This is a genomic window from Microbispora sp. NPDC049125, assembly GCF_040802045.1.
Classification (GTDB): Bacteria; Actinomycetota; Actinomycetes; order Streptosporangiales; family Streptosporangiaceae; genus Microbispora.
In genome coordinates this window covers 55005-139410 of record NZ_JBEZDW010000019.1, presented here as the reverse complement: position 1 = coordinate 139410, position 84406 = coordinate 55005, and the positions used below count along the sequence as shown (strand labels likewise).

Below are 84406 nucleotides of genomic sequence, written 5' to 3'. Positions count from 1 at the left end.
GATCAAACTCTCCAAAAAATGCTTTCGGAAAGAAAAACCCCGACAAGCACCACACAAGGTGCTGTCAAAGGAATCCATCACACCCACACCCAAAAAAGGTGCGAGCGCGACGGGGTTGTGCATCATGCACTGGCTTTTAACACACTGTTGAGTTCTCAAGAAACGGACGCGACCACCATCACCCGAACCCCTGCCAGGGGGCCCGAGATCCAGGGCGTTGTATCCGCTGTGTCCCCTCGCCACCGCCGAACCCCATCCGCAGGCCTGGCGGGCCACGCGGCGCTGGTCGACTCTCTGGCGAGAGAGACGCCCCGTTTCCGGGGCAACCACTCCAACTTACACCCTCGTCCGTTTCGCGTCAACCTCCCCGTCAGGGAGATCATTCGGCGCGTCGGAAACGAGCCCGGCTCAGCGTGAACGCTTCGTCGGAGTGCTGTTCCAAGTGGCTTGCCCTCTGGGTCCGGCCGCCTTTCGGCGTCCCGCTCATCCCGGGGCGTTGGAAACATTAGGCAACGACGCCCCGAACGTCAAATCACGCGGATCTGGCAGAAACCCCAGGTGATGCAGGCGATCCGGTCGCGTTCTGACGCCCTCGCCACAAGATTGTTACCCCTGTCACAACAACTTTTGGCCATGAAAAGGCCGCCCCGGTGATCATCCACCCGGGGCGGCCATGCCAAGCGGGACCGTACGGGGTCGTCAGGCGACCTCGACGCCGCCGACGGTCTTCTTGCCGCGGCGAAGGACCAGGAAGCGGCCGTGGAGCAGGTCGTCCGCCGTGGGCGCGTACTCCTCATCCGTGATCTTCACGTTGTTGAGGTACGCACCGCCCTCCTTGACGGCGCGCCGGGCTGCGGACTTGGACTCCACCAGCCCGCTTTCGGCCAGCAGGTCCACGTACGACGCCCCGAGTGAGGACACCGTCGCCTTGGGCACCTCGGCCAGCGCCGATTCGAGCGTCCGGGCGTCCAGCTCAGCCAGAGAGCCCTGCCCGAACAGCGCGCGCGAGGCGGCGATGACGCTCGCCAGCTCGCCGGCGCCGTGGACGAGGGTCGTCAGGTCCTCGGCGAGCGCCCGCTGGGCCTCCCGGGCCGCCGGGCGGTCGGCGACCGCCTTCTCCAGCTCCTCGATCTCCTCACGGGTCCGGAAGGTGAAGACCTTGAGGAAGCGCACGACGTCACGGTCGTCGGCGTTCAGGAAGTACTGGTAGAACGCGTACGGCGAGGTGAGGGCCGGGTCCAGCCAGACCGCCCCCGAGGCCGTCTTGCCGAACTTGGTGCCGTCGGCCTTGGTGATCAACTTGCCGGTGAGCGAGTGGACGTGCGCGCCCTCCACGCGGCGGATCAGATCGACCCCTGCGATGATGTTGCCCCACTGGTCGCTGCCGCCCACCTGGAGTGTGCAGCCGTGCCGGCGGTAGAGCTCCAGGTAGTCGTTGGCCTGCAGGATCTGGTAGCTGAACTCCGTGTAGCTCAGCCCCTCACCCGCCAGGCGAGCCGAGACCGACTCCCTGGCCAGCATGCGGTTCACCGGGAAGTGCTTGCCGATGTCGCGCAGGAAGCCGATGGCCGACAGGCCCGCCGTCCAGTCGAGGTTGCTCACCAGCGCCGCCCCCGACGGCCCCTCGTCGAACGACAGGAACTTCTCGACCTGCACCCGGATCCTCGACACCCACTCCTCGACCACCTCGGCGGAGTTGAGAGCGCGCTCGCTGCTGCGGCCGCTCGGGTCGCCGATGAGGCCGGTGGCTCCTCCGACGAGACCGATCGGGCGATGGCCCGCCCGCTGGAAGCGGGTCAGGATCAGCAACGTCGCGAGATTGCCCATGTGGAGCGACGGCGCGGTCGGGTCGAAGCCCGCATAGACGGTGATCGGTCCGTCGGCCAGCGCCTTCCGCAGCGCGTCGGCGTCCGTGGTCTGCGCGATGACGTCGCGCCACTCGAGCTCGTCGAGGATGTCTGCGCCCTCGGCTGCCGGAATGCCGTCGGTTGCCGGATTGAGGTCGCGTGCAGAAGCGGTCACGGTCCTGGCTTTCAGTGATCGATGGATGTACGGCTTTCGCCCCCGGGACAAAGCCTGCCTGACCGTGAACTCTATCGCCAGCCGGTTGTTCGCCGGATAGAGCCGATGATCACATGATGAGACTTCTGTGCCGCACGGGCTTGTTCATCGTGGAACGGCATGTCCCCCCGCCGCAGCCCGGTATCTACGTGCGCTGACGCCGTACGTGGACGCGGTGGGGGGAGACGGTGGGGTCACCGTTGATCCAGAACCGCCAGGGGGTCTCGGCGCCCGCTGAGACCCCCGTTCTGGGCCCGGTTCTGATGACGGCAGGGTCCACCGGTTCACCCTTGAGGACCTGGAGCGGGCCGTGAGAGCAGCAGTCGAGGCCGTTGTGCTCCCGGCGCAGGCCGAGCGCGACCGCCAGCCGGGCCGGCCCGCGGGCCAGGTCCCGATCGGGCAGCGCCCGCACAGGGCCACCCCGCGAAGAACCGGCAGAACCACCCTGCGCCGATCCGCCTGGGGAAGCGCCCGCGGAGGATCCGTTTCCCGAGTCCACGGATCTGGAGACGCCGTTCCTGGACGCGCCGGCGGCCTGCGGCAGGCGCCGCGCACGGGCGACGTCGAGACCCGCGACCACCTCCCCCGCCCGGATGAGCACGGCCGAGCCGGTGCCCTCCGGCATGCAGACGAGGTTGGCGCAGAAGTGCATGCCGTACGTGAAGTAGACGTAGAGGTGGCCGGGCTCGCCGAACATGACCGCGTTGCGCGGCGTGCGCCCCCGGTACGTGTGCGACGCCGGATCCTGACCGGGCCCGCCGTAGGCCTCGACCTCGCTCAGCCGTACGGCGACGGGCCCGTGGACGATCACCCGGCCGAGGAGGCCGGGAGCGACCTCCTCGGAAGGACGGTCGAAGAAGTCCCGGCCGAGCGGCGTCCCGGCCGGCCCGGCGAGGGCGCCGGTCAGCTCTCGCTCGCCCATGCGGCCTGGCCGTCGACGATCTCCCTCAGCATGTCGATCTGGTCTCTCACGCGGTCGGGCGCGGTGCCGCCGTACGCGCTGCGCGCCGCGAGAGCGCCATGGACGTTGAGCACGTCGCGGACGCCTGGCGCGCCGTCCGACGGGTCGACGGCGAGGTGCGGGGAGACCTTCGCCAGCTCCTCGTCGGTGAGGTCGCCGAGGTCACGGTCGTTGACCTGGCACCATACGACCAGGTGGCCGACGGCCTCGTGGGCGTCGCGGAAGGGGACGCCCCGGCGGACCAGCAGCTCGGCGAGGTCGGTGGCGAGGGCGAACCCGTCGGGGGCGCTCGACTCCAGCTTGGCGGTGTTCACCCGCATCGTGGAGACCATGCCGGACACCGCGGGGAGCACCAGCAGGAGCGTGTCGACGGCGTCGAACACCGGTTCCTTGTCCTCCTGCAGGTCGCGGTTGTAGGTGAGCGGCAGGCCCTTGAGTGTGGTGAGCAGGGACATCAGCGAGCCGATGAGCCGTCCGCTCTTGCCCCTCGCCAGCTCGGCCACGTCGGGGTTCTTCTTCTGCGGCATGATCGACGAGCCGGTGGAGTAGGCGTCGTCGACCTCGATCCAGCGGAACTCCTGCGACGCCCACAGCACGATCTCCTCGCCCAGGCGGGAGATGTGGACGCCGATGAGCGCCGCGCAGAACAGGAACTCGGCGGCGAAGTCACGGTCGGCGACCGCGTCCATCGAGTTGGGCGCGGCGGAGTCGAAGCCGAGCTCGGCGGCGACGGCCGCGGGGTCGAGCGGCAGGGACGAACCGGCGAGCGCGCCGGAGCCCAGAGGCGAGACGGCTGCGCGCCTGTCCCAGTCGCGCAGCCGGTCCACGTCCCTGGTGATCGGGTGGACGTGGGCGAGGAGCTGGTGGCCGAACGACACCGGCTGGGCATGCTGGAGGTGGGTCATCCCGGGAGCCGCCGTGTCGGCGTGCTGCTCGGCCTGGCTGATCAGCGCGGTCTCCAGCTCGACCAGCCGGGACACGATCGTGCGGACGTGGTCGCGCAGGTAGAGCCGCAGGTCGGTGGCGACCTGGTCGTTGCGGCTGCGGCCGGCGCGCAGCTTGCCGCCGAGCGTGCCGAGCCGTTCGAGCAGGCCGCGCTCCAGGGCGGTGTGCACGTCCTCGTCGACGACCGCCGGGCGGAACTCGCCCTTCCGGCACGCCTGGTCGAGGTCGTCCAGCGCGCCCAGCATGCGGTCGAGCTCGTCACCGGTCAGCAGCCCGGCCCGGTGCAGCACGCGGGCGTGCGCGCGCGAGGCCAGCAGGTCGTACGGCGCCAGCCGCCAGTCGAACTGCACGCTCACCGACAGGCGCGTGAGCGCGTCCGCGGGTCCCCCCTCGAACCTGCCGCCCCACAGCCGCATCGGCTTGTTGTCCGCCACCGTCTTCTCCCTCCGAAATCCTGCGGTCCCCGCCGCCGGTTCACCACGGGTCCTCCGCAGTGACAGCCGTACGGGAATCCTTGCGCCCGATCCGCATTCTTCGCCGTGGATCCTCCTGTGCGAACCCCTTCAGGAGATCTTTGTGCGAGGACTAATCCGCGACCCTAGCCGACGCACGCCCCGGCCCCGCACCGCGAACCGGGGCGTACGGCGAGCCGTCAGGCCTGACGCGCGTCCCGGGCTGCGGCGATCTTGCTGGGCAGCGACCACAGCTGTACGAAGCCCTTTGCGAGGGACTGGTCGAAGGCGTCGCCGGTGTCGTAGGTGGCCAGCGAGAAGTCGTACAGCGAGGCGTCGGAGCGCCGGCCGGTGACGACGGCCCGGCCGCCGTGCAGGACGAGCCGGATCTCGCCGGAGACGTGCCGCTGGGCGTCGGCGATGAACGCGTCGAGCGCGTTCTTCAGCGGGGAGAACCACAGGCCGTCGTAGACCAGCTCGCCCCAGCGCTGGTCGACCGACCGCTTGAACCGGGCGAGGTCGCGCTCGACCGTCACGTTCTCCAGCTCCATGTGCGCGGTGATCAGCGCGATCGCGCCGGGCGCCTCGTAGACCTCGCGGGACTTGATCCCGACCAGCCGGTCCTCGACCATGTCGAGCCGCCCGACGCCCTGCGCCCCCGCCCGCGTGTTCAGCTCGGCGATGATCTCGTACGGCGACAGCGGCCGGCCGTCGAGCGCGACCGGCACGCCCTGGGCGAAGGTGATGACGACCTCGTCGGCCTCGCGCGGCTGGGAGGGGTCGGACGTGTAGTCGTAGACGTCCTCGATGGGGCCGTTCCAGATGTCCTCCAGGAAGCCGGTCTCGACGGCGCGGCCCCAGATGTTCTGGTCGATCGAGTACGGCGACTTCTTGGTGACGTCGATCGGCAGGCCCTTCTCCTCGGCGAAGGCGATGGCCTTGTCGCGGGTCCAGGCGAAGTCGCGGGCCGGGGCGATGACCTTCAGCTCGGGGTTGAGCGCGGCCAGGCCGGCCTCGAAGCGCACCTGGTCGTTGCCCTTGCCGGTGCAGCCGTGCGAGACGTGGGTGCCGTCGAACTGCTCGGCCGCCGCGGCGAGGTGCTTGACGATCAGCGGCCGCGACAGGGCGCTGACGAGCGGGTAGCGGTCCATGTAGAGCGCGTTGGCCTGCAGGGCGGGGACGCAGAAGTCGCGGGCGAACTCCTCGCGGGCGTCGACGACGACGGCCTCGGCGGCGCCGCAGTCGAGGGCCCGCTGGCGGATGACGTTCATGTCCTCGCCGCCCTGGCCGACGTCCACGGCCACGGCGATGACCTCCGCGCCGGTCTGGTCGGCGAGGAACGGGATGGCCACCGAGGTGTCGAGGCCGCCGGAGTATGCGAGTACAACCCTGTCGCTCATGGTCTTCTTCTCCAGATGTTCAAGATCACGAATGGTTTCATGCCGGAGGGCGGCGAGTGGTGAGGCCGAGCAGGGACCGGGCGAGAGCCCCGCCGCCTGACGGATCCCTGCTGATCACCAGGATCGTGTCGTCGCCCGCCACCGTGCCGAGGATCGACTCCCAGCCGGCGTGGTCGACCGCCGACGCCAGGAACTGGGCCGCCCCCGGCGGCGTACGGAGGATGACGAGGTTGGCCGAGGCCTCGGCCGACACCAGGAGTTCCTCGGCGATCCGGCGGAGCCGGGCGTCGGGGTTCTCCACCGAGCCGTTCCCGTTGCCGGTGCGGTAGAGCGGGATGCGCCCCCCGCCCTCGCCGGGCAGCGCGTAGACCAGCGTCCCGTCGTCGGCCCGCAGCTTCAGCGCGCCCAGCTCGTCGAGGTCGCGTGAGAGCGTCGCCTGCGTGACCTCCACGCCCTCCTCGGCGAGGAGCCTGGCCAGCTCCGGCTGCGAGCGGACCTTGTGCCTGGTCAGCAACTCCACGATACGGGCGTGACGGGCCGCCTTGGTCAGCGGGATCGTCACGGCCCCTCCCGGGAGGCCAGCCAGTGCAGGAGCGCCTTCTGGGCGTGCAGCCGGTTCTCGGCCTGGTCCCACACGACGCTGCTCGGCCCGTCGATCACCTCGGCGGTGATCTCCATCCCCCGGTAGGCGGGCAGGCAGTGCAGCACGACGGCGTCCGGGGCCGCCAGGCCGAGCAGCGCCCCGCTCACCTGGTACGGCGTGAACGCGGCGACCCGCTCGTCCTTGCCGTCCTGGCCCATCGACACCCACGTGTCGGTGGCGACGGCGTGTGCGCCGGCGACGGCGGCCTCCGGATCGGTGACCGCCGTCACCGACCCGCCGGTGGCGGCCGCGATCTCGGCCGCCCGGTCCAGCACCCGGGCGTCCGGCAGGTAGCCGGCGGGCGCGCCGATCCGGACGTGCATGCCGGCGGTGGCCCCGCCGAGCAGGTAGGAGTGCGCCATGTTGTTGGCGCCGTCCCCCAGGTAGGCGAGCGTGAGCCCGCCCAGCCGGCCACGGTGCTCCCGGATGGTCTGCAGGTCGGCGAGGATCTGGCAGGGGTGGAACTCGTCGGTCAGCGCGTTCACCACCGGCACGGCGGACGCCGCCGCCATGGCCTCGATCCGCTCCTGCCCGGAGGTCCGCCAGACGATCGCGGCCACCTGGCGGGACAGCACCCGCGCGGTGTCCTCGACCGGCTCCCCGCGGCCCATCTGCGAGGTCCCCATGTCCATGACCAGCGGCTGGCCGCCGAGCTCCGCGACGCCGACGGCGAACGAGACCCGCGTGCGCGTCGAGGGCTTGTCGAACAGCACGGCGACCGTACGCGGCCCTTCGAACGGCCGGTAGCCGAACCTGTCCTTCTTCATCGCCTCGGCGAGGTCGAGGACCTGCGCCTGCTCGTCCGGCGACAGGTCGTCGTCCCGCAGGAAGTGTCTAGGCATCGGCGGCCTCCAGGATGGCGGGGAACGCGTCGAGGAAGGATCTCGCCTCGGGCTCGGTGATGACCAGCGGCGGGGCGAGCCGTACGGCGTCGGGCTGCAGGGCGTTGATCAGGAAGCCGGCGTCCTGCGCCGCCGCCTGCACCTGTGCCGCCTTGGGGGCGGTGAACACGGCGGCCAGCCAGAGCCCGCGGCCCCTGACGCCCTTGAGCAGCGGGTGGCGGATCGCCGCGATCCCCTCGGCGAGCGTCGTGCCGACGGCCGTGACGTGCTCAAGCAGCCCGTCACGCTCGATCGTGTCCAGCACGGCGAGGGCCGCCGCGCAGGACACCGGGTTGCCGCCGAAGGTCGAGCCGTGGTCGCCCTTGGCGAAGATCGTGCCGGCCTCGCCGAAGCCCACGCAGGCGCCGATCGGCATGCCGCCGCCGAGTCCCTTGGCCAGCGTCAGGATGTCGGGCACGACGCCCTCGGCCTGGTGGGCGAACCAGTGGCCGGTACGCCCGATGGCCGACTGGATCTCGTCGGCGACGAACAGCGCGCCGGTGGAGGAGCAGATCTCCCTGGCCGCCCTGAAGTAGCCGTCCGGCGGGGGCACCACCCCCGCCTCGCCCTGGGTGGGCTCAAGGAACACGGCCGCGCACTCGTCCGTCACCGCCGCGGCCAGGGCCTCGGCGTCGCCGTACGGCACGAAGCGTACGTCGGCAGGGAACGGGCCGAACCGGTCGCGGATCGACGGCTTGCCGGTCAGCGACAGGGCGCCGAGCGTCCGGCCGTGAAAACCCATCTCGGCGGCGACGAAGTAGCCGCGCCCGTGGGCCTTGCCGTACGAGATGGCCATCTTCAGCGCGGCCTCGTTGGCCTCGGTGCCCGAATTGGCGAGGAAGACCCTGGCGGGCTCCCCCAGCAGGCCGAGCAGCCGCTCCGCCAGCAGCACCTCGGGCTCGTGGAGGAACAGGTTCGAGGTGTGGGCGAGGGTCGCGACCTGCCGGGACACCGCCTCCACGAGGGCGGGGTGGCCGTGGCCGAGCGAGGTGACCGCGATGCCCCCGATGAGGTCGAGGTACCTGCGGCCGTCCGCGTCCCACACCGCGCAGCCCTCGCCCCGGGCGAGCGCCAGCGGCGGCACGCCGTAGTTCGGCATGAACGCCGACTCGAACCGCTTGCGCAGCGCGTCACCGGTCACCGGGGACCCCCCTCTTCCGTCTCGTCCGGGACGACCATCGTGCCGATGCCCTCGTCCGTGAAGATCTCCAGCAGGACGGCGTGCGGCGTGCGGCCGTCGAGCACGTGCGCCTGGGGCACGCCGCCGCGCACCGCCGTCACGCAGGCCTCCATCTTGGGGACCATGCCGCTGGACAGCGACGGCAGCATGGCGGCCAGCTCGGACGCGGTGATCCGGCTGACCACCTCCTCACTGTGGGGCCAGTCGGCGTACAGGCCCTCGACGTCGGTGAGGACGATGAGCTTCGACGCCTGGAGCGCCACCGCGAGGGCCGCTGCCGCCGTGTCGGCGTTGACGTTGAAGACGTCGCCGTCCTCGTCGCCCCGGGCGATCGACGAGACCACCGGGATCCGCCCGTCGTCGAGCAGGGCCCGTACGGCTCCCGCCTCGACCCGGACGATCTCCCCTACTTGGCCGATGTCGACCTTCACGCCGTCTACCACCGCGTGCTTGCGCTCGGCGGTGAACAGGTGGGCGTCCTCCCCCGACATGCCGACCGCGAACGGGCCGTGCCGGTTGATCAGGCCCACCACGTCGCGGTTGACCTGGCCGACGAGGACCATCCGGACGACCTTCATGGCGTCCGGCGTGGTCACCCGCAGCCCGGAGACGAAGTGGCTGTCGATGCCCAGCAGGTCGAGGTGCGACTGGATCTGGGGGCCGCCGCCGTGCACGATGACCGGCCGGAGCCCGGCGTACCGGAGGAAGACCACGTCGGCGGCGAACTTCTCGCGCAGGTGCTCCTCGGTCATCGCGTTGCCGCCGTACTTGATCACGACGGTGGCGCCGTGGAAGCGCGCCAGCCAGGGCAATGCCTCGATCAGCGTGTACGCCTTGTCCAGTGCGCCGTTCCTTCTCATGTTCCCGGTGCTCATGCCGGCGCTCATGAGGAGTACGCCGAGTTCTCGTGGACGTAGGCCGCGGTGAGGTCCGTGGTGTGTACGGTCGCCGAGTGCGGCCCGGCGGACAGGTCGACGGTGATCGTCACGTCGCGGGGCCGCAGGTCGACCTTGGAGCGGTCGTCGCCCGCCGCGCCGCCCCTGCAGATCCAGATGCCGTTGATCGCCACGTTGAGCCGGTCGGGCTCGAAGGCCGCGTCGGTCGTGCCGACGGCGCTGACGACGCGCCCCCAGTTCGGGTCCTCCCCGTAGATGGCGCACTTGAGCAGGTTGGACCGGGCGACCGACCGGCCCACCGTCACCGCGTCGTCCTCCGACGCCGCCCCGACCACCTCGATGGCGATCGCCTTGGTCGCGCCCTCGGCGTCGACCAGGAGCTGCCGGGCCAGGTCGGCGCAGACGGCGGTGACGACCTTCTCGAACTCGGCCAGGGCGGGCGTCACCCCCGAGGCGGCGCTGGCCAGCAGCAGCACGGTGTCGTTGGTGGACATGCAGCCGTCGGTGTCGAGCCGGTCGAACGTCACCGAGGTCGCCCTGCGGAGCACCGCGTCCAGGTCGGCGGCGGTGACGTCGGCGTCCGTGGTGAGCACGCACAGCATGGTGGCCAGGCCGGGAGCGAGCATGCCCGCGCCCTTGGCCATGCCGCCCACCATGTAGCCCCCCTCGCCCCGGCGGAAGGAGATCTTGCCGACCGTGTCGGTCGTCCGGATGGCGTCGGCCGCCGCCAGGCCGCCGTCGCGGGACAGCCGCCCGGCCGCCTCCCCGATCCCGGCGAGCAGCGGCTCCATGGGCAGCCGCTCGCCGATCAGGCCGGTGGAGCAGACCACGACCTCCGCCGCCGAGTCGCCGAGGACCTCGGCCACCTTCTCGGCCGTCGCGTGGGCGTCCTGGAAGCCGGCGGGCCCGGTGCAGGCGTTCGCGCCGCCCGAGTTGAGCACCACCGCGCCGACCCGGCCGCCCTGCACGACCTGGGCGGACCACAGCACGGGGGCGGCCTTGACGCGGTTGCGGGTGAAGACGCCCGCCGCGGCGCGGGACGGCCCGTCGTTGACGACCAGGGCGAGGTCGCGGGTGCCGCCGCTCTTGATCCCGGCGACGACCCCGGCGGCGCGGAAGCCCAGCGGCGCGGTGACGCTCATTGACTCTCCTCGAATCGGGGGGCTGCGTTCACGTCTGTGCTCATGGGGCCAGGCCGTTCACGGGCAGGCCCAGCTCCTCCGGCAGGCCGAGGGCGAGGTTGGCGCTCTGGATCGCGCCGCCCGCCGTGCCCTTGGTGAGGTTGTCGATCGCGCTGATCGCCACGATCCGGCCGGCCCGCTCGTCGAGGGCCACCTGGAGGACGGCGGTGTTGGCGCCGGAGGTCATCGCGGTGGCCGGCCAGGCGCCCTCGGGCAGCAGGCGCAGGAACGGCTCGTCCTTCACCGCCGTCTCGTACGCCTCCCGGAGCGCGACGGCGGTTACGCCCGGCGCGGCGGGAGCCGTACAGGTGGCGAGGATGCCGCGGCTCATGGGGGCCAGGGTGGGGGTGAACGACACCCGGACCGGCCGCCCGGCCACGGAGGAGAGGTTCTGCTCCATCTCCGGCGTGTGCCGGTGCACTCCCCCGGCGCCGTACGCGCTGACCGAGCCCATGACCTCGCTGCCCAGCAGGTGGGCCTTGGGTGAGCGGCCGGCACCGGAGGTGCCGCTGGCCGCGACCACCACCACGTCGGGCTCGGCGAGCCCGGCGGCGAAGGCGGGGAGCAGCGCGAGCGTCGCCGCGGTCGGGTAGCAGCCGGGCACGGCGATCCGCCGGGCGCCTCGCAGGGCGTCGCGCGCGCCGGGCAGCTCCGGCAGGCCGTACGGCCAGGTCCCCGCGTGCGTGCCGCCGTAGAAGTGGGTCCAGTCGAGGGCGCTGGCCAGCCGGAAGTCGGCGCCGCAGTCGACGACGAGGACGCCGTCGCCCAGCTCGGCGGCGACCGCGGCGGACTGGCCGTGCGGCAGCGCGAGGAAGACGACGTCGTGGCCGCCGAGGACGGCGGGGCCGGTCTCCTGGATGACCCGCCCGGCGAGTGCCGGCAGGTGCGGCTGGTGCTCGCCCAGTCGCGTGCCCGCGCTGGAGGCGGCGGTCAGCGCGCCGATCTCGAATTCGGGGTGGCCGAGGAGCAGGCGGAGCAGCTCGCCCCCCGCGTAGCCGCTCGCTCCGGCGATCGCAGCCCTCATCACCCCTCCTGCATCTTCATGCAACGTCGTGCATCATCTTGCTCTCTAGAGTATGCATCGTCCGGCATGACGATGCAATCCGGGTTTCCGGCGTGTTCACCTTCCGGAATAATTCGTCTCCACCGTTGACGACGTTTCAGGGATGGCTTTATCGTCGTCTACACCTGAGACTACGTATTCCGGCGGCCCGGCAAGTTGGTGCACCATGACCCAGCACTTCCTCGGTGTTCTCGGCATCGGCGAGGCGCTGGGAGTGAGCCGGCACGCGGTGCACAAGTGGCGCTCCCGCTATCCGAGCGATTCGAATCACCCGTTTCCCGAGCCCGACGTCGAGGTCGACGGAGTTCCCGGCTGGCGGGCCGACCGGCTCGCGGAGATCGTCCGGTGGCGCGACGGCCTGCCGGGCCGCGGCGCGGGCGGAGGCCGTCCTTCCGCCGCACGTCAGGAATACCTCAGGCAGGCAGCGGCACGCGGGCTGGACCGAGACGAAGCGATGCGCGCACTCGTCACGTTCGCCGAGGAGTTCCCCGAGATGACCGAGCCGGAGATCTGCGCCTGGCTCATCGAGAAATGGCGCACGTAGGGCTTCCTGGCACACAGCGAAACAGAAGGCGATGACGCATGCACGAAATCGGCGGGGAAACCGCACCGGGATTCGAAGGAGTGCGTGAGGCGTTCGCGGCCAATCTGGCCGGCGGCCAGGAAGTCGGCGCCGCGGTCGGCGTCTACCTGCACGGCCGGAAAGTCGTCGATCTGTGGGGCGGAATCGCCGATCCCGGGACCGGCCGCCGCTGGGAGCGCGACACCCTGCAGGTCGTCTTCTCCACGACCAAAGGCGTCACCGCCGCCTGCGCGCACCTGCTGGCCCAGCGGGGAGAACTGGACCTCGACGCACCCGTCGCCGAGTACTGGCCGGAGTTCGCGGCGAACGGGAAGGACCGCATCCCCGTCCGATGGCTGCTCACCCACCAGGCCGGGCTGCCCGCGATCGACCACCCGATCACCCCGGCGGAGGCGATCGCCTGGCACCCGATGGTCACCGCGCTGGCCGCCCAGCGCCCCTCCTGGGAGCCGGGCACCGAGCATGGCTACCACGGGCTGACCTACGGCTGGCTGGTCGGGGAAGTCGTCCGCCGGGTGAGCGGCCGCAGCCTCGGCACGTTCCTCGCCGAAGAGATCGCCGCCCCGCTCGGCCTGGACCTGTGGATCGGCCTGCCGGAGGCCGAGCGGCATCGGGTCAGCCGGATCATCGCCGCCCCGCTCGACCTGGACGCACTGGCCGGAATCGACCTGGACGCCCTTCCCGAGCCCGCGCGCGAGGTGATGAGAGCCTACGCGGACCCCACGTCGCTGACCGTGCGGTCGATGACCGTCGTCACGCCGCCGCTGGATCACAACGACCCTGACGAGCAGTCCGCCGAGATGCCCTCGACCAACGGCATCTGCACGGCCCGCGCGCTGGCCCGCTTCTACGCCGCGCTCATCGGCGAGGTCGACGGGCACCGGATTCTCTCGGCCGAGACCTTGGCGGCGGCGACCAAGGAGCAGGTCAGTGGTGTCGACCGCGTCCTGCGCATACCCGTCCGGATCGGCACCGGTTTCGGCCTGCCGGCTCCCGGCAGCTTCTGGCACAGCCCGACCGCCTTCGGGTTCCCCGGTTACGGCGGATCGCTCGGCTTCGCCGACCCGGCGACCGGCCTCGCCTTCGGCTACGTCATGAACCACGTCCAGGAGGGCGTGCCGGACCGGAGAGCCGCCACCCTCCTCGACGCGGTGCAGAGCGCGATCAAGGCCCGGCCCCGGTAAGGGCCGCCGCGGACCTGGCCTCCGTACCTACTGGTCGGTATCGTGAATGCCCGATGTACGGGTCCGCCGGAGAGCAGGAAGCCGGAGAGTAGGAAGCGGAGTGCGCCAGCGATGACGATCACGAACGAACACGTTGAGGCCAAGCTCACCGCGCCCGGCCAGCTCTTCGAAATGGAGGAGGTCAAGGCCGGGGACGCCGAAATCCGCGCGTGGAAGCACGCCCCGGCGACGTTCCGGACCCTGCTGGAGACCACCCGGTTCCACGGCGACAAGGTCTTCGTCGTCTTCGAGGACGAGCGGATCACCTACGAGGAGCACTTCCGCCTCGCCGCCACGCTGGCCAACCGGCTCGTGGACGACTTCGGCGTGCGCCCGGGCGACCGGGTCGCCATCGCCATGCGGAACTACCCCGAGTGGATCGTCTCCTTCTCGGCCGTGCTCGCCGCCGGGGCCGTGGCCGTCCCCCTCAACGCCTGGTGGACCGAGCAGGAGCTGGAGTACGGCCTGAGCGACTCGGGAGCCAAGGTCGTGATCGCCGACGGCGAGCGCGCCGCGCGGCTGACGTCCGGCGGCCTGCCCATGATCGTCACCCGTGGGGAGGGCGCCGACTGGGCCGAGGTGCTCGGCGAGATCAGGGCCGACGTCACGCTGCCGCCCGTGGAGATCGGCCCGGACGACCCCGCGACGATCTTCTACACCTCGGGCACCACCGGCCGGCCGAAGGGGGCGCTCGGCAGCCATCGCAACCTCGGCCAGGCGCCCATGACCGTGGCGTACGCCATGCTGCGCAGCGTCGCCCTGGCCGGGAAGGACCCGGCCGCGGCCGCCGGCGTGCGCCGCATCACACTGCTGACGGTCCCGCTGTTCCACGTCACCGGATGCTTCGCCGTGCTGTTGACCACGATGTTCACCGGCGGCGGGCTGGTGCTCATGTACAAGTGGGATCCCCGTCGCGCGCTGGAGCTCATCGAGCGCGAGAAGGTCACCGTGATGAGCGGCGTGCCGACCAACGCCTGGCAGCTGCTTTCCCACCCCGCCTTCGGTGAGCACGACATCTCCTCCCTCACCTCCATCTCGTACGGCGGCGCCCCCGCGCCGCCGAAGCTGCTGGAGCGGATCACCGAGCTGCTCCCGGACCGGACACCGGCCAACGGGTACGGCATGACGGAGACGACGGCGCTGGCCATCTACAACGCCGGTGCGGGCTACGTAGCCAAGCCCGACAGCATCGGGCTGCCGGTCGCGGTGGTCGACGTGAAGGTCTGCGACCCGATGGGGTCGGAGCTGCCGCCAGGGCAGGTCGGCGAGCTGTGCATGCGCGGGCCCATCGTGATCATGGGCTACTGGAACCGCCCGGAGGCGACCTCGGAGACGTTCGTGAACGGCTGGCTGCACACCGGGGACCTCGCCCGCATCGACGAGGAGGGCTTCGTCTACATCGTCGACCGGGCCAAGGACATGGTGATCCGGGGCGGCGAGAACGTGTACTGCGCGGAGGTCGAGGCCGCCCTGTTCGAACACCCCGCCGTCGACGACGCCGCAGTCATCGGCATCCCCGACGACGAGATGGGCGAGGAGGTGGGCGCCGTCGTGCGGCTCAAGCCGGGCGCGCAGGCTTCCGCGGAGGACCTGCAGGAGTTCCTGCGCGGGCGAGTCGCGCCGTTCAAGGTGCCGGTGCGCTTCTGGTTCCGGGACGCGGAGCTGCCCCGCAACCCGGGAGGCAAGATCCTCAAGACCCACCTGCGCAGGGAGACCCTGGGTCTGTGACCCAGCGCCGTACTCGGCGCGCTCAGCGCTGTCGCAGGCCGGGTGGATCTTGCTGGTCGGTCCGCCTCGGGATCGTCCGAGGGCGTGAAACGAGGCCCGGCCCTCACCTCTCCCGGCTCCTGTAGGTGGCCCGCAGATCGATCAGCTTCTCCCTGGCCAGCTCGTCCAGGGCCCGGCGCTGATCCGGGTCCTCCTCCCAGGTGGCCTCCGCGCACAACACCCTGGCCGCCTCGTGCGGCTCGGCGTCGCGCACCCTGTACCAGACGGTGTCGTCACAGCCATGCCTGTCGTGATCGCGCCTCAGGACGGTCACGATGCCGGAGACGAGGATCTGCCTGGTCCACGGGTTCCTGGCCAGAACCTGCCGATCCACCGTCAGCCCGTCATCCATGAGCTCGCCGCCGAGCATGTCGTCCTCCCAGCGCCACACGCGCCGGCTGACACCCGCCGGTGCATACAGGGCGCCACGGCCTTCGACGGGCACCGAGAACGTGTGCGTGCCGCTGCGGCACAACTCCTTGGCGATGCGCTCACCGTCGGCATACTCGCGCAGCAGATCCTTGCCCACGTTATGCACGGACGACGAGCCCCGCCGCGCCTGGTCGGCGTAGTAGCGGTCGATCAGCGGATCCTCGAACCGCCCCGCACGCGCCTGCGGCGGGGTGCAGGAGGCCGGGGTGAGGTCCACGCCGTCCTCGATGTCGACCCCGGCCGCGCGCAGCAACTCGTGAACGGTGACGCCCCTGCCCTCCGCCTTGCGGCGCAACATGCGCAGCCAGCCGTCGAAGGTGTCCAGGTCCGGGTCCACGCGGAGCGACGCCCAGTCCGTCACCGCCGAAACCGGCACCGGCACCTTCCGCCGCGCCGGTGGCTGCACGAGCTGCTCCGGCTCGAGGTCGATCGAGTAGTACAGCACCCCGCGCGCGATGTAGGAGAACGGCGCCGCGTGCGCGATCGGGTCGAAGACGTCCCGGATCGGCCAGAACCTCAGCAGCCACGTCTCGTCGCACTCACCTGTGGCATGCCCGTCGCCCGGCTCGGGTTCACGCAGGTACATGTCCACGCCGTACTCGAAACGGGGCGGCCCGATCAGGAAGTCGTGCCCCCTGCCGTCCATCATCGAGACGATCGCGACCACGCCGGTCTCCGCGACGAACGTCGCCGAACTGACCGGCGTCCACGAGGCGTCCGCGGGCCCGGGCTCGGCGTCCCAGGACTCCAGCCGCACGCCCGCGACGAAGTGCCAGATCTCGTCGGTGGGGGAGCTCCACGTCGGCAGGTCGGTGCCGTCCAGCCCGATCGTGTTGTACTCGACGTAGACCTCGTCGTCGAGCCTCCGCAGCAACTGTGCCATGTCAACGCCTTCCGCCTTTTGGTGATCATCCTGGCTCGGCGGAGTATGTCCCACCGCACCGACAATTCGCGGCGCGCCGCATATTTCGATCTTGAACGCTCAAGACCGCGGAAGCTCCCGCGCCGGACGTGATCACTCGAAGACAGGCTCTTCTAGACGGGGCGTGGCACGGAGGCCCATTCCGGGAGGGTGAACCACCGTGGCACGGCGCGGCGCAGCGCTTCGGGGCCCTGCACCTCGACCGCGTTGACGCGCAGAGCGTCCGACCAGCTCAAGTCGCCGCGCCAGACCTCGACCATGCTCCGCAGGCCGGCGGTCACCGTCACGGCCACGGCGTGGCCGGGATCTGTGTCGCAGACGTCGACCTCGTCAGGTGTGATCACGAGCCACCAGTGGCGGGCGCTGGGCGGCACATCCGGGAACCGGAACTGGACGACCGTCCGCCCGTCCGGAACGGCGGTCTGGTCGACGTTGCGGTGCATGTCCCACAGCAGCAGCTTGGGGTCCAGGTCCTCGTCGCCCAGCTCACCGATCCAGCGGATGCCCCAGGCGGCGAGCGCCTCGACCACCGGACGCAGCTCATGGCCGGCCTGGGTGAGGACGTACCGCACGTCGTTGTCCTTGACGTGCCTTTCCACGATGCCGGCTCGGGTGAGCTGGTGCAGCCGCCGCGACAGCAGCGTCGGGGACATGCGCGGCAGACCGCGGCGCAGCTCGTTGAACCGCTCGGTCCCGCACACCAGTTCCCGGACGACGAGCAGCGTCCAGCGTTCGTCGAGCAGTTCCACGGCCTTGGCGACCGGGCAGAACTGGTGATACGAGGAGCCCATGCCCGGAGTGTAGAACCGGATCTCGGCCGCGTCCTGATACAGATCGTGTACTGGTTAGCGCTCCCTCCCGTTCCTACTGTCGATCCCGGACCACCGAGAGATGACGACGAGGGAGAACGATGAACGTGCAGATCGACACGTCAGAGGCCGACCGCGCCCTGAAGGCCGGGCACCGTGCAATGTGGGCGCTGGGCGACTATCCCGCGGTCGCCGCCGAGATCATCCCCGAGCTGGGCCCGATCCTGGTCACGGCCTGCGGGGTGGGGCCCGGGGACCGGGTGCTGGACGTGGCCTGCGGGTCGGGCAACGCCGCCATTCCCGCGGCGCTTGCCGGGGCGAGCGTGGTGGCCGGCGACCTGACCCCGGAGCTGCTGGACGCGGGACGGGCCCTGGCCGCCCAGCGCGGCGCGCAGGTCGAGTGGCGGCAGGCCGACGCGGAGGCCCTGCCGTTCGCCGACGGCGAGTTCGACACGGTGCTGTCCTGCGTCGGGGTCATGTTCGCTCCGCACCACCAGGCCGCCGCCGGCGAGCTGATCCGGGTCTGCCGCCCGGGCGGCACGATCGGCCTGCTCAGCTGGACCCCGGAGGGGTTCATCGGCCAAATGTTCGCGACGATGAAACCGTACGCACCCGCGCCTCCGCCGGGCGCGCAGCCTCCTCCGCTGTGGGGCGGGGAGGATCACGTACGCGCACTCCTCGGAGACGCGGTCACCGATGTCGTCGCGCGGCGGCGGACGGTCACGATCGACCGGTTCGCTCATCCCGGCGCGTTCCGTGACTACTTCAAGGCCAACTACGGCCCCACCGTCGCCGTCTACCGGGGGCTGGCCGGGGACCCCGACCGGGTGGCCGCCCTGGACCAGGCCCTCGACGATCTGGCCCGCCGGCACATGCGGGGGCCGGTGATGGAATGGGAGTACCTCCTCCTCACCGCACGCAAGCGTGGCTGACACCGCATTCCGGCCCACCACTGCCATGCACGCTCGCCCGCCAGGCCGTCCGGGACACGCCGGCGCCTGGCGGACCCGCATCGGCGGCGCCGGGTCGGGCACTGGCCGAGGCCTTCGACCGGACGTACCATCGGCTTGGGTGACGTTGAACTGACCGAGACAGAGGTTCCGGACTTCCGCGGCATGCAGGCGCTGAACGCGTGGCTTGCCGGTCATTCCGCCGGCGTTCTGCTGGTCGGCCCCGACCCCGACAGCCCCGACCCGGTGATGCACGGCATCGTGACGGCGCAGGACCCGGCGCCGGGCACGCTCGTGGCCCGCTGGGACAGCGTGACCGTGTGGGTCCGTCACGACCCCGGCGGGGAAGCCGGTGTCCGTGAGCCACGCCGTCCCGTCCCACCCGCCGACGCGCTGAGCGCCGAACTCCCCGACAGCTGAACGGCCACGCGTGCGGACACCGGGCGACCTGACCGCAGCGCGTCCGAGGGCGTCCGCCGCCGTGCGTGCAGCCGCGAAAACGATTTGCCTTCGACCGGCCCGGCCGATGAAATAGCCCATCGTGGCGGAAAGCACTGATCGGTCTCTGAAATCCCTCGCCCGCCGCCTGCGGCTGGACCTCAGCCCTCTCCGTGAGTCGCGGGACTTCCGCCTGATGATCGGCTCCGGCCTGATCACCGCGATCGGCACGGTCATCACGATGGTCGCCGTGCCGTACCAGATGAAGCAGCTCACCGAGTCCTACGTCGCGGTCGGGCTGGTCAGCCTGGCCGAGTTCGTCCCGATGGTGATCTGCGGGCTGTGGGGAGGCGCCATCGCCGACGCCCTCGACCGCCGCAAGATCGTCATCTTCTCCGAGGTCGGCCTCTGCCTCACATCGGTCGCTCTGCTGATCAACGCACTGCTGCCCAGCCCGCAGGTATGGGTGCTGTACCTCGTCGGGGCGATGGCCGCCGGGCTCGGCAGCGTACGCGGCCCCAGCGAACAGGCCATCATCAACCGCGTCCTCCCCCTCGACCGGATGACCGCGGCCTTCGCCATCCAAGGCCTCGTACGCAACACCGCGATGATCGCCGGACCGGCAGCCGGCGGCCTGGTCGTCGTCACCCTCGGCCCCGCCGGCTCCTACGCCATCGACGTCGCCACCTTCGTCGCGTCGCTCGCCCTGCTGGTCAAGGTCCGCACCGTCACCCGGTCGCAAGACGCCACCCCCGCCTCGCTCCAGTCCCTGGCCGAAGGCGTCCGCTACGCCCTGCGGCGGCCCGACCTCATGGGCACCTACCTCGTCGACATCGCCGCCATGGCCCTGGCCAGCTCCAACGCGCTGTTCCCCTTCCTCGCCGACGACCTGCACTCGCCCCACGCCCTCGGCCTGCTGTACGCCGCCGGAGGAGTCGGCTCCGTCATCGCCTCACTCACCTCCGGCTGGACCAGCCACGTCCACCGCCACGGCCTGGCCGTCATCGTCTCCGCCACCCTGTGGGGCGCCGCCGTGGCCGTCGCGGCGCTCATGCCCAACATCTGGCTGGTCTTCGCCTTCCTCGCCGTCGCCGGCGGCGCCGACATGGTCAGCGGCCTGTTCAGAGGCACGATCTGGAACCAGACCATCCCCGACGAGTACCGAGGGCGGCTGGCGGGGATCGAGCTGCTCTCGTACTCGACGGGGCCGATGCTCGGCGACACCAGGGCGGGCTTCATGGCTCAGCTGGGCGGCACCCGGTTCTCGCTCGGGGCGGGCGGCCTGCTGTGCATGGCAGCCGTGGGCCTGATGGCCGCCGTCCTCCCCCGCTTCCGGCGGTACGACGCCCGGACCGACGAATACGCCCTGGCCGAACGCTCCCGCCGAGCGAACGAGCCCGCGGCGCTCTGACAATCAGCCGGCATCGCCCCAGTAGCTCAAACGCCGCTTGGCGTACGCAGGGCTCCTGGTCAGCCTGTGCCCGGCTACTGCGGGCTCAGAGGGACCGCGACTGTGCGTCCACCCCCGACAAGATGCGTTCGCTGAGCCACAGGCGATCTTCATCGTCGCGAAAACATAGTTCGCGCTGCACCTTGGTCACCTCAGCCAGGCGGCGTCGTTGCTGCTCGTCGAGGTCGTCGAGCATCTGAACGGTGAGCAACATCGCGTGGTACTGCTCGAAAGCGCTATGCGAGTGTTCGATCGCCTCCAGCGCGGCGTCGAAGTTCCGCAGTTCGGGTCTGGCCTGCATTATCGTCAATGCCGTGATGCGCTGCTCCTCGGTTCCCGTCTGAAGCCAGCGCAGAACCTCGACGGGATCCACCGGCAGTTCCGCCGCGAGACGACGTATATCGGCAACGACCCTCTCCATCGCCTGCGTCCGTGCAGGACCGGCAGGCATGGACGCGCGTACAGATCGATACTCGGCCGCGACAGGCCCAGCGGCCTCCAGCAGTGCCTGGGCCTCCGCGCGAAGCCGGCCAGCCTCAGCGATGTCGCCCCGCCTTTCTGACGCGTCGGCGAGTTCCAGTTTCTGGGCAGCACGGACCCGTAGCTTCGCTCCCCCGAATTCAAGGCTTTCGATTGGGCTTCCCAGCAGCGCCAGCACCAGCAGGGCTCCGCCGAGCGCCACAAGAACGGCCGCACCGGTTCCGTTTTCCGTGACGAAAACCGCAATGACCCCCGCCCCAAAGGACCCAGCCCCGAGCAAACCCATCGGAATGCGCGTCCGGAGGTTCATCGATAACGGCACTGAAGGGGAATCCATAAGCTACTCCTCAGTTGTCCCTGTTCTCGGATCCAGTCAGGCTACATCCAGCCGAACCGTTTGACCGTGCGCGCGACATAAATGCTCAGCGAAGACATCCAAGACTTGCCGGCCCCGCTACGGGTGGCAAGAAGCCGAGGGTTCCGGCAGGCGCGCCCTACGGTCGAAGGGTCAGTCACGTTGCCACCATTTCACTTCGGCGCGGACATACTCACGTGGATCCCACCGCCGCCACTCATCGACGTGCTTGCCGGAAAAGTCACCATTGCCGGCAACGTACAGGAACTTGTACTTCTCGACGTCGGCATCTACATCACCACCCTTACCCTTCTTTGTATAGAGAGCGGTTATCCGGAAAGGTTGGCCATGATTAGTGACGGTCACCGTTTGTTGACGACCATCGGCGAGCACATCCAAGGCCAAAGAGAACGAGCAATAGTGCTTTAAGGTGGACGCATAGATCAGAAAGGCCATATCCTCATCCCGCTTCAGGGAGACGGTTCTGAGAGAGAAATAGCCCCCTTTGGGATCGAAGCCCTTCAGCATTTGCGCTTCCGGTCGAGACTTATCCAGGTCGAAATATAGCCGAATCAGCTCATCCGACGCCCCGCCAGGAGGATTATAAAAAAGAGTCCCATTGAGCGGTCGACCACATTTCTTAACAGTCCGGATGTTCGTGATGCGGATCTTCTTGTCTCTGTTTCCGCGTACTACGAGCTTGATCGACGTACTGCTGTCGCGGGCTGCTGCATGACGTCGAAACCAAGCGTCACTACCTCTCTCTCCAAGTGTGACGCGAGTGATCCAGCCGAGTTGTACCTTATTGAAAAGCAAGGGCTCGGCCAATGCCCATGTGGGACTCGTGTGATCAGCGTCTGCCCCCTCCTGTACCAGATCAACGATGACGGGAGGCTCTTGATCTTGAGTATGTGACGGCGAGGCAGATGCCACGGGTGAGGCCGTAGGCGTATCGGTCAGGGCGGAGGGTACGGAAGCCCGGTATGCGGGCGAGGAAGACACTGGCTGACCTGACGACACCCCAACCGCACCTGTAGACGACGAACCGGACAGAATATTCTGAATCGCCCACGTGATGAGCCCGGCTATCACGGGCGCCGCGATTGTGGTGCCGGTCCACCTGACAGCCGGACGCTTCAGCCAATTGACAGTTCTCGTCCAACGTCCAGCCGATGAGGTGCGAGAATTCATCAACTTACTCCCGATCCGGCGCCTTAACCGCCGCACGGTATCACGAGCTTTCACGGGCAAGATGCTGTCCGATCAGAAATACATCGTTTCGAGACCGGCGCCAATGTCCTGATAATCCGGCGGTCTCGACCGTAATCGATAAAATGGCCCGGCAAATTCACAACGTGCATTGTTCTTTGACCAGACCATCCCGACGAGTACCGAGGGCGGCTGGCGGGGATCGAGCTGCTCTCGTACTCGACGGGGCCGATGCTCGGCGACACCAGGGCGGGCTTCATGGCTCAGCTGGGCGGCACCCGGTTCTCGCTCGTGGCGGGCGGCCTGCTGTGCATGGCAGCCGTGGGCCTGATGGCCGCCGTCCTCCCCCGCTTCCAACTCACGCGAGCAGTGGCGAGTGACCGACCGAGTGACGACCAGCTGGACCAGCAGGGGACGCCGGCGAACAGCGGCGGACGTTCAGCGGGCGCGACACCGATACGGCTTCTGCGCGGCGCGTGGGGCGGGCCGCCGCTGTTGACCGGGCCAGCGGTCGCGGGCGGCTAATCTCCGCGGGTGTCGATCAGGGCACCCAGGCCGTCGAGGACGCGCCGCAGGCCGAAGGTGTAGGCGTGCTCGGGGTTGTAGGCCGCGCCGTGAGCGGCGCCTGCGGCGGCGCCGACACGGACGGCCGTGGGGTACTTCGACTCGTCGAGAACCCGGGCGAGCAGGGGGGCGTTGGCGGCCCACCATTGCTCCTCGCTCATCGCGCTGTCCCGCCGGGCGGCGGCCGCCTCCGCGGCCGAACGCGCGACGGACTGGACGAACCCGAGCAGGAAGGTGAGGGCGGCGTCCATCTCGACGTCGTCGAGCCCGAGACCCTCGAACGCCCGGAGTTCGTGTTCGTACTTGGCCATGAGACCGGGCCCGAGCGAGGGCCGGCTCGTGGAGATCTCCGCGACCCAGGGGTGCAGGATGAACAGCTCCCGATTCTCCTGGGCGACGGCGGCCAGGCGCTCGCGCCACGGCTTGCCGGAAAAGTCGGCGCGGGGCATCTGGCGGTAAACCGTGTCGAGCATCAGGTCCAGCAGTTCCGCCTTGCCCGGCACGTAGGTGTAGAGCGACATGGGCACCACGCCCAGGACTTGGGCGATCCTGCGCATCGTGACTGAGCCGAGGCCGTCTGTGTCAGCCAGGACGATCGCAGCCGTGGTGACCCGGTCGACGCTCAGACCTTGGCGCGGCCCGCGTCGGGAATCCACGGGGCCGTGCTCGCGCCAGAGCAGTTCGAGGGTGCGTGCGGGATCACCCGCACTGCTGCGTTCGGTGGGCATGGGACCATCCTCCCGCGCTCTCAAACGTTGTACGCAGTACATTGTACGGCGTACAGTATCGATGTCGCCCAGCTCGCGCACTCCGAGGAGACCTGTGCAGATCACCGCTTCGGCCGTATCACTCAACGTCGAGGACGTGCCCGCGTCCGCGGCGTTCCTGACCACCCACTTCGGATTCCGCGAGGAGATGGCCGCGGACGGCTTCGCCTCCCTGACGCGCGAGGACGCCGGGATGAACGTCGTCTTCCTGCGGCGCGGTCTGCCCTCGCTGCCCGACGACCAGCGCGACACCCACGCCGCCGGCCTCATCCTGGCGTTCGTCGTCGACGACCTCGACGGTGAACTGGCCCGCCTGCGCGAAGAGGGCGTGACCATCACCATGCCGCTGCGGGAGGAGCCCTGGGGCGAACGCGCCTTCCAGGTGACCGACCCCAACGGCGTCATCGTTCAGCTCGTCGACTGGAACGCGCCGACCGGCCAGTGACCGCTCGGCGGCGAATGAACGGTCCCAGAACGAGAAGCAGGTGCGCGTCGGCGGCGATGGTCGCGAGGGCGAACCGCCTCGGCGACATCTGGCCGGCCAAGGCGAGCATGTCCCCCTATACCGGCGACGTCAGCACCCCGAAGGCCATGTCTGGGTGAATGCTGAGAAATCCGACTGGAACATGATCGTCGATCACCGGCAACTGATCGTGCTGACACTGGCCTCCAAGATCTTGGAGGTGGCAGTGAGTTACAGCAGGCGCGGATTCCTGACCGCGGTGGGCACCACTGGAGGGGCCGGAGCACTCCTGGCGACGATGGGAGCGCTCGGCCTCGCGCCCACAGCGGAGGCGGCGACCGGTACGGCCTTCGTCCCCCCGCAGCCGTCCGATTTCACGCTCACCGGCAGGGGCGCGAAGAAGGTGGTCGTGCTCGGCGCCGGGATCGCCGGCTTGGCCACCGCGTACGAGCTGGGCAAGGCGGGCTACGACTGTACCGTCCTCGAGGCTCTCGACCGGGTCGGCGGCCGCAACTGGACGATCAGGGGTGGCGACAGGATCAACGAGATCGACGGCTCCACCCAGGTCGCCCGGTTCTCCGACGGCCTCTACCTCAACGCCGGGCCGGCCCGGCTCGCCCAATGGATGGTCACCCTCGACTACTGCCGCGAGCTCGGCGTCGAGCTCGAGGTCTTCACCAACTCCAACGCCCAGGCGTACATCTTCAACGAGGCCGCGGGAATGACCTCGCCGGTCCGCTGGCGTACAGCGAAGGCCGACGTGTACGGCTACATCTCCGAGCTGCTGTCGACCGCCACCGACGCCGGGGCGCTGGACGGCAAGCTGACCGCGGACGACAAGGAGCGCCTTCTGACGTTTCTGCGCGGATTCGGCTCGATCGGCACCAAGGCGAGCGGCTTCGCCTATACAGGAGGCGAACGCCGGGGATACAGCACCGATCCCGGTGCGGGTGAGCAGCCTGGCACGGAACTCGGCCCGGTGCCGTCGCTGTCGCAGGTGCTCGCCAGCGGTGTCGGCCAGCGATTCTCCTTCGAGCTCGGCTACGACCAGGCGATGCTGATGTTCCAGCCGGTCGGCGGCATGGACGCCATCCCCAAGGCGTTCGCCGAGGCCGTCGGCAAGCAGAAGATCTGGCTACGCTCGAAGGTCACGAAGATCACCGACCTGGCGGAAGGGGTCGAGGTCGAATACCAGGACAGGAACGGCAGGACGCGCACGATCAAGGCGGATTTCTGCGTGGCCGCGATGCCGCCGCACATCCTGGCGAGGACGCCGCACAATCTCGGGCCCGACGTGCAGGCCGCCCTGTCGACTCCGGTCGTCACATCGTCCGGCAAGATCGGCTTGGAGTACCGCCGGCGCTGGTGGGAGACCGACGAGAACATCTACGGCGGCATCACCAACACCGACCTCGACCTTTCCGTCCTCTGGTATCCCTCGTACGGCTACGGCGGCCGGCGCGGGCTCGTCGTCGGGTACTACAACACTGGGGCGAACGCGGACGCCTACGCCGCGCTCCCTCACCCCCAGAGGGAGAAGCGCGCGATCGAGCAGGGCATGAAGATCCACGGCGCCAAGTACCGTGACGAGCTGGTGTGCTCCGCTTCGGTCTCCTGGAAGCTCCAGCCGAACATCGAGGGCGCCTGGGTGAGCTGGCCGTCCCGCCTTGGCGGCTACCAACTGCTGAACAAACCGACCGGCCACGTCCACTTCGCGGGCGACTGGCTCAGCTACATGATCGCCTGGCAGGCGGGTGCGCTGGAGTCGGCCCGCAAGACGGTCACCGACATCCATCAACGGGTCCTGGCGAACTGATCTCGTAAGGCGCCCCCGGCCGCCAGGCGAGCGTCGTCACGCCCGGCGCCCGGGGGCGACCGGAACAGGAGCCACCTTCTGCGGGGACACCGCCACCGCGAACGGCGGCGGTGTCCCCACGCCGATCTCATGGGCGATCGCCCCGGCCGGCAGATCCCCTGCCCGCGTCCGTCCACCACGAAAGGTGTTCGCCCATTGATCCTCGCGTAGTCGCCGCGTATCGTCCAGATTCGAGCACCGCTCATGTTCCAGCGCGCGCGAGACCGCACCACGGCCGTCCCTTCACCCCCTGACCCCCGAAGGGAAGTTCCCCCATGCACGCGCGCCTTCGACGGGCGGTCACCGCCGCCGCCGCGCTCGTCCTCGTCGCCGTGGGCCTGCCTGCGTCGCCGGCCGCCGCCGGCCCGTACTACCCGCCGGACGACTACTGCCTCGGGCAGTGCGCCGACGTGCTGCCGCCGGGCCAGAACGGCAACGCCACGCTCGTGGACATCCTCGGCAACCAGACCCTCGGCACCTACCCCGCCCACAGCAGGGACCAGCTCGGCAAGTACGCCGGCCTGATCTCGTCCTACACCGGGCTCACCGACGACCAGATCAGCGCGTTCTTCAACGACAGCGGCTTCGGCGTGCCGGCGGGTCAGGTCGCGAGCACGGTCAGCCCGCGCTCCGACGTGACGATCGTCCGCGACAAGGCCACCGGCGTGCCGCACGTCACCGGCACCACCCGTGAGGGCACGATGTTCGGCGCGGGGTACGCCGGGGCGCAGGACCGCCTGTGGCTGATGGACCTCATGCGCCACGTCGGCCGGGGCGAGCTGACGCCGTTCGCGGGGGGAGCCAAGGGCAACAGGGACCTGGAGCAGAGCGTCTGGCGCAGCTCCCCCTACACCGAGGCCGACCTCCAGGCGCAGATCGACCGCCTCCAGGCCGCCGGGCCGCGCGGCGCGCAGCTCTACGCGGACGTGCGGAGCTACATCAGCGGCATCAACGCGTACATCGACCACTGCATGGCGAACCGCGACTGTCCCGGCGAGTACGTGCTGACCGGCCACCTCGACGCGATCACCAACGCGGGCGGCCCCGTCGACTTCACGATGACCGACCTCATCGCCATCTCGGGCGTCATCGGCGGCCTGTTCGGCGGAGGCGGCGGCGCCGAGATGCAGTCGGCCCTCGTCCGGGTGGCCGCGCGGGCCAAGTACGGCACCGCCGCCGGCGACCAGGTGTGGGCGGCCTTCCGGGAGCAGAACGACCCGGAGACCGTGCTCACCCTGCACGACGGTCAGAGCTTCCCGTCGGGGACGGCCCCGGCGGGCGCGACGGGCGTGGTCCTTCCCGACGCGGCCGGCACAGCGCCCGTCGACATCACCGAGAACGAGAAGGGCACCGCCACCTCCGCGACCACCGCGGGGACGAGCGCGCTGACCGGGCTGACCGTGGAGGCCGGAAAGCCGCACATGTCCAACGCGATCGTCGTGTCGGCGGCCAAGGCCGAGGGCGGGCATCCGATCGCCGTGTTCGGCCCGCAGACCGGCTACTTCGCGCCGCAGTTGCTCATGCTGGAGGAGCTGAACGGCCCGGGGGTCCGGGCGCGCGGCGCGGCGTTCGCCGGGCTGAACCTCTACGTCCTGCTCGGCCGCGGCACCGACTACGCGTGGAGCGCCACCTCCAGCGGCCAGGACATCACGGACACGTACGCGGTGACGCTCTGCGAGCCGGGCGGCGGAGCGCCCTCCGTCTCCTCCGATCACTACCTGTACCACGGCACCTGCACCGCGATGGAGACGCTGCGCAAGACCAACTCGTGGAAGCCCAACACCGCCGACTCCACCGGCGCCGGGTCGTACGACCTGGTGATCGAGCGGACCAAGTACGGCCTGGTCACGTGGCGGGGCACGGTCGGCGGTGTGCCGACGGCCTTCACCACGCTCCGCTCGACCTACCAGCACGAGGCCGACTCGGCCGTCGGCTTCCAGATGTTCAACGACCCAGCCGAGATGGGCTCGGCCGCCGCGTTCACGAACTCGGCGTCCACGATCGGCTTCGCCTTCAACTGGTTCTACGTGAACTCCGCCGACTCGGCGTACTTCATGTCCGGCGACACCCCGGTGCGGTCGCCCGTCTCCGACCCGAACCTGCCGATGACCGCCGACGCGGCGCACGAGTGGTCCGGGTACGACCCGGCGACCAACACGGCCGCCCACACCGCGCCGGGCACCCACCCGCAGGGGGTGAACCAGGACTACTTCGTGAGCTGGAACAACAAGCAGGCCAAGGACTACGGCGCGGCCGACGGCAACTTCAGCTTCGGCCCGGTGCACCGCGCCGACCTGCTGGACGCCCCGGTGAAGGCCGCCCTCGCCTCCGGCACGCTCGGCCGGGCCGGTGTCGTCAAGATCATGGCGACGGCCGCGATCACCGACCTGCGCGGCTGGAAGGTGCTGCCGAAGCTGCTCCGGGTGATCAACAGCGCTCCCGTGACCGATCCGTCCCTCGCCTCTGCGGTGACCGCGCTGTCGGCGTGGGCGTCCTCAGGCGCCAAGCGCGCCGAGACCTCCCCCGGCAGCAAGACCTACGCCGACGCGACGGCCATCCGCGTCTTCGACGCCTGGTGGCCGAAGCTGGTGCGGGCGGAGTTCAAGCCGGGGCTCGGCGACGGGCTGTACCAGTCGCTGGTCAACGCGCTGCAGATCAACGAGTCGCCATCGGGGCACCAGCAGGGCGACGTCTCGTCGCTGCCCGGCTCGGCCAACGAGGCGCAGGCCCACAAGGGCTCGTCGTTCCAGTACGGCTGGTGGGGCTACGTCGACAGGGACATCCGGGCCGTCCTGGGCGACCCGGTCGCCTCCCCTCTGCCGTCGAAGTTCTGCGGCGCCACCGTCGCGGCGTGCCGTACGGTCCTGCTGGACAGCCTCGCCGCGGCGGTGGCCGAGCCGGCCACGACGACCTACCCGGGTGACGACTCCTGCTCGGCGGGCGACCAGTGGTGCGCGGACGCCATCCGGCAGTCGCCGCTCGGCGGGATCAAACACCCGCTGATCTCCTGGCAGAACCGGCCGACCTACCAGCAGGTGGTCTCCTTCCCCGCCCATCGGGGGGACGACGTCACCGACCTCGCCCTCGGCGGCACGGCCACCGCGTCGAGCCAGGAGGGGTCGTACACGGCGGCCAAGGCGGTCGACGGCGACCCCGCCACCCGGTGGGCCAGCGGCTGGAGCGACAACCAGTATCTGCAGGTCGACCTCGGCTCCGCCAAGACGGTGGCGCGGGCCATCCTGCACTGGGAGGCGGCGTACGGCTCGTCGTACCGGATCAAGACCTCGGCGGACGGCGCCGCGTGGACCACCGTCTACTCGGCGACCGGCGGCGACGGCGGCGTCGACAACGTCGCGTTCAGCCCGGTGAGCGCGCGATACGTGCGTATGCAGGGGGTGAAGCGGGCCACCCTGTTCGGCTACTCGCTCTACGAGCTGGAGGTCTACGGCAGATAGGACGGGTCAGCCCGGCTCGCGCCAGCCCTCGCCCTCCTCGGCGAGGGCGTCGAGCCGGGCCAGATCCTGGGGCTGGAGCCCGCCGCCGGGGTCGTCGAGGACCACCACCCACTGGGCGTCCTCGGCGTCGTCCTCCCCCGCGAGCGTCTCGCGCACCACGGGAGGCACGCCGAGCGAAGGGAACCACCCGGCCACGGTCTCCGCGGCCTCCTCCGCGCTGTCCCGCTCGGGGAACACCAGCAGGTGACGCACCCGTCCTCCACATGGCGGCGGGCGCCGGCTCGCGCCGGCGCCCGCCTTCACTCGATCTCGTGCTCAGGCGCCGCGGAGGTGGGCTCCGGCCCGCTCGGCGGCCAGCGCCACCGCGGCGTCGCGGGCGGCGGTGGCCTCCTCGGCCGTGAGCGTCCTGTCGGGCGCCCGGAACCGCAGCGTGTAGGCGAGCGACTTGTTGCCCTCGCCCGCCTGCGGGCCGGTGTAGACGTCGAACAGCCGGATCGACTCCAGCAGCTCGCCCGCCCCCTCGCGCAGGGCGGCCTCCACCTCGGCGACCGGGGTCGCGACCGCGACGGTCAGGGCGACGTCCTGCGTGGCCACCGGGTAGGCCGACACGGCGGGAGTCTCCACCGGGCCGCCCGGCCGCAGCGCCGACAGCTCCAGCTCCATCGCCGCCGTGCGCGGCGGCAGCCCGTACGCCTCGATGACGCGGGGATGCAGCTCGCCCGCGTGGCCGACGACGACCCGCTCCCCGCCACCGGCCACGGCCAGCTCGGCGCAGCGGCCGGGATGCCACGGCTCGTGCCGGTCGGCCCGGATCTCCAGCTCGGCTCCGGCCTCGCGGGCGATCGTGCGGGCCGCCTCGATCGCGTCCGCCCAGGTGGCCTGGCGGCCCTTGCCCCACCAGCCGGACCGCTCGAACTCGCCGGCGAGGACGACGGCCACCCGCAGCGGCTGCCTGGGCAGCGCCCTCTCGATCTCGGCGAGCTCCCCGGCGGACGGCCTGCGGTGGACGGGCAGGATCGGCGCCGTGGCCGGGGCGTCCGGCTCGGGGCGATAGACCAGGCCGGTCTCGAAGAGCGCCACGTCGGTGAAGCCGCGGCCGGCGTTGCGGGCCAGCGTCTTCAGCAGCCCCGGCAGCAGAGTCGTCCGCATGTACGGCTCGTCCTCGCTGAGCGGGTTGACCAGCCGGGTCATCCGCCTGCGGGGGTCGCCTTCGCCGAGTTGCAGGTCGTCGAGGTCGCGGGCGCCGATGAACGGGTAGGACAGCACCTCGACGTACCCGGCCAGAGCGAGCGCACGGCCCGCCCGGCGGCGCAGCCGCTGCTCCTCGGTCAGCCCGGCGCCCGCCGGCGCGGCCGGCAGCACCGACGGCAGCCGGTCGTACCCTTCGAGCCGGATGACCTCTTCCGCGAGGTCGTTCGGGTCGGTCAGGTCCGGCCGCCAGCTCGGCGGCGTCACGGTGATCAGGTCGTCGCCGCGCACCGCGAGCCGGTCGGCCAGGTCGCCCGTGGACACCATGCCGGTCGCCGCCACGCCGTGCTCCGCCGCGGCCGACTGAGTCTGCGCCGCGCCCTCGGTGACCGTGCAGCCGACCTGCTCCAGCCTGCGGATCACGGCCTCGCGCCCGTACGTCATGCCCGCGACGCGGTCGGGGTGATCGGCCGGGATCGTGATCGTGACCGGGGCGACCTGGACCTGGGCGTGGGTGACGCCCGGCTCGGCCGTGGCGCCGCCCAGCTCGGCGAGGAGCTGTACAGCACGCCACGACGCGACCAGGGGCAGCTCCCTGTCGACGCCGCGCTCGAACCGCTTGGACGCCTCGCTCACCAGGTTGTGCCTGCGGGACTCCCGGGCGATGCCCGTGGCGGAGAAGTGGGCGGCCTCGATGAGGATCTCCGTCGAGCCGGCCGAGATCTCCGTGTGCAGGCCGCCCATCGTGCCGGCCATCGAGATCGGGCCGGAGTCGTCGGTGATCAGGATGTCGTCCTCGTGGAGCGTGCGCACCACGTGGTCGAGCGTCTCCAGGGTCTCCCCCTGGCGGGCCCGCCGTACGACGATCTCGCCGGACAGGCGGGACCGGTCGAACGCGTGCAGCGGCTGACCGAGCTCCAGCATCACGTAGTTGGTCACGTCGACGGCGAGCGACACCGAGCGCATCCCGGCACGGGCGAGCCGCACCCGCATCCACAGCGGGGTCTCGGCCCCCGGGTCGAACCCGGAGACGCCGCGCAGCACGAACCGGTCGCACGCGGTCGGGTCGCCGATCGACGCGGGCCACGCCTCGCCGGAGGCGGCCGGCGGGGACACGGCGGCCGGGTCGCGGAACGGCACACCGAACGCGGTGGCCGCCTCGCGGGCGACGCCCCGGATCGACAGCGCGTATCCGCAGTCGGGGGTGATCTCCAGCTCCAGCACGTCGTCGCGCAGGCCGAGCAGCTCGACGACGTCGGCGCCGACGGGGGTGTCCTGCGCCAGCACGAGGATGCCCGGGGAGGAGTCGGCGACGCCGAGCTCGGCCTCCGAGCAGATCATGCCGTCGGACAGGCGGCCGTAGGTCTTGCGGGAGCCGATCTCGAACCCGCCGGGCAGGACGGCGCCGGGGAGTGCGACCGGCACCAGGTCGCCGGCGGCGAAGTTGGTCGCGCCGCATACGATCTCGCGCGGCGCGGCCTCCCCCACCTCGACCAGGCAGTGCCGGATCGGCTTCTTGAACCCGGCGAGCTCCTCGAACTCCAGGACCCGGCCGACGACCACGTTCTTGATCTCGTGGCCGTGCGAGGTGATGGCCTCCAGCTTGAGGCCGGCGGCGGTGAGCCGGTCGGCGACCTCCTGCGCGGTGACCGCGGGGAGGTCGACGTGCTCCCGCAGCCAGGAAAGCGGGACCTTCATCAGACCTCCATTCCGAACGGCAGGGTGAAGCGGATGTCGCCCTCGACCATGTCGCGCATGTCCTCAGCGTTGTGGCGGAACATCAGTGTCCGCTCGATGCCCATCCCGAAGGCGAACCCGGAGTAGACGGCCGGGTCGACGCCGCAGGCGATCAGCACGCGCGGGTTGACCATCCCGCAGCCGCCCCACTCGATCCATCCCTCGGACTTGCAGGTGCGGCAGGGCGGGTTGCCCGGGACGGCCGAGGAGCCGCGGCAGACGAAGCAGCGCAGGTCCAGCTCCGCGGACGGCTCGGTGAACGGGAAGTAGTTCGGCCGGAAGCGGGTCGTGATCCCCTCGCCGAACATCACCGCGGCGAACCGGTCGAGCGTCCCCTTGAGGTGGGCCATCGTGAGCCCCTTGTCGACGGCGAGGCCCTCGACCTGGTGGAAGACCGGGGTGTGGGTCGCGTCGAGCTCGTCGGTCCTGAACACCTTGCCCGGCGAGATCACGTACACCGGCAGCGGGCGCGACAGCAGGGCGCGGATCTGCACCGGCGAGGTCTGGGTGCGCAGCACCTTTCCCGAGGCGGTGCTCTCCACGAAGAACGTGTCGTGGTCGGACCGCGCGGGATGGTCGGGCGCGATGTTCAGGGCGTCGAAGTTGAACCACTCGCCCTCGAGCTCGGGGCCCTCCGCCATCTCGTAGCCCATCGCGATGAACGCGTCGGCGATGCGCTCCTGCAGCGTGGTGAGGGGGTGGCGGGCGCCCCGCGGCGCCCTGTCCCAGGGCAGCGTGACGTCGACGGTCTCCTCGATGAGGACGCGAGCGTCGCGGTCGGCCTCCAGCTCGGCCTGGCGGGCGGCCAGCGCCTCGCCGATCGCCTTGCGGGCGGCGCCGATCCGCTTGCCGGCCTCGGCGCGCGCCGCGGGCGGCAGGGCGCCGATCTCCCGGTTGGCCAGCGCGATCGGCGAGCGGTCCCCGGCGTGCGTGAGCCGGGCCTGCTTGAGTTCGTCGAGGTCGCGGGCCGCCGCGATGGCGGCGACGGCGTCGTCCTGCGCCTGCGCCACTTGGTCGGCGTGCAACGGCGTCACCTCGACGGGGTCATAGGTGTTCGACAAGAGAGAGCTCCGTATCCAGGGCGTGCGAGCGCCGGGCGCTCAGCGGGGTCGAGTCTAGTGCCCATCCAGGTGATCTCCGCCCCGCCGCGTCGGCGGGCAGGGATGGGCGCCGGTGAGCCCACCGGGGCCGTCCCGCCCGCCTGGGAGCCGGTAGAACCGGGGCTCAGGCGAAGTCAGGGGTGCCGGTGGGCAGGATAAATCGGAACTCGGCGCCGCCGCCGGGCGCGCGCTGCACGCTGATCGTGCCGCCGTGCGCCTCCACGAGGCCCTTCACGATGAACAGGCCGAGCCCGGTGCCGCCCCGGCGGCGGCCGTTGCCCCGCCAGAACTGGCGGAAGACACGGCTGACCAGCTCGGGTGCCACACCCTCGCCCTGGTCACGCACCGACACGGCGACTCCCCACTCGACCGGCTCCACCACTATCGTCACCGTACCGCCTCCGTGGCGCACCCCGTTTTCCACGAGGTTGGCGAGGACCTGGTCGAGCTTGTCCTGATCGAGCCACGTCTCGGGCAGCGCGCCACGGACCTCGATGCGGAAACGGTCCTCCGGCTCCCCCGCCGCCACCCGCCCCGCGACGATCCGGCGGGCCCGCGCGGGGATGTCCACGACCTGACGGTGGATCTCGACCCGGCCGGACTCGATGCGCGAGACGTCGAGCAGCTCGGTGATCAGACGGGTCACCCGGTCGGCGTCGGCGTTGACCGTCTCCAGCATCACGCGCTTCTGCGCGTCGGTGAACCGCTCCCATTTGGCGAGCAGCGTCGCGGTGAACCCCTTGACGCTGGTCAGCGGGGAGCGGAGCTCGTGGGCGACGGTGGAGACCAGGTCGGCGCGGCTGCGCTCCACGCGGGCCCGGGCCGCGGCGTCCCTGAGGGTGATCACGACCCGGACGACGGGGCCGCCCCGCTCGGGGCTGCGGACGAACCTGGCGGCGACCAGCAGCTCCTGCCGGCCGGGAAGGTGCAGCGGCCGCTCGGGCTGGCGGCTGCGGGTGGACAGGCCGCCGTGCGGGTCGAGCCACTTCCACCAGTCGCGGCCGTCCTGGTCGCGCAGCGGCAGGACGTCGCTGATGTGCCTGCCGACGGCGGCGTCGCGGGACACCCCGGTCAGCCGTTCGGCGGCCCGGTTGACGACGAGGACGAGGCCCTCGTGGTCGGCCGCGACGAGACCGTCGGGGAGGTCGTCGGCGTCGACGTGCGCACTCCCGCCCGCGAACCCGTGAAGGGCACCGCCGGGGGTGTCGTCACCTCGCACGCGCACGCCTCCTCGACCTTCGTGAAAACCCGCGGGACGCGGGCGTTCGACGCCCGCCCGCGCGACTCCATCGCCGACAATAGCGGGTTTCGGGCGGGCGTCAGCAGCCTCAGCGGGCGGGGGTAGGAGGATCTTCCACGGAATGTAAGGTCTGCCGTTGAACTTGCGCGGACGCGTACAGGCAGACCGCGGCGGCGGTCGCGAGGTTGAGGCTCTCCGCCCGTCCGTAGATCGGGACCCGGACCACCTCGTCGGCCAGGTCGAGCAATTCCGGCGGCAGCCCCCAGGCCTCGTTGCCGAACAGCCAGGCCGTGGGCGCGCCCAGGTCGATCTCGTGGAGCGTACGCGTCCCGGCGCCGTCGGCGGCGAGGACCCGCAGCCCCGCAGCCCGCGCGTGCCGTACGGCGTCGGCGACCGGGGTGCCCGTCACGACCGGGAGGTGGAACAGGCTTCCGGCGCTGGCCCGCACGCACTTGCCGTTGTAGGGGTCGACGGAGGCGTCGGTGAAGACGACGGCGTCCGCTCCCGCCGCGTCGGCCGTCCGCAGGACGGTCCCCGCGTTGCCGGGGTCGCGGACGTGGGCGAGCAGGGCCACCAGGCGCGTCCCTGAGGTCACCGCGTCGCTCAGGGGCACGTGCACGAACCGGCAGACGGCCAGCAGCCCCTGCGGCGTGACTGTCTGGGTCAGCTCCGCCATCACCTCGCCGCTGGCCCGGTGGACGGGGACGCCGGCGGCCGCCGCGGCCGCGACGACGTCGGCGTGCCGGGTCTCGGCCTCGACGGTCGTGAACAGCTCCGTGACGACGTCCTTGGCGGCGAGGGCCTCGCGGACCGCCTGCGGCCCTTCGGCGAGGAACGCCCGGTCCCTGTCGCGGAACGCTCGCTTGGTCAGCCGCCGGGCGGCCTTCACCCGCGGCGACCTGATGTTCGTGAGCTCCGCCATGGCGGCCTCATCCCCCTATGAACGTCGATGAGGGCCCACCGGTAGGCGGTGGGCCCTCATCGGGAAAAGGTGTTACGCGACCGGCGCGTTCACGTCGGACGGGAGCGCCTTACGGGCGGACTCGACCAGCGTGGCGAAGGTCTGGGCGTCGTTCACCGCGAGATCGGCGAGGATCTTGCGGTCCACCTCGATGCCCGCGAGCCGGAGGCCCTGGATGAAACGGTTGTAGGTGATGCCGTTGACCCGGGCGGCGGCGTTGATCCGCTGGATCCACAGCCGCCGGAAGGTGCCCTTCTTGTCCTTGCGGTCCCGGTACGCATAGGTCATCGAGTGGAGCATCTGCTCCTTGGCCTTGCGGTACAGCCGCGACCGCTGACCCCGGTAGCCGCTCGCCCGCTCGAGGACGACCCGGCGCTTCTTCTTGGCGTTGAGCGCCCTCTTCACGCGTGCCATGGTGTTCTATCTCCCCGAGGTCGTTACTTACCGAGCAGTTTCTTGATCTTCTTGGAGTCGGCGTCGGAGACCACGACTTCGGGCTTGAGACGGCGCGTCACGGTGGACGACTTCCACTCGTTGTAGTGCGCGCGGTTGGCACGCCGGCGGACGAGCTTGCCCGTCCCGGTAAGCCGGAACCGCTTCTTCGCACCGCTGTGCGTCTTCATCTTCGGCATGTGAGCCGTCTCTCCCTCATTCGTCCGTGCCGACGGCCCGGGTCGGTGCCCGAGCCGGCGGCCTGCCTGCTCCACGAGACCGTCCCGGTCTCGTCCTCAGTGGTCGTCGCCGATGCCCCCGCCTGATGACTCAGGCAGGCGTCAGTGCGGCTGCGCGGCCTGTCCCGCGGTGGAGTCCGCTGTCTCCTCGGCGGGCTCCTCCGTCGACGGATCAGTGTCGTCGCGGTGCGCCTTGGCCGCGGCCTTCTCGGCCCTGGCCTCGGCCTTCTTCTTGTGCGGCCCGATGACCATGATCATGTTACGGCCGTCCTGCTTCGGCTGGGACTCGACGAAGCCCAGCTCGGTGACGTCCTCCGCGAGGCGCTGCAGGAGCCGGAAGCCCAGCTCCGGGCGTGACTGCTCGCGGCCTCGGAACATGATCGTGACCTTGACCTTGTCTCCCGCCTTGAGGAACCGCACGACGTGACCCTTCTTGGTCTCGTAGTCGTGCGGGTCGATCTTCGGCCGGAGCTTGATCTCTTTGATGATCGTGTGCGCCTGGTTGCGACGGGCCTCGCGCGCCTTCATGGCCGACTCGTACTTGAACTTGCCGTAGTCCATGAGCTTGCAGACGGGCGGGCGGGCCGTCGCGGCGACCTCGACGAGGTCGAGGTCGCTCTCCTGGGCCAGCTTCAGCGCGTCGCCGATGGAGACGATGCCGACCTGTTCGCCGTTCGGGCCGACGAGGCGGACCTCGGGCACACGAATACGGTCGTTGATGCGGGGCTCGGTGCTGATGGGACCTCCAAAAGACTTCCGCTTGGCTCGACCGTGCGAGGAACACCAAAAACCCCGCACGTCACGCATGCGGGGTCACTGAGCTCCGAAAACTCCGGTGTGATCCTTGACCCGCCCGCCTCGCGGCGAACAGGTGGGAGGAGGACCTCCGCTTGCGCGTCCAGCTGGCATGCCGGACCGATCGATGTCTTACGTTACCACAACCCGGGAGACCGCCCAACCATTCCCGCTCGCCTCTCTCGCAGTACCACTGGCCGGCATATATCGATGGACGGTTTATGTAGACCATGAGTCCTTTGCAGGAGCCCACGTTCCTGGGGTGTTGGTAAGAACCATGACACCAGGGGCCAGGTAGTTGATCTTCGCGAGCTGTCTGGAGCGACTGGGGATGGTTGAGCTGGTGTCTCGCTAGGGGATCGGCCACCGGGCGCTCCCCAAGACAGTCGGCCTGGCAGTTCCGCCCCTGGTCGGCAAGTCCCGTAGGGCCCGGTCGATAAGGGTCTGACCGGAACCAACCGGACGCGGCCGGGCCTGCGCGAGGCTCTCGCGGCGTGCCTGGCCGGGGATCAGCTGCTGGATCGGCTCGCTCGCTCGGTTCGCCGAGGTTGAGCTTATCGGTGTAGCCCGCTCGACGGTCTACCGCGCGATCGAGCGTGCTGCGGCCGCGTTTCCGGAAGCGGCACGCTGACGCCACCGACGACGGACAGTAACGGCACAGACGACGCGGAAGCTTTGTCCCGGCAGTTTGCGGATACTCGGTCCTGGTGTTGCTAGGTGTCGGTGGATGCGGCAGACGTGTCGGGTATGCCGGAACGTGTGGGCGCACGGCGGATCAGGATGACGCTGTATGCCACGATCCATACCAGCCAGAGAAGCCAGCCTGTGAGGCCGAGCAGGACGAGGGGGTTGACGCTGCCGACGCCGTACGGGCTGGTCGTCGCGGTGACGAAGAGCAGCGTCGCGGCGAGGAGGCCGGTGCCGGCGTGCCATCGGGCTATGGCGCCGGTGCGAATGCCGAACATGGACAACCCCAGGAGTGCGGTCGCCAGGAAGACCTGGTTGAAGCCGAACAGCGCGGTGTACAAGCCCCAGAGGCCGGCGACGGTGCCACTGTCGTGCTGGGCTGCGGAGATCAGTGCGAGGCGGGTGGCCTCGACGCTGGTAAACACGACCGACTGCATGAGCACTCCGGCGAGACCGACAAGAGACCACGGGTCCGTCCGGGTCCGCTCGTCGCGGCGGAAGCAGACGCACACCCCGACGGCAAAGACCGTGGCCAGCAACCAGGCCGTCGGCAGCAGGGCCGAGGCCAGGCGCAGCGACCCGGATCCGGCAGCGAAGACCGTGGTGATCTCGTCGAGGGACGCGGCTTCGGACGGGGTGGGAAAGCTCGCCATGGTCAGCAGCAGGTTCGCCACGATAAGGATGACGACAAAACCCATGCCGGCGATGCCGGCAAGGCGAGAGAAGCTCACGGAAGTCTCCTTCGATCGAGCGTTACGCCGACGCGTGGACGAGCCGGTGGACGGCCGGCAGGGCGCGCATTCCATGGGCGTCGAGGGTGGCGCGCACAAAGCGATGGAAGCTCGGCCGCGTGAGTTGTCCGGCCAGGAACCGGATCGGTCCGGCAGGCAGACGCGCGTAGTTGACGAGCGCGAACGACGAGGGCCCGATGGGCCGCAGGGCGGTGGAGTTGTCGACTCCGGTCTTGGTGGTGTACCAGCCGGTGACGGAGCGCCAGACGGCTTCAGCGTCGGTGTCTGGCGCGGCGGTGAAGTGGTTGAACAGGAAGGCGCCGTCGGCTCGGGCCTCGGTGTCGCCGATCCGGGCCACGTTGACGCCGGCGAGAATGTGCTCGCCTGCGAGGGCCGAGACCTCGTCACAGGTACGCACCGTTTGCAGGTGGTCCACGCGCCTTGTGCGGATCAGCATGGCGAGGTCGTGCCGCGGTGCGCCGGGCAGCGGCGGGATGAGCACCGCCCGGAAGATGCGGACGGACACGACGTCCTCACGGCGCACGAGTGCGGAGACGGCCTGCACGAGTTGCGCCGCCGCCCGTTGCCGGCGCGGGGTGCGGGTGTAGACGGGTGACCGGTGTGCGGGCTCGGCCTGAAAGCCCATATAGATGAATCCGTACGGTTCCGGTTCGGCGAACTGGGGCAGCGGATAGGACATTGCGCCTCCTTCGGGATCGACCGTGACGGTGGTCGGTCAGTACGCGATGCCGATCGCCCGGTGGATCGTCGCGGGGTCGCCTACGGCGGCGAGCATGGCGTGGGCCACGTCGGCCCGCGAGATCGTGTAGCCGCGCGCGACGCTACTGCCGATGGCAGTGCGGTACCGGCCGGTCAGCGGTTTGTTTACCAGCTTCGGCGGCCGTACCACCGTCCATTGCGCCTGGCTGTTCGCCATCGCGTGCTCCATGGCACGCAGGTCCGCGTACAGATCTTTGAGCAGGGCGCTGATGGCCGGCAGAACAATGCGGCGGTTGAGGAAACTGTCCGCGTCAGGTGTCGGGCCGACCGGAGCGGCGCTGACCGCGACGAGTCGGCGGACACCTTCGGCGTGCATCGCGCTCAGAATCGCGCGCGTGGCGGTGGAGGCTACGGGTCCATCGTGACGGCCGCGCGGGCCCACACCGGACAGGACAGCGTCGCTGCCGCGCACCACGGGGCCCAACCTATCGGCGTCGTCAAGCGTCGACACCGCCGTGACCTCCAGTGACGGATGACGCACGTCGAAGCGGACCGGGTCGCGGACGACCGCGGTCACGGTGAAGCCGCGGTCGAGCGCCTGGCGCACGACGTGGCTGCCGATGCCCCCGGTCGCACCGAAGACGGTCGCCCTCATCAGCATCCTCCAAGTGCGGATTAACGGTTACTGTTACCGTATAGGACAATAACCGTGACGTACAATATTGGGGTGTTCGACGACTCCGCACCAGGCACGGACCGGCCGTTGGCCGGCCGGGCCAACTTCCTGCTGTCACAGCTCGGGTTCCACGTCGCGCAGACGTTCGCCGCACGTCTGGCACCGCTGGGCATCGCGCCGAACCACTTCGGGCTGCTCATGCACTTGCAGCGCAGCGAAGGCAACACCCAGCAACAGCTCGCTGACGCGCTGGGCATCCACCGCAAGGTCATGGTCGGCCTGCTCGACGACCTCGAGCAGCGCGATCTGGTCGAACGCCGGCGGCATCCCAGCGACCGTCGTGCCCACGCCATCCACCTGACCGAAGCCGCGCGCCAGCTGCTACCCCGCGCTCGCCGGGTCGCTGACCAGCACGAGGACGAGATCCTCACCTCGCTCGGCGCCGGCGAACGCGCCCAGCTTGTCGCTGTCCTGCAACGGCTCGCCGAGCACACCGGGAACCCGGCCGGCGTCCACCCGGGCCTGCACCAGTCGGCCGCCCGTTCTCGCCACCCCGAGGGCTCATCGGGTTCTGCATAGCGCCTCACTCTCGCGGCGGTAGGGCAGCGCTAGTGTCCGATGGGTTCGACCGCAGCAGCGGCGCAGCTGAAGCCGCCAGATTTGCCTGCTCATCGACCAGATACGAACACCGGCGCGGCTGTCAGCGGTGACACAGCGCCATCCCGACGTCAACGAAGCGGTCCAAGACCGTCGTCTTCCTCTTCGCCGCCACGCGTGGTGTTGACGTTGAGGGCGAGGGCTTCGCGTAGCCAGCCGAGTTCGTCGGGGTAGAGCGCCACGGTGGTCCACCGGCGGATGGCCGCGTCGTCGTCACCGTCGTCGTCACCGTCGTCGTCATCGGGCAGTTTTGACGGGCGATCCAGACGTCGTCGCCGAGCAGCTGCGCGGCCGCACGCAGCTGCATCACGGTGGGATCGGTGGTGAGGCCGTGCTGCGGGTCGAGGCCGTCGAGGTCGATGCCGTGCTCGGGCTCATGCCGTGCTCGGGCTCATGCCGTGCTCGGGCTCATGCCGTGCTCGGGCTCATGTCGTGCTCGGGCTCATGCCGTGCTCGGGCTCATGTCGTGCTCGGGCTCATGCCGTGCTCGACGGTCAGGCCGGCGGTGCAGACCACGGCCAGGTGCGGGCGTTGCTGGGCCGGGGTACGGGTGGGTCTGCGCTGCTCCTGACCTTCGCGGCCGATCCCCGCGAGGGGGCATGCGCGCTGCGGGCCCGGCGGCCGGTCCGATGGGCGGCGCTCGGCGTCCTCGTACGGCCGCCGGCGGTGGTGATGCTGACCCACGAGCCGGCGCTGCGGAGCGTCGCCGTGCTGCCGCTGCTGGCCGCCGCCGCGGGGGTCGCCGTCCGATCGCCGGCCGGCCGCCGTGCGCTCGTGCTGCTGTCCCCCGTGGTGATCACCGAGTACGGCCTCTGGCTGACGGCCTCGATCGTTCTGGGCGAGACCCCGCTCGCTGCAGTCGCCGCGCTCGCCCTCTCAGCGGGGCTCGGGCTGGCCGTCGCGTTCCGGGGGTGCGGGCGGGCGGGTGTCCGGACCTGAAGCGGGCGGCTACGCCGTCGCGCGGCGGGCGATCTCGGCCTCGCCTGCGGCCCGCATGGCCTCCACCGGCACGTCCGCGCGGCCGGTCATCAGCTCCACCTGCCTGACCGCCTGGTGCAGCAGCATCGGCAGGCCGCCGACCACGGCCCGGCCCCGGTCCTGTACGGCTCGCGCCAGCGCCGTCGGCCAGGGCGCGTAGACCACGTCGAACAGGGCGCCCTTGTCGGGCAGGGCCGCCGCCACCCGGGCCGCGAGGCCGTCGGCCGCCCCCGGCGGCAGCGTGGAGATCACCAGCTCCGTCCCGAGCGCGGCCCCCGGGTCGTCCAGCGACCGCAGCGTCACCGCGACGCCGAGGCGCTCGGCGACCCGCAGGGTCTCACCGGCCCGCGCGGGGTCGCGCACGACGAGGGCGGCCTCGGCGAGGCCCATCTCCCGCAGCGCGGCGAGGGCGGAGGCCGCCGTGGCGCCCCCGCCCAGGATCGCCGCCGAGGACGGGGCGGACACCCCCTCCTCGGCGAGGGCTCGGACGATGCCGTACACGTCGGTGTTCTCGCCGTGGCGCGCCCCGTCCCGGAAGATCACCGTGTTGGCTCCGCCCACCGCGAGCGCGAGGTCGGACACGGTGTCGAGAAGGGGCAGGACGGCCCGCTTGAGCGGCATCGTCAGCGACAGGCCCGCCCACTCCGGGCCCGCCGCCGCGAGCAGCGGGGCCAGCCCCGCCTCGTCGCACTCGATCGCGTCGTACCGCCAGCCGGTCAGCCCGAGCGAGGCGTACGCCGCGCGGTGCAGGAACGGCGACAGCGAGTGCGCGATCGGCGAGCCGAGGACGGCGGCCCTGCGGCCGGGCACATCGGTCATCCGTTGTTCCTGTTGAACTCGTCGCGGAGCTTCCAGAACTCCGTCTCCTTGTCGGTGAACTTGGTGATGCCCCGCTTCGGATCGGTGGTCACGAAGTACAGCCAGTTGCCGTCCGCGGGGTGCAGGGCCGCCCCGATGGCGTGGTCGCCGGGGTTGGCGATCGGGCCTGGGGGCAGGCCCAGCCGCTTGTAGGTGTTGTACGGCGAGTTGCTCTCCGTCTCGGCGTGGGTCGCGGCGATGCCGTACTTGCCCAGGCCGTACATGACCGTGCTGTCCATCTGGAGCTTCATCGGCGGGTTGAGGGACAGGCGGTTGTAGATCACCCGTGCCACCTTCGGCATGTCCTGCTCGTTGCCGGACTCCGCCTGCACGATGCTGGCGATGATCATGACCTCGCGGGGCGTGTACCCGAGCTGGTGAGCCTGCTCCTCCAGCTTGATCCGCTCGGCCGTCTGGCTGAAGCGTTCCACCATCTTGGTGAGGATCTGCTCGGCGCTCATCTTCGAGTTGATCTCGTACGTGGCCGGGAAGGCAAAGCCCTCCAGCCGCTTCCTGGCGTACGAGGGGAGCCCGAGATCGGCCTTGGCGGCCTGCTTGAAGTCGTCGACGGGCTTGCCGGTGGCCGTGGACAGCTCTTCGAAGATCTTGCTGAGCCGCAGGCCCTCGCGGATGGTCAGCCGGTTGAGCACCCGGTTCTTCGGGTCCAGCAGGGCGACGGCGGCCGCCGCCGACATGGCCTTGTGCAGGGTGTACTCACCCGGCTGGAGCGAGGAGCCCTTGCCCGCCGCGCCGATCGCGTTGACGAACGCCCGCGCGCTCGCCACGACGCCCTGGTCCTCCAGCTGCTGCGCGACGTCGGTGGCGGTCGCCCCCTCCTTGATCTCGATGACGACCTGTCCCGTCCCCTGCCCGGTGAAGTCCTTGGGCACCACCAGGCCGCGGATCCAGGTGAAGCCGAAGTATCCGCCGGCGCCGAGGACGCCGACGATGATCACGACGGCGAAGAGAGTGGCGACGAAGCCCTTGCGGCGCTGCCGCTTGCGTCGTCTGCGGCTGCGTCGCTGCTGTGTGCGGGTGCCCTGCGACCGGCGCCGGGGAGGTCCGTCGTCATCCTCGGCGCCGAGCAGGAAGTCCATGTCCAGATCGTTCATAGTGCGCTGGCCAATCTCCCGGTCCTGGCGGCCTCCCGTCAAGCGAGTGGGCAGAACCGAGGGGTGTTCCGGCGGGGGTGGGCCGGCATGCTGGGGGTCCCGTACGGGCGGTCCCGGTAGGTGAACCTCGCGAGGGGAGCGATGGCCGCGGGCTCGGCGGACGAGCTCCGCCGAGCGGTGTGGTCCCGGCGGGACGATCTTCGCCCCTCCGGGATGTGTAGCAGGCCACTAGTTCGCCCCAAGGTATCTGTTCAGCTCATCCCGATATTTCCTGAACTCCGCCTCTTTGTCTGTGAATTTGGTGATTTTACGACGGGGATCGGTGGTGACGAACCAGTACCACTCCCCCTGGGCGGGATGAAGCGTGGCCCGCAGGGCGCTCTCCCCCGGATTCCCGACCGGCCCGGGCGGCAGACCGGCGTGCAGGTAGGTGTTGTACGGCGAGGCGACCTGCGTGTCCTTGGTGGTCACCTTGAGAGTGTGCCTGCGCAGCGCGTAGTTGACCGTGCTGTCCATCTCCAGTTTGGCGCCGCGCGCCAGCCGGTTGTAGACCACCCGGGCGACCTTGGGGTAGTCGGCCTCCGTCCCGCCCTCCGCCTGGACGATGCTCGCCACCGTGACGGCCTGCCGGGGCGTCAGGTGCCACCGGGGGGCCAGCCGCTCCAGGCCGACCGTCCTGGCCGCCTGGCGGAACCGGGTGACCATGCTCCGCAGCAGGTCGTGGGCCGTGGTTCCCGGGTCGATCTCGTAGGTGGCCGGGAAGAGGAACCCCTCGGCCGCTCCCTCGGCGTACGCGGGCAGTCCGAGGGACTCCGGCCGGGCGATCGCCGAGGTGAACCTGTCCAGAGGGATGCCCGTCCCGGCGCTCAGGACGGTGAGCACCTCGGAGGCGCGCAGGCCCTCCGGCACCGTGACCTTGCGGACGACCCGCGACCGGGGGGAGAGCAGGAGGTCGAGTGCGGCGGACGCGGCCATCCGGCGCCGCAGGAGGTACCGGCCGGGCCGGAGGGACTCCTCCTTCGACCGCACCACCACCTCCTGCACGAAGGACTGGCCGCTGGCGACGACGCCGGCCTTCTCCAGGACGTCCCCGATCTCGCCGGCGCTCGCGCCCGGCGTGATGTCCACCGTGACGGCGCCCGCGCCGGGGCCGCCGAAGTCCGGCGACTCGGAAGTGGGACGGACGAAGGAGTGGACGGCGAACGCCATCGCGGCCGCGACCGCCGCGACGCCGCCGGCCACGACGACCGGTGCGCGCCTCACCTGGAGGCCCCGCCGCTCGCTTCCTCGCCGGGCCGTCCGCCCGGCGGTTCGAGGCGGGCCCCGGGGGGTCTTCCGGTGGCCCTTTCGCCGTCGAGGGCGGCCTGGAGCAGCACGATGGCCGCCGCCTGGTCGATCACGTCACGCTGGTTCTTCGCCTTGACCCCGCTGGACCGCAGGCGCTGCTGGGCGGTGACCGTGGTCAGCCGCTCGTCCACCAGGCGCACCGGGATCGGCGCGACGCGGGCGGCGATCAGCCCGGCGAAGGCGCGCGCGGCCTCGGCGGCGTGGCTCTGCCTTCCCGACAGCGAGGTGGGCAGGCCGACGACGATCTCGATCGCCTCGTGCTCGGCCGCGATGGCCGCGAGTCTGTCGAGGTCGCCCGCGCCTCGCCGTACGGTCTCGACGGGCGTGGCCAGCAGGCCCGAGGGGTCGCTGCGGGCCACGCCGATCCGGACGGAGCCGACGTCGACGCCGATCCTGACGCCGTTTCTCATGACGTGGTCGTGGCGTGCGCCGTCAGCCGGCCGAGGAGGAGATGGCCTCCTCGACCGCGCCCAGCGCGTCGCCGATCGCCTCAGGCCGGGCTCCGCCGCCCTGCGCCACGTCGTCCTTGCCGCCACCGCCACCCCCGAGTGTCTTGGCGGCGACGCCGACCAGGCGTCCGGCCTTCAGGCCGCGCTCACGTCCCGCCTCGTTGACCGTGGCCACGACGACCGGCCGGTCGGAGGGAACGCCGGCGACGACGACGACCGCGGCCCGGTCGCCCGGGAAGCGGCCGCGCACATCGAGGGCGAGTTTACGCAGGTCGTCGGCGGAGGTGCCATCAGGCGCGCGGTGCGTCACGACCGAGACGCCGTGGAGGTCGCGCGCCTTCGCCGCCAGCTCGCCGGCCACCGCGAGCACCTGCGCCGAGCGCAGCCGCTCCAGCTCCTTCTCCGCCGAGCGAAGCCGGGAGACGATGCCCTCGATCCGCTCGGGCAGCTCCTCCCTGCGGGTCTTGAGCTGCTCGCTGAGCTGCGCGACGAGCACGCTCTCGCGGGCGAGGAAGCGGAACGCGTCGAGGCCGACGAGCGCCTCCACCCGGCGCACGCCGGCGCCGATGGACGACTCGCCGAGGACCTTGACCAGGCCGAGCTGGCCTGAGGAGGCGACGTGGGTGCCGCCGCACAGCTCACGCGAGTAGTCGCCCACCTCGACCACGCGGACCTCGTCGCCGTACTTCTCGCCGAACAGCGCGAGCGCCCCCATCGCGCGGGCCTCCGCCTGGCTGGTGTAGTACGCGTTGACCGCGAGGTCGTTGATGAGGACCGCGTTGACCTCGTCCTCCACGTCCCGGAGCATGGCCGGGGAGACCGCCCCCGCGGCGGTGAAGTCGAAGCGGAAGCGGCCCGGCGAGTTCTCCGAGCCCGCCTGCGCCGCCGACTCCCCGAGCGCGTTGCGGAAGCCGCGGTGCACCAGGTGCGTCGCGGTGTGGCTGCGGGAGATGGCCCGGCGCCGCTCCAGGTCGATCTCGGCGTGCGCCTGGTCGCCCACGCGAACCTCGCCGGTGCGGACCTTGCCGCGGTGCACGACCAGCCCGGCGACGGGCGACTGGACGTCGACGATCTCGATCTCCGCGCCGTCGGTGCGGATGACGCCCTGGTCGGAGAGCTGGCCGCCGCCCTCCGCGTAGAACGGCGTGCGGTCGAGCACGACCTCCAGCGACGACCCCGCGCCGGCCGCCGGCACGGACACGCCGTCCACGAGCAGGCCCGCGACGGTCGCGTCGGCGGCGGTGTGGTCGTAGCCGATGAAGTCGACCCGGCCGCCCTTCTCCAGGATCGTGGTGAAGACCGAGATGTCGGCGTTGCCGGTCTTCTTCGCCTTGGCGTCGGCCTTGGCCATGTCCCGCTGCTCGTTCATGAGCCGGCGGAAGCCCTCCTCGTCGACCTGGAGGCCCTGCTCGGCCGCCATCTCGAGGGTGAGGTCGATCGGGAAGCCGTACGTGTCGTGGAGCTTGAACACCTGGTCGCCCTCGAGGGTGGGCCGGCCCTTCCGCTTGGTCTCCTCCACCGCCGCGTCGAAGATCGCGGTGCCGGTCCTGAGCGTGCCGAGGAAGGACGTCTCCTCCGCGTCGATGACCGTGTGGATGTTGGCCGCGTCCGCCCTGAGCTCGGGGTACTGCTGGCCCATCACGTCGATGGTCACGTCGGTCAGCGCGTGGAGGTAACGCTCCTCGCCCGCGCCGAGCAGGCGGAGGTTGCGGACCGCCCGGCGCAGCATGCGGCGCAGCACGTAGCCGCGGCCCTCGTTGGACGGTATGACGCCGTCGCCCACGAGCATCACGCCCGCGCGCATGTGGTCGGCGATGACCCGGAGCGAGACGTCGGCCCGCCTGTCACGCCCGTAGCGCGACTTGGTCAGCTCCGCGGCCGTGTCGAGGATCTTGTACGTGGTGTCGATCTCGTAGATGTTGTCGACGCCCTGGAGGATCGCCGCCATGCGCTCCAGGCCCATGCCGGTGTCGATGTTCTTCGCCGGCAGCTCGCCCCGCACGTCGAAGTCGACCTTGGTGCGGACGGCGCTGAGCTGGTCCTGCATGAAGACGAGGTTCCACACCTCGAGGTAGCGGTTCTCGTCGGCGATCGGCCCGCCCTCGCGGCCGTACTCGGGGCCGCGGTCGTAGTAGATCTCCGAGCACGGGCCGCCGGGGCCGGGCACGCCCATGTGCCAGTAGTTGTCGGCCAGGCCGCGCCGCTGGATGCGCTCCATCGGGACGCCGACCCGCTTGTGCCAGATGTCCTGCGCCTCGTCGTCGTCGAGGTAGACGGTGGCCCACAGCCGCTCCTCGGGGAAGCCGAAGCCGCCCTCGGACTCGGGTTTGGTCAGCAGCTCCCAGGCGAACGGGATCGCCTGCTCCTTGAAGTAGTCGCCGAAGGAGAAGTTGCCGAGCATCTGGAAGAAGCTGGCGTGGCGGGTGGTCTTGCCGACCTCGTCGATGTCGAGGGTGCGCACGACCTTCTGCGCGCTGGTCGCCCGCCGGAAGGGGGGCGTCTGCTGCGCGAGGAAGTAGGGCTTGAACGGCACCATGCCCGCGTTCACCAGGAGCAGCGTCGGGTCCTCGGCGACCAGGCTGGCCGAGGGCACGACGGTGTGCGCGTGCTCCTCGAAGAAGCGCAGGAAGCGGCGGGCGATCTCTGCCGACTCCATCTCAGCGGCCATCCTTTACGTCGTCGTTTCTGCCGGCTCGGTCGACACCGGCCCGGTAAACACGGTCTGTTGAAACACTGCCGAGCCCGAACTCCGCCCGCAACTCGGTTTCCCTGCCCGCCGACAGGCGGCGCACGTCGCCGGCGAAGTCCCTGAGCTGGTCCGCGGCGATCGCCGCGCGACCGGCCGCGCGGCGGGCCACGTGGTCGGGCCGCAGTGATTGAAGCTTACGCATGGTCCAGACCGCGGCGTACGCCCCCAGGGCCATGTAGAACAGCCGCCTGATCATCAGTGGCCCCTCCCGATCGCGCGCCGCTCGGCCGCCCTGCCGACGCCTCGATCGGCGGCGCGCCGGTCGGGGATCCGGGGGGCGGGCGGCCGGGTGCCGCGCCGGCCGTCGGCCACGCGCCGGGCGGGGCCGCGCCGCTCGCGGCGGGCGATGGCCTGACGCAGGCCGTGGCCGATCGAAGCGATCTTGATGACGGGGCCGGCGAACAGCGCGGACACGATGCCGGTGATCCTCACCATGTTGCCGCTGACCTCGCGGACGTTGTCGGTGACGGCCTCGACGGCGGCCAGCCGCCGGTTGGCCTCGCCGACCGTCTCGCTCATGTCGTCGAGCAGCGGCGCGAGCCGGTCGCTCAGCTCCGCCACCGACTTGGTGGTCTCGGTCAGCAGCCTGGCCAGCCTGACCAGGACGACGGCCATGAAGCAGACCAGGATCGCCCAGAAAACTGCGACGAGCAGGCCCGCGAGCTCTCCCGCGCTAAGCATGTGCCGATCTCCCTGGATCACGGAGCTGGGATGCGACGACCTTACCGTGAACGCCCTGCCCGCCGGTCCGTGCCACACGCCTCCCGGCGGCCCCGCTGTTCCCGGCGGGCGCACCGCGGACGAGGCGTGCCACCGCTCAGGCGGCCCGGGGCGTACGGCGGCCAAGCGGCCAGGCCGGTCAGGAGCCGCGCAGGAAGTCGCGGATCCGCGCCCAGCGCTCCCCGAAGCGGGCCTCGGCGCCGTGCCCCGTCGGCTCGTAGTAGCGCCGCCCGCGCAGCTCCTCGGGGGCGTAGTCCTGCCGGACGAGGCCGTGCTCGAAGTCGTGGGGGTACTGGTAGCCCTTGCCGTGGCCGAGCTTGCTCGCCCCCGGGTAGTGCGCGTCGCGCAGGTGGTCGGGGATCCGCCCGACCATGCCGCCGCGCACGTCGGCGGAGGCGGCCCCGATGGCCTTGACCACGGCGTTCGACTTGGGGGCCAGCGCGCAGTGGATCACGGCCTGGGCCAGGTTGATCCGGCCCTCGGGAAGGCCGATGAACTCCACGGCCTGCGCCGCGGCGACGGCGATCTGCAGGCATGTGGGGTCGGCCATGCCGACGTCCTCTGAGGCGAAGATCACGATCCGGCGGGCGATGAACCGGGGGTCCTCCCCCGCCTCGACCATCCGGGCGAGGTAGTGCAGCGCGGCGTCGGCGTCCGACCCCCGCATGCTCTTGATGAACGCGCTGATCACGTCGTAGTGCTGGTCGCCCTGCCGGTCGTAGCGGACGGCCGCCTTGTCCACGGCCTTCTCGACGACCTCGACCGTGACGTCGTCGTCGAGCAGCGCCGCCGCCTCCAGGTAGGTCAGCGAGCGGCGGGCGTCGCCCCCCGCCAGCCGTACGAGCTGGTCGAGGGCGTCGGGGCGGAGCGTGACGCGCCCGCCGAGACCGCGCTCGTCGGCGACCGCGCGCTCCAGCACGGCACGCACGTCGTCCTCCGACAACGGCTCCAGCGTCAGCAGCAGCGAACGGGACAGCAGCGGTGAGATGACCGAGAAGAACGGGTTCTCCGTGGTGGCGCCGATGAAGGTGACCCACCGGTTCTCCACGGCCGGCAGCAGCGCGTCCTGCTGGGCCTTGTTGAACCGGTGGACCTCGTCGACGAACAGGACCGTCTGCCTGCCCGACATACCCAGCTCACGGCGGGCCTGCTCGATGGCGGCGCGCACGTCCTTGACGCCCGCCGAAACGGCGGAGATCTCGACGAACCTGCGCTTGGTGGCGTTGGACACGACGTAGGCCAGCGTGGTCTTGCCGGTGCCGGGAGGCCCCCACAGGAACAGGGACATCGGGGCGTCGCTCTCGACCAGCCGCCGCAGGGGCGTCCCCGGCCCGAGCAGGTGGCGCTGGCCGATCACCCCGTCGAGGACGCGCGGGCGCATCCGGACCGCCAGCGGCTCCTGGCCGCGATGGGCCTCCTCCGCCGCCGAGTCGAACAGGCTCTCCACAACGCCGACACTACCGTCAGCCGCCCCACACCGCCGTCGCGCCGCTGTGCCCGGCCCGTACGGCGTAGTAGGCGGCCACGACGGCGAGGATCACCGCGGCGGCGGTCACCACCCACGTGACCGCGCCCGCCCCCGCGGCGGGAGCCGGCTCGCGGCGGGGGCGGGTGAGGTAGACGAGGGCCAGCGCGGCGACGGCGAGCCCGGCCGTGGACAGCAGCAGGGGCTGGGCGAAGGTCTCGTGCAGTGCCACGGAGGCGGGCGGGTTCCCCGAGAACAGGTGCTCCTCCAGGGCCTCGCCGCTCTCCTTGGCCGCGAACACCGCGACGGGCGCGCCGAGGGCGGTCACGACCACCGCCCAGTCGATCCGGGGCCGTATCCGCGGGACGGCGGCGTACGCCACGGACAGCAGCGCGAGCAGCGGTGTCAGCGCCACCGCCGCGTGGATGATCAGCGCGTGGGCGGGGAGGCCGAAGATCTGGTCGAACATCGTTTCATCGCTCCTGGGACGGGGGCCGGGCGAGCGCGCCGGGGATTTCGCGAGGGCGCCTGACCCTCATACGGATCCGATCACCAGGAGGTTCGCGGGGATGCCGGGAAACAGCAAGTCGCCCAACTATGGGTGATACCCGTGGGACGCCTGTTTTATACGAACGCGACGGGATCACGGCTAGAGTGACGCACCGTCAGCAAACTCCCAGGGAAAGGGAAGGCAAAAGCGGTGACCGACACTGATCGGCGTAAGCAGCCGGCTCCACGTGAGAGCACGGCCAGACGCATCACCCCCGCCCGTGGCCTGGGTGTCAGACTCGGCGTCGGGCTGGGCGTCCTCGCGCTGGCGGGCGGCCTGACGGCCTGCAGTGGCGGCTCGAACAACGCGACCGCCGCGTCCAGCCCCTCGGCTTCCGCGTCGGCGGCGCCCTCGTCAGCGGGGCCCTCGGCCGCCCCGTCGGCGTCGGCCTCCCCGACGGCGTCCGCCAAGCCCGCGGACCTGCGGAAGATGACCTGTGAGTATCGCAAGGACGACACCGGCAGCCCGGCCAAGTTCGTCGGCTACCCGCCGAAGCGGCTGAGCGCCGCGGTCATCAAGGCCAGCACGATGACCATCAAGACCAACCGCGGGAACATCGTCATCGAGCTCGCCACCGGCGACGCGCCGTGCACGGTGAACAGCTTCGCGTTCCTGGCCAGGAAGAACTACTTCGACAACACGGTGTGCCACCGTCTCGCGACCATGGAGACGAACGGCCTGGGCCTGCTGCAGTGCGGCGACCCGCAGGCCAAGGGCGACGGCAAGAACCCGACCGACGGCACGGGCGGCCCCGGCTACCTGTTCAACGACGAGAACCTCGGGCCGCAGTACACCCGCGGCGTCGTCTTCGTGGCCCAGCCCGGCGACGCGTCCAACTCCAACGGCAGCCAGTTCGCGATCTCCTTCACCGACGAGAACGCCCAGATCCCGCAGGCCTACACGCCGTTCGGGATCGTGAAGCAGGGCATGGACGTCGTGGACAAGATCGTCAAGGGCGGGGTGAACACCGCCAAGGACGGCATCGACATCACCAGCGACGACGGCGGCTCCAACGCCCCCAAGCTGCGCGTGCTGATCAAGGACGTGACGGTGCGGTAACCACGGTCACCGGACAGCGCGACGGCTGCCACCTCTCACGAGGCGGCAGCCGTCTTGCTTTCTGCCCGGTCTTCGATCCGGTCCGGTGTGCCGGGATCAGGCGCCCGAGGCCGTCTTCTCCTTGGGCGGGCCGTCCACGCCGGCCTCCTTGCGCTGGTCGCCCGTGATGGGCGTCGGAGCGCCGGTCAGCGGGTCGTAGCCGGAGGCGGTCTTCGGGAAGGCGATGACGTCGCGGATCGACTCACCGCCGGCCAGCAGCATGCAGATCCGGTCCCAGCCGTAGGCGATGCCTCCGTGCGGCGGCGGGCCGTACTTGAACGCCTCCAGCAGGAAGCCGAACTTGTTCTCCGCATCCTCCTTGGAGATGCCCAGCACGTCGAAGACGCGCTGCTGCATCTCGGCCCGGTGGATACGGATCGAGCCGCCGCCGATCTCCATGCCGTTGCAGACCATGTCGTACGCGTAGGCGAGCGCCTCGCCCGGGTGGTCCTGGAAGCTGTCGGCCCACTCGGGCTTGGGCGAGGTGAAGGGGTGGTGGACGGGGGTCCAGCCGCCCTCCCCGTCCTCTTCGAACATGGGCGCGTCCACGATCCACAGGAACGACCACCGCGACTCGTCGATCAGCCCGCAGCGGCGGCCGATCTCCAGCCGGGCCGCGCCCAGCAGGTCGCGCGACGCGGCGCGAGCGCCGGCGGCGAAGAAGATGGCGTCGCCGGGCTTGGCCCCCGTCGCCTCCGCCAGGCCGGCCGCCTCGGTCTCCGACAGGTTCTTGGCGACCGGGCCGCCGAGGCCGTCCTCGGTGACCAGCACGTACGCCAGGCCGCGCGCGCCGCGAGACTTGGCCCACTCCTGCCAGGCGTCGAGCTCCTTGCGGGTCTGCGACGCGCCGCCCGGCATCACGACCGCGCCGACGTACGGCGCCTGGAAGACGCGGAACGACGTCTGCGCGAAGTAGTCCGTCAGCTCGGTGAGCTCGACCTCGAAGCGCAGGTCGGGCTTGTCCGAGCCGTATCTGGCCATCGCCTCGGCGTACGTCATCCGGGGCAGCGGGACGGGCAGCTCGTAGCCGACCGTCTCCTTCCAGATGCGCCCGATCAGGGCCTCGCCCAGCTCGATGACGTCGTCCTGGTCGACGAACGACATCTCGACGTCGATCTGGGTGAACTCCGGCTGCCGGTCGGCGCGCAGGTCCTCGTCGCGGAAGCAGCGGGCGAGCTGGTAGTAGCGCTCCAGGCCGGAGACCATGAGGAGCTGCTTGAACAGCTGCGGCGACTGCGGCAGGGCGTACCAGTTGCCCGGCTGGAGCCGTACCGGCACGAGGAAGTCGCGGGCGCCCTCCGGTGTGGACCGGGTCAGGTTCGGCGTCTCGACGTAGACGAAGCCGCGCTCGCGCATCACCTCGTTGGCGAGGTAGGTGGCCTGCGAGCGGGTCCGCAGCGCGGCGGCGATCTGCTGGCGCCGGATGTCGAGGTAGCGGTACTTCAGCCGCGCCTCCTCCGACACGCCCGCGCTCCCCTCGATCGGGAACGGCAGGGGCGCCGACTCGCTCAGCACCTCCACCTCGGAGGCGACGACCTCGATCTCACCCGTGGGCAGCTCGGGGTTCTCGTTGCCCTGCGGCCGGAGGCGGACCTCCCCCGTCACCTTCACGCAGTACTCGGAGCGCAGGTCGTGGGCGTGGTCCTCCTCCCGGAAGACCACCTGGGCCGAGCCGGAGGCGTCGCGCAGGTCGATGAAGACCACGCCACCGTGGTCGCGGCGGCGCGCCACCCATCCGGCCAGCGTCACCTGCCCGCCTGCATGCTCCTTACGAAGCGTCCCTGCTTCGTGGGTGCGGATCACGAGAGTTTCCCCTTAAGAACGTCGACGACCTCGGCGAGCGGCACCGCGGTCTGGTCGGCTGTGGTCAGGTCCTTCACTTGCGCGGCCCCCGCCTCGATGTCCCTGTCCCCCAGGATGAGGGCGTAGCGGGCGCCGCTGCGGTCGGCGGCCTTCATCGCGCCCTTGACGCCGCGGCCGCCGAAGGCCATGTCGACGGCGAGGCCCTCCCGGCGCAGGTCGCAGACGAGCGGGAAGATCCGCCGCCTGGCCTCCTCGCCGAGGGGGACGGCGAACACGTCGAGGCCGCCGGACCGCTCGGCGACCAGCCCTTCGGCCTCCATCGCGAGCACGGTGCGGTCGACGCCGAGCGCCCAGCCGACGCTGGGCAGCGGCGGCCCGCCGATCATCTCGCTGAGCCCGTCGTAGCGGCCTCCGCCGCCGACGGCCGACTGGGCGCCGAGACCGTCGTGCAGGAACTCGAACGTCGTGCGCGTGTAGTAGTCGAGCCCGCGCACCAGCCGGGGGTCGTCCGTGTAACGCACCCCGGCGGCCGTCAGCAGGCCGCGCACCTCCTCGTGGTAGGCCTTGCAGGCCCCGCAGAGGTGGTCGGTGACGAGCGGCGCGCCTTCGAGCTGAGCCCGCACCTCGGGGCGCTTGTCGTCGAGCACCCGCAGGGGGTTGATCTCGACGCGCTGCCGGGTGGCCTCGTCCAGGTCGAGCCCTCGCAGGAAGTCCTGCAGGGCGGCCCGGTAGGCGGGACGGCACTCCTTGCACCCCAGCGAGTTGAGCAGCAGCCGGACGCCCGTCAGGCCGAGCGCGGCGTAGCCGTCGACGGCCAGCACGATCAGCTCGGCGTCGAGCGCCGGATCCTCGGCCCCCAGCGCCTCCGCCCCCACCTGCGAGAACGTGCGGTAGCGGCCGGCCTGGGCCCGCTCGTAGCGGAAGTAGCTCCCCGAGTACCACAGCTTGATCGGCAGCGGGCCGCCGTACAGGCCGTGCTCCAGGACGGCGCGCACCACGCTCGCCGTGCCCTCCGGGCGCAGCGTGAGGGACTGCCCGCCCCTGCTCTCGAAGGTGTACATCTCCTTGGTGACGATGTCGGTCGACTCGCCGACGCCACGGGAGAACAGCCCGGTGTCCTCGAAGACCGGCGTCTCGATGTAGCCGTAGCCCGCGCGGCGGGCGGGGGCCGACAACGCGTCGCGGACGGCCAGCGCCCACTGCGAGCGCGGCGGCATCCAGTCGAAGGTGCCCTTGGGCGCCTGAAAACTCATTAGATTCCCCTGGTCGGGCCCTCGTGCGGCGCGGCCTCCCTGACGTAGGGGTTGGTCGCGCGCTCGCGGCCGATGGTCGTCTGCGGTCCGTGGCCCGGCAGCACGGTCGTCTCGTCCGGCAGCGTCATCGTCTTCGCGAGGCTGCGCAGGATCGTGGCGTAGTCGCCGCCGGGCAGGTCACTGCGGCCGATGGAGCCGGCGAACAGCAGGTCGCCCGAGAACAGGACGTGCGCGTCCTCGTACGGCACCTGGAAGGTCACCGACCCCCTGGTATGGCCCGGCGTGTGATCGACCGTTATGTCCAGCCCCGCGAGCCGCAGCGTCGCCCCGTCGGACAGCTCCCTGACGTCGTCGGGCTCGGTGAACTCCAGCCCCCCGAACAGCTGCCGCGCCTGCGCCGAGAATCCGCGTCCCGGATCCGACAGCAGATCGCGGTCCTCCGGGTGGATCCACGCGGGCACGTCCCGGGCGCCGCACACGGGGACGACCGACCACATATGGTCGATGTGACCGTGGGTGAGCAACACCGCGACAGGCTTGAGACGGTGCTCGCGCAGCAGCTCGTCGAGGCCCTGAACGGCGTCCTGACCTGGGTCGACGACGACGCACTCCTCGCCTGCCGCGGGAGCGGCGACGTAGCAGTTGGTCTGGAACGACCCTGCGGGAAACCCGGCGACGAGCACGGAGGCGGCCTCTGCGTTTCGTGAGGATGTATCAAGGATTACGCGAGCGAATGTAACCGAAGGGTACCGGTGCGGGTCGGCGGGCTGCGAATCAATACCCGTCTGCCGATACGATTCGCCCACCTCAATAGTCATTCTTGGAGCAGTCGAGCCGGACGCTATAGAAGGGCCGCCCCCGCCGGGGTCACCACCCCGGTCCCGGCGGACCTCCGGGCGAGACCGCGTCCGAGCGCACGACCAGGGGAAACAGGAACAGTCTGGAGGTCGAAGTGGTCACCGGCAAGGACCGTCAGAAGCAGCTGGCCCGGGAGCATTACCAGCGGCAGCTTCAGGAGCGCGCCCAGCGCCAGCAGCGGGCCCGGCGGAACGCGGTCATCGGGACCAGCGTCGCCGTCGTGGTCGTGATCGGCGGCGTCGTCGCGGCGACGACGATGCTCGGCAAGGACGGCGACGAGACCGCCGCGGCGGCGTCACCGGCGCCCTCCGCGAGCGCACCCGCCGCCGCGCCCAAGCCGTACGATCCGTCGACGGGCACCTGCGGTTACGTTGCCGACAAGGGCAGCGGCCAGGTCAAGGACGTCGGCCTGCCGCCCGAGAAGGTCAGCACGGCCCCGGCCACCATGGTGATCAAGACCAACCTGGGGAACATCGTCGCCACGCTGGAGTCGTCGAAGGCGCCGTGCACGGTGAACTCGTTCCGGTTCCTCGCGTCCAAGAACTACTTCGACGACACGCGGTGCCACCGTATGGGCACCGACTTCCCGATCCTGCAGTGCGGCGACCCGCTGGCCAAGGCCGACGGCAAGAACCCGACCGACGGGCAGGGCGGCCCCGGCTACCGCTTCGCCAACGAGAACCTGGCCGGCGCGAAGTACGACCGCGGCGTGCTGGCCATGGCCAACAGCGGTGCGGACACCAACGGCAGCCAGTTCTTCATCGTGTTCGGCAACACCGGGCTCCCCCCGCAGTACACGCCCTTCGGTACCGTGACCAAGGGACTGGACATCCTGGACAAGGTCGCCAAGAAGGGCATCATCCCCGGGGCGGGCGGCGACGGCACGGGTGCCCCCAAGCAGCCTGTCGTCATCAAAGACGTGACAATCACCAGCAAGAGCTGACGTAATACAACCAAGGGCATTTCGGGCCCTGGAGGCTGATTCAAGTGCGGGAGGACACGGTGACCACCGACCCGTGGGGCCGGGTAGACGAGGACGGCACCGTCTACGTGCGTACGGCTGAGGGAGAACGGGCCGTCGGGTCCTGGCAGGCCGGTGAGCCGGAGGAGGCACTGGCCTACTTCCGCCGTAAGTTCGACGAGCTGGCCGGCCAGGTCCAGCTCCTCGAGCAGCGGGTGCGCGGGACCGATCTGGCCCCCGCGCAGGCCGAGGCCAGCATCGCCAAGCTCAGCGAGGCGGTGGCCGAGGCCCACGCCATCGGCGACCTGGGGTCGCTCCAGGACCGGCTCACGGCGCTGACCGACCACGTCGCCAAGCGGCGCGACGAGCTGCGGGCCCTGCGCGACCAGGCCCGGGCGCACGCGCGCGAGACCAAGGAGCGCATCGTCGCCGAGGCGGAGCGGATCGCCGAGGAGACGACGCACTGGAAGTCCGGCGGCGAGCGGCTGCGCCAGCTCGTCGAGGAGTGGAAGGCGGCCGAGCGCATCGACCGCGCCACCGAGGCCACGCTGTGGAAGCGCCTTTCCACGGCCCGTACGGCTTTCGCGAAGCGCCGCAAGGCGTACTTCTCCTCCCTGGACGAGCAACGGGACGCGGTGCGCTCCGCCAAGGAGCGCATCGTCGCCGAGGCCGAGGAGCTGGCCTCCTCGACCGACTGGAACGCCACCGCGGCGGTCTACCGGGAGCTGATGCGCCAGTGGAAGGTCGCCGGACGGGCCTCCCGCGAGGTCGAGGACGAGCTGTGGGCGCGCTTCAAGGGCGCCCAGGACCAGTTCTTCCAGGCACGCTCCGCCGTCTTCGCCGAGCGTGACGCGTCGTTCGCGGCCAACGCGGAGGTGAAGGAGGCCCTGCTCGCCGAGGCGGAGCGGCTGCTTCCCGTCACCGACGCCCGCGCGGCGCGCGGCGCCCTGCGGGGCCTGCTGGAGCGCTGGGAGGCGGCCGGGCCGGTCCCCAGGGAGATGCGCGACCGCCTGGAAGGCGGCCTGCGCAAGGTCGACGACGCCGTGCGCAAGGCCGAGGACAACGAGTGGAAGCGCTCGAACCCCGAGGCGAGGGCACGGGCGCAGAACACCGTGGACCAGCTCCGCAAGTCGATCGACCAGCTGGAGACCCGCCTGTCCAAGGCTCAGACGGCCGGCCGGGACAAGGACGTCAAGGAGGCGGAGGAGGCGCTGGCCGCCCGCCGGTCGTGGCTGGAGGAGGCCGAGCGCACGCTCGCCGAGTTCTCCTGACGCGCGAGCCTCATCGGCGCCTTCGCGGTCTCGCGGCACCCCGTTCCGGGGCTCCGCGAGATCCGCGAGATCCCAGAGACGATCAGGGCTGGGGCGTCAGTTGGTGACCCGGTAGACGTCGTAGACGCCCTGCACTCCCCGCACGGCCTTGAGGACGTGGCCGAGGTGCTTGGGGTCGCCCATCTCGAAGGTGAACTTGCTGACGGCCACCCGGTCCCTGGTCGTCGCGACCGACGCGGACAGGATGTTCACGTGCTGGTCGGACAGCGTGCGGGTGACGTCGGACAGCAGCCGCGGCCGGTCGAGCGCCTCGACCTGGATCGCGACGAGGAAGACCGAGTCGTCCTGGGGCGACCACGCCACCTGGACCATCCGGTCGGGCTGCGCGTTGAGCTGCTCGACGTTCGGGCAGTTCGTCCGGTGGACCGACACCCCGTGCCCGCGGGTGACGAACCCGACGATGTCGTCGCCGGGGACGGGGGTGCAGCAGCGCGACAGCCGTACCCAGACGTCGGGGTCGCCCGCCACCATGACGCCGGCGTTGGAGTTGGCCCGTGAGCGCCCGCTGAGCCGCGTGGGGACGGAGGCCTCGGCGATGTCCTCCTCCGCGCCCTCCACGCCTCCCAGGGCCTGCACGAGCTTCTGTACGACCGACTGGGCGGCCACGTGTCCCTCGCCCACCGCGGCGTACAGGGACGACACGTCGGGGTAGCGCAGGTCCCTGGCGAGGGCCAGCAGCGCCTCGCCCGACATCATGCGCTGCAGCGGCAGGCCCTGCTTGCGCATGGCCCGGCCGATGGCCTCCTTGCCCGCCTCGATCGCGGTCTCGCGGCGCTCCTTGGAGAACCACTGGCGGATCTTGTTGCGGGCCCGGCCGCTCTTGACGAACTTGAGCCAGTCGCGGGAGGGCCCGGCGTCCGGCGACTTGGAGGTGAAGATCTCCACCGTGTCGCCGTTGCCCAGGCGTGACTCGAGCGGGACGAGCCGGCCGTTCACCCGCGCGCCGATGCACCGGTGGCCGACCTCGGTGTGCACGGCGTACGCGAAGTCGACGGGCGTGGCGCCCTCGGGCAGCGCGATCACCTGGCCGCGCGGCGTGAAGACGAACACCTCCGACACCGACAGGTCGAAGCGCAGCGACTCCAGGAACTCCCCGGGGTCGGAGGTCTCCTTCTGCCAGTCGAGGAGCTGCCGCAGCCAGGCCATGTCGTTGGCCTGCTTCACCCTGCCCGTCGCCGAGCCGGCCGTCTCCTCCTTGTACTTCCAGTGGGCCGCGACGCCGTACTCGGCGCGGTTGTGCATCGCCCGGGTGCGGATCTGCAGCTCGATCGCCTTGCCCTCGGGGCCCATGACCGTCGTGTGCAGCGACTGGTACATGTTGAACTTGGGCATCGCGATGTAGTCCTTGAACCGGCCGGGCACCGGCTTCCACTGGGCGTGGATCGTTCCGAGCGCGGCGTAGCAGTCACGCACCGTGTCGACCAGCACCCGGATGCCCACCAGGTCGTAGATGTCGTCGAAGGCGACACCCTTGGCGATCATCTTCTGGTAGATCGAGTAGTAGTGCTTGGGCCGCCCGCGCACGGTCGCCTTGATCTTCGCCTCGCGCAGGTCGGCCGAGACCTTCTCGATCACCTCGTGCAGGAACAGGTCTCGCCGCGGCGCCCGCTCCGACACCATCCGCGCGATCTCGTCGTACCGCTTCGGGTAGAGCATGGCGAACGCGAGGTCCTCCAGCTCCCACTTGATGGTGTTCATGCCGAGCCGGTGGGCCAGCGGGGCGAAGATCTCCAGCGTCTCGCGGGACTTCTGCTGCCGCTTGTGCTCGGGCATGTAGCGCATCGTCCGCATGTTGTGCAGCCGGTCGGCCAGCTTGATCACCAGCACCCGGATGTCACGGGACATCGCGACGACCATCTTGCGCACGGTCTCCGCCTGCGCGGCGTCGCCGAACTTGACCTTGTCCAGCTTCGTGACGCCGTCGACGAGCAGCGCGATGTTGTCGCCGAAGTCGGCCCTCAGCTCGTCGAGGCTGTAGGCGGTGTCCTCCACCGTGTCGTGCAGCAGCGCCGCGCACAGGGTCTCGTCGTCGGTGCCCAGCTCGGCGAGGATCGTCGCCACGGCGAGCGGGTGCGTGATGTACGGATCGCCACTTTTACGCTTCTGATCGCGGTGGTGGTAGGCCGCCATGTCGTAGGCACGCTCGATGAGGCGCAGCTCCGCCTTCGGATGGGTCGCGCGGACCGTCTTGAAGAGCGGCTCAAGCACCGGATTCATAGCACCCCACTGCCCCCCGAAACGGGCGAGCCTCCGTCGCGTGGCCGACGCAGGTCTCTCCTCAGCGTCAGCCGTCGAGTCGGGCGCCGCGTCAGCGGGCACGTCGACGGGCTCGGGGGCTTCGTCGCGGGATTCACTCTCGCGATCAGCCCGCGCGCTGTCGGGGACGACCACATCACGGGGCACACAGACTCCTTACGTCGAGTCCAGATGGCTCAGTCTATCCGTGCCGCCACCGCGCTTTCGGCCGCGTACCCCCTGCCGGGTCCTCGCCCCCCGCGGGGGCGTTCAGACGCTGATCAGGGCGCGGACGTCGAGACCGGGCAGCCGGTCACGGCCGGAGAGGAAGGACAGCTCCATCAGGAAGGACACCGCGACGACGTGCGCGCCCGCCTCACTGACCAGCTCCACGGCCGCGCGGGCCGTACCGCCCGTGGCGAGCACGTCGTCCACGACCAGGACGCGCTCACCGGGGGTGAAGGCGTCGGCGTGCACCTCGATCGTCGCGGAGCCGTACTCGAGATCATAGGACGCCGCGAGCGTACTGGCAGGGAGTTTGCCCTTTTTGCGGACCGGCACGAAGCCCGCGCCGCTCCGGTACGCGACGGGGGCGGCCAGGATGAACCCCCGCGCCTCGATGCCGACGACCTTGTCGAACGTGAAGCCGTCGGACAGCTCCTCCACGACCTGGGCGAACGCGCCGTGATCGGCCAGCAGGGGGGTGATGTCCTTGAAGAGGATGCCCGGCTTGGGGTAGTCGGGGACATCCCGGATAAGCGCTGTCCAGTCAGTCACGACGCCCACCCTAGTGCCGCGCGGCCCGCTCACCCGCCGAGAGCCCGCGGCGACGGCCCCGGGGCCTCAGAAGGGCCTCAGGGGCTCACGAGGGCCTTGGAGGCCTGCCCCGGGCGGGCGGAGGGAGGCGCCGACGCGAAGAGGAGCGCCTCCCGGGCCCTTCACAGGCCGGGAGGCGCTCCCCTGATCGGTTCCGCTAGCGCTTCTTGCGCTTGTCCGCGGGCACCGCGCCGTTCTGGGACCCCGCGGAGACGGGCTCCTTCGCGGGACCGCCCGCGCTCTTGGCCGCGGACGCCTTGGCGGCGGAGGTCTGCCGGGCCGCCACCCGCCGGGCGAGCGCCTGCCACTGCGGCTCGCGCTCCTTGAGCGTCACCAGGATCGGCGTCGCCACGCACAGGGACGAGTACGTGCCGACGATCATTCCGACGAACAGCGCCAGCGACAGGTCCTTCAGCGTGCCGGCGCCGAGCACCGTGGTGCCGATGAACAGGATCGCCGCCACCGGCAGGATGGCGACCAGCGAGGTGTTCAGCGAACGGATCAGCGTGTGGCTGAGCGCGTTGTTGGCCGCCTCGGTGTAGGTCATCCTCGCGCTCGTGCCGAGCTTCCCGGTCACTTCCTTGATCATGTCGAAGACGACGACCGCGTCGTACAGCGAGTAACCGAGGATCGTGAGGAAGCCCAGCATCGTGGCCGGCGTCACCTCGAAGCCCGACCAGGCGTAGACGCCCGCCGTGATCACGAGGTCGTGCACCAGGGCGACGATGGCCGCCAGAGCCATCCGCCACTCGAACGCGACCGTCAGATAGAGCATGATCGCGATCATGAAGACCGCGAGCCCGACCCACGCCTTCTGGGCGACCTCGCCTCCCCAGGTGGCGCCGATGACCTGGGAGCTGACCTCGTTCCTGTCGATCCCGTACCGCTGGGAGATCGAGTCCTGGACCTTGGTCACCTCGGCGCCGCTGAGGCTCTCCGTGGTGACCCGCCAGTTCTTCTGCCCGGCCTGCTGCACGATGATCTGGTGCGCGCCGGCGTCGGCGACGGTCTGCCTGACCTGCTCCACGGTCGAGTTCGCCGTGCGGGCGAAGCCGAACACCGACCCGCCCTTGAACTCCACGCCCAGGTTCAGGCCCTGCTGCACGATCAGGCCCACGATGGAGATCGCCAGCAGGAAGGCCGACAGGCCGTACCAGATCTTGCGCTTGCCGACGAAGTCGATGTTGATGTCGCCGCGGTAGAGGCGGCTGATCAGGCCCGCCATCACGCCTCCTGCATGGTCTGCTCGGCGGGGCTCGTACGGCCCATGCGCTCCGCGTCGAGTCCGGACAACTTGTGGCCCTTGGCGAAGAACCTCATCCGCGCCACGAGGGACATCAGAGGCTTGGTGAACAGGAAGACCACCACGATGTCGATCAGGGTGGTCAGGCCCATGGCGAAGGCGAAGCCCGCCACGCCGCCGACCGCGAGGAAGAACAGCACGACCGCGGCGATGAACATGACGGCGTCGGCGACCAGGATGGTGCGCCGCGCCCTTCGCCAGGCGACCTCGACGGCCGACCGCAGCGTGCGGCGGCCCTCCTTGATCTCGTCGCGGATCCGTTCGAAGTAGACGATGAACGAGTCCGCCGTGATGCCGATCGAGACCACCAGGCCGATGATGTGCGGCAGCGAGAGCCGGAACCCGGCGTTGTGACTGAGGATCGCCACCGTCAGATAGGTGACGGTGGTCGCCACCACGAGGCTGGCCACACCCACGAGGCCCAGGCCGCGGTAGTACAGCAGCAGGTAGAGCACGACCACGAGCAGGCCGAGCGCGCCCGAGATGAGCCCGCCGCGCAACTGGTCCTGGCCGAGAGTCGAGGAGACCGACTCGACCGAGTCCGGCATGAACTTCAGCGGCAACGCGCCGTACTTGAGCTGGTCGGCCAGATCGTTCGCGGTCACCTGGGTGAAGCTGCCGGAGATCCGGGCGCTGCCGCCCGGGATGGCCTCCTCGATCGTCGGCGCGACGATGACGACGCCGTCCAGCACGTTGGCGAGCTGGTTGCGCGGCGCCGGCAGGCTGGTGATCCGCCGGGTGATGTCGGAGAACTGGCTGGCGCCCTTCGACTTGAAGTTGACCTGGACGATCCACTCACCGGTCGTCGGGTCGGTGCCCGCCTGCGCCCCGCTGATCTCGGTGCCCTGCACGGCGGCCTTGTCGAGGATGTAGCGGGCGCTGCCGTCGTCGCTGCAGGCGACGATCTGCTTGTTCGGGTCGTCCTGGACGCCCTGGCCCTTGTCCTTCTTCGTGCAGTCGATGTTCCGGAACTGGTCGAGCAGGGCCGGATCGATGCCCGAGGTGTCCTGACCGGCCAGCGGGTCGCCCGCGTCGGCGCTGGGAGCCGCCGACGGCGACGCGGCCCCTGAAGGCGACGGCGTGGCCCTGTTGCCCGCCTTGGCGCCGTTCTTGCGGGTCTTCGCGTGGCCGGCGGTGCTCGCGGTGGCCGACGGCGAGGGCGCGGTCAGCGCGGACGACAGGGCACGGCCCGCGGGCGTGCCGCTCGCGCTCGGAGCCGCACTGGCCGCCGCCGACGACGTGGCCGCCGGGCTGGTGCCGGCGCTGGGGGCGCCGCTCGGCGCACCGGAGCCGCCGGGAGTGGGAGCGGACGTCGGCATCTGAGCCGGCTGGTCCTTGGCGGCCGCGACCGCGAGGACCTGGCGCATGCGCAGCTCGGCGGTCTTGGAGATGAGCCCGAGCGCCTCCTCCCGGCCCGCGCCGGGGACGGAGATCACGATGTTGTTGTTGGCCCTGGCGACCTCCGCGTCCGAGATGCCGGTGCCGTTCACGCGCGCACGGATGATGGTGATGGCACGGTCGATGTTCTCGGACGGCGGAGCCTTCCCGCCCGGTGTGACCGGCGTGAGCGTCACCGTGGTGCCGCCCGCGAGGTCGAGGCCGAACTTGGGGACGAACGCCTTCTGGAAGAAGATCGTCGCGCCCATGGCGAGGATGAGTGCCAGGAGCAGCAGGAGCGTGCGTCCCGGCTTGCTCTGACTACTGGTCGGTGGGGCCACTGGAGGTCAGTTCTTTCGTCAAAGGATGTGTGATCAGCCTACTCAGGACTGCTTGGTGCTCGTATCGTCACCGTCCCCCGTGTCGTGACCATCGGTCAACGGGGTGTCGGCCTCCGGCTCCGAGTCCACGGGGGTCAGGACCCTGCCGATCGACGCCTTCACCCAGCGCGTCTCCACACCCGGCGCGAGCTCGAGCACGACGTCGTCGTCCTCGACGGCGGCCACGGTGGCGAACAGACCGGTGGTGGTCATCACCCTGGCACCCGGTGTCAGGGAGTTCTGCATCTGGAGCGCCTCCTGCTGCCGCTTGCGCTGCGGGCGGATCAGGAGGAAGTAGAAGACCACTACCAGCAAGATCAGGGGCAGGAACGTCCCGAGCGGGCTGTTACCCACGGGGGCCACCCTCTTCCATAACGTGTTGAACCGGCCAAAGCCGGAGGTCGTGTGCGCTTCATGCGCGGCCGCGCGTCGCTGAGCAGCGTAAGCGGCCAGTCAAGCCACGCAGTGTATGCGAGCCACTCGAAGCCCGGCAACGAACCCACGATCCGGCGCGCGGGAAAGTTCCGGTTTCGCCACCTTCGCAACCAATTCGTGATCGTTTGCGAAGGCTCACACCCCGTCGAAAAGGGTGGGAACGGCCTGGGCGCCGAAGGCGTCCGGTGGCGGCGTCAGGCCGAGATGCGCCCAGGCAGAGGCCGTGGCCACCCGGCCCCGGGGCGTGCGGGCCAGCAGTCCCTGCCTCACCAGGAACGGCTCGGCCACGACCTCCACCGTCTCGGGCTCCTCCCCCACCGCGACGGCCAGGGTGGACAGCCCGACCGGGCCGCCGCCGAACTTGCGCAGCAGCACGTTGAGCACCGCGCGGTCGAGCCGGTCGAGCCCCTCGGCGTCGACCTCGTACAGGTTGAGCGCGGCGGCCGCCACCTCATGGGTGATCACGCCCTCCGCCCGGACCTCGGCGAAGTCGCGGACCCGCCTGAGGAGGCGGTTCGCGATGCGAGGCGTGCCACGTGACCGGCGGGCGATCTCCTTGGCGCCCTCCTCGGGCAGGGCGACCGACAGCAGCCGCGCGGAGCGGTTGAGCACCTGCTCCAGCTCGGCCGCGTCGTAGAAGTCCATGTGCGCGGTGAAGCCGAAGCGGTCGCGCAGGGGCGCGGGCAGCAGGCCGGCCCGGGTGGTGGCGCCCACCAGCGTGAACGGGGCGATCTCCAGGGGGATGGCGGTGGCTCCCGGCCCCTTGCCGACGATGATGTCGACGCGGTAGTCCTCCATCGCGAGGTAGAGCATCTCCTCCGCCGGCCGGGCCATGCGGTGGATCTCGTCGATGAACAGGACCTCCCCGTCGGTGAGCGTGGACAGGATCGCGGCGAGGTCGCCGGCCCGCTCCAGCGCGGGGCCCGACGTCATGCGCAGCGGGGCGCCGAGCTCCGCTGCGATGATCATCGCGAGCGTCGTCTTGCCCAGCCCGGGGCCGCCGCTCATCAGCACGTGGTCGGGGGGCCGGTTGCGGCGCAGCGCGCTCTCCAGCACCAGCGAGAGCTGCTCGCGGACCCGCGCCTGGCCGATGAACTCGTCGAGGCGCTTGGGGCGCAGCGCGGCCTCGATGGCGCCCTCGTCGCCCTCGGGCTCAGGCGACACGAGATCACGCTCAATCGCCATGGACGCCCCCCACCGCCGGTGAAACTTTCACCGCGTCCAGGCGGCCCGCGCCCGTCATCGCACGCTCATCATGCGCAGCGCCGACTTCAGCAGCAGGGCCACCTGCGGCGCCCGGCCCGCCGCGATCTCCGCGTCGGCCTCCGGGGTGAGCGCGGCGACCGCCTCGTCGGCGTCCCTGGCCGAGTAGCCGAGCCCGACCAGCCCGGAGTGGACCTGGTCGCGCCAGACCGGCGCGGCGGCCGCGCCGTTGAGCGCGGCGTTGACCAGGCCGTCGGGCGTGCCGAGCTTGTCCTTCAGCTCCAGCACGATCCGCTGGGCGCCCTTCTGGCCGATGCCGGGGACCATGGTGAGCGCCTTGAGATCGGCGCTCGCCACCGCCACCCGCAGCGCGTTGGGCGTGTGCACGGCCAGCATGGCCAGCGCCAGGCGCGGCCCGACGCCGCTGGCCGTCTGCAGCAGCTCGAAGACCGTCCGCTCGTCGGCGGCGGCGAAGCCGTACAACGTGAGCGACTCCTCGCGCACCACCAGCGAGGTGGCCAGCCGGGCGGGCTCCCCCACGTGGAGGGTCGCCAGCGTCCCGGGGGTGCAGTGGACGAGCACGCCGACGCCGCCCACCTCGATCACCGCGCTGTCCGGCCCGACGGCCGCGACGTGCCCCGCCAAGGACGCGATCATCGATCACTCCCTCCCTCACGCGGACGCCTGGCGACAGTCCTACCAGAGCCGGCCGTCACTGCGCCGGGAAGCCCCGGAGCGGGCGGGCGCGCCCTGGCGACCGCCTCGGCCAGGCGGCTCTGGACGCCGCCGCGCCAGACGTGGCAGATCGCGAGCGCGAGGGCGTCGGCGGCATCCGCGGGCTTGGGCATGGCGTCCAGCCTCAGCAGCCGGGTCACCATCGCGCCGATCTGCTTCTTGTCGGCGTTGCCGTTGCCCGTGATCGCCGCTTTGACCTCGCTCGGGGTGTGCAGGGCGACCGGGAGGCCACGCCGCGCCGCGCACACGATCGCGACGGCCGAGGCCTGCGCGGTCCCCATGACCGTCCGCACGTTGTGCTGGGCGAAGACCCGCTCGACCGCCACCGCGTCCGGCTTCAGCTCGTCGAGCCACTGCTCAATCCCGGCCTCCACGGCCACCAGCCGCGCCCCGATGTCGTCGCCGGCGGGGGTGCGCACCACCCCGACGGCGACCAGGCTCAGCGGGGAGCCCGGACGGCCCTCCACGGCGCCGATGCCGCATCGGGTCAGCCCCGGGTCCACTCCCAGCACCCGCAGCTCGGGCAACCGCACCGGCACGCCTCCCTGGTCCCCACCGGCCCGGCGGCGCCGCGCCGCCGAACACCTGTTCGGCGGGCAACTCTACCGGGATCGGCGCCGCCGCGCGCCGTCAGAAGGAGTCGATCATGTACGCGTCGCACCGGAACGCCGAGTCAAGGGCCTCGTCGGCGTCCGGCGAGCCGCCCGTCAGCCGTCCCGCACGCCGCAGGGTGGCCGCCGGCACCCCGGCGAACAACGCCGACAGCGCGCCGATGGGCAGCCGGGTGACGTCGTCCCCCGTGATGTCCCCCGTGATGTCCCCCGTGATGTCCCCCGTGATGTCCCCCGTGATGTCCCCCGTGATGCCCCTCGCGATGTTCCCCGTGGCATCCGCCGGGGTGAGCGCGCCGGAGCCCGAGCCGACCCGCAGGCGCCAGGTGCCGGTGTTGGCCGAGCGCTGGGGGTCGTCGATCTCGATCAGCGTGTCCACGGACACCCCTGCCGGGAAGCCGCGCCGCTCCACGGCCCCGGGCGCGTCGATCAGGCGGAGCATCCACCGGGACTGCCTGAGGTGCTCCTTGGAGGAGCGCTCGCGCAGCAGCCACAGCATCGGATCGCCCGGCTCGACCGGCGCGTAGACGTGCCTGGCGATCGAGGAGGCGCTGCCGACGAGGGACCACAGGGCGCGGGCGGTGGCCTCCGAGCCGGCCACCAGGTTGTCGACCTCGATGTCGCCGTCGCTCCACCGGTAGATCACGAAGCCGTCGTCGGCCAGGTAGCAGAAGTCGTCGTCGTCGTCCAGCCAGAGCCGCCAGCTGCGCTCGTCCCAGCAGAGCGGGCCGGAGGCGCGCGTGGAGCCGTAGACGCGGCCGAGGAGCGCGATGAGCTCGGGCACGTCGTCTGGGCCCATCCTGCGCAGCTTGACCCCGCCGGACGGGCCGGCGAGCGTCCTGAGCTGCTCCGCCGGCAACGTCATCGTCGTATGTGCGCCGGCGTGCTCGTATCCCACGCTGCGGTACAGGGGCGAGGTGGCGGGGAAGAGCGCGGAGACGACGTGGCCGAGGTCGGCGCAGCGGTCGACCGTCGCACGCATGACGGCGCGGCCGACGCCCCGGCCGCGGTCCTCCGGGGCGACGGTCACGCTGGCGACGCCTCCCATGGACATCGGGCGCCCGTGCCACCACTGGACGTTCGGGTTCACCCGGGCCGTGCCGATCAGCCTCGGCCCGTCGAACGCCCCCAGGTAGCGTCCCTCGGCCAGCATCGGGGTGACCAGCGCGCGCCAGGTCTCGGCGTCGCCCGGCGAGATCGGCCCGAAGGCGCGCGTACGGATGTCCAGCACGGCGTCCAGGTCACCGGCCGCCAGATCGCGAATCTCCACAACCGGCAAAGGTATGCCGCCGCGCCGTGGCGGCGCGAACGGTTTTCCCTAGGCGTCGAGCTTCTCCAGGACCTCGTCGCTGACGTCGAAGTTGGCCCAGACGTTCTGCACGTCGTCGCTGTCCTCCAGCGCGTCGATGAGGCGGAACACCTTGCGGGCGCCCTCCTCGTCGAGCGGGACGCTCATGGTCGGCATGAAGCTCGCCTCGGCCGACTCGTAGTCGATCCCGGCCTCCTGCAGAGCCTTGCGCACGCCGATCAGGTCGGAGGCCTCGGAGACGACCTCGAAGTTGTCGCCGAGGTCGTTGACCTCCTCGGCGCCGGCCTCGAGGACGGCCATGAGCACGTCGTCCTCGCTGAGAGCGCCCTTGGGGACGAGCACGACGCCCTTGCGGTTGAACATGTACGACACCGAGCCCGGGTCGGCCAGCGATCCGCCGTTGCGGGTGAGCGCGACGCGGACCTCGGAGGCCGCGCGGTTGCGGTTGTCGGTGAGGCACTCGATCAGCACGGCGACGCCGCCGGGGGCGTACCCCTCGTACATGATCGTCTGCCAGTCGGCGCCGCCGGCCTCGAGGCCGCCGCCCCGCTTGCGGGCCCGCTCGATGTTGTCGATGGGCACGGAGTTCTTCCGCGCCTTGGTGATGGCGTCGAACAGGGTCGGGTTGCCCTCAGGATCGGGGCCGCCGGTCCTGGCCGCGACCTCGATGTTCTTGATGAGCTTGGCGAACAGCTTGCCCCGCTTGGAGTCGAGCGCCGCCTTCTTGTGCTTCGTCGTCGCCCATTTCGAGTGGCCGGACATCGCCTAGAGCTCCCTCACCATTTCGACGAAATAGGAATGAACCCGCGAGTCCCCGGTCAGCTCCGGGTGGAAGGACGTCGCGAGCAGAGGTCCCTGCCGGACCGCGACGATCCTATCCCCAGGTTCGGTTCTGCCCAGCACGTCGACGCCCGCGCCCACCGACTCGACCCAGGGCGCTCGGATGAACACGGCCCTCAGCGCGCCGCGGCCGGCGAAGTCGAGGTCCGCCTCGAACGAGTCGACCTGGCGGCCGAAGGCGTTACGGCGGACCACCATGTCGATGCCGCCGAGCGTCTGCTGGCCCTCGACGCCGCCCTCGATGCGATCCGCCAGCATGATCATGCCGGCGCAGGAACCGAACGCGGGCATGCCTGCCTTTATCCGCATTCGCAGTGGTTCGAGCAGGTCGAACGCGGCGGCGAGCTTGCCGATCGTGGTGGACTCCCCGCCGGGGACGATCAGGGCGTCGACGGCGTCGAGCTCCTCCTGGCGGCGGACGGTCGTCGCGGCGGCGCCCGACGACTCCAGGGCGCGGAGGTGCTCGCGCACGTCGCCCTGCAGGGCGAGCACGCCGACCTTCGGCGCAGCGGTCACGGGGGTTCCCTTCGTACAGTGGCCGATCCAGCGTATGGCGGCGGGACGCGGCCTCCCAACTCGGTGGTCAGGCCCGGCGCCGGCGCCCGGGCCGCGCTACGGCCGTCACGGCCGCCCGTCAGGCGCGGCCCAGCTTCGCGAGGGCCGGGAGGGCCACGGCGATCGCCTCACGCTCCTCGGGGGTGAGGGCGTCCAGCCGCCGGGCGAGATAGGCGAGCCTGGCCTGCCGTACGGCACGCAGGCGCGTCTTCCCCTCGCCGGTCAGCTCGACCGTGCGGACCCGGGCGTCGGAGGCGTCGGAGCCCCGGGCGACCAGCCCGGCCTCCTCCAGCCGGTTGATCTGCACGGTCATCGTGGGCAGCTGGACCCCGTGTTCCTCGGCGAGCTCGGTCATCCGGCGCGGCCTGCCCTCCAGGGAGCCGAGCACGGAGTACTGCTGCGACGTGACGGGCTGGCCCGCCGTCGTACGGCGCAGCAGCATCACCAGGTGGCGCAGCTCGCGGGACAGGCTCTCCGCGAGCCGTCCGGGGTCGTCAGCGGACATGAGGGGCGCTCCTCCTTGGCCGGTCCGGCCGACCGGCCACGGCGGGGCGGCGCCCCGGATGGGGGCCGCCCGCCGGGACGGGCGGTTCTACCAGCCGCGTTCGGCCAGGCGGTGGGGGGCGGGGATCTCGTCCACGTTGATCCCGACCATGGCCTCGCCCAGGCCGCGGGAGACCTTCGCGATCACATCGGGGTCGTCGTAGAAGGTGGTGGCCTTGACGATCGCCGCGGCGCGGCGGGCCGGGTCGCCGGACTTGAAGATGCCCGAGCCGACGAAGACCCCCTCGGCGCCCAGCTGCATCATCATCGCCGCGTCGGCCGGGGTGGCGATGCCGCCGGCGGTGAACAGCACCACCGGGAGCTTGCCCGTCCGCGCCACCTCGGCGACCAGCTCGTACGGCGCCTGCAGCTCCTTGGCCGCGACGAACAGCTCGTCCTCCGGAAGGGAGGTGAGCCGCTTGATCTCGCCGCGGATGCGCCGCATGTGGGTGCAGGCGTTGGAGACGTCGCCGGTGCCGGCCTCGCCCTTGGAACGGATCATGGCGGCGCCCTCGGCCAGGCGGCGCAGGGCCTCGCCCAGGTTGGTCGCGCCGCACACGAAGGGCACGGTGAACTGCCACTTGTCGATGTGGTGCGCGTAGTCGGCCGGGGTGAGGACCTCGGACTCGTCGATGTAGTCGACCCCCAGCGCCTGGAGCACCTGGGCCTCGACGAAGTGGCCGATCCTGGCCTTGGCCATGACGGGGATCGAGACGGCGTTGACGATGCCGTCGATCATGTCGGGGTCGCTCATCCTGGATACGCCGCCCTGGGCGCGGATGTCGGCCGGGACGCGCTCGAGCGCCATGACGGCGACGGCTCCGGCGTCCTCGGCGATCTTGGCCTGCTCCGGGGTGACGACGTCCATGATCACCCCGCCCTTCAGCATCTCGGCCATCCCGCGCTTCACGCGGGCGGTGCCGACGGCTGCGGTCTCGTTGACTTCGGGGACGCTGCTGGACACGGTGCTACCTCACGACGGCGGGGCCTACGGATTCCCTTCCATCGTAGGTCCTGGCCGGTCCCTCCCCTGACGTACCACTATGTCAGGGGAGATCAGCCTTTTTGTCCATAGTGGCCGACAGGGTCACGGCGAGACGGGCTTCTTGGAGGCGAGGACCACCCAGACCTGGCCCCGCGCGAACGGCATGGGCTTGCCGTCGGCGGTGGTGTAGGTGGTGCCCTCCTTCTCGGAGGGGCGCGACCACTTCACCCGGTACGCCTGCCCGTCCCTGAGGACGACGCCGGTGCCCTTGCCGACGCTGTGGACGAGCGGCGTGTAGCTCTGGTGGAAGTCGTGGAACTGCGACCTGTCGGTCTTCACCCACTGGATCACGATCGTGGGCGCGCCCTGCTGGCCGCCCTCGGCCGCCATGTCCTTGGCTCCGTCCTGCGTGACGAGCCAGCGCTTCTGCGCCCCCGACCAGGTGAACGAGAAGCGGGCGGCCGGGTAGCGGACGTTGACGGCCTTCTGGGGCACGCCCCCGGCCGGCGGCTGGTCGGAGAAGACGAACCCCACGTCGGCCGCCTTGCTCGCCTGCGGCGCCCGGGCCAGCAGCTTGCGCGGGGCCCCGAACAGGTTGTACGGCGCCACACGGCCGGGAACCCGGCTGTACGCGTTCGGCGCGCTGCTGTCGGACACGTCGAACAGCGACGCCTGCTGGACGAACGGGATCATCTTGGTCTGCACGCCCGAGTACGCCAGGGCGGGCTTGCCGAACTGCGGGAGGATGTGCAGGTCGGAGATCCGCGCGCTGCGGACGGGGCCGACCTGGGCGGGCAGTTTCGAGGAGAAGATCGCCATGAGCCGGGTCAGCCCGCCCTCGACCTGCTCGACGTAGACGATGTCGGCGCTGCGCAGGCCCATCTGCGGCTTGCCCGCCGAGGTGTTCTCGATCTTCACGGCCAGCACCGGCCTGCGGGCTGCGGTCGGGCGGCCCGTGAAGGGATGCTCCGGCGGCGGGGACGGCGAGGCGGAGGCCCCGGCGGTGGCGCCCTGGGGCTGCTTGCCCGGCGGGTCGTCGCCCGAGGAGCACGCGGCCCCCGACAGGACGACCGCCGTGGCCAGCGTGAAGCCGATCACTGCCCGCACCGCACAGCTCCTCCCGTGGAGAGCCCCATGACCAGGCACGATACGCCCGGCCTCGCCGGCCCACTCCATGAAACGGCATGAGCTTACCGGCCGACGACCCGGCATCCCGCACGAACAGGGCAGAAGGGACTAACCGGCGGCCATCGACTCCGGCGGGGCGTCGTCGATCTCGAAGAACTGGGGGAAGTCGGTGTGCCCGGCCAGCCGCAGCGTGCGCGCCAGCCAGCGGCGCTGCGCCCTGCGGGTGACCGCGACGCAGTTGTTGAAGAAGCGGCGGGAGTAGACGACCTTGGCGACGGCCGTGTCCAGCTCAAGCAGCAGCGCGCTGCCCGCGGGGTGCTCGGTGAGCTTCTCGGGGAACCGCTCCTGGTCCACCACCACGCGCAGCGCCTTGGACAGGTCGCTTTCCGCGTGCTCACGCTCGTCCGGCCCGGCCGTACGGGCCTCGTGGGCCGCCGCGGCGAGCACCAGCGAGGTGGCCGGGTCGAGGATCCGCGACCCGGCGAGCTCCAGGCAGACGGCGGCGCGGCGCAGCAGCGCGGCGTCCAGCGCGGCCTGGGCGGTCTCCAGGCGGATGTGCAGGCGGTCGAGTCGCCCGGCCCGCCAGGAGACGTAGACGGCGGCGAGCACGATGAGCACGCCCGCCACGAGGATCAGGGTGGTCACGAGACGTCCTCCACGACTCCGGCGGTGGCATGGGTGACGGTCTCGTAGACGCGCAGCACCTCGCGGGCGACGGTCGACCAGTCGTACCTGCGCACCGCCTGGCGCGCCTCGTCCGAGAGCTTGGCGCGGCGCCCGGGGTCGTCGAGCAGCCGGGCGACCTCCCTGGCCAGTGCCGCCGGGTCGCCGGTCGCGAACAGCGCGCCCGCCTGCCCGTCGCCGAGCACCCGGCGGAACGCGGGGATGTCGCTGGCGAGGATCGGCGCCCCCGCCGACATGGCCTCGGTCAGCACGATGCCGAAGCTCTCCCCGCCCAGGTTGGGCGCGCAGAAGACGTCGACCGAGTGGTAGGCGCGGACCTTGTCGGCCTCGCTCACCAGGCCGAGCAGCCCCACCCGGTCCCGGTACGCCGCGGGCACCCGTTCCAGCACGTCGTCGGGGTCGCCGGGGCCCGCCACGAGCAGCCGGAGGCCGGGCCGCTCGGGCGCGAGCGCCGCGAAGGCGTCCAGCAGCACCGGCAGCCCCTTGCGCGGCTCGTCCATCCGGCCCAGGAAGCCGATGACGCCGCCGTCGGGCCCCCACCCGGGGAGCGGCTCCGCCTCGGCGTACCTGCTGACGGTCACGCCGTTCGGGATCAGCACGGCGTCGCCGCCGAGGTGCTCGACCAGCGTCTTGCGGGCGGCGTCGGAGACCGCGATCCTGCCGGTGATCTTCTCCAGGGCGCTCTGCAGCATCGGCGCCGCCACCGACATCGCGCGCGAGCGCTCGTAGGAGGCGTGGAAGGTCGCCACGATGGGCCCGCGGGCGACCCAGCAGGCCAGCACGCCGAGGGACGGCACGCCAGGCTCGTGCACGTGCAGCACGTCGAAGGCGCCCTCCCTGATCCACTTGCGCACCCGGTTGGCGGACAGGAAGCCGAACGCCAGCCGGGCCACCGACCCGTTGTACGGCACCGGCACCGCCCGGCCCGCCGAGGTCACGTACGGCGGGAGCCGGGCGTCGTCCGAGGCGGGGGTGATCACGGAGACCGTGTGCCCGTCGGCGATGAGCGCCTCGGCGAGGTCGCGGATGTGGGCCTGGACGCCCCCCGGCACCTCCCAGGTGTAGGGGCAGACGATGCCGATCTTCACGCCGCCGCCCCTCCCGGGCGGGGCTCCAGGTCGTCGAGCCAGAGGCGCTGGAGCATGTGCCAGTCCTCCGGGTGCTCGGCGATGCCCTTCTCGAAGACGGCCGCCACGCTCTGGGTCATCGCGGCGGCCTTCTCCTGCCTGGTCCCCTCGGCCGGCACCGGGATCTCGTCGTACACGCGGATCGCCCAGCCGTCGCCCTCGAACCACAGGACGGCGGCGAGCAGGGGCGCGCCGGTCCTGATGGCCAGCAGCGCGGGCCCGGCGGCCATGCGGGTCCTGGCGCCGAAGAAGTCGACCTCGATGCCGGTGGAGGTCAGGTCACGCTCGGCGGGCAGGCAGACCGGGCGGCCCTCCCGCAGCCGCTTGGCGAGCGTGCCGAACGCCATCGCGCTGCCGCCGCCCTTGGCCGTGAGCGGCAGGACCTCCATGCCGAGCCCCTCGCGGTAGGCGGCGAACCGCTCGTACAGCGACTCGGGCCGCAGCCGCTCGGCCACGGTGGTGAAGGGGTAGCCCATGTGCACCAGCCAGGCGCCGGCCAGGTCCCAGTTGCCCATGTGGGGCAGCGCGATCACCGCTCCCCTGCCCCGGTCGACGTTGTCGAAGATGTTCTCGCCGCCGGTCATGCGGGTGCCCGCGAGGATGCGCTCCCGGCTCATCCCCGGCAGGCGGAACCACTCCATCCAGTAGCGGAAGTAGGAGCGCATCCCGGCGCGGCTGAGCTCGCGCACGGCCGGGCCTCCCGGGTCCTTGCCCACCACCCGGGCGAGGTTGGACTCCAGCCGCAGCACCCGCTTGCCGCGCCTGCGCCACAGGACGTCGGCGAGCACGCGGAAGGACCAGGCCGCGGCCCGCTCCGGCATGTAGCGGACGATCGTCCAGCCCAGCAAGAACGTGGCCGCCACGAGACGGTCGGCGAGGGGCACGCGGGGGTGCGGCCGCCGCCCCGGGGGGCCGGCCTGGCGAGTCATCTGACCACCGCCTGTCGGTAGACGTGAACCATCCTTTGGACGACCGTGACGGCGCTGGCGGCCGCCAGCAGCCACAGCCCGGCCGGGAGGACGTACGGCACGCCGAGCCCGGACAGGAAGGCCACGACGAGCACCACCGCGATCCGCTCCCCCCGCTCGGCGATGCCGACGTTCGCGGTCATGCCCAGACCCTCCGCGCGCGCCTTGGCGTAGGAGACCAATGCTCCCGCGACGAGGCAGAACAGCGCGACGCCCGCGAGAAGGATCTCCGGCTCGTCCTTGAGGACGAAGTAGCCGATCAGCCCGGAGAAGATCGCGGCGTCGCTGAGCCGGTCGAGCGTCGAGTCCAGGAACGCCCCCCACGTGCTCCCCTTGCCCGTCATGCGGGCGAGCACGCCGTCCAGGAGGTCGGCGAGGACGAAGACGGTGATGACCAGGCTTCCGAGGGTGAGACGGCCCGTGGGATAGAAGGCGAGCGCCGAGACCGCCACCCCCAGGGTGCCGATCATGGTGATCACATCAGGGGAGACCCCAAGGCGGGCGAGGGCCCGGCTGAGGGGGGTCATGACTCTGGTGACGGCGGGGCGCAGGACGTTCAGCATCGCCGTCCGATCGTAGGCCATGAACAGCCGCCGCAGCCCGCAAGCACATTCCGCCGAAAAGTCTTGTGATATGCGCCACATGGGTAAAGGGTGAAGAACACGCGCCTGTACGGCCGCGAGGAGACGGCGTGGAGGTGAACACCACGCCGGCCCACCCCGCGGAGTCCGCGACGGCGGGCCCACGGGCGCGGGCAGCGACGGCGGCAGCGGCCGGCGCGGGGCGCGTGCCACGCGCCCATCCCGACCGCTCAGAGATTCGGGAGGCGATGTGGCCGAGAGATCAACCGGCGCGACAACAGGGGCCGCGGGCAGGGCACCCTTGGCCGATCGGCCGGACATGGTGCGCAATGTCGTGCTGGTCGGCCATTCCGGTGCCGGCAAGACAACACTGGTGGAGGCACTGCTCACCGAGACGGGCACCGTCCAGCGGGCGGGCCGCGTCGAGGACGGCACCACCGTCAGCGACTTCGACGAGGTCGAGGTGCGCCAGCAGCGCTCCGTGAACCTGTCGGTCGCCCCCGTCCTGCACAACGGGATCAAGATCAACCTCCTGGACACCCCGGGGTACGCGGACTTCGTCGGCGACCTGCGCGCCGGGCTGCGCGCGGCCGACGCGGCGCTGTTCGTCGTCTCGGCCGCCGAGGGCGTCGACGGCCTGACGCGGATGCTGTGGGACGAGTGCTCCGTCGTCGGCATGCCGCGCGCCGTGGTCATCACGAAGATCGACCACCAGCGGGCGAACTTCGACGAGGTCCTCGCCACCTGTCAGGACGCGTTCGGCGAAGGCGTCGCGCCCCTCTATCTTCCCGCGGGCGGCACGGGCCTGCTCGGCCTGCTGTCCCAGCGGTTCTTCGACTACGGGAGCGGCTCGCGGGCCGAGCGGGAGCCCGATCCCGACCAGGTCGCGCTGATCGAGCAGTACCGCGGCGACCTCATCGAGGGGATCATCCAGGAGAGCGAGGACGAGTCCCTCATGGACCGTTACCTCGCCGGGGAGCAGATCGACGCCAAGGTCCTCATCGACGACCTGGAGAAGGCCGTCGCCCGGGGCAGCTTCTATCCCGTGCTGGCGGCGGCGCCCGGGGTCGGCATGCTGGAGATCCTGGAGGTCGTCACCCAGGGCTTCCCGTCGCCGCTGGAGCACCCGCTGCCGCAGATCACGACGATCGACGGCAAGCCGGTCACGCGGGTCTCCGCCGACCCGGACGGCCCGCTGGTGGCCGAGGTCGTCAAGACCACGAGCGATCCGTACGTCGGCCGGATCAGCCTGGTCCGGGTCTTCTCCGGCACGCTGCGGCCGGACATGACCGTCCACGTCTCGGGGCACGGCCTGGCCGATCGGGGCCATGAGGACCACGACGTCGACGAACGGGTGGGCACGCTGTCCTCTCCGCTCGGCAAGCACCAGCGGACGGTGGGCAAGTGCGTGGCGGGCGACATCTGCGCCGTGGCGAAGCTGTCGCGCACCGAGACCGGGGACACCCTGTCCGACAAGGACGACCCGCTGCTGATGACCGCCTGGGCCATGCCGGAGCCGCTGCTGCCGGTCGCGATCACGGCGAAGTCCAAGGCCGACGAGGACAAGCTCAGCCAGGCCCTGGGACGCCTGGTCGCCGAGGACCCGACGCTGCGGCTGGAGAACAACGCCGAGACCCGCCAGCTCGTGCTGTGGTGCATGGGCGAGGCCCACGCCGACGTCCTGCTGGACCGGCTGGCCAAGCGGCACGGCGTCGAGGTCGAGAAGACGGAGCTGCGGGTCCCGCTGCGGGAGACCTTCGGCGGCAGGGCCCAGGGCACCGGCCGCAACGTCAAGCAGACCGGCGGCCACGGGCAGTACGCCATCTGCCACATCGAGGTCGAGCCGTTGCCGTCCGGCAGCGGTCTGGAGTTCGTCGACAAGATCGTGGGAGGCGTGGTCCCCCGGCAGTTCATCCCGTCGGTCGAGAAGGGCGTCCGGGCGCAGATGGAGCGGGGGGTCGTCGCGGGGTACCCGGTCGTCGACATCCGGGTGACGCTCTACGACGGCAAGGCGCACTCGGTCGACTCGTCCGACATGGCGTTCCAGATCGCCGGGCAGCTCGCGCTCAAGGACGCCGCCGCCAAGGTGGCCGCGTCGCTGCTGGAGCCGGTGTGCGAGGTGTCGGTGCTCGTCTCCGACGACTACGTCGGGGCCGTGATGTCCGACCTGTCCTCGCGCCGCGGCCGGGTGCTCGGGACCGAGCCCGTCGGCACGGGCCGCACGCTGGTGCGGGCCGAGGCTCCGGAGCTGGAGATGACCCGGTACGCCATCGACCTCCGCTCGCTTTCACATGGAACGGGCACGTTCACCCGGAGTTTCCTCCGGTACGAGCCGCTCCCGTCCCATCTCGCCGACAAGCTGGCCGCCGCCGAATGAACCAGCCGGCGGCCTGACCTGGGAGTTCGCCGGGCGGCCGGGGTTTCGCGCCTCAGCCGTCCGGGGAGCCACATGAGGTGCGCGGGTCACCTTTGACATCAGGAGACGATTTCTTTTTTCTGGCCGAAGCAACCGTTTGTCAATGTCAGACTTATGGCCTGACTTATTGGCAAATCGGGGGGGTCGTCACGTGACGGAGCGTGGCCGCGCGCAGGTCAGCCGCCCATTGATCGCGACCGTGCTGGTCGCCTTGGTGGCAGCCGTGACCGCGTACACCTTCGGGCCGGGCGCCCGCGCCGAGCAGGTCCGCAAGACCAGGCCGGGCACAGCGGAGGCGGGCATGACGGCGGCCGGCACGGCGGCGGGGGGCGCCTCCCGGGAGAGCCTGACGGCGGCGGCGTCCTGCGCCACCAGCGCGCGGTTTCCCAAGCGCCAGCTCCGGGGGGTCTGGATCGCGACCGTGCACAACCTGGACTGGCCGTCCCGGCCGGGGCTGAGCCCGGCCCGGCAGCAGGCCGAGTACGTACGGATCCTCGACAGCGCGGTCCAGCGCAGGCTGAACGCGGTGTTCGTCCAGGTGCGCCCGGCGTCCGACGCCGTCTACCGGTCGCCGCTGGAGCCGTGGTCGCAGTACCTGACCGGGAAGGCCGGCAAGGACCCGGGCTGGGACCCGCTGCCGTTCCTCGTGGACGAGGCGCACAAGCGCGGCCTGGAGTTCCACGCCTGGTTCAACCCGTACCGGGCCGCGGAGTCGGCCTCCGCCGCCCTGCCGGCGGGGCACCCGGCCCGGGTCCACCCGGACTGGGTCGTGAAGCACGAGGGCGGGCTGTACTACAACCCCGGCCTGCCACAGGTGCGCGACTGGGTGACGCGGGTCGTGACGGACGTGGTGAAGCGCTACGACGTGGACGGCGTCCACTTCGACGACTACTTCTACCCGTATCCGGGGAAGGGCACGAGATTCGCCGACTCCGCCGCGTTCAAGAAGTACGGCAAGGGCATGAAGCTGGCCGACTGGCGGCGGGCGAACGTGAACGCGCTCATCGCCCAGGTCTCCAAGGCCGTCCACGGCACGAAGCCGTACGTCAAGTTCGGCGTCAGTCCGTTCGGCATCTGGCGGAACAAGGCCGAGGACCCGGCGGGCTCGGCCACCAAGGGCATGTCCGGGTACGACGCCATCTACGCCGACGCCAAGGCGTGGATCAAGGCCCGGTCGGTCGACTACCTGATCCCGCAGCTCTACTGGCCCCGCGGGTTCGCCGCCGCCGACTACTCGGCGCTCGTGCCGTGGTGGGCGGACGCGGTGAAGGGCACAGGTGTGGACCTCTACATCGGCCAGGCGCTCTACCAGGTCGGCACCTCGGGCGCCTGGAAGAAGCCGGGCGAGATCCCGGCCCATCTCGTGATCAACCGCAGGTATCCCGAGGTGAGTGGCGACGTATACTTCAACGCCGCCCTGCTGCTGAAGAACCCGCTGGGCACGCTCGACCGGCTCGTGAAGGACCACTACTCCAGGCCCGCCCTGCTGCCCCTGCTGAAGGGGTTCGCCACCGGGGCGCCCGAGGCCCCGGCGGGGGTGCGGGTCACCGGCGGCACGCTGGAGTGGCAGGCCCGGCCCGGCGCCCGCGCGTACGGGATCTACCGGGTGGACGGCAAGGGCGGCGACTGCGCGACGGCCGACGCGCGCAACCTGGTTGCCGTCGTGCCCGCGTCGGCCGGCACGAGGTACGTCGTCCAGGATGGGGGCACGTACTACGTGACGGCCCTCGACCGGCTGGACAACGAGAGCGCCGCCACCCGCGTCGCCTGAGCCGGGCGGCTCCCGGTTTTCCACAGGTTTCCCCGAGCACATCGCGATCACCCCCAGGTCCGATAGCGTGGACGCGGACTTCGGCAAGATCAACACAAGGCTCGGGAGGTCGTCGGTGAGGCGTGCGCTGGTCGCCATCCTGCTCGGTGTGCTGTGCGCGGCGCTGGGCGGGGTGCTGGGCGTGATGAGCGGCGTCATGAGCGGCGCCGCCGCCGCGACCCACGCCGTCCCCCGGGCCACCGCCGCGGCGCACGGCGCGGAGGCTGGAGCCCGGACCGGCGCGACCGCGAGGGCTGGAGCCGCCGCCGGGACCGGTGCCCGGACCGGCGCTCCCGCGGGCCGGGTGGCGCTGATCGGGGTGCCGGGGCTCATGTGGAGCGACATCACCCCGGCGGGCACCCCGAACCTGTGGCGGCTGGCCGGGCGCAGCGCCCTCGGCTCCCTGTCCGTGCGCACCGTCGGCAACGTCACCTGCCCGTACGACGGATGGCTCACGGTCTCGGCCGGGGTCAGGTCGGCGGTCGGAGCTCGTTGCGGCGCGCCTCCCCTGCCCGAGAAGCGAGGTGAGGGCGCGGTCGTGCCCGAGTTCTCCTGGCTGTGGGAGGTCCGCGACCAGCAGTACGCCGGAGCGCTTGGCCAGGCCCTCCACGACGCCCGCCGGTGCACCATGGCCGTGGGCCCCGGGGCCGCGCTCGCGCTCGCCGACCGCCGTGGCGGGGTCGACGTGTACGCCGGCACTCCCGGCGAGGTGGCCGACTGGGGGCGGTGCGACGTCGTCGCCGTCGACATCGACGACCTCGTCACGCCGTACATCAAGGACGACAGGATCAGCACGCAGCCGGAGGCGCTGGCGCCCGAGGCGCGCCGGGCCGCCGCGCGTGCGGCCGACGGGAAGCTCGGCGCCGTCCTCCCCCGCCTGGGGAACGCGACCATCCTGCTGGCGGGGCTGTCCGACCACGGCTCCGTCCCGCATCTCAGGGCGGCCCTGCTCTCCTCCCCCGGGCTCACCGACGGCCGGGCGCTGTCGCTCGGCGGCAGGTCCACCCACCGCGACGACATGGTGATCCTTCCCGACCTCACCGCGACGATCCTGGGCGCGGCCGCCGTGCCCGCCCCGGCGGCCGTCATCGGGGCCCCGGCCGAGACCCACCCGGCGGGCGGGACCCTCGGCGAGCGCGCCGGGACGTTGCGGGCCGCCGACGTGGGGGGCCAGACCATCCGCGACATGACGGGCGTGTTCTTCACGTCGCTGGCCGCCCTCCAGGTCGCCTTCTACGTCGTCGCGTTCCTGCTGCTGCGCCGCCACCGGGGGTTGCGCACCGTCCGGATCGCCGCTGTCGCGCTCGCGTCCATCCCCGCCTCGACCTATCTGGTCAACCTCACCCCCTGGGCCCGTACGGCACAGCCGACGCTGACGCTCGTCGCCGGGATCGTCGCCCTGGCCGCGCTGCTGAGCGTGGTGGCTTTGACGGGCCCCTGGCGGCGCACGGTGCTGGGGCCGCCCTCGGTGGTGGCGGGGGTGACGGCGGCGGTCCTGCTCGGCGACCTGCTGACCGGCACGCCTCTGCAGCTCAACAGCGTCATGGGATACACCGGAGTCGTCGGCGCCCGCTACTACGGGCTCGGCAACATCCCGTTCGCTCTGCTCGCGACGGCGGTGCTGCTCGTCACCACGGCGGTGGCCGACCGGCTGGTGCGGGCGGGCCGCAAGACGGCGGCGGTCGGCCTGGTGGCGGCCCTGGGCGGCTTCGCGATGCTGCTGGACGGCTGGCCCGGGGTGGGCAGCGACTTCGGCGGCGTCATCGCCTTCGTGCCCGGCATCGCCGTGGCCGCGCTCATCGTCGCGGGCAGGCGGGTGTCGATCGTCAAGCTCGGCGCCTTCTGCGTCGCGGGCGGCGTCGCCGTCATGGCGATCGCCTACCTCGACTACCTGCGCCCCCCGGCCAGCCAGACCCATCTCGGCCGGTTCGCCGGGCAGGTCTTCGACGGCACGTTCCTCCCCGTGATCTCCCGCAAGCTCGGCGCCATGCTGCACACGCTGATCAGCCCGAACCTGATGCCCGTGGTGATCGCCGCGTTCGCCTTCCTCGTCTTTGCCCTGCTGCGGCCGGGCGCCGCGAGCGCCGGCGTGCTGCCCGTGGCGTTCGAGCGGGCGCCCATGCTCAAGGCGGGCCTGCTCGGGGCGCTGGTCAGCGGGGTCGTCGGCATGCTGGTGAACGACTCGGGGGCGGCGGTGCTGTCGATGGCCCTGGCGCTGGCCGTGCCGCTCGTCCTCAGCGCGGGCATCCAGGCGCTGCAGCTCGACGAGCCGGGGGTGCCCATGGGGGCGCCCGCCCCGCAGCCCAGCCCCGCCACCTGACCCGCGTCCTGACCCGCATCCCGACCGGCGTCCCGTCCGGGCTCCTGTCCGGAGGCCTTGCGAGCCGCGGCGGCGATACCCGCGGCGAGGCTCAGGGCGGGGTTCAGGGCGAGGCTCAGGGGGGCGCCTCGCCCGAACGGTCGAGATCTTGGGCGACCGTCCGGACGGCGTCGACGATGGGCAGCAGCTTGCGCCCGAATGCCGTGAGGGCGTAGACCGTCGACTGCCTGCTCCTCGATTCGACGGTCCGGCTCACGATGCCGGCGTCCTCGAGCTTCCTCAGACGGTTGGTGATGGTGACGGCGTTCGCCCGGGGGATCGCCCGCTGCAACTCGTTGAACCGCATCTCCGACGTCTGAAGCGTCATCAGGATCGCCAGCGTCCACAGGTCTCCGATGATCGACAGAACCTGCATGCACCGCGCTGTCCGGGGATCGCTCACCTGTTCCATGGCGGTCACCAGTCTACCGGTGCTAAAGTTCTTTTAGCGGTAAAGAATCTGTAGTGGTTATCGATCCAGACGAACAGGGGAACCGGGTGAAGATCACGATTTTCGGCGCGACCGGACGGATGGGGCATCTGCTGGTCCAGCGGGCACTGGACGCCGGCCACGAGATCACCGCCTACGCTCGCGACCCCGGCAAAATGCGGATCACCCATCCCGCGCTGTCCGTGATCTCCGGGCATCTCGACGACGACGCCGGGATCCTCGGCGCGGTCCGTGACGCGGAGGCGGTCATCGAGGGGGTGGGAGCCGTCAGCGACGCGACTCGAAGGATCATCGCGGCCATGGACGAAGTCCGAGGAAGACGGCTCGTGGTGGTCTCCACCTGCAGCGTTCCCGATCCGGAGGATCTGCCGGACGCGAAGTTCGCGGCCCTGGTGCGCTTCGTGAAGACGGTGGCGCCCACCCCCTACAGGGAGGTGCGCCGCGCGGCCGAACTCGTGCGCACGTCCGGCCTGGACTGGACGCTGGTGCGGGTCGCCAAGCTCAACGACGGGCCCGCCACCGGGCATGTCAAGGTCGGAGCCTACGGACACGGCGTCGTGGGGCTGTCCATCACCCGCGCCGACATGGCCGCCTTCCTCCTCGACCAGGTGTCCGACACGACCTACCTGCGTCAGGCCCCCGCGATAAGCAACTGACCGTCCGCCGCCCGTCCAGCGAGGGGTGGCGGCCCACGTGGACGCGCGAGCGCCCACCCGACGATCCCAGATCGTCGCCCTGACGGGCTCCCGGACAGCACCTGGCGGAGAGAACTTCTACCGGGTGTCAAATCCGCCGCAGCCACAGCATTGACCGAGTGCGGTCACTCGAACACGCACGGTAATGTTCTGGTCCGTGCCAGGAATCGACCATGAGATGCCCCTCGAGTTCATCCGCAACCGTCCCATGACCGCGGTGGAGCTGCTGCGGGACGCCGCCGGAGTCCAGCCGCCCCCCTTCGCCACCGCCACGGTGGAGGCGGTGGACTGCACACAGATGGCCCCGGTGGAGTTCCGCGCCGACTCCGTGGTGGTGCTCCGCGACGCCTCAGGCAGAGCCCAGTTGGCCCTGATCGTAGAGGTGCAGAACCGCCATGACCCGCGCAAGCGGTTCAGCTGGCCGGTGTACGCCTTAGCGCTGCGGGCGCAGCTGGAATGCGCGACCGCCCTGATGGTGATCTGCCGGGATCAGGGGGTGGCCCGCTGGTGCGAGCAGGCCATCGTTCTGGGTCCAAGTGGCACCATCACCCCGCTGGCGGTGCACCCCGGTCGCATTCCGCTGATCACCGATCCGGACCGGGCGCGCGCCTGCCCGGAGCTGGCCGTGCTTTCGGCGTTGGCGCACGCCGAGCAGCCCGAGAGCCGACCGGCACTGGAGGCCATGATCGCGGCGATGGGCACCTTGGACGAGGACCGGGTCAGGCTATATTTGAACTACGTGTTCGACGCGCTACCCAGCGTGGCGCGCAAGCACCTGGA

General features: G+C 70.9%; 77 protein-coding genes (1 of these 77 running past the window's edge). 20 read left to right on the top strand and 57 right to left on the bottom strand.

Annotated features, from left to right (window positions below; all coding sequences use genetic code 11):
- Window positions 1-699: 699 nt before the first annotated feature.
- The 10 genes from tyrS to argC form a co-directional block, all read right to left on the bottom strand.
- Window positions 700-1980, bottom strand: a complete 1281-nt coding sequence (tyrS, locus tag AB0B72_RS22695) for a tyrosine--tRNA ligase (RefSeq protein ID WP_367740885.1) — start codon at window positions 1978-1980, stop codon at window positions 700-702.
- 226 nt (window positions 1981-2206) lie between these two features.
- Window positions 2207-2983, bottom strand: coding sequence for a DNA-3-methyladenine glycosylase (locus AB0B72_RS22690; protein ID WP_367740878.1), 777 nt, complete (start codon window positions 2981-2983; stop codon window positions 2207-2209).
- Entirely contained in the window at window positions 2965-4401 is a 1437-nt protein-coding gene (gene argH, locus AB0B72_RS22685) for an argininosuccinate lyase (protein ID WP_367740877.1), read from the bottom strand. The genes AB0B72_RS22690 and argH overlap by 19 nt, the downstream gene beginning before the upstream one ends.
- A 218-nt stretch (window positions 4402-4619) precedes the next feature.
- On the bottom strand, window positions 4620-5819 hold the full coding sequence (locus AB0B72_RS22680; protein ID WP_367740876.1) for an argininosuccinate synthase: 1200 nt from the start codon (window positions 5817-5819) through the stop codon (window positions 4620-4622).
- A 37-nt stretch (window positions 5820-5856) separates the two neighbouring features.
- On the bottom strand, window positions 5857-6381 hold the full coding sequence (locus AB0B72_RS22675; protein WP_367740875.1) for an arginine repressor: 525 nt from the start codon (window positions 6379-6381) through the stop codon (window positions 5857-5859).
- Window positions 6378-7304 (bottom strand): ornithine carbamoyltransferase, encoded by a 927-nt coding sequence (gene argF, locus AB0B72_RS22670; protein WP_367740874.1) that lies wholly within the window; start codon window positions 7302-7304, stop codon window positions 6378-6380. The genes AB0B72_RS22675 and argF overlap by 4 nt, the downstream gene beginning before the upstream one ends.
- Window positions 7297-8484 (bottom strand): acetylornithine transaminase, encoded by a 1188-nt coding sequence (locus AB0B72_RS22665; RefSeq protein WP_367740873.1) that lies wholly within the window; start codon window positions 8482-8484, stop codon window positions 7297-7299. The genes argF and AB0B72_RS22665 overlap by 8 nt, the downstream gene beginning before the upstream one ends.
- Window positions 8481-9383: an acetylglutamate kinase gene (gene argB, locus AB0B72_RS22660; RefSeq protein WP_367740884.1), complete on the bottom strand. Its 903-nt coding sequence runs from the start codon at window positions 9381-9383 to the stop codon at window positions 8481-8483. Before argB ends, AB0B72_RS22665 begins: the two co-directional genes overlap by 4 nt.
- 23 nt (window positions 9384-9406) lie before the next feature.
- Window positions 9407-10561 (bottom strand): bifunctional glutamate N-acetyltransferase/amino-acid acetyltransferase ArgJ, encoded by a 1155-nt coding sequence (gene argJ / locus AB0B72_RS22655; RefSeq protein WP_367740872.1) that lies wholly within the window; start codon window positions 10559-10561, stop codon window positions 9407-9409.
- 40 nt (window positions 10562-10601) lie between these two features.
- Entirely contained in the window at window positions 10602-11624 is a 1023-nt protein-coding gene (gene argC / locus AB0B72_RS22650; RefSeq protein WP_367740871.1) for an N-acetyl-gamma-glutamyl-phosphate reductase, read from the bottom strand.
- A gap of 205 nt (window positions 11625-11829) precedes the next feature.
- Between argC and AB0B72_RS22645 the strand changes: the two genes are divergently transcribed.
- From AB0B72_RS22645 to AB0B72_RS22635, 3 genes are all read left to right on the top strand, one after another.
- Window positions 11830-12207, top strand: a complete 378-nt coding sequence (locus tag AB0B72_RS22645) for a hypothetical protein (protein WP_367740870.1) — start codon at window positions 11830-11832, stop codon at window positions 12205-12207.
- Window positions 12208-12245: 38 nt separating this feature from the next.
- Window positions 12246-13430 carry a serine hydrolase domain-containing protein gene (locus tag AB0B72_RS22640; RefSeq protein ID WP_367740869.1) on the top strand — a complete coding sequence of 395 codons (1185 nt, stop codon included), beginning with the start codon at window positions 12246-12248 and terminating at the stop codon, window positions 13428-13430.
- Window positions 13431-13541: 111 nt separating this feature from the next.
- Window positions 13542-15197, top strand: coding sequence for a class I adenylate-forming enzyme family protein (locus AB0B72_RS22635; protein ID WP_367740868.1), 1656 nt, complete (start codon window positions 13542-13544; stop codon window positions 15195-15197).
- 103 nt (window positions 15198-15300) lie between these two features.
- Here AB0B72_RS22635 and AB0B72_RS22630 read toward each other — a convergent pair whose 3' ends face one another.
- Both AB0B72_RS22630 and AB0B72_RS22625 read right to left on the bottom strand, forming a co-directional pair.
- Complete coding sequence (locus tag AB0B72_RS22630) at window positions 15301-16551, bottom strand: hypothetical protein (protein ID WP_367740867.1); 1251 nt, start codon at window positions 16549-16551, stop codon at window positions 15301-15303.
- 152 nt (window positions 16552-16703) lie between these two features.
- Window positions 16704-17381 (bottom strand): winged helix-turn-helix transcriptional regulator, encoded by a 678-nt coding sequence (locus AB0B72_RS22625; protein WP_367740866.1) that lies wholly within the window; start codon window positions 17379-17381, stop codon window positions 16704-16706.
- 119 nt (window positions 17382-17500) lie between these two features.
- Between AB0B72_RS22625 and AB0B72_RS22620 the strand changes: the two genes are divergently transcribed.
- From AB0B72_RS22620 to AB0B72_RS22610, 3 genes are all read left to right on the top strand, one after another.
- Complete coding sequence (locus AB0B72_RS22620; RefSeq protein ID WP_367740865.1) at window positions 17501-18331, top strand: class I SAM-dependent methyltransferase; 831 nt, start codon at window positions 17501-17503, stop codon at window positions 18329-18331.
- Window positions 18332-18466: 135 nt separating this feature from the next.
- Window positions 18467-18769, top strand: a complete 303-nt coding sequence (locus tag AB0B72_RS22615) for a PASTA domain-containing protein (protein ID WP_367740864.1) — start codon at window positions 18467-18469, stop codon at window positions 18767-18769.
- A gap of 121 nt (window positions 18770-18890) precedes the next feature.
- Window positions 18891-20198 carry an MFS transporter gene (locus AB0B72_RS22610; protein WP_367740863.1) on the top strand — a complete coding sequence of 436 codons (1308 nt, stop codon included), beginning with the start codon at window positions 18891-18893 and terminating at the stop codon, window positions 20196-20198.
- Between the two features lie 85 nt (window positions 20199-20283).
- Here the strand turns inward: AB0B72_RS22610 and AB0B72_RS22605 are convergent, their stop codons facing one another.
- Together AB0B72_RS22605 and AB0B72_RS22600 are read right to left on the bottom strand one after the other, a co-directional pair.
- Complete coding sequence (locus AB0B72_RS22605; RefSeq protein WP_367740862.1) at window positions 20284-21054, bottom strand: hypothetical protein; 771 nt, start codon at window positions 21052-21054, stop codon at window positions 20284-20286.
- A 171-nt stretch (window positions 21055-21225) separates the two neighbouring features.
- The gene (locus tag AB0B72_RS22600) at window positions 21226-22005 is read right to left on the bottom strand and encodes a hypothetical protein (RefSeq protein WP_367740861.1); all 780 of its coding nucleotides are present in this window, start codon (window positions 22003-22005) and stop codon (window positions 21226-21228) included.
- A 534-nt stretch (window positions 22006-22539) separates the two neighbouring features.
- Here AB0B72_RS22600 and AB0B72_RS22595 point away from each other — a divergent pair.
- Entirely contained in the window at window positions 22540-22806 is a 267-nt protein-coding gene (locus tag AB0B72_RS22595) for a hypothetical protein (protein ID WP_367740860.1), read from the top strand.
- On the opposite strand, the gene AB0B72_RS22590 is transcribed toward AB0B72_RS22595, so the two are convergent.
- The gene (locus AB0B72_RS22590; RefSeq protein ID WP_367740859.1) at window positions 22803-23573 is read right to left on the bottom strand and encodes a TetR/AcrR family transcriptional regulator; all 771 of its coding nucleotides are present in this window, start codon (window positions 23571-23573) and stop codon (window positions 22803-22805) included. The two genes, AB0B72_RS22595 and AB0B72_RS22590, sit on opposite strands and share 4 nt — an antisense overlap.
- Window positions 23574-23667: 94 nt before the next feature.
- Here AB0B72_RS22590 and AB0B72_RS22585 point away from each other — a divergent pair, with 94 nt between their 5' ends.
- The 3 genes from AB0B72_RS22585 (at window position 23668) to AB0B72_RS22575 (ending at window position 29385) form a co-directional block, all read left to right on the top strand.
- Window positions 23668-24057 (top strand): VOC family protein, encoded by a 390-nt coding sequence (locus AB0B72_RS22585; RefSeq protein ID WP_367740858.1) that lies wholly within the window; start codon window positions 23668-23670, stop codon window positions 24055-24057.
- A 154-nt stretch (window positions 24058-24211) separates the two neighbouring features.
- Complete coding sequence (locus AB0B72_RS22580) at window positions 24212-25891, top strand: FAD-dependent oxidoreductase (protein WP_367740857.1); 1680 nt, start codon at window positions 24212-24214, stop codon at window positions 25889-25891.
- Window positions 25892-26205: 314 nt separating this feature from the next.
- Window positions 26206-29385 carry a penicillin acylase family protein gene (locus tag AB0B72_RS22575; RefSeq protein ID WP_367740856.1) on the top strand — a complete coding sequence of 1060 codons (3180 nt, stop codon included), beginning with the start codon at window positions 26206-26208 and terminating at the stop codon, window positions 29383-29385.
- A 6-nt stretch (window positions 29386-29391) separates the two neighbouring features.
- On the opposite strand, the gene AB0B72_RS22570 is transcribed toward AB0B72_RS22575, so the two are convergent.
- From AB0B72_RS22570 to AB0B72_RS22520, 11 genes are all read right to left on the bottom strand, one after another.
- The gene (locus AB0B72_RS22570) at window positions 29392-29637 is read right to left on the bottom strand and encodes a hypothetical protein (RefSeq protein ID WP_367740855.1); all 246 of its coding nucleotides are present in this window, start codon (window positions 29635-29637) and stop codon (window positions 29392-29394) included.
- Between the two features lie 63 nt (window positions 29638-29700).
- Window positions 29701-32271, bottom strand: a complete 2571-nt coding sequence (locus AB0B72_RS22565; RefSeq protein ID WP_367740854.1) for a phenylalanine--tRNA ligase subunit beta — start codon at window positions 32269-32271, stop codon at window positions 29701-29703.
- Complete coding sequence (gene pheS / locus AB0B72_RS22560; protein WP_367740853.1) at window positions 32271-33371, bottom strand: phenylalanine--tRNA ligase subunit alpha; 1101 nt, start codon at window positions 33369-33371, stop codon at window positions 32271-32273. Before pheS ends, AB0B72_RS22565 begins: the two co-directional genes overlap by 1 nt.
- A gap of 163 nt (window positions 33372-33534) precedes the next feature.
- Complete coding sequence (locus AB0B72_RS22555) at window positions 33535-34629, bottom strand: ATP-binding protein (protein WP_367740852.1); 1095 nt, start codon at window positions 34627-34629, stop codon at window positions 33535-33537.
- 109 nt (window positions 34630-34738) lie between these two features.
- A complete protein-coding gene (locus tag AB0B72_RS22550; RefSeq protein ID WP_367740851.1) occupies window positions 34739-35572 on the bottom strand; it encodes a TrmH family RNA methyltransferase in 834 nt (277 codons plus the stop codon).
- Between the two features lie 72 nt (window positions 35573-35644).
- Window positions 35645-36025, bottom strand: coding sequence for a 50S ribosomal protein L20 (gene rplT / locus AB0B72_RS22545; protein ID WP_367740850.1), 381 nt, complete (start codon window positions 36023-36025; stop codon window positions 35645-35647).
- Between the two features lie 23 nt (window positions 36026-36048).
- The gene (rpmI, locus tag AB0B72_RS22540) at window positions 36049-36243 is read right to left on the bottom strand and encodes a 50S ribosomal protein L35 (RefSeq protein WP_367740849.1); all 195 of its coding nucleotides are present in this window, start codon (window positions 36241-36243) and stop codon (window positions 36049-36051) included.
- Between the two features lie 141 nt (window positions 36244-36384).
- Window positions 36385-37020, bottom strand: a complete 636-nt coding sequence (gene infC, locus AB0B72_RS22535; RefSeq protein WP_367740883.1) for a translation initiation factor IF-3 — start codon at window positions 37018-37020, stop codon at window positions 36385-36387.
- 770 nt (window positions 37021-37790) lie between these two features.
- Entirely contained in the window at window positions 37791-38495 is a 705-nt protein-coding gene (locus AB0B72_RS22530; protein WP_367740848.1) for a hypothetical protein, read from the bottom strand.
- 22 nt (window positions 38496-38517) lie between these two features.
- A complete protein-coding gene (locus AB0B72_RS22525; RefSeq protein WP_367740847.1) occupies window positions 38518-39195 on the bottom strand; it encodes a hypothetical protein in 678 nt (225 codons plus the stop codon).
- Window positions 39196-39231: 36 nt separating this feature from the next.
- Window positions 39232-39870, bottom strand: a complete 639-nt coding sequence (locus tag AB0B72_RS22520; protein ID WP_367740845.1) for an NAD(P)-dependent oxidoreductase — start codon at window positions 39868-39870, stop codon at window positions 39232-39234.
- Between the two features lie 72 nt (window positions 39871-39942).
- Here AB0B72_RS22520 and AB0B72_RS22515 point away from each other — a divergent pair, with 72 nt between their 5' ends.
- The gene (locus AB0B72_RS22515; protein ID WP_367740844.1) at window positions 39943-40470 is read left to right on the top strand and encodes a MarR family winged helix-turn-helix transcriptional regulator; all 528 of its coding nucleotides are present in this window, start codon (window positions 39943-39945) and stop codon (window positions 40468-40470) included.
- A gap of 561 nt (window positions 40471-41031) precedes the next feature.
- Window positions 41032-41487 (top strand): hypothetical protein, encoded by a 456-nt coding sequence (locus AB0B72_RS22510; RefSeq protein ID WP_367740843.1) that lies wholly within the window; start codon window positions 41032-41034, stop codon window positions 41485-41487.
- A 9-nt stretch (window positions 41488-41496) separates the two neighbouring features.
- On the opposite strand, the gene AB0B72_RS22505 is transcribed toward AB0B72_RS22510, so the two are convergent.
- The 9 genes from AB0B72_RS22505 to AB0B72_RS22465 all read right to left on the bottom strand — a co-directional run bounded on the left by AB0B72_RS22505 (window position 41497) and on the right by AB0B72_RS22465 (window position 50695).
- On the bottom strand, window positions 41497-42345 hold the full coding sequence (locus tag AB0B72_RS22505) for a shikimate dehydrogenase (RefSeq protein WP_367740842.1): 849 nt from the start codon (window positions 42343-42345) through the stop codon (window positions 41497-41499).
- On the bottom strand, window positions 42342-43496 hold the full coding sequence (gene mltG, locus AB0B72_RS22500; RefSeq protein WP_367740841.1) for an endolytic transglycosylase MltG: 1155 nt from the start codon (window positions 43494-43496) through the stop codon (window positions 42342-42344). The genes AB0B72_RS22505 and mltG (AB0B72_RS22500) overlap by 4 nt, the downstream gene beginning before the upstream one ends.
- A gap of 228 nt (window positions 43497-43724) precedes the next feature.
- Window positions 43725-44759 carry an endolytic transglycosylase MltG gene (mltG, locus tag AB0B72_RS22495; RefSeq protein WP_367740840.1) on the bottom strand — a complete coding sequence of 345 codons (1035 nt, stop codon included), beginning with the start codon at window positions 44757-44759 and terminating at the stop codon, window positions 43725-43727.
- Window positions 44756-45253, bottom strand: coding sequence for a Holliday junction resolvase RuvX (gene ruvX, locus AB0B72_RS22490; protein WP_367740839.1), 498 nt, complete (start codon window positions 45251-45253; stop codon window positions 44756-44758). Before ruvX ends, mltG (AB0B72_RS22495) begins: the two co-directional genes overlap by 4 nt.
- Before the next feature lie 22 nt (window positions 45254-45275).
- Window positions 45276-47948, bottom strand: a complete 2673-nt coding sequence (gene alaS, locus AB0B72_RS22485; protein ID WP_367740838.1) for an alanine--tRNA ligase — start codon at window positions 47946-47948, stop codon at window positions 45276-45278.
- 1 nt (window position 47949) lies between these two features.
- On the bottom strand, window positions 47950-48237 hold the full coding sequence (locus AB0B72_RS22480) for a hypothetical protein (RefSeq protein ID WP_367740837.1): 288 nt from the start codon (window positions 48235-48237) through the stop codon (window positions 47950-47952).
- Window positions 48237-48722: a DUF948 domain-containing protein gene (locus tag AB0B72_RS22475; RefSeq protein ID WP_367740836.1), complete on the bottom strand. Its 486-nt coding sequence runs from the start codon at window positions 48720-48722 to the stop codon at window positions 48237-48239. Before AB0B72_RS22475 ends, AB0B72_RS22480 begins: the two co-directional genes overlap by 1 nt.
- 178 nt (window positions 48723-48900) lie before the next feature.
- Window positions 48901-50208 (bottom strand): replication-associated recombination protein A, encoded by a 1308-nt coding sequence (locus AB0B72_RS22470; protein WP_367740835.1) that lies wholly within the window; start codon window positions 50206-50208, stop codon window positions 48901-48903.
- A 16-nt stretch (window positions 50209-50224) separates the two neighbouring features.
- On the bottom strand, window positions 50225-50695 hold the full coding sequence (locus tag AB0B72_RS22465) for a DUF2231 domain-containing protein (RefSeq protein WP_367740834.1): 471 nt from the start codon (window positions 50693-50695) through the stop codon (window positions 50225-50227).
- Between the two features lie 231 nt (window positions 50696-50926).
- Here AB0B72_RS22465 and AB0B72_RS22460 point away from each other — a divergent pair, with 231 nt between their 5' ends.
- Window positions 50927-51835 (top strand): peptidylprolyl isomerase, encoded by a 909-nt coding sequence (locus AB0B72_RS22460; protein ID WP_367740833.1) that lies wholly within the window; start codon window positions 50927-50929, stop codon window positions 51833-51835.
- A gap of 96 nt (window positions 51836-51931) precedes the next feature.
- Here AB0B72_RS22460 and aspS read toward each other — a convergent pair whose 3' ends face one another.
- From aspS to AB0B72_RS22445, 3 genes are read right to left on the bottom strand one after another with little or no spacing between them, the layout of a single operon-like run.
- Complete coding sequence (gene aspS, locus AB0B72_RS22455; protein WP_367740832.1) at window positions 51932-53677, bottom strand: aspartate--tRNA ligase; 1746 nt, start codon at window positions 53675-53677, stop codon at window positions 51932-51934.
- Window positions 53674-54930: a histidine--tRNA ligase gene (gene hisS / locus AB0B72_RS22450; RefSeq protein WP_367740831.1), complete on the bottom strand. Its 1257-nt coding sequence runs from the start codon at window positions 54928-54930 to the stop codon at window positions 53674-53676. The genes aspS and hisS overlap by 4 nt, the downstream gene beginning before the upstream one ends.
- Entirely contained in the window at window positions 54930-55613 is a 684-nt protein-coding gene (locus AB0B72_RS22445) for an MBL fold metallo-hydrolase (RefSeq protein ID WP_367740830.1), read from the bottom strand. The genes hisS and AB0B72_RS22445 overlap by 1 nt, the downstream gene beginning before the upstream one ends.
- 269 nt (window positions 55614-55882) lie before the next feature.
- On the opposite strand from AB0B72_RS22445, the gene AB0B72_RS22440 reads away from it, so the two are divergent.
- Complete coding sequence (locus tag AB0B72_RS22440) at window positions 55883-56731, top strand: peptidylprolyl isomerase (protein WP_367740829.1); 849 nt, start codon at window positions 55883-55885, stop codon at window positions 56729-56731.
- 44 nt (window positions 56732-56775) lie between these two features.
- Window positions 56776-58020 (top strand): DUF349 domain-containing protein, encoded by a 1245-nt coding sequence (locus AB0B72_RS22435; protein ID WP_367740828.1) that lies wholly within the window; start codon window positions 56776-56778, stop codon window positions 58018-58020.
- 96 nt (window positions 58021-58116) lie between these two features.
- Here the strand turns inward: AB0B72_RS22435 and AB0B72_RS22430 are convergent, their stop codons facing one another.
- From AB0B72_RS22430 to pgsA, 18 genes are all read right to left on the bottom strand, one after another.
- Window positions 58117-60297 (bottom strand): bifunctional (p)ppGpp synthetase/guanosine-3',5'-bis(diphosphate) 3'-pyrophosphohydrolase, encoded by a 2181-nt coding sequence (locus tag AB0B72_RS22430; protein ID WP_367740827.1) that lies wholly within the window; start codon window positions 60295-60297, stop codon window positions 58117-58119.
- A 288-nt stretch (window positions 60298-60585) separates the two neighbouring features.
- Entirely contained in the window at window positions 60586-61092 is a 507-nt protein-coding gene (locus AB0B72_RS22425; protein WP_367740826.1) for an adenine phosphoribosyltransferase, read from the bottom strand.
- A gap of 196 nt (window positions 61093-61288) precedes the next feature.
- Window positions 61289-62356 carry a protein translocase subunit SecF gene (gene secF / locus AB0B72_RS22420; protein ID WP_367740825.1) on the bottom strand — a complete coding sequence of 356 codons (1068 nt, stop codon included), beginning with the start codon at window positions 62354-62356 and terminating at the stop codon, window positions 61289-61291.
- Window positions 62356-64152 carry a protein translocase subunit SecD gene (gene secD, locus AB0B72_RS22415; protein ID WP_367740824.1) on the bottom strand — a complete coding sequence of 599 codons (1797 nt, stop codon included), beginning with the start codon at window positions 64150-64152 and terminating at the stop codon, window positions 62356-62358. Before secD ends, secF begins: the two co-directional genes overlap by 1 nt.
- 42 nt (window positions 64153-64194) lie before the next feature.
- Window positions 64195-64545 carry a preprotein translocase subunit YajC gene (gene yajC, locus AB0B72_RS22410; RefSeq protein ID WP_367740823.1) on the bottom strand — a complete coding sequence of 117 codons (351 nt, stop codon included), beginning with the start codon at window positions 64543-64545 and terminating at the stop codon, window positions 64195-64197.
- Between the two features lie 216 nt (window positions 64546-64761).
- Entirely contained in the window at window positions 64762-65811 is a 1050-nt protein-coding gene (gene ruvB / locus AB0B72_RS22405; protein ID WP_367740822.1) for a Holliday junction branch migration DNA helicase RuvB, read from the bottom strand.
- Window positions 65812-65865: 54 nt separating this feature from the next.
- Window positions 65866-66486 (bottom strand): Holliday junction branch migration protein RuvA, encoded by a 621-nt coding sequence (gene ruvA / locus AB0B72_RS22400; protein ID WP_367740821.1) that lies wholly within the window; start codon window positions 66484-66486, stop codon window positions 65866-65868.
- Complete coding sequence (ruvC, locus tag AB0B72_RS22395; protein WP_367740881.1) at window positions 66483-67082, bottom strand: crossover junction endodeoxyribonuclease RuvC; 600 nt, start codon at window positions 67080-67082, stop codon at window positions 66483-66485. Before ruvC ends, ruvA begins: the two co-directional genes overlap by 4 nt.
- 112 nt (window positions 67083-67194) lie before the next feature.
- Entirely contained in the window at window positions 67195-68445 is a 1251-nt protein-coding gene (eis, locus tag AB0B72_RS22390; protein WP_367740820.1) for an enhanced intracellular survival protein Eis, read from the bottom strand.
- A gap of 48 nt (window positions 68446-68493) precedes the next feature.
- Window positions 68494-69246, bottom strand: coding sequence for a YebC/PmpR family DNA-binding transcriptional regulator (locus AB0B72_RS22385; RefSeq protein WP_367740819.1), 753 nt, complete (start codon window positions 69244-69246; stop codon window positions 68494-68496).
- A gap of 3 nt (window positions 69247-69249) precedes the next feature.
- On the bottom strand, window positions 69250-69840 hold the full coding sequence (pdxT, locus tag AB0B72_RS22380; protein WP_367740818.1) for a pyridoxal 5'-phosphate synthase glutaminase subunit PdxT: 591 nt from the start codon (window positions 69838-69840) through the stop codon (window positions 69250-69252).
- A 118-nt stretch (window positions 69841-69958) separates the two neighbouring features.
- A complete protein-coding gene (locus AB0B72_RS22375; protein ID WP_367740817.1) occupies window positions 69959-70384 on the bottom strand; it encodes a MarR family winged helix-turn-helix transcriptional regulator in 426 nt (141 codons plus the stop codon).
- An 87-nt stretch (window positions 70385-70471) separates the two neighbouring features.
- Complete coding sequence (gene pdxS / locus AB0B72_RS22370) at window positions 70472-71386, bottom strand: pyridoxal 5'-phosphate synthase lyase subunit PdxS (protein WP_367740816.1); 915 nt, start codon at window positions 71384-71386, stop codon at window positions 70472-70474.
- A gap of 123 nt (window positions 71387-71509) precedes the next feature.
- Entirely contained in the window at window positions 71510-72514 is a 1005-nt protein-coding gene (locus AB0B72_RS22365; RefSeq protein ID WP_367740815.1) for a DUF3048 domain-containing protein, read from the bottom strand.
- 129 nt (window positions 72515-72643) lie between these two features.
- On the bottom strand, window positions 72644-73180 hold the full coding sequence (locus AB0B72_RS22360; protein ID WP_367740814.1) for a hypothetical protein: 537 nt from the start codon (window positions 73178-73180) through the stop codon (window positions 72644-72646).
- Entirely contained in the window at window positions 73177-74307 is a 1131-nt protein-coding gene (locus AB0B72_RS22355) for a glycosyltransferase family 4 protein (protein ID WP_367740813.1), read from the bottom strand. The genes AB0B72_RS22360 and AB0B72_RS22355 overlap by 4 nt, the downstream gene beginning before the upstream one ends.
- Entirely contained in the window at window positions 74304-75275 is a 972-nt protein-coding gene (locus AB0B72_RS22350; RefSeq protein ID WP_367740812.1) for a phosphatidylinositol mannoside acyltransferase, read from the bottom strand. Before AB0B72_RS22350 ends, AB0B72_RS22355 begins: the two co-directional genes overlap by 4 nt.
- Window positions 75272-75877 carry a phosphatidylinositol phosphate synthase gene (gene pgsA, locus AB0B72_RS22345; protein ID WP_367740880.1) on the bottom strand — a complete coding sequence of 202 codons (606 nt, stop codon included), beginning with the start codon at window positions 75875-75877 and terminating at the stop codon, window positions 75272-75274. Before pgsA ends, AB0B72_RS22350 begins: the two co-directional genes overlap by 4 nt.
- 268 nt (window positions 75878-76145) lie before the next feature.
- Here pgsA and AB0B72_RS22340 point away from each other — a divergent pair, with 268 nt between their 5' ends.
- The 3 genes from AB0B72_RS22340 to AB0B72_RS22330 all read left to right on the top strand — a co-directional run bounded on the left by AB0B72_RS22340 (window position 76146) and on the right by AB0B72_RS22330 (window position 82441).
- Window positions 76146-78272, top strand: coding sequence for an elongation factor G-like protein EF-G2 (locus AB0B72_RS22340; RefSeq protein WP_367740811.1), 2127 nt, complete (start codon window positions 76146-76148; stop codon window positions 78270-78272).
- 190 nt (window positions 78273-78462) lie between these two features.
- Window positions 78463-80082, top strand: a complete 1620-nt coding sequence (locus AB0B72_RS22335; protein ID WP_367740810.1) for a glycoside hydrolase family 10 protein — start codon at window positions 78463-78465, stop codon at window positions 80080-80082.
- Window positions 80083-80149: 67 nt separating this feature from the next.
- Entirely contained in the window at window positions 80150-82441 is a 2292-nt protein-coding gene (locus AB0B72_RS22330; protein WP_367740809.1) for a hypothetical protein, read from the top strand.
- A gap of 115 nt (window positions 82442-82556) precedes the next feature.
- Here the strand turns inward: AB0B72_RS22330 and AB0B72_RS22325 are convergent, their stop codons facing one another.
- Window positions 82557-82856 (bottom strand): winged helix-turn-helix transcriptional regulator, encoded by a 300-nt coding sequence (locus tag AB0B72_RS22325; protein ID WP_367740808.1) that lies wholly within the window; start codon window positions 82854-82856, stop codon window positions 82557-82559.
- Window positions 82857-82978: 122 nt separating this feature from the next.
- Here AB0B72_RS22325 and AB0B72_RS22320 point away from each other — a divergent pair, with 122 nt between their 5' ends.
- Both AB0B72_RS22320 and AB0B72_RS22315 read left to right on the top strand, forming a co-directional pair.
- On the top strand, window positions 82979-83587 hold the full coding sequence (locus AB0B72_RS22320) for an NAD(P)-dependent oxidoreductase (RefSeq protein ID WP_367740807.1): 609 nt from the start codon (window positions 82979-82981) through the stop codon (window positions 83585-83587).
- A 217-nt stretch (window positions 83588-83804) separates the two neighbouring features.
- Window positions 83805-84406 carry the 5' portion of a hypothetical protein gene (locus tag AB0B72_RS22315; RefSeq protein ID WP_367740806.1) on the top strand. Its footprint extends 280 nt past the window's final position, so 602 of the gene's 882 nt are visible here — the first part of the coding sequence; the start codon lies at window positions 83805-83807; its stop codon lies beyond the right edge, outside the window.

Excerpts from the sequence above, each read along its gene's own strand:
- AB0B72_RS22350 (WP_367740812.1), bottom strand. The coding sequence starts at position 75,275 with ATGACTCGCCAGGCCGGCCCCCCGGGGCGGCGGCCGCACCCCCGCGTG.
- AB0B72_RS22480 (WP_367740837.1), bottom strand. The coding sequence starts at position 48,237 with ATGATCAGGCGGCTGTTCTACATGGCCCTGGGGGCGTACGCCGCGGTC.
- AB0B72_RS22375 (WP_367740817.1), bottom strand. The coding sequence starts at position 70,384 with ATGTCCGCTGACGACCCCGGACGGCTCGCGGAGAGCCTGTCCCGCGAG.
- hisS (WP_367740831.1), bottom strand. The coding sequence starts at position 54,930 with ATGAGTTTTCAGGCGCCCAAGGGCACCTTCGACTGGATGCCGCCGCGC.
- argB (WP_367740884.1), bottom strand. The coding sequence starts at position 9,383 with ATGAGAAGGAACGGCGCACTGGACAAGGCGTACACGCTGATCGAGGCA.
- AB0B72_RS22475 (WP_367740836.1), bottom strand. The coding sequence starts at position 48,722 with ATGCTTAGCGCGGGAGAGCTCGCGGGCCTGCTCGTCGCAGTTTTCTGG.
- AB0B72_RS22575 (WP_367740856.1), top strand. The coding sequence starts at position 26,206 with ATGCACGCGCGCCTTCGACGGGCGGTCACCGCCGCCGCCGCGCTCGTC.
- AB0B72_RS22325 (WP_367740808.1), bottom strand. The coding sequence starts at position 82,856 with ATGCAGGTTCTGTCGATCATCGGAGACCTGTGGACGCTGGCGATCCTG.
- ruvA (WP_367740821.1), bottom strand. The coding sequence starts at position 66,486 with ATGATCGCGTCCTTGGCGGGGCACGTCGCGGCCGTCGGGCCGGACAGC.
- rplT (WP_367740850.1), bottom strand. The coding sequence starts at position 36,025 with ATGGCACGCGTGAAGAGGGCGCTCAACGCCAAGAAGAAGCGCCGGGTC.
- AB0B72_RS22385 (WP_367740819.1), bottom strand. The coding sequence starts at position 69,246 with ATGTCCGGCCACTCGAAATGGGCGACGACGAAGCACAAGAAGGCGGCG.
- AB0B72_RS22630 (WP_367740867.1), bottom strand. The coding sequence starts at position 16,551 with ATGGCACAGTTGCTGCGGAGGCTCGACGACGAGGTCTACGTCGAGTAC.
- alaS (WP_367740838.1), bottom strand. The coding sequence starts at position 47,948 with ATGGAGTCGGCAGAGATCGCCCGCCGCTTCCTGCGCTTCTTCGAGGAG.
- secF (WP_367740825.1), bottom strand. The coding sequence starts at position 62,356 with ATGGCGGGCCTGATCAGCCGCCTCTACCGCGGCGACATCAACATCGAC.
- AB0B72_RS22430 (WP_367740827.1), bottom strand. The coding sequence starts at position 60,297 with ATGAATCCGGTGCTTGAGCCGCTCTTCAAGACGGTCCGCGCGACCCAT.
- argC (WP_367740871.1), bottom strand. The coding sequence starts at position 11,624 with ATGAGGGCTGCGATCGCCGGAGCGAGCGGCTACGCGGGGGGCGAGCTG.
- ruvX (WP_367740839.1), bottom strand. The coding sequence starts at position 45,253 with ATGAGAAACGGCGTCAGGATCGGCGTCGACGTCGGCTCCGTCCGGATC.
- AB0B72_RS22690 (WP_367740878.1), bottom strand. The coding sequence starts at position 2,983 with ATGGGCGAGCGAGAGCTGACCGGCGCCCTCGCCGGGCCGGCCGGGACG.
- rpmI (WP_367740849.1), bottom strand. The coding sequence starts at position 36,243 with ATGCCGAAGATGAAGACGCACAGCGGTGCGAAGAAGCGGTTCCGGCTT.
- AB0B72_RS22645 (WP_367740870.1), top strand. The coding sequence starts at position 11,830 with ATGACCCAGCACTTCCTCGGTGTTCTCGGCATCGGCGAGGCGCTGGGA.
- argJ (WP_367740872.1), bottom strand. The coding sequence starts at position 10,561 with ATGAGCGTCACCGCGCCGCTGGGCTTCCGCGCCGCCGGGGTCGTCGCC.
- AB0B72_RS22640 (WP_367740869.1), top strand. The coding sequence starts at position 12,246 with ATGCACGAAATCGGCGGGGAAACCGCACCGGGATTCGAAGGAGTGCGT.
- argF (WP_367740874.1), bottom strand. The coding sequence starts at position 7,304 with ATGCCTAGACACTTCCTGCGGGACGACGACCTGTCGCCGGACGAGCAG.
- AB0B72_RS22525 (WP_367740847.1), bottom strand. The coding sequence starts at position 39,195 with ATGTCCTATCCGCTGCCCCAGTTCGCCGAACCGGAACCGTACGGATTC.
- AB0B72_RS22520 (WP_367740845.1), bottom strand. The coding sequence starts at position 39,870 with ATGAGGGCGACCGTCTTCGGTGCGACCGGGGGCATCGGCAGCCACGTC.
- AB0B72_RS22590 (WP_367740859.1), bottom strand. The coding sequence starts at position 23,573 with ATGCCCACCGAACGCAGCAGTGCGGGTGATCCCGCACGCACCCTCGAA.
- AB0B72_RS22625 (WP_367740866.1), bottom strand. The coding sequence starts at position 17,381 with ATGGGCTCCTCGTATCACCAGTTCTGCCCGGTCGCCAAGGCCGTGGAA.
- AB0B72_RS22465 (WP_367740834.1), bottom strand. The coding sequence starts at position 50,695 with ATGTTCGACCAGATCTTCGGCCTCCCCGCCCACGCGCTGATCATCCAC.
- AB0B72_RS22635 (WP_367740868.1), top strand. The coding sequence starts at position 13,542 with ATGACGATCACGAACGAACACGTTGAGGCCAAGCTCACCGCGCCCGGC.
- AB0B72_RS22550 (WP_367740851.1), bottom strand. The coding sequence starts at position 35,572 with ATGGCGGAGCTCACGAACATCAGGTCGCCGCGGGTGAAGGCCGCCCGG.
- pgsA (WP_367740880.1), bottom strand. The coding sequence starts at position 75,877 with ATGCTGAACGTCCTGCGCCCCGCCGTCACCAGAGTCATGACCCCCCTC.
- ruvB (WP_367740822.1), bottom strand. The coding sequence starts at position 65,811 with ATGGCGATTGAGCGTGATCTCGTGTCGCCTGAGCCCGAGGGCGACGAG.
- AB0B72_RS22595 (WP_367740860.1), top strand. The coding sequence starts at position 22,540 with ATGGCTCAGCTGGGCGGCACCCGGTTCTCGCTCGTGGCGGGCGGCCTG.
- AB0B72_RS22620 (WP_367740865.1), top strand. The coding sequence starts at position 17,501 with ATGAACGTGCAGATCGACACGTCAGAGGCCGACCGCGCCCTGAAGGCC.
- AB0B72_RS22680 (WP_367740876.1), bottom strand. The coding sequence starts at position 5,819 with ATGAGCGACAGGGTTGTACTCGCATACTCCGGCGGCCTCGACACCTCG.
- mltG (WP_367740841.1), bottom strand. The coding sequence starts at position 43,496 with ATGAACGATCTGGACATGGACTTCCTGCTCGGCGCCGAGGATGACGAC.
- AB0B72_RS22565 (WP_367740854.1), bottom strand. The coding sequence starts at position 32,271 with ATGAAGGTCCCGCTTTCCTGGCTGCGGGAGCACGTCGACCTCCCCGCG.
- AB0B72_RS22505 (WP_367740842.1), bottom strand. The coding sequence starts at position 42,345 with ATGACCGATGTGCCCGGCCGCAGGGCCGCCGTCCTCGGCTCGCCGATC.
- AB0B72_RS22605 (WP_367740862.1), bottom strand. The coding sequence starts at position 21,054 with ATGGATTCCCCTTCAGTGCCGTTATCGATGAACCTCCGGACGCGCATT.